Raw genomic sequence first — 115,343 nt, forward strand, 5'->3', positions numbered from 1 at the left:
GTTCCCTCTTCAATTCACCTGAAAGTGTGATAGCACCAGCAAATAGACGAGAGATTAATGTCGGTTGGCGTAAGCTAAAACGTTTGCTACTATAGCTGATAGTAAAATTAAAATTGGACTCTTTTTAAAAATAAATTGAAACCGACTGTTATAAAAAGGTTTAAGTCCATCCAATTCTAGTCTTTTTTAAAACGTTAAATGTTATATACTGTAACTTAAAATTCATTAATATAAATTTTTAAAACGCGCTTCAATTTTATCTGGCGTCATTACCCCGCCACCAATAGGGATTATTTGATTATCCTTTTGTAAAAGTAATGAAGGATAACTATTAACACCAAGCTGTCGAACTTTATTGAATTCATTTTGGACATCTATTATTGTTTCTTGAGCGTTTAAGCGTTCTAATACTTGTTCTGGGTCCAAACCATGCTCGATTGCAATCTTACGATATGTTTCAGGATCACTCAGACTTTGGCCCTCATAATAAAACGCTTTTTGCATAGCCGAAGTGAATTCTAACAAACGGTCTGGTGCTAATGAGCGTAAAGCTGAAAAGCCAATTGCAGCATCTTTCGAATTCATTTTAAAAGTACCTTCTTCAACCAATTTTTGATATGAAGGACCGAATTCTGCACCTGTAAGTTGATTAATTCTTTTATTTCCCTCTTCTATATATGAGAATTTTTTCATTGGTAAATTATCTAAAAATAACCCTCCACATAAAACCGTTAATGGCACTTCAGTGTGGTTTTTGTAAAATCCTTTAATACTTTCTGAAAAGCCATAGCACCATCCGCAATATGCGTCCCATACGTAAATAAGGTTATCTTGTTTTGTCTCCATTTAAATCTCCTACCTTTATTTTTATTATCTAGCTCAGCTAACTTTTTGGTTTATATAAGTACATCTTTTTATACCTTGTTCTTTTTGGGATACCTTACTATATTCCCCAAAAACTAATATTTCAAAAGAAAGATTAACCAAGGTTTTTAACAAAAGATTACGTTGCACATTATTGCCCGGTATCAGAAAATACTAAAGTTGGGATTATGCATTAAATTGAATGCATTAGTAACTTTCTACACCGGGTGGCAACGTGTGGACCACCATCCTTAATTAAATATATAAATCATATTTTTATTTTAAGCAGATATTAGTTGTAACTAATCCGATTACAACCTTATGTAACCATATTAGTTACAACTATAGTAGAAGTCAATTCTTTTTTCACAAAAACAATAAATTTCTACCCTAACGCTTTTAGAATTCTATTATTAAAAACTGGCTTCTTGGTCTTAAATTTGTTAAAAAGCTTAGTAATTCCCTAAAAACATCACTAGTAAATATGGAACAACAAATTCAAGATAATTTACAAAACAAATAATATAAGTACCTCTTTCATGACTTACCGACAGAGTACCAGTTCTAGTACATAGTTTTTTTCAAAGCATTACTTTTACTATTTGGGGATTTATGCTTTTCTTAGCTTGATTGCTGTATAATGATAATAAAGTTATTGAATTTTGATTATTAAAAGCTAAGAGCCTTACTACATTCTACGTAGCAAGGCTCTTTAAAGTTGTTTCAAATTACATCCATCTGTTTATATAATACTTAAAAAATGAATAATAAAGTTGTTTACTTCTTATTGAACTAACGCATCTGTTCGTTTAAGTGTAACTCTTCACAATTACTTGATATTATATAGGTGAATAGAAAGATAAATTAAAATTTAGTTTCGTAGTTGTAAAAGGAGGTTATTTATATTATTCTCTTATAAATTTCCAAAAAGGAGGGTTTATGAAAAAAATTATTGTTTTTGTATTAACGATATTTATATTATTCTCAGGATTCGCAACACAAAGTTATGCGTTGTCAGATTCGCAATCTGCGGCAATACAAGCGTTGCTAGATGATGCCTGTCGTATATCAGGTGTGCCGGGAATGTCAATCTCAATACTTGCTGATGGTGAAGTGTTCTACTTTTCTTCTGGGTATGCAGATATTGAAAAGGGCCTGTCTGCAAGTGAAAATACACTCTATGAGTTGGCCTCGGTGAGTAAAGCTTTTACTGGTATGGGGATTTTGCTATTGGAAGAGCAAGGGCTGCTATCAATGACTGACCCTATCCAAAAATATTTACCTTGGTTTACGTTAAAGTATCAAGGTAAACCTGTTGATATGCAAAACCTTACACTAAATAACTTTCTTCACCATACCAGCGGCCTAACAAATATTAGACATCTTCAAAATATTCCACAAGGTAATACGCCTGATATGTTGCAAAAGACTGTGGAAACGCTGGTAGATGCAGAATTGGCGTTCTCTCCCGGTGAACAATATAACTATGGAACCGTTAATTATGACGTATTGGGTTTGGTTATTGAGATTGTATCACGACAAAGCTATGAAGACTTTATGAAGGAACAGGTATTTCTACCCTTAGGTCTTCACCAGACGTATGTTTATAAAGAAGATGCTCAAGCCACTGGACAGTTAGCACAGGGCTACCGTTCTTCCTTTTTTATAACAACTCCATTTAACGCTCCGGATTATGCTGGGAATAAACCTGCCGGCTATATCATTTCTAATACAAAAGATATGGCGCGTTGGATGGGCATACAGATGGGTATCGTGCAGGACATACCCGAAATATTTCACAGGGCCATCAAAAAATCACATAGAGGTGATATGTCTGTTTCGGCTGTCAATGATATGTATTATGCGGCAGGTTGGTCGGTAAACGCCGAACAAACGTTTATAGAACACACTGGGGGTAATCCAAATTTTAGTACCAAAGTAGCCATACTGCCAAATGAAAGAACAGCCATCTGCTTACTGAGCAACGGCGCAAATACCAATATAAACCTGGTACTACAAGTTAAAAATATATTAAACGGCAATCTAACTCAGTCATATGAGATAAGTGGCACACAGCTTTTGGACATCATTTTGTCGTCTACCACAATTATTCTTTGCCTATTAGCCGTTCTGTTATTTTTCTTAGGATCAAGAAAAAGGAAAACGAATGAGCAGCAGCCAATGACAAAAAAGAGAACAATCGTAACAATTATTTTCCTAATCGCTACGATTGCCCAGTGTATAATGTTTTTTGCCTTCGATTGGTCAACGATACTTATTTGGCAAACATATAGTGTTCTTACAGCTTTAATTTCGTCAACATTATTAACAGCAAGCATTACATGGTTTGTATACACTCACCGATTAGATGCCTCGGTCCGAAAATAAGTATAATATTAAGTAAATAAATCCTAATTTATCGATATTCTTAATTTAAAAAACAGAAGACACCTCGGTGTCTTCTTTAATGTCATCGACACTTCTCCTAGTTAAACCCACTTGCTATTTCTTTCACTAACCTGCCTCGTTAGTAGAAGAAGGATTTTTAAACAACTATATTATTTTTTAAATGACTTTATTGTAAATTAAACAACTTTATTATTTCTGCACAATTGCAGCGTGGGGATTTCCTTATTCAATGTATATGGATACCCTTAAAAATACAAAAGCAAAAAAAGAGAGTCGTTATTTACTCTCTTAAACGCTCTACGACTTTTGACTATTTTTTTCTTCTATTTATAAATTAAATGTTAGTTTTACAAAACATTCAAAATGTTAAACTTACAAAAGCCATTAATATCATGCGCAAATGCTGATATCAATGGCTTTTGGTATAGATATGTTGTAATCATTCTTTTAAATTATTAAAAGGCATAAGCTCAGTTTTACTTTTTACCAGTATTATGCTCTTAAATTTATCTTTCTTGTCCATCTGTTTGATTGGCTTGGAACTCCATTTTTAGCGCAATACTATCCCCTTGGAACACGTTTTGATCTGTTCCGTTGTCTTCAAATATAAACTTTATCCAAAACCAATCCATTTTCCTAGGTTTTAATCCTCCTGTTTCAGTCCACTTAGAATGAAATACTTTTTTGGAGGCAATCTCTGGGCTTTGTGATTTTAGTTCTGCAAGAGTTGTTTCGTATACAGGGCTTTTTGCAGGATCCCAATCCCAAAGAAATTGTACTTTAATATGTTTACCTAAATCTTCTGTAGTGTTATTTTGTTTTAAATCGTTTACAGTATAGTCTATTTTCATCATGATATCTTTAATATCTAATGTACCACTATTTGTTAAATTGAATTTCTTTAATATTTTGTCCCCAGGTTTTAAATTTTCTAAGTTAAGTGAAGTAGTTGGTTGCATAGCTAAATCCAATGTACCTGCAGCAAATGAATTATTTGTCACCACTTGATCGCTAAAATATGCATATGTTCCCCCACCAATTAAAGATAAACCCAGAGCAGCTGAAACCACTCCAACACCTAATTTCTTTTTCAATGACATTTTTTGTTCCTCCCATATCATTTTTATAATCTTTCTCCCTAATCAACCGAAAAGGTCCCCTTAATACAGATATACCATGAATTGTTAAAAAATTATATTAAAAGCATTAAATTCCTTATTGAGAAAATTATGTTATTATCTATCTTCTGTAAATGAAACGTCCCAAAACTAGAAAAATTGGATTTATAATGATCAAAACCTATGCCAAAAACGAATTAATATTAACTGCCCTTTATAATTAGAATTATGTATTTCTTCAGGAGTATTCTAACACTTCAAAAGGTACACTTTTTGGGAGTATAACTAAGCTACTAAAATCCCCTTTTCAAAAAGTATAAAAAATATTTCTGGTACACTTCAAAATTTACGTATACCTTTTGATTTTTTCTAAAAATGTATCATTTACATCTACTATTAAATACTACCCCAAAGTTCCGACAAAACTATCAATAACCAAGTCTCAAATTCCCCTGGAGCTGAGCAGTTAGTTTATTCTAACTGCTCTTTTTCTTTTTATCGTCACCTTTATTGCACCTCCATATGTTGTATAGAGATATCTCCTTTTAAATTGTCATTGGTGCCTCTTTCAAGTCCTAATGCACATCTTAAAAAGAGCACTTTACAAAAGTGCTCTTTTTACTTTGCAAGCCAATGAACCTATAATGAAGTGAGATTTTAACTTATGAATAATTTATGGAATCCTTTCCAATAATACGAATAGATTGGTAACAGCCAATCTGTATCCATAATGAATCTCTGATTTTCTTGAATTCTCCCTGAGGCAAGGTAGCTATTTTTTAGCTACCTTCTTGTATGAACTGCAAATATATACACATACTATTAACGGAATGCTTGAATCATTGTCATTGAAAATGTTCAGCACTTCCGCTCCTTAAGAGAACAGTCTACGCAACTGTTCTCTTTCTTATTTTATTTTTTTATAAATATAAAATCACAAGGCATAATTAACTCCTCAACGATTAATAGCATTGCAACATTCTCAACGTTTCCTCAATATTCCCTCAATATTTTTCATGGACAATAGCACACTTTCTTCTTCCCCCGAGATGCACCCCTAGTGAAAACAAATAAACAAAATTTCGTTAACCTGGTATGTAAAGGTACTTATACAAATCAATCATTAATACGTTCGCAGTATTGACCAGTCAGACATTTCAATTCACCCCAATATTCACCCTAGCATGCATTTCTCATTGTAAATAAAAAAAACGGCGAATCCTCCATGTAAGAGAATCCGCCATCACAAGTAACTAATTATTTCATATCTATTTTTTCTTTTGCTTTCGTTGGGAGCTCGTCTCTCTTCACTTCCTCCCCAAACTGTTGCACCTTTTTCCGTATACACGTAGGAGTGCTTCTTTACGAAGATTCAAATTGTACCGCTTGTATCATTTCACTGTTTACAAAATACAGTTAGGATCAAAATGCTTCCACTTGAACAACTTTTTTGTTTCCATACCAATTACAAGCCTTTGTAGAGTAGCAGTATCGGTATGTCCAAGTTTAATAATTTTTTTGTACCAGAACATTCGGTTCAACTGTTCTCATCACTACCATATCTTTATCAGTGATTATCTTCATCGTTTAATCTTAAATTATACTTTTTTCATAATATATGCAGAAGAAATATAACCTACTAGTTTTTGATCTGCAGTTTTAACTGGATACCATACAAACTGATTGCTACTATCTACAGATTCATCATATGCAGCGTTTCCTTGAATAATCAAGTTCGTATTTTTACTTAACGGTTTCCCACTTGAAGCGGAAGTAGGTTTAGATCTTAAATTTACTCCATCTCTTGTTACAAGTACTTGATCACCTGTTTTTAGGTGATAGATAGAAGAATATGGATTTGTTAGTATGTACTCCTTCTTTTTAAATACAATATTTTTACTCGTGTTAGGATCATATTCGAAATCAGCTGTACTGAAAGGAAACTGCCCCAATTTTGTATCATTTAAAAAACTGTATTGTTCTAGAATAGAAAACACTTTTTCTTGGTAAGCATTTAAATTTTTTTGACCGGTAGCTTTATACAAAGGACTGTTTGCAGGCTTTGTTCCATTATAAGCCATAACAGAGAAGTACCAGTTTTCGATTACTTCTGGTCCAGCAGCCTTTACCTTAGGAAGATCTGTTCGCTGATACATACTACGAAGAACTTTAACACCTGCTTCAATATTATAATTAATATCATATTTTAACTTTTGTTGATCGAACTGAGGTTGATTGGTAATTTGCATAATCCCAATTCCACCATCTTGCGCTATGATTGGCTGGCCGTTTCCATCAAATTGTTTCCATCCACTTTCTTGTGTAGCTACTGCTTTTACAACCTCAGGAGGAACATTTTCTTTTAATGCTGCGTTCGTTAGTAGGCAATTTATGTGCTGACGAGAGGGATTTTGGTTCGGCTTAATTTCACCATATGGCTCACACGTAGATGCAGCAGAGACATCTTCATAGGACCAACAAAATATCATGAAGCAAGCCAATATCCCTATTCTTAGTAATTGTACTTTCATTCTAGTATTCTCCAATCTATTTAATAATTTATAGTTATACACATTTTATCATAATATATTTCTAATATTCTATATTTTAAGAACCCATAGGGTCAATTACGAGAGTGGTAATGGGACACCACGGTCTTGCACGTCAGCGATAGCAGAAATGGACTTCGCCTTTGGTAGCAAGAATCCTACTAACGTTAGTCAACTTGCCTATTTAGGGATAGGAGTTTCACTTTAAATAATGCGTTCTGAGACACTACTCTTCTTCTAAAATAGCGTAATAATATTCATCCCACCATTCATTCCCATGTGGTATACACTTTCTGAAATAGCCTTCTCTTCTCATTCCAATCTTCTCCATCACTCGGTATGATGGGATATTTTGTGGCTGACATGTAGCTATTATCCTATGTAATTTCATTTCCTTAAAGCCATATTTTAATGTAGCTTGTGCTGCTTCAGAAGCATATCCTTTATTGAAGTATTTTGAATTGAACACCCAACCAATCTCATAAGTATGCTCACCAAAATATTTATGAAAAACTATATGACCAATTAGGATATCTTCATCTATTAATACCACAGGAAAGTTCTTAGCGTTCTTACCAATGTTTTCATTCACAAAGTTCCTTGTATCTTCTTCAGTAAAAACCCCTTCAGGTATGTATTCCATAACATTGATATCTGATGTATACTCATGGACAGCTTGCCAATCTTTAAACTCAAATTTCCGTATTACTAACCTTTCTGCTTTTACAAACATGTACTTTTTCCCCCTCAAAAAATTGTAATTATATTTTAAATCCACATATAACCCTTAAAACAAAAAGAACCTGTAGGAATCTCTACAAGTTCTTTTTAGTTTAAGATGAATATACGGGGCAAACAAACTATCTTACAGATTCATCATAGAAACTACAGGGGTAATGCTTTGACAAATACATTATATAACAAATATTAACATCCATAGATTTTAATTTCGAAAATTATGTGAATTAAGAAAAAACTAGTTTTTTTCTTAGATATTCTTATTAAAAGCTGACGGTATCATTATATTTAATTCCACAACTTATTTAGAAGAGCTATGTACATTTCGAAGAAGTTCTTCAATAAGTTTTGTTTTTTCATTTACCTTTGTGGCATATGTGAAATCACCATAACAATATGGATACCTAAAATTATTTTTATTTCCACCACAAGTATACATCGCTGGATTTTGATCAACTTTCATCTTAGAAAACTTTTTGGCCGAATCCTCCGAGTGTTGTTTAACTTCTTGACTAGCAATAAAATCAATATACCCTGGCCCCATATTATAGCTTTGAATAATTGTATCCATGCTAACATCCTTGTCCGTTCCATATTTGTACATTTTAGCAAAGTGCTTTACCCCTTGTTCAATGCTCAAGCTTGTCTCTTGAATTTCATTTGGCTTTAATCCAAGTGATTCAGAAGACTGCATAGGATCGTTTCCCTCACCTCTACTCTCTTGATACATAATTCCTAATAAAACTGCTGTTTTTTCTCCTAAATTATATTTTTCTAATTCTTTTTTCAAGGTAGACTCATATTGCAATACACGTTTTTCTGTGGCTAGCGCTTTATTTTGTTGAATATTGGTTTTATGATTAAAATATAGCATTCCAAGTATTGTTCCTAAACCTAAAATACTAATAAGGAACACTTTTATAATTTGGTTTTTACTTATATCCTTCATATATTACTCCTCGTATAAGAAATTCAATTTCCCAAAGATAATTGGTTATTTACAAACTATGTAATGAACATCTATCTCCCACACTTTTTTAGAATCAAACATCAATACTTTAAGGTTTTAAGTTTAATATAAAAATTTAAAGATAAGGTAAAGATAAGATAAAGATAAGATAAAGGGCATTTTTTAGCGTACTTTAGAAGATATTGGTACAAAGTGATATGTGGGACAACTTGTTGATATGAATGGATTTAGTGATAATTGAGAGGTTATCGTACAAGTTATTAATTTTGGAGATATCATTCCAGAAGATTTACCCTATCTTTTCAATATGCTTTATATAAAAAACTAAAACATAACATATAATAAAAAACGGCGAACCCTCTACGTAGGAGAATCCACCATCACAAATAACTGATTATTTCACACCTAGTTTTTCTTTTGCTTTCTTAGGGAGCTCGTCTTCCTGCACTTCCTCCCAAGCTGTTACACCTTTTTTCTCTGAGTGATATACACGTAGGAATGCTTCTTTACGAAGATTCTTTTGTGCCATAAATTCTAACTCTTTTTCTTTACCTTCCTTATCAAAACCCGATAATGTATATTCATACTCCTTTCCCATCACTTTACCATCCATAGATTTTGAAACTCCCTCTTTTCCATCCATTGTAATTTGAACGTAATATTCATCTTTACCCATACGATTGATATCACATCCAACTAGTAAACTTGCAAATACAACTAAAAGGCTTAAAAGTGCCATATATTTTTTCATATTGTTCACCTCATTGATTTCTATGATACTGTAATCTTAATCTGTGTTCGTTTGAAGAGAAATTCAAAAACATTACGTCAACATTACATTTTCGAAAGATAACAAAATTACCTATATCAATGTTTATAAATGAGATATTCGCTTAACCATTAAAAATTATTTAAACAATTACTTTTTTTATTTTTTTTACTATTTCATAACTTGCTTCAAATTCACTCTTCGCATTTATTGCCTTTTAACAATCATCACACATGACTTAATACTTTATTGAAAGAAAAAAAGCTCTGCACTATGCAGGCTTTCTTTATGATTTCACTACTAAATTATTCATAAAACTCTCTATAGAATTCGCCTGGAATATACGGAAATAAGGAGATTGAACGTCGTAATATTTGTCGGTAATGATAAGAATTGAAGGAAAGAATTTAGAAGTTTTCGGTTGCCAATATTCATTATGCCATTCTTGACTATGGAAGTATAACTCATATCTGTTTATCTTATCTTGCATTATCTTTTTACTGTACACTGACTTTTGAACTTCAATAAAGAATGGCGACCTACGCCATATAGTAAAAGCATCCGGCTCCATATATTCCTTCCCATACTTTGGTTCCACTTTGAATAACTTAGGATTTTCATACTGAACAAGTTGTTTGTATACGTCCACAATACCAAGAAAATGAGGGATTTTTTGACTCGTCTTTCTGATAGAACTAGGTTGCGGAAAATAAATGTATGGGTGTTGCAATACGTTAGCATCAACATGACCGTCTCTTCTTAATCGTTTCATAACCGTATTACAGCAGGTTATCGCATTCTTTAAGCCTGGAAAATGCAAGTCAATAATATCGTCTCGGGACATGCATCTAAATTGCTTCAAATCATTCAGAATTCCTTTATCTCTACTCTTCATCATCTAACACCCCAAATAACGGAATTTCTTCTTGCGATGAATTCTTGAGTATCTTCTCCTCTTTAGACATGCGATATGGTTCAACAATTTTTTTCGCCTTACTTAATTCTAAATAAGGAGCTTGCACTTTCTTTAATCCATTTCGTTTAAAAATCATTTGGCCAGATTGCTCTAGATGCTCTGAACCAGGAGTACCCATGATATTACTATTAATTACACTATCACATTTAAAGCCCATTCTTACAGTCATATTAAGTTTTAACTTACCATCTAACACCTTGGCATCTGGCCTCTGCATACTAAGCAAAAGAAAAACTCCAAGTGATCGCCCGACTGCTGAAATCTTTTCAATCGTAGACATACACTCTTTTTCATCTTTAAGCATAGCCACTTCATCAATAGCAAGTAGGATATATGGCTTTTGATGATTTGGATTTAATTTGTTGTACGCATCAATATGATCAACTTCATATTCTTCCATAAGTTTTCTTCGTTCCCTGATTTCCTTCCATAACTTTTGAAGCATTATTTTCATTTCGATTTCTTCCATACAAACTTCTTTTACATGCTTCACTCTACGCAAAAAATGAAATTCAGAGTTTTTTAAGTCACCAAGGTACAAATGTAACTTTTCAGGAGACATATATTGAATAAGTGTGGATAATACAACACGTACCATACTACTTTTCCCGCTTCCCGTTTCTCCTGCAATTAATAAGTGCGGTGAATTGGAATCAATCATATCGTACGCTATCATTTTTCCGAATTGGTCCCTGCCGACCACAACAGGTAAACGGTAATCTTTTAATAGTGGCTTCCATTCTTTATAACAATAATTGTATGATTTTAGTCCAGCATTTGAACGAAATACATGTAGGACAAATTTTTTCACATTACCTTCAATCGTAATATTTCGTCCTAATATTTGTTGGAAACAAAACCACTTCTTTTCAATCTTCTGTGGATCTAATCCGTTTGGTATGGTAAATACATATCTCACGCTTTCTTTTGAAGAAGAAATATTATGTACCTTTGGATAAATAGGCACTTTTCCCCCGCGTGTTTGATGTTCCGTATATAAACCTGCTTTTCCAAACACCTCCATAAGCTGATTCCTTAACCTTTTCGTACGAAGCCACTCCTTTATCATCCCCATTACTCCCTTCCCTCCTTAAAACATGATTACAATACGAACAAATACATATCCAATCAAGCAAACTCCACCAATTCGCGTTCCGTGATAAATACCTTCACTTACAAATTTAGCTGCTGATATATAGTCATGTCGCACCAAGTATTTTTCTAACATGACTGCTCCGATTAAAATCGTTCCCATAACTCCTAATGCAATGTAAGTATGTAATACCTGATCCGACATATGAAGGAATGCGAAAGGACTTAATGAATTGTATTTACGTATTTTTTTTTCTTTATCTTTGTATGACCGATCCATACACTCGCGAAAGGGAATTGTTTCTTTACTAGCACACATTTAAATGCCCTCCTCTATAAACAGAATGAAATTACTAGATGAAATATAGGGTTTCTACACTTATTACCTTGATAACGTTACTTTGATAGGTAACATGATAAGTACTTTGATAGTACAAAGGCTAGCTGGTGTGGTAGCTACTTTGATAGCGACCTTGATACATCATATTGTGGATAGCTTGTACATTATTAACACTTTTGTTTAAAAAAAATGAGCTTTGGCAAAAATAATATTAAACAAGTATAAAAGAATGGGAGTGTAAAAGGTGTTCGGATTAGGAAAACCTTTATCAAAGTTCGGAAAATTTCTTAAGAAGAATGAAATTACTCAAACGGAATTAAAAGAATGGAGCGGAGTAAACCAGAATACAATTAGTCGCATTTCACGATCTAATGGGAATAGGCCATCATTAGGTAATGGCCAAAAGATAATTAGATCTTTGAAAAGAAAAGGCTACCATGTAGACTTTGAAGATTTTTGGATGTAAGAATCAGCCACAATTTATTGAGCTGATTCTTTTTTTGCATGCATCCCTATCTTATTTTAGTTCTTTGTATTTTCCTGGTTCTTCTGAGTCTTGTCCCACTTCAATTTTGCCAGTATGGGGATTTTTCCAATGCAAATACGTGTACCATCTATCTGGTTCATCTTTAAATATTTATTTATATCCAGCAATTTCCACTTTTGACTATAATGATGAGATAGACACACTAATATATTTTTATTTTTTTACAAAAACCCCTTCATAAAAGAACGTACATTCGTGTATAATAAGAACGGATGTTCTTATTATTAAGGAGGCGTAAAGGTGTATGACTACTCAATTTTGCCAAATCGAATTGTTTTATGTGTAGATCTTCGTAGCTTTTATGCAAGCGTGTCCTGTATCAAGATGGGCTTAGACCCACTGCATACCAAATTAGCTGTAGTAGGAGACGTAAACAGGAGTGGTTCCATTGTTTTAGCTGCAACACCACCACTAAAGGCATTAGGTGTTAAGAAAATGGCAAGGTTGTACGGAATACCACAACGCAAAGACATTCTTGTGGTAAACCCAATCATGGGCACTTATATAAAATGCTCAAATTACATAACAAAATTAGCTTTACAATACGTTCCGATTGAGGATTTCCACCAATACAGCATCGATGAATTCTTTATGGATATTACAAATAGTATCCATCTGTTTGCGAATGAGCCATATGAATTCGCGTTGAAATTCAAACGTGAAATATATGAAAAAACAAGAATTGAATGCACGATTGGGATTGGGCCTAATCCTTTAATGAGTAAGATTGCTTTAGATGTGGAAGCGAAGAAGACAAAAGACTGCATCGCATATTGGAAGTACGAAGATATACCCATAAAATTATGGCCGATACGACCACTTAGTAAGTTTTGGGGGATTTCGAGTAAAACAGAAGTAAAGTTAAATCGAAAAGGAATATATTCAATCGGAGATTTAGCGCAATACCCGCTCAAATACTTAAAACAAAGTTTTGGGGTTATTGGCGAAGAATTACACTTACATAGCAACGGCATTGATTTTAGCCGCATTGCAGAAAAATACATACCAGCAACAACTTCAATTGGTAAAAGCCAAATACTCATGCGTGATTACACAATAGAAGAATTTCCGATTATCCTTCTGGAACATATCGAGGAAGTTTGTTATCGGATGAGAAGACAAAACAAACTAGCTCAAATAATCCATTTTTCCATTGGTTACAGTAAAAATTACGCTGGTGGTTTCAGAAAAACTCACACTATGAACCGACCAACTAATTTAACAATGGATATCTATCATATTTGTACATATTTTTTACATAAGTTTTATACCGGGGAACCAATTAGATCTATCAATGTTTCTTTAACCAACTTAATCAATGAAGGTGAAGAACAAATATCTCTTTTTGACAATGTAATACAACGAGAAAAAGAAATGAAATTAACGAAGGTAATGGATGAAATACGCACTAAGTTTGGTAAGAACAGCATATTAAGAGGAATTTCTTATACAAATAGTGCTACAGCAAGATACAGAAACACATTGTTAGGAGGACACAAATCATGAACAACGCTAATATGCCAAAGGGAAGAGGAATGGTGAAATGGACGCCATTTGCTGCAATAACAGAACAATTTGATGGTATACGTGAGATTATTAAGGAAAAGAATAAAGTAGCACGTCCAATCTTAACTTCTGAAGAAAAAGAACTTATCGAGAACATGTTATTATGCTCATTACTATCTGAAGAAGAGGTGTTGATTACATATTACGAAGATGGCTATTTGCTTACTAACTATATGACCGTAACTGATATTGATCCATTGAATTGTTCTATACTATGTACAGATGCTTTTTATAACAGAATTAATCTTAAATTCATGGATATTATTGATGTAAAATAAAAGAATTCCATGCTAAGTATAAATGTTAAATGTGATGATTGCGCTCCCCCCTTGAAATAAATGAATTCGAAGCTAAGGATATGAAACTATATTTTAAAGATATAATAAATGAAACTTGAGTCAAAAATATCTTATAGTAAAAGAGACTCCATTATAGAGTCTCTTTTGCTAGTATACTCATATGGAAGTATCTACTTTAAAATGAAAATAAAGTTGTTTAATTTTTGATAAAAAATATTTCACCAAACGAAAAAATAACAATAAAGTCGTTGAAAATCTAAGTTTTATTTCAAACCCACAGAAAGAACATTATCAGAGCGGTTTTGATATAGATGTAAAACTACTATATTTCCAAAGAACGTGTATAAATTGTGACAAACAAAAGATATAGTGTTAATAGCAATAATATTAATACACAAATAAAATACACGATAGAAATACGCTTTCTATTCTCTTTCCAATTACGTATGCTGGAAATTATAAAACTTACTATCACCATGCAACAAATTCCTACCAAAAACACCAATACATACTCGTGAATAATAACACCACAAATTAAAAATACAACTGCTAATATTGCTAATAGTGAATGTATTACACGCAAAAATAACCTCTCCTTATCTCATTGGAAACTCCGCTAATATATTATTATTTAGCAAACAGATGGTTTCCAATTTGTGCAACGGTTTGACGTGTTGTAATCCATTTGTCAGTCGATGTTTGAGGATTATAGAAATAAAGCCAATCAGAATTTGTTCCTTTTGAAGTGAGAGCCTCTTCTACTGCCATTCTTGCTTCCTGTGTAGCAGGCTGATTAATTCTACCGTCTGTAACAGGAGTAAATGCATAACCATTTTTAATGGGTTCATAAATTACGTCTGTAATTGTATTTGGAAAACCATTTGCGTTAGCACGATTTAATACTACCTTTGCAACTGCAACCTTTCCTTCATACGGTTCTCCTCCTGCTTCTGCATTCACTAATCGAGCCATTAAATCAACTTCTTGTAATGGAATACCAGTATCAATCTTTAAGTGCTGACCGACAAAAATTTGATTTCCGTCTACGTTATTGTTTTGTTTAATAAACTGTATTGAAACCTTATATTGTTGTGAAATAGAACTTAATGTATCCCCGCTTTTCACTTGGTAAATTGCTTGATATGTATTAGTTGAATCTGTTGAATTATTTTTTTGAACATATTCGTTTGTAGTTGATGAACTTGGAATGGTTACGTTTTCTCCAATATTAATTTGATCATTAGCTTTGCTATTAGCTTGTTTAATTAATTGTACGGACACTCCATATTGTTTACTTATTGCTTCTAGAGTATCATTCTTTTGAACCGTATAATCTGTTGAAGCCGCAGCTCCTACTGGATTTGATACTATTGTAATCATTGCAGCAGATAATGGTAGCCAGGTTTTCACCTTACATAACTTCATTCAAAAAAGCCTCCTAAAAATTATTAAGTACTCTTAATATGTTTAAGTTAAAAACAAATCAAGCTATTTATAGCGTAACAAAACATTGAATTCAAGTCATTGAATTTGTATTTCTATATAATAATTGAGTTGCCTATGATATTGAAATTGAAATTGAAATTGAATTATTATAGTTATGTTTCAAAAGAATCGGACAATCTAATTTTCAAACTAAATATGGTGAAAGTAGAGGCTTACTTCAATTGCTTAATAGTTTCTTTCCTAAGAACTGTTTCTATATGCTATACTGACTCCTAATTACTTGTAGAAGGAATGATAAAAATAAAGGTTTTGTTATCCATTATTTTGTTTAGTTCTCCTTCAATTAAGTATCTTTCTTTACATTATATTGACTGTCAATCATTATATTTGAGATAATAAATATAATGATATAAATAATGCCATGGAGGTTTACAACATGAAAAACATAATGGAACTCCTCAACAATCCATATATTAAATATCCATTAATTGTGATTTCAGCTATAGCTATAATAAAAACAGGTTATGATTTAGGTTCCTTTATTACAAAGTTAAAATATTTTTAAATCGTAAAAAGGCAATTGACTTTTTTAACAAAAGATCAATTGCCTTAAATGATATAGAAAAAGCACTGCTGAAACCTTCAGCAATGCTTTCCCATTAACCGTACTATGATAATGAACGTCTAATTTTTTCTACTCATGAGTTCTGTATACTCACATATATTTATTTTAGATTTAAGATACGTTCTATTTCCTTCACACTCAACTTACTTGCTTTTGCAATAGTTTCAAGCGGTACACCAATTTCATACATCCCTCGAATCATCTGCATCTTACCTTGCTCAATTCCTTTTTCCATGCCCTCTTGTTCTGCATGCGCTAACTTAGCTTGTTCATCTAGAAGTAATTTCTCTCGAGCTTCATATGCTGTTCGGAAAGAAGAATCATGGCTCATATTTTCCCATTTATTTATTGCCTTTTGTAAAATTGGATCTTGATTCATCGCAATCTCCTCCAATGTTTGAGTTAAATGTTCATCTTCATGTGCTGGTAATAATAACATCCAACGAACAAATGTATTTTCCCATGGATTCACTTTTTCTTCACGCCATTGTTTTACCAATTTCGGTATCTCTACAAAATGGATTTCAATGTCGTCACTTAAGAGTTGCTGCATTTTAATATTCCATAATTGTCCGATGGTATGAAATGCATCATCCTGAGAAAATAAAATAAAATCTAGTAAGTTAATGGTAATAGTTTTCCGAAGTGAACGATATGGCATTCCTTCTTGCATTTGGGATGTATAAAGTTTACTCCAGTAATATAAAGATCGCTTTACCATATCATGTGTATTTCGAAGCTGAATTTCAATATTTACTTGCGTTCCATTATCTAGCGTTGCTAATAAGTCTAAAATCGATAACTTATCATCTTCATAAGATTTATGGAGATGTGGATCATCTAATTGTAGCGAAGTAATAGGTGCATCTAAAGATTCCTCTAAAATTGCATTTAGGAAACCCGTTAAAATTTCCTCATTTCCTTTTGTTCCAAATAACTGTTTAAAAGCAAAATCAATGCGTAAATTTACTAATTTAGTGGACATGGATTTCCTCTCCCTGTCTATATCATCTCTTATTACTATTGTACATAAAAATAGGTAGCACATGCAAACAGGCTCTTATGTTATCAGCTTGCCTAAGCCCATAAAAACTTGTAATTCCGACAAAAAACGATTGCAAATAACATCGTTTTACGCCACAACCTTTATTATTCGTCTATTCCTTGATCACATTATTATCAAACTAAAACCTACTTTGCTAAGTGGCGGGTAGTTCACAGCTCCAATAATTCCTTTATTTTTCTGCTAACGTAATGAAACTAGATATACCGCAAACAAAAGTTGAGTTATGAATATCGATTCATTGCTAAAGCAACAAAGAGCCGCTTCAGCATATTTACCTGAAGCAGCTCTTGTTATCTCAAAAATGGTAATGGTGCTTGCTGAATCCCGTTTTGAGTTGAAATATAAAAAGATTTTGCGAATCCCTCACTGTGAATACATTCGTCTATTACGAGCATGATAGGAATTTTACGTAAGTCTAACATTAGCTCCTTTCTAACATGTTCTGCTAAAGCGAGATTAGATATAGATAAAATAAAAATACCTGGTAAACTCTTCGTATTTTCGAAGTTCAATAAATTATTTGGTCCATTTTGAATTTGATCTTCCCAAATTTTCAATCGCGATTTTAAATGTTGTGCATATCGTTGGCCTTGTTGTACTCTTTCAAATATAAAGTTTTGATTTCCGATTGGAGTTTTAATTTCTCCGACAGCAATTGGATTATACCCAGTACCAGTACCTTGTAGCTTCGGATACCAGCACCAGTTTTTTAATAATTGTTGGCCTACTGCAAACTCATATTTTATTTGATTCATAGTGACAAATCTTTGTACGCCTGCCACCCCAAGTTTTAACCACTGTTCTGGCTTTAAAGAATAGCTTGTATTACGCTTATGATAAGCCCACATCATCATATGACCGGCAGTATTTAAAGTGATTGGAGCAGAGGTTTTGGGCTGATCCGGAAATAGCCCCGATTTTATCTCCCATCGACTAATAAATCCATACAGTACCAGCTTTTTCAGCGATTCTGAAACCTGTGACCTACTAATTTTAGATTCCACAAAATTTTTAATTTGAGCTTCAGTAATCGCTAATGAATCCCAAATAAGCTTTAGTATTAAATTGTCTTTTTCATTTATAAAACCTGAATTAATTCTGTCATATATACTACGTAAATCTGTGAGTGGTTTAAATTTATCTGGAAGAATTGGTCCCCCCTGTAAAGAGGGGTCATCCCAAAGTGATAACGATTCGTCCCTATTAAGCCAATATTGAACCGCCTTTCCATTCTCTTGTACGGAAACCTGCGGCGCACTCATTAGTTATATAAAAACGCCGTTGGATCGTTAACTTTTTTGCGTCCAAATGGAAACTTAAAGATAACCCCCGACCCTCTCTCTTTTTCCACATCCACACTTACAATTCTCATACTTACTACGTCATCCAATACTGGCTGTTCGATTGTTTTAGGGACAATTCCTTTAATTGTGCAGCCTTGGTCCAATTCAACAAAAACTCCAAAACGCGGGTCAACATTTACAACCCTTCCTACAATTGTATCCCCTTCAGCTAATTCAGATAATAACTGATAAGGATTTTCCACGGCTGCTTTTCTAGAAACGTGGATTAGTCGCTGTTCTGGATTAAATTGTAGAACCTTAACTGGGATATGTTCACCAATTGGTGCATAGCGATCCACAGCGTTTTTATACACTCTTCCATAGTTTAGTTCATGTAATTTCATGAAGCATTCCGCACCATTAATACGTAAGAATATAGTTGGAACCTGAGCATTCATGTTATATCCAGTTACCTCAGCTTCGTAAGTAGGTTCCTGAAGTCTTTCATCTTGCTCCAATTCTATTAACTCACGAATTAAAGCATCTGCAGATCTCCTACTTGCTTCTTTTACTGAAACCTGAACTTTATTTACATCCAATTCATCAGACATTTGGGTAATTACTACATTAAAAATATTACCTGTGAATTGAGTAATACTTCTAAAAGAGTAATCAGAGAAGTCCTCTTTTTTACAAACACCTATAATCTTACCGTTTTCAAGGGCAAACTCAGCATATTCAGTATCTGGATCGTCTTTATCGTGTCTTTTAACCGTTCTCAATACCGCTTGAATTGGCTCTTTATATCTACGTAGTGCCTGTAGTTTTTCATAAGTCTTTGAATCCATAAAAATATCTCCTCTCCCTCATTCAATATTTAAAAATCCCAAAATAATACTTCTACTAGAATTATTGTTACTTTTAACTGAGAAACTAAGTTTTTTAGAAATATTCTCTAAAATTTTTAATTCTCTTTATTCTAGACCTGCCCCTTACCTTATTTATAAGAATTAATGCTAAAATAGCTATATATCTAATCATTTAAACACTGTCTACTTGAGAAGGATCACTTCACCTTTCACTCCATTATTTTTTCTTGCCCATCGACTTAAATGATCGTTTAATAACATCAAAAAAACTTAGAGAACGAACCATGTGATTTGGTTCTACATATTCTCGTATGATTCGAAGAACTTTTTTGGGGTCCTTAGAAGAAAAGCTGAAGGTCCCGTTTCTCTTCGTTTTAATCGCATAACGCGGAATCCATTTTCCCTTAAACATCACAGAGGCTATAACGTGATCTACTTCTTCCCATGGAATTTGAATAAATTTACGCGAGTCACGAGAGTTATAAAATTCAAATCCTTTATCACCAATCATAATTTCCCCATAATCCGCAAGTCCCATAAAAGAAGTGGCATCTATTACTAAATCTACCTTTGTATTAATTGACTGAATCATCAAATCCACTCCATTTCTTTTATCTTATTTATTAATTGCTTCTTTCAGCAATTAATTCAACATAAAAAGTGGCTGAATCAATACCCTCCAGCCACTTTTGTATGCAAACAATCATATATTTGCAGGCTGCAAAGGTCTCCTACAAACTACATCTCAATAATTCCTCAATAGTAAACATTGAGAATTTAGAGCATCAACACTTTCATTATAGAAGTCCAATTACATGACCAACTACCCCAACTATAAATAAAGAAAGAATAATTACAATTGGGCTAACTTTTTTCTTAAGCAACCACATACATAAGAATGTTAGAAGTAATGCAGCTAAACCAGGAATTAATTGATCTAAGTTATTTTGTAAGGTAGTTACTTTCATAGGTGAAAGTGCCATTCCTGAGTTTACTTGTTCAAAAGCTTTACGTATTCCTTCCCCGTTTAAAGGAAGCTTATCCCATTCAATATATGCACCTTTATCTAATTGAACTTTAGATATAACCGGCTGAAATTTAATCGATACCCATCGTTGTACTAAGGCAGCAAGTACGAACATCCCAAGAATTGATGCACCTTTTGTAACGTCTTGTAATAATCCACCTGAAAGGTCATCAGTGATTTTAGAGCCTGATTTATAACCAAATTCTTGTGTATACCACATAAAGCCCCAACGAATCAAGTTCCAAAATAAGAAGAAAATGATTGGTCCAAGAATATTTCCAGTCATCGCTAATGATGCACCTAAAGCACCTAACATCGGACGTAAAGTAAACCAGAATACTGGATCGCCAACACCTGCTAAAGGACCCATCATCCCAACTTTAACACCTTGAATTGCCACGTCATTAATTTCTGCACCGTTGGCACGTTCTTCTTCGAGTGCTAATGTAACTCCTAGAATCGGTGAAGCAATGTAAGGATGTGTATTAAAGAATTCTAAATGACGTTTTAACGCTGCTGTACGATCTTCTTTTGATTTATATAATTTTTTAATTGCGGGAATCATAGAGAATGCCCAACCACCATTTTGCATACGCTCATAGTTCCAGGAGCCTTGTATAAACGTAGAACGCCATGCAACGGCTAAGCGATCTTTTTTTGTTAATTGAATTTTTTCTTCCATTTCTCTTCTCCTCCTCCTACTAGATTAATAATCGTTTAATATATCGCCAAGTGGGTCACCAGAGTTACCTCCGCCCCCGTTGGAAGAACCACCCATTTTAGAAAGTTTTAAGTAAATAAGAGCTAAAGCTACACCCAAGGCACCAAGTGCAATAAGTGTTAATTGAGAAATTGCGGCAATTACAAAACCAATAATGAAGAATGGCCATACTTCTTTTGTTGCCATCATATTAATAACTAATGCGTAACCAACAGCAACAACCATTCCACCACCAATTGCCATACCATCAGTTAACCATGCAGGCATTGATTCCAAGAATGATTGAACGCTTTCTGCAGGGATAAACAAAAGTGCTCCTGCCGGAATCACAATTCGGATACCTTGTAAACAAACTGCCATGATGTGTAGTATTTCAATTTTTCTCATGTTTCCTTCTTCAGCTGCCGCATCCATCATGTGCACGATAGGAACTGCAATTGTACGAACAAGCATTGTTAAGAAAAGACCTGCTACTGCAAGCGGAATCGCCACTGCAATCGCTGATGCAACTCCCTTAACACCTTGACCACCTAATACTAAAATAATTGCCGATGCAACTGATGCTAACGCAGCATCTGGCGCTACAGCTGCCCCAATATTCGCCCACCCAAGTGCAAGCATTTGAAGTGTTCCACCTAGAACAATTCCAGCCTCTAGGTTCCCTGTTACTAATCCGATTAGTGTACATGCTACTAGTGGCTGATGAAATTGAAATTCATCTAGTATTCCCTCTATACCAGCTAGGAAAGCAACTAACAATACTAGAACTATTGATATAATAGACATAATAGCCTCCACTTTGTTTGACTTTTTATATCACTAAGCTAATTCAGTTTTCGCTTTTCTCAGAATGTCATCTATGTTTTCCCGAGAATCATTTGGTACTTTACGTACATCAAATTGAATGCCTTTTTCTTTCATTTTATCGAAAGCTTCAACATCTTCACGTCCCATAGAAAGTACTTTATTAACAACAACTTTACCGGTTGTATGGGCCATAGAACCAACATTAACCTCTTTAATATCCACCCCTCCTTCAATAATTTTTAGAACATCTTGTGGATTTTCAAATAGTAATAATGCTTTTGTATTACCAAAACGTGTATCTTTTGCAACTTCAATCATTTTGCTGATAGGAATAACGTTTGCCTTAACCCCTGGAGGTGCAGCTTGTTCAATCAATTTCTTACGAAGATCGTCTTTAGAAACTGCATCTGAAACTACAATAATACGATTTGGTTGTGTAGACTTTGTCCATGCAGTCGCTACCTGTCCATGTAATAAACGAGAATCTATACGAGCTAAAACGAATTTAATTTTCCCGTCACCAACTACTGTTCCTGGAGCAAGTACACCTTTTGATTGTTTAGCTCCAGCAATTGCTACAACTGTTTCGTCTTTAGGCTCTAGTGCTTCGGGTTTAATTCTTACCCCTTCTTTTGCCGTTTTAACGATATGTGCTGCGATTTCTTGAGCAGACGTCATTGAAAAACGAGATGCATACGCTTCAATCACCATTGGTAAATTCATACCAGCAACGATTGCCCAATTGTCTTTATGCTCTTCATACATGCCGTTCGCTTGATTGAATGGAGTACCGCCCCATAGATCAACTAAGAATAATACTTCATCTTGATTATCAAAAGATGCAACCGCAGCTTCCATTTTTGTTCTTAGGTCGGACGGACCTTCGCCTGGCATTAAGGTAACAGCCTTAACGTTTTCTTGTTCTCCAAAAATCATTGCGCCAGATTGTAAGATACCTTCAGCAAATTCGCCATGACTTGCTAGGATAATCCCTACCATATTAATACCTCCTAAATATTCCCTCCTATTTTTTCTGAATAGACACAACTGTTTCGTCTTTTTTCGTCAGTCTTTGTCTATTGAAAAGGTAACTTTTTCTTCCCTGAGAAAACCACCTCCTTTATTTCTAGTAATACTCTCGGAATTCATCATTCTGTATCGGTCCTGTCCTAATAGCCAAGATTTATCATTTATTCACCCCCAGAACAAAACTGGTTCTTGAGACTTTTAAAGCGGTTTCAAAACCGGCGAGGAGGCATTGTTGTTGCCTATCTCTTCGAAAATTGAGTGATTGCTGTGAAACCTGTTTCTCATTCTCATCAGGACTACTTGACCTTCTCCTGACAGACCGCCTGTTTTATTCTGTTCCTCTATGAGATTACGATATACAGCGAGGCGGCGGATGGTGTACTATCGCCACTAGCCCCCCCTAACAGTACTGCGCCAGATTAAATGATTGATGAAAGCTTAGTCATAAAACTCATTTTGTTGTTCCATATGTCACTTGTGATTTTATTCACAAATAGAAGTAGCAAATAAGGCGCTTTTATACAATGCCAGATTAACTAATCATTGACTTAAAACCTATAAAGTCAATAAAGGGTCTGCTAAGTAATAAAATTCACTGCCATAACTTATATTGCTAGAATGCCTTTCTATCACACATTCACTATCAGAATCTAATACTCAGTTGTCATTAAAAACGCTAATATATCTCTTCAAACCTTAATAAAAGCATCTACAATTACTGTATTTCAATATCAAGAAGTTAAAAGTTTTATTTTTTACCGTAACTTCCGGAAAAATAGTAATTTTACCTCATTTCATGACGTAAATAAGATAAAAACTTCATTACTTTCTTTTATTCCGTAAGCTTTTGAATATAAGACGGCTTTCGATCGTCCTTATTAGCTAGCAGAAATACGGCTCTGTTGCAAAGTTTAAAAAAAGCATAAACAGGTTGGTAAATAAGGCACAATGTTTAGGAAGTAGCTAGTTAATTTTGATCCCACAAAAAAGAGTACAAAATGTTACCCTCATCAGAAAAAATCAAACTAATGTTTTCTAAGCTATACTCCAAACACAGTCATTCCTAGATAAACTAAAATATAACTCATTAAAACACTTGTCAGAATCAAACTTTATTCAAAGGCTATAGCTCGTTAATTTGTGTTAAAATAAACAAAAATCACTTATACGTTATATACGGATAATAAGAATCATTGTAAGCTTGAAATAATACAATTAGTGTTACCTACCAAACCGTATTCCCCAAAATTATTAGGTAATATAAAATGGTCTCCTTTTTTAAAGAAAAAGTGTTCGCCGTCTTTAATTAACTCACCTTCTCCCTCAATTACACTAACAAGAAGGAATGCTTTTTGTTGTTTCAAACTAGCTGATCCATCTAGCTCCCATTTTCCCACTGAAAAATACGGGCATTTGATAAAGTTTGTTACGCTCAAATCATCTACTTTTTCATGTTTTACAGTTAATTGATTCGATATAAACGGAATTTCGGTTACATCAATACTTTTTTCAAGATGAAGCTCACGTAAATTCCCCTCCGAATCTCTTCTATCATAATCATACAATCTATAGGTTGTATCAGAGTTCTGCTGTGTTTCTAATATCAAAATCCCTTTACCGATTGCATGAACAGTTCCACTTGGTACATAGAAGAAATCTCCCGGTTTCACCTTCACACGATGTAACAGTTGATTCCATTCTTTCTGTTCAATCATAGCCATGAACTCTTCTTTTGTTCTCGTATGATGTCCATAAATAATTTCTGCGTCTTCTTTGGAATCGATTACATACCAGCATTCTGTTTTTCCCAGTTCTCCATTTTCATATACACTGGCATACTCATCATTTGGATGAACTTGAACAGATAGGTCTTGATTAGCGTCCAAAATTTTTGTAAGAAGAGGGAAACGATCTCCCTCCACATTTCCAAATAAATCTCGATGTTCTTCCCACAACTCACCTAAAGATAAACCTTTATATTTTCCGTTCTTAACAATACTTTGTCCATGCTGATGTGCCGCAAAAGCCCAGCATTCTCCAGTTTGATTTGATGGAATCTCATATCCAAAAGAAGTTAATTGCGTTCCACCCCAGATTCTTTCTTTAAAAACAGGTGCAAAAAATAATGGTTCAGTCATAATTATAAACCTCCGTTCTATACAATTTCATCTAGTAGCTTATATGCTTCTTGTTTTGTTTGGACGGATAATAACCGCTCTCTATAATTGTCATCCATTAGTTTTCGAGAAAGCATTTGAAGGATTTTTAAATGTTCATTTCCTTCACTTTCTTTTGGCACCGCAATCATAAATATTAATTTCGCTTCCGTTCCATCAAGGCTTTTCCAATCTACGCCAGATTGTTTAATCCCAAATACCACACTTGGTTTCTTAACAGCTTCTGATTTTCCGTGTGGAATCGCAATATTCATACCAATACCTGTTGTACTTTCTTGCTCACGATTCATAATCGCTTGTCTAAATTCTGTTTTGGAATGCAATGTACCAACATGGTTTAATTTTTGAATCATTTCATCAATGACGTCATCCCGTGTTTCTCCTATTAGATCTGTTTCAATCAACTCTAAGCTCGTAATATCTGTTAGTTTTTTTATTTCTACCTTATCTACTTGTTTGCTTTCTTTTTGCGTTTCTTGCTCTACTTGCAGCACTTCTTTCGTTGCTGAAACTTCTTGTATTTGTTCAACTGGTTGTTTTTCTACCTTTGAAATGTCCTTTTTCAATACATTTACTACAACAGCAGTCACAGCGGAACCTACAATTACAGCTACAAAGAACATAAATACATTATCTACTGCTCCTAGCACCGCAACAATTGGACCACCATGTGCCACTCTATCTCCTACATGACCAATCATGGCAATCACAGCACCTGTCATTGAACCAGCCATAATACTTGGAATAACACGAAGTGGATCTTGTGCTGCAAATGGTATCGCACCTTCCGTAATCCCAAATAGTCCCATTGTAAATGATGCTTTACCCATCTCTTTCTCTGAATCTTGGAATTTCCCCTTACCTATGAAAGTGGCAAGGCCCATCCCAATTGGTGGAATACAGATTGCCGCAGCAATCGGACCCATAATTTCATAGTTTCCTTCCCCAATCATTGCTGAACCAAATAAGAATGCAACCTTATTGACTGGTCCACCCATGTCAAATGAAATCATTGCCCCTAAAATTAATGCTAGGAGAATTGAACTTGATCCCTGCATACCCGCCAACCAAGCAGTTAATGACTCAAATGCTTGTGCGACAGGAGCACCAATAATAAATATAAATGCTAAACCAACTACAAGCGAAGCGAACACCGGAATAATAATAATCGGCATAATTGGTTGAATCGCTTTTGGAACTTTTATTTTTTTAATTCCTAATGCTACATAACCTGCTAGAAAACCTGCGATAATTCCGCCGAGAAAACCAGCACCACTTTCACTTCCATAAAAACTTCCTGTCGCTGCAATATATCCACCAATCATACCAGGAACAAGACCAGGTTTATCGGCTATACTATACGCTATATATCCAGCTAAAATTGGAACCATAAACGTAAATGATGCACCACCAATTTGTTCAATTGTTTTCCAGAAAGATCCATCTGGAATCACTAGACCTCCAGGTGTTTTTTCTCCACCGAGCGTCAATGCAATTGCAATTAACAATCCACCAACTACAATAAATGGAACCATAAAAGATACACCATTCATTAAATGACGATATATTGGGTTTTGCTTTCTCTCCTGTTGATTACTTTCAACTGTTTTGGCCTGTGAATGATAGACAGGTACATCGCCACTTGCTACTTTCTGAATTAATTCTTCTGGTTTACGGATACCATCTTGAACTCCGACAACCAACAATTTTTTGCCTACGAATCTATCTTTATTTACCGCTCTATCAGCAGCTATAATGATACCGTCTGCTTCTCGAATATCTTTTTCAGTCAGCTCATTTTCTACCCCTATACCACCTTGGGTTTCAATTTTCATCTGAATACCTAATTTATCCGCTGCTTTTTGCAAATTTTCTGCCGCCATATAAGTATGGGCAATTCCATTCGGACACGATGTAATCGCTAACAGTTTCATTTCTAATCCTCCTCACACTATCGTTGTAAGCGCCTACACATAATATAAATCAATATCGTAATGACAAAAGTTTCATTTTTTACCGTAACTTCCGGAAAAATAAACCTTTTACCGAAATAAACAAAAAAGCGAAGTATTTCGGCCTTCACTTTTCGTTTAATTATGTAAATGCGATAAAAATTTCATTACGTTTGTTTCTTTGGTAAGCTTTTGAATAAAGGATGGTCGCTGACTTATGAAGGATAACTCATGAAATAACTGTTTCGTTACCTCTTTCCCATCACTTTTAACTGCTAGCATAAATACAAGTGACACCTTCTCTGATCCCCAATCAATTGGTTCCTTTAATGTAGCAATTGCAATTACCGACTCTTGAATAAATTTCGGATTTCCATGTGGAATTGCAATCCCTGCTCCAATCGTTGTTGCTGACATCTTTTCTCTTATAATTGCATTTTCTGCATACTCTTTATCTACATAGCCTTTGCTATGCAAAGCATGTGCTAGCTTTTCAATTAGCTCATATGGGTGCTGCACGTCCTGTTGTAAAAATACTAAAAATGGGGATGTATAATTAAGCATAACAAAGTCTTTTTGTTCTTTATAACTCGGTTCATCGCATTCTTTTATAAAATCTCCTAGCTTCTTTTCTTCCGCTCCCTCTAATAATGGGGATACTACGATATGAGGAATAAGTAATTTTGTAAGGGCAATGGTAGAAATAACGAGTTCCACATCATGATGTTTCATTATATAATCTTGTAAATCAGCTTTTGCAATGCAGTCCATCACATGGATATGGCGAAATTTCCGCTCAATTTTTGTACGTAACAACTGTGACATCCCAATTCCCATATGACATACTATAATTACATTTTTTGGTTTCCCCTGATGGTCTAACCGTTCAGCAGATGCTTCAAAGTGTAGCGTAAGATATGCTGCTTCTTCTTCCGGAATATATAGAATTAGAGATTCATTTATTTCTTCTAATACCTGAATCAACATATTAAACATATAAGGATACATTTTTTTTATATCATGTAGCATTGGATTGGATACAGAGAGGTCATAGTTCAAACGATTCAACGTTGTATATAGATGAATTGTTAATCCCTCAATTAAAACTTGGTCTCTACTGAAATCAATTTCATACAACTTTGACATTCGTTTTATTAATTGATGTACAACCCTAGAAAGGATTGGATTACTTTCAGAAAGTTTACTACCTTCCCCTGGCTTGTCTTGATAACGGAATTTCCCGCCCAAAATATGAGCTGTTAAATACGTAGCTTCTTCTTCTGTAAAATGAACAGCGAAAACACACTCTAATCGTTTTAAAAACTCCAATGTCCATTTATATTCTTTTGTTTCTTGTATTATTTTAATTTCCCTTTTAGAAGTTAAAATCGATTGCTTAAGCTTCATTCTCCGTACCATCAGCAACGTATGAACTAATAAACTTTCAAATGCATCATCTGTAAAAAATAATGCATGTCGCTTTTGTAGCGCTTTTAATTCATTCGTAACAAATTCAACCTCATGATATAAAAATTGTTCCTTAATAAATTGATTCGTTAGCTCTGAATTACGAATTAAATCTGATAATCTAGCCAAGGCTTTTCTTTTATTCTTTTCAGTTCCCTTAACAAACAGTCCTATCCTCTGCTTTGAAACAACAGTTAAATCAAAATGATATAACCACTTTTCAATTCTATCTAAATCTTTCTTTATAGTAGTACGATTAACAAAATGTTGAGAAGCCATATCCTGTGCAGTGACTGCCTTTACATTCATTAACAAGTTATAAGCAATTTGCAGGATTCTTTCTTCATCTGATTCATACTTTGTACGATTATTTATGCAGTAAAGTTTATTAAACAAATCTAGCTTTTCATATTCCGCAATCTCTAAGTAAACTCCTAAGCCCGGCTTCCTAACAAGAATTGCACTCGCGTAATTCGTGAGGTGATCCTCAATTGCTTTAAAATCATTACGAATTGTTTTTTCAGAGCAATTTACTTGATCAGCAAGGTCTTGTACTAGTAAATAATCATTAGATTCAGATAATAACAGAAACAAAATTTCTCTTTGTCTTGTATTCATGAATTTCACCTATCTCTTATATCCTTCTAAGTTATATACATTACTTCAAAGAATATTTTTACTTTTCCTTATAACTAACACTTTAGATTATATGTATTGATTTTAAAATTCCAACTATGTTACGGTATACACTAATATCTAAATGTAATAACATAACACTACATTGCCCTTACTAGTAAGCATCAAAATTCCCAAGAAGTTAACTCTATTGGGAATTTTGATACTCTTTCAATACTTATTAATATATGATATACCGTTATATGTTATTGACTCAGGAGTTTCTAGATAATACCTTCTCGCGTTGGAAATTCCTTTTATTATATAAACCATTCAAAACGTTACTTATTATCATGCGCCAATACTTTGTGTTTGCATTACTTTACTTACACCTTGGAGTACTTGTTCTTCATCTTCCCCTTTTGCAATCACTTTAATTTGTGCGCCTTTTGGAACACCAAGTGCCATAATACCCATAATAGATTTTAAATTCACTTGTTTTTCTTTATACTCAAGCATCACTTCTGATTTAAATGAGCTAACTGCATTAACTAATGTTGTTGAAGGACGCGCATGAAGTCCCCCATCTTCTAATATTGTAAAGAATTTTTCAACCACTTATGATTCCCCCTTCAGTTTTCTAAATTCATTAAGGTCACATTCTAAGTATCTTCGCCAAGAATAGAAACCGCTTACATTTAATATATAGTAAAGCAAACTAAGTAAAAGTTTTATTTTTTACCGTAGCTTCTGGAAAAGCTGTTTTTATCTTTTTCCGACAGAAGATCCCCTCCTCTGATATTACGCGAGGTTAGGGGTATACAAGTTTCTCTAAAAAACATTAAAAAGATTATATTTAACTATAAACATTCGAATGATTTTTAATGTTTTCTGGATACAATTCAGCCAGCATTTTAACCGAATTCACTTTCCAGAATTCACTAAAAAATGTAATCATTTTTTCTCTATCATCCATCCCTTCACCCCTATTCTATATAATTCTGATATAGAATAGGGGTGAAGATGTTACAATTTCGTTTCGAATGATTATTATTGCTTCCCCTTTATGCATCCAAGTCTTATTTGGTTCTTCTCTTAAATCCCACGGGTTAATTTGACCTGAAAATGCTGCGTTTTAGCATTTCATAGGTAGAACGGCTTCCAGGCTTATTATGGTGGTTACTTACTTAATATACGTGCTAGTACATCGTCCATCCTCATACCTGTCTGCTAATCTATCATTCTCAGGACATTATAAAGCTTTATTCCCGTATAATACTTTCTTTGGATTTAAAACTATAATTAAAATCGCAACTATCAAATAAAAAATTGCATTATACATAATTAATTCAATTAATTATGTATAATGCCAATAAATAAATTAAAGAAAAAATGGATAATCATTGGAATAATTAAATTTTGATTTAAATTATAAAATGCTGTCATGATAATTGTAGTAGTTATAATTGAAATCATAAAAAACAAAACATATTTGATTAAATTACTGCCTGTAAGACCTGTAGTAAACCATATAGGTAAATGCCACATTCCCCACCAAAAACCAATAATTATTGAAGATTTTAGTGGAGAATATTTTTTTTGAAGCTCCATTAGTGCAAACCCCCTTCACCCCAATTCTTCTCCTAGTGGTCCGGACACAATGGTTTTAACAAAGTAATAAATTAACACACCCCAAGTAGTTCTATTAAAAATCGAGTTTGCTTCACTGTTAATCGACACGAGAAACAACATCGTCAAAAATATATTTATTTAAATCATACTTACAGTAAGAACTATAGGGAAACTAAGTTTATTTTTAAATCTAGCTTTTACGAATCGAATAAAACTCTGTCCAGGATATAGTTTTTTAAATAGCAACACAAAAGCAAAAGTGGAAGACCAAGCTGATATACAAAGTGTTACATCAAAAATCCACGTTGGAAAATCTAATAACTTTGTGATTCCTACAAGAAGAAAAAGTGGCCAAAAAATAATGTTGGTTAATAATATAAAACTTACCACCGGTTTTTTCAGTCTTTTATCTCCATTCACATACAATCCCACCTTAAACTAAATTTTAATCTAAATAATAGTACTTTGATTTACGGCATCTGATCCCTTAAATCAGCTAGTGGGATAACCTTGTCAACAAGCCATAACTTCTTATTTCCATCATAGATAAGATTTATTTGCATTAATGACATATTATCAGATGAAACACCATTAACTGTAATTTTACTCTTCACTTTTGCTAATACATTTGCTTTCGTAGTATCCAAAAATGCATAATACAACTCGCCACCTGTGTATTCAGATTGAAATGAAACTTTCTTCTTCTCTTTCTCATCTCCAGCCCCAGGGGCAGATTGGGTTGGTCCACCTGGTGGTGTTAATTCTTTCTTTGCATTTGGTGTTATATATGCATCGATATTAGCAAGGTATGATTCGCCTTTACCCGTATCATAAGTACGGAAAGCTTTAAGAAATCGTTCTGCAGCTTCCTTTACTTGTTGTTGATTGTTACTCTTTAGAGCTGATAACTCCTTTTTCGTATCATTGTATTGTGCCTCCACCTTTTTCACTTTTTTCGTTAATTTTATATTTTCAGTTTTAAGTTTCTCATTATCAGATTGATATTTTATTAAAAACCCTACGCTAGCTATTAATAAAATTGCTATTATAATGGTAATTTTATTCATCATTTACCTCCTTTTCGCAGTTTCATAAGTTGCTAGGTGTTACATGCATTATTATCTAACTACACGACCATATCCCGCAAAATGCTGTTGAAAATATGATTTACTTAAATCAGCATAGCCAATCGGATCGCCAGCATGATACATTGTATTATTTCCAACATAAATGCCAACATGCGTAATGTAGTTACTTGTAGCATAAGTACTATGGAAAAACACTAAATCTCCTGGCTTAGGATCTGTTATACGTTGGGTTTTATCCCATTGGGTTTGTGCAGTACCAAATAAATTAATACCAGCCCTTGAATACGTATACTCAATAATTCCACTACAGTCAAATGACGTATTTGGTGTTCGCCCTCCAAACACATATGGCCATCCTTGATACTTTAGTGCTTCTGCCATAATTGCTTGGAATACATCATCACCTAAAACGCTACCACCAGCAATTCCACCAGAACCACCAGGGGTTTGACCAGGTTGATAGTATCTCATAATATGTGGGACATAGTCTGGATCACCATAACACCAATTATTAGCTACTGCCTCTGCACTTCGCCACGAACCACATTTATACCCATTTTTAGCTGATTGTTCCGCAGAAAATGCCCTTGCATTCTCGTGTGTATATCCACCTTTCGAAACTGCATAGTTAGCGTAGCCAGTTCCGTAGTTATAACATTGTAATGTAGTATTTTGATCACCATTTGATTTTTTATGACAATCAGCAAAATGCATTAAACCATATTTAATACTTTCTTCTGGATCAGTAAAATACCCAGGAGGATACCCTTGTGATTCTGAACTTTGCATAACATCCAATTGTGTCCCAGAACTTTCTTGTTGAATAAGAGCTAATATTAATGGAGACATTGCTTCTATGCCATGTTGCGCCGCATATTTCCTTACCAATGGCTCCCATCTCATTACTTCAGGACTGACACTTGCAGTACCTGGTGCAAAAGGACCACCAATTCCCCCAGGGCTGACTTCATCTTCACTCATTGTGGCAGTTAATAAAAATATCACAATTCCTAAACCTGCAACAACAGCCAGAATAACACCGGCTACTATTAATAATGGCTTTGCAACAGCAACTGTAGCTGCCTTCTGTGCTACTTTAACTGCTACTTTCTTACCTACTTGTGCAACTGCCTTACCCGCTAATTTTGATCCTTTACCAGCCGCCTTCCCTAAAGAATGGCCTGCCTTTTTCAAGGCAGGCTTAGCATTCCCTAGTTCAGCTTCAGGATGATGTTCATTTTCAAGGTCGCGATTTGGTTCCGCACTCAATGTATAAACCCTCCCTCATGAGCTGAATTATTTAGGTTTTTTGGTTTCTTTTGCTTTTACATTTTTTAAAGCTTCTTGTTGTGTTTGTGCTTTCGTTTCAACTTTTTTAATTGCTGCCCCTTCTTTTACCTGTTGCTGATTATTCACTTTAGGAACATTTTTAGTTTGTTGTGGATTAACCGGTTTTACCTCTACTTGTTTTTGTGGCGTACTTACATGTGAAGTAGTGACTGGTTTACTCTCAATCGGTTTCGGTTGTGATGGTGTTGTTCCCGACTGTGGTGTTGTGATTGGCTTACTTTCTATCGGATTCGCTGGTGATGGTGTTGTTCCTGACTGTGGTGTTGTGATTGGCTTACTTTCCATCGGATTCGCTGGTGATGGTGTTGTTCCTGATTGTGGTGTTGTGATTGGCTTACTTTCCATCGGATTCGCTGGTGATGGTGTTGTCCCTGACTGTGGTGTTGTGATTGGCTTACTTTCCATCGGATTCGCTGGTGATGGTGTTGTTCCTGACTGTGGTGTTGTGATTGGTTTGCCATCCATCGGATTCGCTGGTGATGGTGTTGTCCCTGACTGTGGTGTTGTGATTGGTTTGCCATCCATCGGATTCGCTGGTGATGGTGTTGTTCCTGGCTGTGGTGTTGTGATTGGTTTGCCATCCATTGATTTTGTTTGACCCGTTGGTGGTTTAATTGTTCCTACTGGTTTTGCTTCCGCCTTTACATCTTCTTGCTTATTCTCAAGTCCACCATTATTTTGATGTGCTACCGGTCTAACTTGAGCTTTTACATCTTCTTTATTATTTAGTTCCTCATTTGATTCTGCTACTGGTTTAACATCTGGTTTAACATCCGCTTTTACATCCTCTTCTTTATCTTTTAGTTCTGCTTGTTGTATTTCAGGATTATTATCTTCATGTTTCCCTCGTACTGCTAATTCTGGATTCTCTTTAGTTGCGGCTACTTCTTCCTTAACCCTTTCTTGCTCCTGATTTCCTTTTCTATCGCGAACACCTAAATTTTCTTCTTTTTTCATTTGATTAATATTTTTTTCTTTTTCTGCTTGCATTTGTTCTTTTTCCTTGCTTTTACCATCTGCTACCTTTTCTTTTCTATCTGCATAGTTTTCTTTTAACTGTTTAAACTTACTATAGCCTGATTTACCCATTTTCCCTGCCACCGCAGCACTTGCAACACCCGCGGCGCCAGCTACTGCTACACCTCTTCCAACTGTCTTAGATCCACGTCTAACATCACGATATTTCTGTCTAATATTACTCATAGCATCTGATGCACGTGCTGCTCCTGCACTTGCTGGTACTGTAGTAATTGCATCAAAAATTGTTTTACGATATAACCATACTCCTAAGAATGAAAGTATTTGTAATGCAGCTACAACTAGGTATCCATATTTATCGGTAGCACTATATAAGATTGAAGAAACCCAAAACATTAAAGTTAATAGAAAACCAATCGCAACTTTCATAAGTAATGTTCTAAACAGTTCAGCCAAGAATTTCTTCGCTGTCCCAGTCCACGCTGGTACTAAAGCCATCAATAACATTACTGGTGACATTAAAGCCACAATGATGAACATCAGTTGATAGAATAGCATCGCCATACTACATAAGCATAAAACTACCCATAATGGTCCATTAATTACAAAAAGTAATAGTACTAATGCACCACGTTCAAAGGTAGCGTCTAATTCTAGAATTTTATTATTTTCATCTTTCACTTCATGTTCTAGAAGCTTTTGTCTCTCATCAGTATTAGTAGTTGTTAGCATCTTTTTAATTCTTTCATCACCAATTTTCTTCATATCTGTTGTACCAAATTGTAATAATGTATAAGGTTGTTTAATTAATAGAGTATGTGTTAAATCCGTAATGGAATCTACACCACTTGAATAACCTTCTTTAGTTACCGCAATACTTTGAGTAGCATCAAGAACTGTCTTATTTGTTTGTTCGGAAAAATTGTTCAGCCCTTTAATGATATAGCTTGAGTTTGCAAAGAAACCCAATGTAAAAACTAGAATACCTAAAGTTTTCAATAAGCCGCCTAACATTTCTGATTGACGTCGCTCTACAAATCCAACCCATATAACCCAGCAAGCTAGGAAAGCTAACATAAGGCCTATTAGTTCACTATAGATACCAGTACCCCAAGAACCATTAAATCCTGCCGCTTTTGAAATAACATCTCCTAATTTATCCCCAACATCGGCCACTATATTAAGACTCATAGATTGCCCAACCATACTTGTTACAAAAGTACTAACTGCAAGATTAAGAGTCCATCCAATACTAATGAGGCTAAATAATACAGCGACCATTTGTTCTTTTACTTTATCTCCCCATCTCCAAAATTTAAGAGATTCACCAAATCCACCTTCTGGTGTGTAAATATCAATCCCATAACTACTTGGAGGGTGTTCTTCGAATTTTAATTTTTCTTTGTTTTTAGGGATAATATCATCTAAAAGAGATGGTCTGGGTTCCTCATCTGCATATACTGGTGCTGCTTTAAATAGTAAATTAAATGCTAATACGAATGTACAAACTAACAAGAATAGGGTAATAAACTTTTTCATTACATGTTACTCCCCCTTTTTATGGGAAAACCTACTAATCGTTTGAACTAAACTCACTTGTTGGTTTAGTTCCTGCCACTTCATCAATTTCGTTTCGATAAGGAGCAGCATAACTACGTACTTTAAAACCTTCACCTGTTCGAACTACCCTTATCCACTTCACTTCTTTATCGATGTTTTTAGGGGGTTTTTTCGAGCTAAAGTTATACATAATTGTATCCTTATCTACCACATACTCTTTTACTTTATAATCTTTGTAAGATAAATTATTTTTAGGTCCTTGATTTCGGTCCAATATAGTATCTTTATCCCCATCCACTACAAGCGTAAGTATTGTTTTATGATCACGCTGTAAATCAGCTTTTACAAAATCAAGCATAACTTCCCTTGGAGTGTGCCCTTGTTTATCCTTTTCTTCTCCAACATTTTTTTCACTATTACCACATGCTGCACTCAGGATAAGAGTACCTACACATAGACTTGTTAGCATAATTTTTTTAAATTTAGTTTTTAACATATTAACTCACTCCTACATTTATTTTTTCTTCCCCTCCTTCGACAAAGGTTGCATTAACTTCCTGCTTTTCATCATCATTTGACTTTCTATAATTCTTCCTTGCATTTGGTCTTGTATCGAATGCATCGTATAGATCCTTGAACACTACATCCATTGTGACAACACCTGTTCTTCCTTGAATATCCTGGAATAAACATTGGCCTGTTTCTAAATTTGTAATAATTGCATGATTTTCTTCATTGTCAGGTAATCCAAAGAAATCTAAGATTGAGGAAATTTCTTTACTGTCTGTATTACGGAATGAGAACTTCATACCGATATTATTTTTAAATGTCTCATCTCCAAGGTCACTTGCACTTTGAGTTGCAAAGTAAACTGCAGAGTTTAAAGCACGACCTTCACGAACTAGCTTACGAGCCAACTCTCGCCCTTGAGAAGTTCCCATAATTGCCCATGCTTCATCTAATAAAACAATTTTGAATTTAGTAGGGTCTTTTTGAAAGAATTTTCTTGCAAATGAAGATAGAGACATCAGCATACTAACAGATAGATTTTCTTGTAAGGTATAATCTTTCGGATCTTTTTGAATATCTGGCATGTCAAGGTGTTGAATTTGAATGATATTTACAGCTGTATCAAGTTCGATATCTCTATTTGTTCCATCACCAAAGATTAAGTGTGCAAATGATAAATTCTCAAATGCTTGAATATGAGCGGCTAATTGTTGATCCACTTTATCCTCACTATCTTCAAGGTATTGAGATACAGCCGTTAAACATGGCTCTTCCATTCCTGCTACGAATTCTACGGCTGAAGCCAAGCGCGGGAATTTTTCCGAGTTATCGGGTTTAATACCTGTAATGAAAGTAAGAATTGTCATCGCTAACTCAATTGCATCTTTTCGGCTATGTTTATGAATGATGAATGGGTCTAGTTTCCCTTCATCTCGTCTATCAGTCCCTAATGTAATTACATTTACCTTACCTTCTAAGCCGTGTAAATCTTCTGTCCAGTTCCCCCTCTCACCTTTCGGATCGACTATCAGTGTTTGGGCTCCTCCTAGTACCGCTAGGTAAACAATTAAGTTCGTTCCAAATGATTTACCAGAACCAGTACTTCCTGTTACTGCAACTGAAAGTGCGCTTGTTTTTTGATTTGCAACGGTATTTGTTGCTGCGAGAGAAGGTGTCATATAGACTGCTTTGTTTAAAATACCAGTTGTTCCAATATAAAACCCGATATTATCCCCTAAATCTTGTGTTGCACCAAACATACCAGCTGCCAGAACTCCAGGTTCCATAAAGTGTATATAATCATTTACATATCTTCTAGAACCAGGGATAAATTCATTAAATAGTAGGAACTGGTCTCCATACGGTCTTACTAGTTCAATCATCATCTCTCTATAAATAGAAATAAGTGAATTCGTATTTCGACGCATTGTATCTAAATCTTCAGCACATATACAGAAAGACACCGATGTCTTAACTAGTGGCATACGTGTCTTTTGTATAAGAGCTTGTAATTCAGTAGCCTCTTGAACACCTTCATACACGTTTAACCCAACAGTTTGTGCATTTTCCCTAGCATGTGCTTCTTGATCTTCTAAATCTTTTTTCTTTTTATTTAGTTTAGATAGAGCTTTACGATGGTTAATATTTTCTGTACGAACACTTAGTTCGATTGGGAAATCTATATTTTGGATCATATACATCCACTCTTGATCTGGAAATTCCATTGTGTATGGAATCTTCGATGCCGATAAGAAACTCATATACGCTGGATAATCTAATCCATCAGAACCAATTTGGGACATTTCTATATGTCTTCCTTTAACATCAAATTCTGCTTCGGATAATCGTAATAAGCTTTCTTGATTTGGTATTATTGCAGAGTCGTCATTCTGTACGGGAGGTGTCCATCCAGCAGTTACTGGCGCCTCTAATGTGCGATAGAAGTTTCTTAATATAATCCATTGCGTTTCATTAGTTTCTAGAGCCCTTACAGCCAAATGTTTTCTTATTTTATTTTTAAAAGCGCTAGCTTCTCTTTTAAACATCTCCAAATCAGTTTTTAGTATTTTGGTATCACCAAGTAACCCAAATTGTTCTGCGGTGTTTTTAAAGGTATGAAATGCTGTGTACAACATTTCTTTAAACCCTTCTTGTATGTGTCTTACCTTTAATTTCACGCCAATAAAATATCGGTACTCTACTGCATTTTTACCAAATTTTCGTTCTAGCTCATGTACGACATCATCTGTATGATCAATTGCAAGTTCTTTTAATTCACCGCTAACTGTTTCTTTGAATTCATCTGCTTTTTCTTGGAAGTTCTGATAAACAGGAATCATTAAGAGGTGCTTTTCTTCATCAAAATTCCAAAACAAGCCAAGTTGACGCATGAATAAGGTATTTTTATCATCATCACCTCGGAACTCGTATGGTATTCCGTATGCCTCATAATACGCCCAGCAAGAGCCATCTTGGTTAAAAATCAAATTTTCGTGAAAGTATTTGACTGGAAATTCAACCTGATTCATTTTACCCTCCTTAGAGAAGAATATGAGACTAAAATAATTCTTCCGTATAGATTAATTAATTACTTATTATTGATTGAATCATCCTTGAATCGTATTAAGGTTTTATATTGATAGTTTCCAATATTACCAGTTGTATCTTTATAGCGGCTAATCTTCTTATTTTCGAACATAAACACGAAAAATCGAAATAAAAATTTATGTGGGCTTTTTCCATCCAATTCTACATTGCCAAAGAAGTATGCTATTCCACCTGGTAGTATTAAATATTTTAAAAACACATTATTTCCTAAAGGTAAAAACTGATCTAGAATTAAAATTAAAAGTAAAGATCCAACAAAGAAGCCCAACTGTCTATAAGGAACTGGGAAAGGGAGGGTTAAGTCCCTTATCCCGTATAAACTCTTAGGAATATCCCATATCGAGTTGTATGTCCTAACTTCTTTACGAGTCGGCTTTTGAGTCATTTCTACCAACCCCTTTAATATTTTCAGAGATTTTTAATTTATCACTTGAATACTAAATTATATAATTTTGTACCAAGATCTTTGAAAACGTCTGGTGAGAATACAAAAACTGATAATAGTGCACAAACAATTATCCAACCAAGTAAACCAGCCATTTGTCGTTTAACTGCAAAGATAATTACTCCAATAAGTGCTACAACTAAAAAGATTGGACCTAATTGAGCTACTAACCAATTTTTAATATTTACTCCAAAATTAATATTACCTATTACAGCTGCATCTGTAATAGCAGGTAATTGGTGAGCTAACATATCTAATCCCAAAAGCTCCATAATTATTTACCCTCCACTTTCTCTAACGTATTTTCAAATTTTTTCATAGAGCTAATTGAAAACTTGTTATCTTTATTTACTAAATTTAAGTCATATGTGTATGTGTACTCTAAGCTGCTATCGTTGTCTTTTAATTTTGCATCAACTAAGACTTTATAACCTTTATCTTTATCTTCATAAATACGAAGGTTTTCTAATTTGCTAAATGTCATAATACCTTTTAGTCCATTTGTTATATTACTTTTTTCAAAGTAGTAAGCAATTTCTTCTGGTGTTCCTTCTGTATACACTTTAAATACAGATTGTAAAAATTGTTCTACTTTTTTTATTTCTGCATCTGTATTAATTTCTCGTCCTTCTGATTTGAAAGTGGCTACTTTATAAGGGGCCTTTTCTCTCTCTCCATGAACGATCGTAGGATTGTTAGGGACTACCATCTTCCCTTTCTCCATTAAAATTGGAATAGAGAAGTACCTTGTAACTTCTTTGGGTTCTTTTGATGTGTCTGGAGCTTGTGTCGTCCCAGGAGCAGGATTATTTACAGGTTCTAGCTTCTGAATGATTTTCAATGTAACTTCTGCTTCATTTCCTTTTTGACGGACTTCTACTGCTTCCGACTTAACTAAAGTACTAGAAGCATTTTTTAAAGTATCTCTATTTAATCCTCCTTGCTCATCGGATCCTTCAACTAAATATTTTTCTAATCGTTTTTTCCGCGCTTCAGCTACATTCATATCAACCTTCCAATTAAAATAATCAGCGGCAAAACTATTCGCATATGCAATTAATTCTGCTTCTGACATTTTAATTTTTACGGGTTCCTCCTTCTTTTCCTGAACAGCTACTGCTCTAGGAGGACCAGCAAGTTGGATAAATGAAAGGGAGCTTCCTGCAAACACAAATCCCATCACACACCAAAATGTAACCTTACCTACTTTTCTTCCTGTTATCGCTGGAACTTTCTCCCTTGTTTTACGTTTCTTCTTTTCTTTAAGTGCTTCTGAATTTTCTTGTTGCATATCTAATATTTCAGTTGTTTTATTCTTTGCTTTTTTAAAGAATGTAAATTTCTTTTTTTCGGCGTTTTTCTGGGATTTCTTTTTTACCATGTCTTCACCTCTCTTTTTAAATGGTTAGGAGATTACAAAGTTCATTGTAATTTCCACTAATCAACTATCTACTTTAAGTATGATTTACTTTTTTCGGAAATCTAAGAGAAATAAAAAAAAATTATGTTTTATATCAAAATTTTTTTAGGAAGATTAAAACTAAATATAATGTTTATTAAAGTAAATAAAAAAAACAATTCCATTAAGAAATGAAATTAGTTTTACACAGGGTCTATTCTCTATAGTAAGTATTACACAATATAAAAACCTAATATAATATATATCTTTAATATATATAAAGAAAAAAGATAAAACTTTTATACAGAGAAAAAATCGTCTTAAAACATTGCTGTGCTAAGGGTTCATAATTACTCTAGCCGTAAAAAATCATAAAAAGTAAATACTGGGAATGTACTTAATGAGCTGGATGATGATTAAAAACTACAAAATATCGTAAAGTAGTTATATAAAAACTACATATAATCATCGTTAATTTGATGCGAATGAATGAATAAATAATAAATGCAAATTTTGCTGATTTATGAACAAACTTTCCACATTTCTTAAAAACTACACACAATTTATTAACAAATTGGTCAAAGTTAGGAACAGAATCCACTTTTTAAACATAACTAACAGAAGTTTTTCTGATTTTAAGTAGATTTAGAGATAGAACATGATAAGAACAGTACTTAAGGCTTTATGTTATACACATCAGGTCAAAATTATTAAGATATCAACAGAATTATAAAAAATATTTCTGCTTTTTTGTAGATGAAATGATATAAAAAGAATGAATATTCAGATTTAAAATCTTAGAGATTGTGAATATCTCCTTTTGTTTCACGTGCAATGTATGGAATTGCATAAAAAATAGAGAGTCGTGATCATTTAAATTGAAAACTTTCTCTCTGTTTTGTTTGAAGTAATACACTCTATACGTTACCTCCAACACGAATAGCCCTCTACTTTTGTTTTTTTCAAAAATAGAGAGCTGTATCTTTACATTGCTGGAAGCAGCTGATCAACCGTATGTGGTATTTCACTTGTTGAACGGTAATATGCTTCTAAGGACTGTAGAAACTGAATTAAATCAAAGTCTTTAGGGACCTCAATTACACGAATCTTTTCCTTCGGCAATTTATCAATTTTTTCAATGAACAGTTCACGAATATCACTAGGGATTTGATTTCCTTTATGACCACTAGACTTTAAGAGTTCGCGAATTTCAATTTCTAATGCTGTATATGTGTTAATATTTACTCCTTGCTCATAAGCATATTTTCTAAATAGTGATTCCTCTTGATACTGCATGTAATTACGATGGTAAGCATCTATAGTTACAGGTACAGCATATTTCACATGAAGCAGGTCATGCGCTTTACGGAATAGCTTTTGAACATTTCGTAAAGAGTATATAGCAAAATGAGTACCAAATTTAAAAATGGCCTCTTCTTGATCATGTTTAGGTATATTGTGTGTAATTAAAGGATAAATTCCAGTTTTAGCAGCTGTGTCTAATACACGATATTGAGAAGATTGCTTTAATAATTTACTTAGCGTATAAACAAGCTTTTTCGGATATCCTTCTTGTCGATCAATCATTTCTCGTAAGCCACGAACTACTTGGCGAATTTGACGGTGACAAGAGTGTTTTAAAACGTTAATAAATTGGTTCATATCCTTTGCAAATTCAGCAATATTCATTTCAACTAACAAGTTCTCAATGAATTTAACTTTACGCTTATATGTATCTCGTGGTGTAAATGGATCACGGTATTCTGCTCCTTCTTCTTTCGCGCATAAGAAATCAGGATGTACAGATAAATGCAATGTTGTGTATTGCTTTTTATTCCTCTTCCCTTTTTCTAACTTGCAAATTTTAAATAAAGGAGATCCAGTAGCAGAAAGTTTTGTTTCTAATTCCTCAAGTACAGCACGAATCTGATGTGGGTATTTCTTATGTAAGTAACGATACATACCACCAAAGTGTGTTGAGTTTCCTTGTTCATCAACTTTGAATAAAGAACGTTTCAGGGTAGTTTCGCGTTTCTGCTGCATTGCTACATCCATGAATAGTTTCTTAGCTGCAATGGATAACTCAAAGAATTCTTTGGTAAATACTATCGGGCTAATAAATGTATATGCATTTGCTTTATTCGTTTCCTTATTCATGAAATCAGTTAAGGTGATTTTATATTTACCACTGTACTCATTTTCAATTGTAATGATGTTATGGAAACTTAACTTCTTCAAAGCCACATAAAATTGTGAGTGGTGAATATGTGCAAATGCTTCTTTATAATTTTTATAATCTTCCCAAAGCATGTGGATTGATACATGTGAAAGCTCACCATATGTATTACATTTTTTATGAAGAAATAGAAATACTTCTAGATCAGCATTTGTAATACCATATAGCTTATGTTTTCTGCCTTCGTTTTTATCAAATCCACTTACTTTATCTACAATCTTTTTCATTTTCAGTGAAAAAGATGGCTTTGCTTGTTCAACAAATCCCTCTTCATCTGCAATTCGTTCTTCATAGGACATAGACTTCACAATGTCTTCTAGATAAGTATCTTTAAAACTGTAATACTTACCTTCTAAAGCATCTACTAATCTTTGCCATGATTTAATTGTTACAATTACTGGTGTTGTTGTTTCACCATTCAAACTACGTTTGTTCTTTATAACGAAAGGTTTTGCCATCTTTTTCACCTCCTTTTATTTTAAGTTGCAGTTTTCCCCACAATTAGATATAGAATTTCATTTTTGATTATATCAAATCGAATACTGGTGAAATCTGTCCCTTTAAGAGGAAAAATAAAAAAATGAAACGTGCCTCAATCCCTTGTGCGACAAGGGGTTTGACGTTTCATGAAAAAAAGTTTGTTGCCACCATAGGTCTATGAAGTTTAGTAAATATGAAACGTAGTATAAATGGTGGTAAATCCTTATAAACCATTGATTTAATAGGGTTCTTAGCTGATTTTATTTTACAGTTGTAGCCATCATATAGCTATAACGTTTCAAGTTTTGGTTGAATGATAATATTTTATTAATACCATATAAACGTTGTTATATAGGGGTTTATCCTTACTTTTACTTAAAAGTTGTAGCCGTCATACCGCTATAAGCGTTTCATTTCATTTCATATTTCTTGCCGTCATATAGCTATAACGTTTCATGTTTTCAAAACAACTTAAATTATATAGAAAACCGTTGTAACCCTTGGTATATAAGGATTTTCGTGAGTTTTTATGATGATAGTTGTAGCCATCATATAGCTATAATGGTTTAATCGAGTTTTCAATCATATTTTATGAAATGGCTTTATATCAACGTTTATCATAAAATCATATAGAATAAATTTTTTTTAGAAGGATAATGATCAGGGCATGCTCGTTTCATTTTTTAAGAGTTGTAGCCATCATATAGCTATAACGTTTCATAAATTACTAAATTGTTGCCACAATAGAGCTATGTCTAATTAAAGATAAGGAGTTGCAGCCACAATAAGGCTATGTAATTTCAAGTAAAGAGTTATAGCCATGATAAGGCTGTATGATTTCAAGTAAAGAGTTATAGCCACAATAAGGCTGTATGATTTCAAGTCAGGAGTTATAGCCATGATAAGGCTGTATGATTTCAAGACAGGAGTTATAGGCATGATAAGGCTGTAGGAATTCAAGTAAGGAGTTATAGCCATGATAAGGCTGTATGATTTCAAGTAAAGAGTTATAGCCATGATAAGGCTGTATGATTTCAAGTAAGGAGTTATAGCCACAATAAGGCTGTATGATTTCAAGTAAAGAGTTATAGCCATAATAAAGCTGTAGGATTTCAATTAAGTAGCTATAGCCACAATAAGGCAGTAAAATAATGTAGCAACAAAATCAGTGTAAATAGTTAATTTACTTTTAAAAATTGAAACTGTATTGTAAAGTATTAATTTTACAAATAGAAACAGTTTTATATAATAAAGACAAGCACAGAAGAAATTAAATGAGTCCATAATTAGATTGTATAAGAAAGCTGATACTTGTAAGGACTATTCTGATAATATTTTAACTTCAAGGCTATGTAGCCATCATATAGCTATGACGTTTCACATTTTTAAGATGCAAATTATGTTTGTAATTAACATTGTTAGGAGGTATTTAAATATGGAAAAAGTATTAGTATTGTTCAGTGATGCCCTCCTACTTGCTGCTCCAATTTATGAAGAAAATAAGCAGTTATGGGGCAAATGGAATAAATATTATAAAGAAGTACAAGAGAATCACGATAAATTAGTAACATCTGCTAATATGTCCCCTTCCTTTTCAACGCTTGTTTCTTGGTTAGGTCAGAAACAAGAGCAAGGAGTATCGTTATTGAACATTTATGCCAATCTGGATAAATATAAAATTGAGATTCAAAATGTACTAGATAAGATCATTGAACAAGAATTCGGAGGAAAAGTTGAAGCAGTTGAGCCAACTCAAATTTCAATTTTTGAAGATAGTCAGGTAACAGAACATATAGAAGATATATCGGATGATTACTATCCTGTAACCAATGACGCAATGTATTATCAACTACGTGATGGAATAGCAAAAAATCATTTTGAGGAAGATGAAGCAGTAGCAAAACCGGTATTGCCATTAGAAACGAAAAATTCAAGTGGAGTTGCACAACTATCCTCACATAAGGATGAGGATTTGAGACTAGTTAACACAAACGAAGCAGAGAGATGGTCCATATTGGTCGATGGAGTAATTAGTAATATGGATGACCTTACAGCAGATTGTTTGGATACCATTACAATCCAGTGGTTAAATCAAGCTAAATCACCAGATGAATTCATAGATTTTAGTTATGAAAACGTATTGGAATTGTGCAATATGCCAAAAGCATCCGCAAATGGTGTAGAGTATTATCGCGCAGAAGATAAGATAAAAATAGCACAACGTATTGCAGCTTTAGCTAGTATCTTTATTTATTTGAATGATGATAATGAAGTTGTAGTACTGAACGATCAAGCAGAAACTGGGAAACAATTCGAAGTAAAACGTGAAGTAATCAAAAGGCTATTCGTACTGGATTCAGTAGTGTTATGGAGAGATAAGAATACTAATGAATATATGGGAATAGAATCCTGTAAGATTAAACCAGGTAGTTTCTTATCAGGCTATTTGTATGGTTCTAATAGTACAACTGCGTTACTATCGAAAAAAGCACTAGAGTATAATAGCTATAGACACAAGTTTCATAAACGTTTAATACGTTATTTATCATGGCAGTGGAGAATCCGTCAGCAATACAGTACTTTAAAAAGACCATACTCCATTGGTGGAGAAAAAGGTCTACTATCTGTAATAGGTATTAAAACAACGAAGGGTCGCCCAACTCGAATCCGAGAACAACTGGAAAATGTTTTAATTGACTTAGAAAAAGAAAATGTCATTTCACATTGGGCATATGCAGAAGAATTGGATGAAACAAAGATAGGAGAACGTAATTGGTTTAAGAATTACTATGAAAAGTTGGGAATCATTATCTTACCTCCAAAAGAATTGATGAATAATATAGATAGTATGGTGAAGAAAAAGACAATAGATACGCAAGAGAAGCAAGAGGAGCGTTATATTGCAGATACAGTAAAACAACCTACTGTAGGATCAGAGGATATGATTCGAGAGAAAATTATGCATCAGCATATGCATCAAAATAAAACAATGCGTGAGATAGCAGATGAAATAGGTCTATCCCCTGCTACGCTATCAAGATTTTGTAATAAAAAAATGAAACGCATTTCAAAAAGTGTTAATGAAAAACTTAACAAGTGGTATGAAAGACAAATGATTATAGAATCTATGTGAAAAGAAGCAGATACCTTTAAATGGAGAGGTACCTGCTTCTTTTTAGTTTGATCATTTTCTGCCTGTATTGCTCCATAATCGCGCCCGATTGTGGAATCACTTCTAATGGCTATTCCTAAAATCAGAAACCACTTATTTAATTCCCCCCTTTTAGTTTACGTGAAATTCGTTCAACTACTCGGGGGATACCGAGTGTACTTTTGTACATAATAAGATTGTTAAACGTTAAATTGAGGAGGGTTTGTATGCAACATCATAAAAAAGCTATAGAGAAGTCTGGTTCTATTATGAAACCAAATTTTGCAGAAACTGATGCGCAAAAAGTGAAACAAGAAATTCAAAATGATGTAAGAGAAGGACAAGGAGCAATGACTTCCCGAGAAGCAGGTGCAATGCGGGATTAAGAAACCACTCCTTACTGTTATTTATTTAGTGAAAGTTTTAACCAGTAAGGAGATAACCCATAATCTGCTTTTGTTTCTTAAAAAATCGTTTTTACTTTCATAGAAAGTTTATTTCACGTAAGTATCCCCATTAGAAATAATCTATATTTTGTTTGACTTTTTCAAAAAGAAGTTTAACTTGCCGTGATATAAGGAATTCCAAAATTGTCTATTGTAGTCATCATCATTTATTAATATGTTAGTATCAATTTCCGTTAATTTGTTCTTTAATTTATAAAAATCGTTTATTAGATCATGACTTTTGTAGTGCTCCTGCTCTATTAGCTGAACCCAATACTTTTTAAAGTAATTGAAGCAGGAATACATTTTCTCTATAGAAGAATTAACAAAATATCTTTCTACTCTTTCCGTAATTTCATGTTCTAGCTCATATATTTCTCCTGTGGGCTGGTAAATGGTAATTAGATTACCTGAATCCATATTACTCCCAATAACAAGGTAGGGTTTAAACTTCTCTAAACTCGCTAAAAACGCTTCTGTATATTCTTTATCCAATATCGATAAAGAAAAATCATTTTGTTGTGTCCATTCCACTACATTTAAAAGAAAACCATTAGAATAGGTGTAAAATTCTACATTGAGACATTCGAATTCATTTTCTTTAATTTGATGATTAAGTAAAAAATGCATACTATCTATGGGCAAATTCAATTTGGCTATTTCCAATGTCATTCCTCCAAACCTTAATATTTAATCCATTTGTGAAAAGAAAATAAAGTTATTTAATTTTTAAACCTAAAACAAGTATAATCCCCTTCAAAATTTAGGAATGGATTAAAATTTAGTTGTTTAATTTTTGATATAAGATACTTCACTGTACTCAAAATATAACAATAAAATCGTTTGAAAATCTAAGGCTTATTCAGCAATAGCGCTCTTTAATGGAATAAATTAAATCATGAACGAGACCTAAAAACACAGTCACTTATTTCTTATTGAACTAAAGCCCCTTTAGTTCAATAAGAAATGATGGCACCCCTTATGATAGTATCTATCGCACTTGAGCTCCTATTGAAAAATATTAATAGGGATAGGAGGATTAAATGAAATTAAAATAACATACTTTTTCAATTACTAGAGAGACGATTCATAAAATCAATCACGACTTTTCAGCTTATGCATCGAAAGTATTTTTCTTTAATGTTAGTGTTACTTTACCTAATTTAATGACTCCCATAATTATAGAGAGCAACGGTATTAAAAATAAGAGATGTCCTATTCCTGGAGCAAATAATGTTACCGTAGACAAAGGACCAAATAATTTAGGAAATCCAATTAAAATAATCAATGGCAGCAGCCAGTTAAATACTAATATAGACAACCCATTTAGAATCCTACGGAATGTTCCTACTTTACGATTTTTAGGTTTGAAAATTTTGTAAGCTGAACAAACAATTAAAGCAACTATTGCCAGTAAAATCAAATCAATAATTACATATTTTATAAATGGATTACTATCAGAAATAGAAGGTTCTTCATTATGTACCAGCTTGTTTATCCCGCTTATGATGGCATCATATTCATTAAGATTAAGATAATCCATTGAATTGATCTGCAAGCTGATGCCATACTCCCCATCTAACAAAATTTTTGAGTATGTATTCTCTGTCCATCCCATATGGAAGATTCCTTCCTTATTCACTTCCCATCCCATTGCATAATAGGTATCATTCTCAACGGGTGCTGATGGACGATGCATTGTGGTCATCGCATTCGCCGATAGAATACTTTTCCCTTTGAATACTCCCTGATTCAATTGTGAAATCATGTAATTTGCCATATCTTCCGCACTCGAAATAAGGTAACCTGATGCAACAGTCCCTTCATGGATTAACTGCTTCGTTGGTACCTTTAATCCAAATACAGTTTGGTATCCAGTCGCAATTACATTTTTTGTATCATCTTTTGGATCAACATAACTATTGTTCATTTGAAGCGGTTTGAATATGAATTCGTTGATATACTCTTTATACGATTTATTCGTAACCTCCTCGATGACTAAACCTAAAATGTTATAATTTAAATTCGAGTATTGGTATTGTTCGCCCACAGAATATGTCAATTTTGTATTTGCCAAGCTTTTAATATGTTCTTTTGATGTTGTATTCCCTTGGGATATAGATACTTGACCATCATTTGTAGAAAGACCGCTAGTATGATTCAGTAAATGTTGAATGGTGATTTTTGCAGATGCTTCTTCATCAGCAATTTGAAACCAAGGTATGTAGGATTGCACCGGTTCTTCTAAGGAGATTTTTCCTTGTTCGACTAACTGCATAATGGCAAGAGCCGTGAACGATTTAGTAGTCGAACCAAGAACGATTGGCGTTTGCGATGTCATTTTTGTCCCATCTGGATTTGAAACACCATATCCTTGTATATATTCCGCTTGATCTCCCTTTACGATAGCCAATGATGCACCAGGAATGTTCAGTCTCTCTATCTCATTTGTCATAAACTGATCAATCTTAGAAATATCAAGACTACCATTTCTAGATTCGTTATCTTTTGCAAATACAACTCCGTTAACACTTATCATTAGCATTAGTATGGCGATTACGAACATTTTGCCTATTGTAAATTGTCTTTTCCTCATAACCTGTTTTTCTCTGATTTTATTCCCACATATAGAACATTTAAGTTTTTCTTGCTTAACAAAGTTTATCATTTCAGTCTCCTTGTCTACCTTGTTATCTGAATACCTACACCGATACAAACTACTTCTATGTTCAACCAATAAAGTTAACTGTAATTTTAGATTAAGACAATCCTTTACAAATTCTACATTAATATTAACATAAATATCCAATTGGATTTGCGATTTTCATTCCATTAAATGGCCGGATTGTTGAATAACATGACTTGCGTTTTTTAAACAACTTTATTATGTTTTAAACGACTTTATTGTAAATTAAACAACTTTATTATCTCTGTACACCATTTTCTGTTTCTTCACAAACTCAATTAAATTTGTGCATAAAGAAATGGTCTCCTTGGGGAAAGTTGCATATGAAATAATAAAAAGGTATGAGTTTACAACCCACACCTTTTTACCAGTAGAAATATTCGTTATATGCTTAGTGTATCAATCATGATCAATGTCATCTTCGATAAATTGACTAAGTTTATCTTTAATTGCCGCACTTTCTGGAGTTACTTTTGCTACTTTACGATTGTGAAGACGAGAGCCTCCTTCCATTTCATCTAAAGGTAATGTATTTTCATCATCTTGAGAAGCAGTAGCAGCCATTTGTTGCTGTAACCATTGCATTGTTAAGTTAGATGTTGTATTTTTACCATTGATTTCTGCAGTTCGTTGAATTTCCTGTTCCTGCTGATTATGAGTCACAGTCGATGTGTAAGCAGGCTCTCTATATTGTGGTGTATGCTTCGTCCTTGGCACTTCTATTGGAGATTCAGTAGTAACGGGTGCTTTTTTGTTAAGTTCAATAGGCTCTCTATGTTTACTTGTATCTGATACATTTTCTTTTTGAACATTGATCACTTTATTAATTTTTGCGTGTTCTGTTGTATTAGAAGTAGGAATTGATGCTGTAGTGCTCTCCTTTTCTAGCTTAGGAGCAGAATTTCTTGAGTAATCTTGCACCTCTCCTTCATTGTCAGTATCATCTTCATTATTATAAAAATCGTAAGTATCAGGATTTAACGTTTGTAACCAACCTTCTATTGCAGTAGGCGCTGTTTTAGGTGTCCTCAATTCCTCAATTACAGTTTCTTCACTATCAACATCTGTATCTGTGACATAATCATCATATTTAATTTCCGTATTCAATGACTCTTCACGAATTTTTAACCAATAAGCAGCTGCTTCTGCATCAACTTGAATCTTAGCTGTTTCAAACGCAGTGGCTGGAACAAAGTTTGCATTTACTTGTATTCCTCCTTGAGGAGCATTATCTTTTACAATTTTAGCAGCACACTGGAATGCTTTTTGAATTAAGATATCATTTTCAGAAAGAATGGGTACTTCTGTTTTTGAATAAGAGTAGGATGTTCTACGTGCACTTTGTGTTTTCGCTTCTGCTGTTACCATATCAATTTCTTGATCACCTTCACGTGCTTCATAAATTGCTTTCGTACCCATTAGCTTACTAAACAATTTAGCGTCTTCATTAGTAACATCACCATAAACAAGTTTGTTACGAAATGTACCTAACAGGATATCCATGAATCTTGGGCCATGTTCAATTGCTAATTGACTAATTGTTTGTGCAATAACAATTAAAGGGGCTTTATATTTACGTGATTGAGCAGGAAAACTTTTAAATGCTTTATAAATGTAATCCGCAAACTCATCGACTAAAACAGGATGGTAAGGAGATACGTTAGGCTTACGACGGAAAACTGCATTCTGCACGGCATACAAACATAATTTACCGAATACATCAGATAGATCAGAAAGTTCTCCTTTCGCTGTATTGATTAAAAGGATGCCTCCAAATTCCAAATGCTTTTCAAAGTCAAAATCTGATGGACCACATAATACACGACGGAGCAGAGGTTGAGCTGAAATATCATTTAATGTGTTTCGTAAACCACGAACGAAGGTTTCTTGTTTATCGATAATCTTTGGCTGCCCATAGTATTTCCCTTCAGTATGATAAACAACTTCCCCTCCCCCACGACCGCCAGAAATTTCAGGCACATAATTTAAATCAAACCATTCATCAACTTGCTTCATTATGCGCCAATGATTTCTCTCATCTCTATCAGGTATAGATTCAATATCATTTGGAAGTCGCCCTTTTAACTTGAGATGCATCTCAAAAACGAGATTAGCATCATTATACATATCAATTAAATGTTCAAATCTAGCTTCAAATTTTGAATCATGGAGTTTTAACAAGTAAATATGTTGTTTAAGATGGGAACGCTCAGATTGAACGAAGAAAGGATTTCCTGCTCCATTATCAGAGAGCCCCGTTAATACTGAACATAACATCTCAGCAACTTTATCAACTGGACCACGTACGAAATTTATTGAAGGGGTATCAGGATTTGTTGGATCTAAATAGAAAATAACACTATCGGGAATCTTGTGTGCCAATACCAAGTTATATACCTTTTCGCAGAAGTCATTAGATGGCTCGATAACTGTAAGACCATTTACCTGCGTTCCTTTTACATCCTCTGAATGATAATCTTTTCTTGCATATAAGGTTTTAAAGTTATTAATCATTGAAGCCATATAGTCAAGAATTTGATTAGCAATTGGTAAACCTAGTGCAGCTGATTTACCTGTACCAATGTTACCGATGATCATTATATTAAGTGTTAAAGACTTGCCTTGTATTACTGCCATTTCCCGTGTAGCACTGTTAGGACCAAGAAAGATATCGGGTTCTGGCAATTTTGATGGATTTTTTTCAGTGAAAAATCTGTGTAATGAAGTAGCAAGTTTTCGTTGACGATTATCATTCAAAAAGGAAAGCATCCAACCAGGTATTTTAAATACGTATTCCCATTTACCGAATTCATCTAAAAGCTCTTTTTTATGTTCATAAAAAATCTTAAAGAGCCATAAGAGTACGAGAATAATAATAATTACAGGTATAGCAAATACAAGGTGCATGATATTACTAAAATTTGAAAGTATAGTAGCCTCTAATCCTTTGTCATTTAGTGAAACTTCTCCAGCTTTCGAATGTAAGAATGGAATAAATATCTTAGCTAATGGAACACTAAATGCCCATAAGTACTGGGCAACTATACCAATTAACATCATCGAGAAAATAAACCATCTACGCTTTATCTCCTGATAGGTCTTAACCTTGGTTGATAGTTGCCAAGTATAAATTAAAATCCAAAAGCTAAAAAAGGTTTCAATGTAATAATTAGTTTCAAACGGATTACCCAAGATACTTAAAGTAGGTAATGGAGCCCCCATTTGTATTGACCAGAAAGAAGCGTATTTATATATTCCTCTAAAAGCAAAATACCAAGCTAGCAGAAGTAGTAATGTCACAACATAGTAAGATGAGCGGGCTGCTAAACGATATTTCCAGCTTTTTGTAATGTCGATTGTAACTGTATAGGAATTTTTTTTGCTCTTTCCGGCTTTTGGATCCTCCCCATTACCTGGTGCATTATTGAGTTCAGCATCTTTTTGAACTGCATTCTCCAAATTCTTGTTTCACCCTCTCTTTTAACGAATAAAAAGCAGCGGTGAAATTAAGCAATTCAGCAGAAGTAGCCAATAATATATTCTCTGGTGCTATGGAATTGTGATACAAATCAGTAAAAATGGCTTGCTGCCCATGCTCTAATTCATCCGCTTCATATATCCCCAAAATCTTAATTGGGTTTAGTGTTCGGTGTTGATTTTGCATGGCCAACAATCCTGATAATTGTTGTAATTTAAAGTGTGTGTTAACCTCCCCTACCTTAAGTATTGTTAATAGACATAATATTTCTAAGTAATCTAAAGGTTTTTTTTCTTCATCAGGTGATTTTTTTCGTAATACCAAAATGTCATCTGTTAGCTCAAGTAGTTTAGAATGCTGAATCCCTTTCGCTTGCATTTCATTTTTATTAGATATCCACTTTACAGAATAAGGGAAAGAAGAATTTACATTTAAACGTTCAGTGATTTTTTTGAGCATATGACTTTTGCTTAAACTATTAACTTCGCGAATTTCTCGAAGAATATTATTTATTACAAGTGCCGATCCACCCATATTGCATACGTAGACATTTAGGTTATTCACTACACTTAAACGTGGTATATTGCTGAAAGCTTTTTTTAAATTTGTTACACGTGTAGTCCTTTTTTTGTAAGTAGAAATTGTGTGATAGGAGTCATCAATCACTGAAAATAACACGTAAAATTGTTTAGATGGGTTAGCAGCAGCGATATCGAGATATTTTTTTAGTTTGTTTTCTAAAAATGGAATGTTTTCTGATCCTGTATCAACTTCAATATTGATAATAGAATCGTTACAAGTAAGAATCCAATCGGGAATGATTAATGGGTTTCCCTTTGAGTCTGGATAAAACTCTTTAGATGGACGAAATGAATAAACGAGTTGAGGTAAATCTGGTAGGAAAGAAACGGGTTGAAGTTCTGGTTGAAACACTTCACGGTATTCTTCATCTTCATATAAAAAGTATACATCTTTTGAATCGGAATACATCCGGTTGGGCAACTGTAAGTTTTGTTTTACAATTTGGCTTAACGGAAAGAGATAATCTCCATTACCGCCTACAATTGCACCGGCATGTTCATTGTTTGATTCTGCTTCAAGTAAATTTAAAACAAATTGCGTAATTGCTATATTGTGTTCATATTGTCTTTTAGTAACAAATGACATACTACAACCAGAAATCAATTTTAATCGATATAATATTTCAGCTCCTTTTGAAGAGATAGAAACGAAATCCAATGTGAAGCCTCGCTTTTTTCTCACACTTATATTTTCCTTTTTTACTAATTTCATTTTTGACCACTTAGTTAACTTTGACGAGAAAGTAGTTCGACTTATAGCCTCCCCACTTATCAATTCATAAAATTTACGTAATTGAATTTGAGATACTGTTCGTTGTTCATATAAAAATAAAACTGTAAAAATGTCAGAACGATTAAAATAAACTCCACGATCATTCTCTCCAACGATATATTTAACGGCATGATCAAATGATTTTTTCAATTTTAAACACTCCCTTGGTATGGAAATAATATACGGAAACCTGCATGAAATCGAGTGTAATTGTCATGAAATGAAAGCAACTAATGTTGGATAAATTAAGCAGTTCAGTACATAAAAATGATTAGTGTATATTTTAACTGAATTTTGCAAAAAAAGTAACCCGTTATCCCCTATGAACTCTTGATTTAAAAATACATATTATTTCGTCAGGTGTGAGTAATAAAATTCAATGTTATTAAGTGGAAATTCGCTATTAGAGTTCGTCATATGTACTTCGACATAGATAAGAGAACAAATGACGAACTCTAATGATGAAAAAAAGGGTTCGTCATATGTATTACGTCATATATGTGTAGAGTATCAAAAATAGATAAAATGTACAGTGAATATACTTTTGCATAGATGAAATTAAGTATTAAACAGAATTGCATTTAATTCTGTAGAGGTATTTGTTTATCAGAAGGAAAAATTACATCATAAAAGAAATAAGTAAATAAACATAATAAAGTAAATGAAAATTTTGTATATTTCATATTTTGCATGTTACAATCTGATTTAAGGGGTGAAAAAATGCGGAATTGGAACACAGAATATGGGTTAATAAAAAAGATAATAAAAAGTGAATTTGAAACGGACTTTCTTTATACCAAAGTAATCAACACATTAAGTAACGAACATGAGATAATTCCAATAAAGTTTGCAGCTCTAGATCCTTATAAAACGTATAATACCGCACAAGTCAGTAGAATTTTGAGGATAAAATCTAATCAATTAAGATTTCTAATCAACAAATACGGTGAATACATCCAATTAAGAAAAAAAAGAACTAAATATATTATTTCATTTAAAGCTGTATATAGGATATATTTAGTGCATCTATGCTTAACAAAGAAATTAATTAGTTCATCGGAGTTTAATCGCTTTATGGCTTTACATGTGAGTTATAGTGATTATATTGATATGAAATTGACAAGTTATACTGACAAGTTTGTAGAACTTAATTTCAGAGAAAAACAAATGAATGAAAATGAATCACAATTTTATGTGTTATTTCTGCAAATCTCAGAAATAACTACGGAATTAATAAAAGAAATAACGAAATATAACATGACATTGACATCCCCTTTCCTTTCTGTAGACAACCAACAGAAAAATGAGTTATTAAAAAAGAAGAAGGATCATAAAGATCTGTTTAATAAACTAAGTGTTTTATATAAAACTATATAGTTAAAAGAGTAATACTTAAGAAGTATTACTCTTTTTTATAGGGTTATATACACGTTTTGTTTATAAGTCTTTCATATAAGACCTTTAAATGAGTCGTGTAATAATTCGTGGTAATATTCTATTGACATGAAATTAATATAAAAGCATATAAAACCTTTAATAATAAGTGTTTATCCATACGTCTTATATGTAGTTCGTATATATAAGATGTATAAATAAAATGACCATGATAATAGTACGTTATTTTAGGAGTATTATATATTGGAATTATAATTCTAGATAAAAATATACATAAATACTGCACTCATATTTATTATTTAATAGTTATTGTTAGTTATATGAAACCTGATATTAACATGTTTTATTTAATGCTTATATGAACGACTTTCATGTACGTCTTATATATTTGACGTTGATATATAGGGCATTGTTTCAATTTTACATTTTGTAAATATTATATAAGACTTATATATAACAACTTAATATAAGTCTTATATATAATAACTTGATATACGTCTTACAATGATGTAATATATTTTTAGGAATAATTAACCAACGTTTTAAGGGGGGGACAACTTGAACGAGGTATTAAGTGAAAAATATAAACAAAACAAATTCACTGAAGAAGTTGTGGAAATGTTTGCAGACATTATTGAAGGAGACGAAATACTCTACAATGTATTTCATTACATAGGATCTCAAGTAAACAAACAATACCAAGAGACAAGGTATATGAGAGGAATCTCAATAAATGAGATAGTAGAAAGTGTTGTTATTGATAGGAGAGTAAAGAAACCTAAGGGTAAATCCTATTCATTAGAACTTGAAAGAACTAACATTTCAAGAAGATCAGCGGAAGGTAGTGTTGCTACTTTAGCTTCAATGTCATTAATAACAGAAAAAATTATGCATCCGTATAAGTTTTTAATTTCAACTATTAGGGGGCAGCAAGTATTAGTTGAATTAAGCAAACGTAAGAAAAGTAATGAGAATAAGGGAGAGATAAAATAATGGCAAAAAACTTTCTGAAAAACGAAGTAGCAGTGAAAATGACTATGGTTGGTTTTGGTCAAGCTGGAACTAGAATGGTAGATAAGTTTGCTGAGTATAAGCATACAGACGGTACAGCAGTTTATAATTGCCTAGCATTGAATAGTAATGATGGGGATTTAGCAGAACTGAAAAACGTGCCAAAAAGCAACCAAGTTTCACTAAAATTAGGTGGTTTGGGTAAGAATCCTGAGCGTGCTGTAAAGGTGTTAGAATCTAATGAAGAAGCTAAGGACAAACTAAAAGAATTTATAACGCAACGTGTCAGACCAACTGATGAGTTAGTGCTATTTTTTGCAGGTTTAGGTGGTGGTACAGGTACATCTACAATTATTCAAGCAATTGAAGAATTCTCTGCTTTTCATAATAAACCTGTAATTGCTGAAGAACTTAAAAGTATGGCAATGAAAATTCCTAGAGAAGAATTAATCAAAAATCAACAAAAGTATGCAAGAATTGCTTTCAATAATGCAATTGAACGTAAAGATTTTATTAAAATGGGTATTGTGGTTACACTCCCAGTTAGAGCAGATGGGCCGGATGTACTAAGACAGGTGAATAAATTTTCACAAGAAATTTGGAAGTTAGCTAATGATCCAGCGAAAGGCGTTGCATTTGTTGTATTTGCAGATAACCAACACTTCTATGATGAGTTTAAGGGATTAAACGAAAATGAGAAAAAAGGCATTGGAAACTCACGAGACTATGCAAACCAACGCATTGGAGATATTATTCATGAGTTAAATACAGCTGCAAATGGTTCAGGAACATCAGTAATTCTAGATTCTCAGGACTTTAAACGAATTTTACTAGAAAGAACAGGCTGTTTAGTAATTAATAAGGTTTCACGTAATATGAATCAAATTGAAAACAGTGAAGAAATTGTAGATATGTTCTCAGAATCATTGAAAGGAAGCTCATTCCATCACCCTATTGACCTGATGAAGACAAATGAAAATGGAGATTTAGAGGCATCGAAGGTACATCATTTTGGTATGTTAGCAATTTTAGATGAACAGAAGAACATTGATGATTCATTTATGGATGATGCAAAAGTAGAAGTGACAAATAAACTACCAATCAATGGAACTGTTTTTAATGGTTATTTAGTGAGTAAAAATGACTTTATGGGCAGCGTGTATACTTTCTATAAGACAGATGCACTACCATCACGTTTATCTAAAGGATTAGTTGAAGAATATAACGAATTTAAGGAAAAACAGAGTCAAATTCAATATACAAAGTCACAAATTAATACTATTGAAGCGCAAGACTCGGACGATGACTTCAATATTAACTTTGGTGATTACTTTGAATTAGAACCAGTTAAAGATGAAGAACCACAAACGCAAAATGATGAAGAATTAGCTGCATTTATGGATCCCGATAAGATGTTTGGAACAAAATAAAAAATAAGCCTGGAATTTTCCAGGCTTATTTTTCTGTTCTCATTACATTTTTCATGTATTCAATCATGTTCTCATCAATATAGTTTTCTATGAAAAGTTGTTTTCTCGCAAGATCTTCCTCTTTTTTAAACCAGCCAACTTTTTTAATACGAGTTTCTTCTGGTTGTGAACTCCACTCTCTTTCAGCTTGTTTTCTTAATTCTGTACGCGCTCTATGTTGAATTATCATATTATCTAGTCTTTCTTGTCTTTGGCGCTCTTTTAACATTTCAGGGTCTTCTGGTTCAGGGAGCACTGCACGTATAGCATCTTCAAACTTTCCTTGATACTCTAATTCAATGTTTTGTAAATGCATTTGAATCTTTTGCTCGACTATTTTTTCAATAGTCGCTGCAGCTTCCTGCATGTTTAATTGGGTTGATACTTCACTGTTTTGATTTTCTGGAGAAACTGGTCTTAGTTCAAATTGATGTGGTAAAAGCTCAATAATTGCATCTAGCGACCACTTTTCATCCCTTTTTAGCTTGATAAATAAAGCTATGTCTAAATCCAGTGTGTTATATAGCTTTTCATTTGTATTATTGGTTCTTAATGTTCCGTGTAACCCCTTTTCCTCTAGGATATTGAACCAATTGTATACAGTGTTATGATGTCGGCCTACTAGTTTTGAAAACTCTGTTATTCGCCAAGCTTTTTCAAAAGTATCTTCATGACTAGAGTTTGTATTATTTGACTCCATATGTTCAGTTGTATTTTTGTTATCTTGTTCAATCATCGTTGTACCTCCTTGAAATATAATGGCCATAGCAAAATGGAATTAACATATAAAGTGAGATTGATATGTTAAGTGTCTTTCGACGATATAAACCTCAATACCTTTATCGATTGACATTCACATGAAATGTGTCATTGATATATAAAGCACCACTTGTTAACATGAAGTTGATAAATAAGGATTTAGAATTAACTATTGTTAATGTCCTGTTAATAATCCGTTAGTTATTAATGATTATTATTGCTATGAAATTAACAAATTAGCCTACAATATATTAATGATAAGAAAATATTAGTGATTTGTAAATAAATTATGAGGATATAGCATTAAACTTAAAGACTTAAAAGCTAAAAAGTATGTATAAATGTAGAACAAAAAGCCCATACTAATAATAAATAAAGGGCTATATTTATTATAATTTATGATACTCGGTAGTAGAAAGCTAAGAAATGTATAGTTTATTGGCCTCAGTAGGTCTTTAGAATGCACATGAAGGTTATTGAATTGCTTTTAATATAAACTCATTTTTTATAGGAGGCACCGCCCTTTACAATCTCTATATAATCAAAATTGATTCATACAATTGCTACTTTTAGATCGGAAGTAATTATCAAAATGCCTTCAAGAATGATATCCTCCCCGACTTATCCAGGGGATTTTGTTATAAAAAAGGCCTCTTAATAGATATAGAATCTAAAACTCTATTTGTATGTATATTCTCAACGTTAGAATCAACAATTGTTAATGTTATGTCAATACGCGTTAATGATAATTGATATGACGCTATTATTAACGGACAACAAACTCTATTAACATGTCAATCTCAGGTTATATATCAATGATAAATAAAGAGAAAACTGTTATTTTTTTGACGCTAATAAGAAACTATCGATTGTATGAAGTTCTTACTAGTTTCTAACCATAACTATAGTGCTTTTAGAGTGTTTTTTGATATTTCGATAGAAATCTGTTGTGGCAGATAAATCTTTAACTAATGCGGATTTTGAAATCCCCAGATCTGCTTTTATGCGCATTTCAACTTTTTAATTGTTAATGTCATATTAATGTTAAACGAAAATTGTTGATATAACATTAACAATTTAGACAGCATTTCTCTCTAAGCTTTACTTTTAGAGTATATGTCAATGATAAACAAAGGGTGAAAAACATTGAACTCCTGTCGTCACTTATTATTACGATTAAATTTTAACTATGTTTTGATAGTGTGAAAACATTTTCTAGGATAGATCATTACTAGATTCGCCTCGAGCAAACCACCACAGAAGAAAATTTTCACCAATATAGATTTTGAAAGTTTGAAGACCATAAACATTTCTTCTTTTTTGACGCCTAATTGTTAATGTTATATCAATATCAATTAGAAAACTAATAATAACAGAAGAAAATAAGTACTTAACATGTCAATCTCAGGTTATATGTTAATGATAAATAAAGCGAAAACTATTAATTTTTTTGATGTTACTAATAAGAAACTATCAATTGTATGGAATTTTTGTTAGTCCCTAATCACGATTATAGTACTGTTAGAGTGGTTTTTGATATTTCAATAGTAATCTATTGTGGTAGATAAATTTTTAACTAATGCAGATCTTGGGTCTTTGAGATCTGTATTTATGCGTATTTCAACTACTTAATTGTTAATGTTAAATACGAATTATTGATATAACATTAACAATACAGATAGTAATCCTTTCTATGTATTGTTTTTTAACCATATATAAATGATAAATAAAGGGTAAAAATCATTGAATTGCTGTCATTATTTATTACTCGATTGGATTTTTAACTATGCTTTGATAGTGTCGAAATATTTCCTGGGATAAATCGTCACTAGATCCACTTCGAGAAAACTACCACAGAAGAAAAAAATCAGCCGATATAGACTTTGAAATCTTGAAAGTTATAAACATTTCTTCTTTTTAACACCAGATTGTTAATGTTATGTCAATCTTAATCGGAGTGATATTGACAGCAAAAGAAAACAATCACTTAACATGTCGATCTTAGTTAACATGTTAATAACAAATGAGAGGTTAAAAATCGGTTATCTTTTCATGGTATCAACATGCGATTGATAGTTTCATGATGTTTCCTTTTATGTCTTACTAGCATTGAAACTTTTTTAAAGGTAGTTTATTAATTAACTCACTTCCGTACAATCTGTTGCAATGGACTATTGTTCAACTAGTATAGATCTTGAAATTTAGATAGGTGCAAACATTTTTGAAAAGTGTCCGCTTGTTAATGTTATGTTAATGTTAACCTATGGATACTAGTAATAAAGTCGGTGTGCTTCGGTTGACATGTTAATCTCATTTGATATGTCAATGTCAAATGAGGATAAGATGTATTGATTTTCTGTTGATATTAACATGCGATTGATAATTATATGATTGTTTTATAGTCCTTGGTCTAAATTTTTATAAAGTAGGACTAATTAATTTTGGACAAAATATAAAGTTACGATACTTGTTTACAAGGAATTAATTATGGTTAACAAGAATTCGCTTAATAGTGCAATTAATTGGTTAGTAGGTTATATATACTGTATCAAAAAAATTCAGCAGAGAAACATTAGTGAACCGTTAATAACGGGGACCCTTATAGCTTGATAAATATAGATTGCTAAAATAGTATCTGATTCTGAAGAAGTTCTCGCTTCAAAAGGTCCAAAAGGAGTTAAGTAGTGAGATGCCCATGTATAATTATAGAGTGGGGTTTAATAATATTTAGAAGATTATTTGATTAAATAAAGAATATTATGATTAACCTCTAGATTAAACTGAGAATTTTTAGTATATTCTTATTATAAATTGTTAATTTTTTATTTTCTAGTGATTACATAAAGCCCTTCGGGTTACGGATTAAATTACACGTTTGTGTGGTATTTAACCTCCGTATTCCAAAGGGCTTTTTTATTTGATCAAGGGAAAAGGAGATATGTGATGTCAATTGAAAAGTTAGCAGCAAGTAGAATATTAAGGCCAGTGAGAAGCATGAATAAGGGGAGTAATGAGAGATGGTTTGAATATTATAGAACAACGTGCCCTATATGTGGTAAGCAAGGATGGTGCATGGTTAATAATTCTGAAACCAAAATAATATGTGGACGAATTCCATCAGAAACAGTATTCGGGGAAGCAGGCTATTTACATATAGTAGCTGAAGATCAAAAAAGGGGATATGACTTTTCTCAAGAACAGATGATTAAGGAACATAAGAGGAAAAATGATTACACCCTTGATATTATTTACAATTTATTCCTAGAATCTTTAGACGTGCGAGATGAACATATTAAAATGTTAATGGGATCAAAACGTAGGATTACAAGAGAAGTAATAAGTGTTAGAAATTACAAAAGTTTTCCTATTAAACCTTGGGATACTACGAAAGAGCTAATAAAAAAAGTAGGGGGGAAAACAAGCTATGTGGTTGGAATTCCAGGATTTTATGCAAAAGAAACAAAGGATGGAAGATATTTCACGTTTGCAGGAAGGAGAGATTCTTTATTAATACCTCAGAGAAATATATATAATCAGATATGCGGTTTTCAATGTAGAATTGATAATCCTGAATATATGACAGTTGTAAAAAATTATAAACCAAGCTTTAAGGCAGAAGTTATTGAGCAACCCAATACTATAGAGGTGACCTATGAAATTAATGGGAAGATAGAGTCTATATTTAAAGGTGAAATCGATGTTAAAGAATGGTATGAAATTAATTATGAAGGTGAAAAATTAGGTGAAGTACAATTAAAGTTAGAAAGTAAATATATTTGGATCAGCTCAGGTGGGAAATTCCATGGAACAGGAGCTGGGAACCCATTGCCAATACATGTAGCAGTACCTAGTCGAGAGTTGAAAGGTTTGGAACGTGGAGAACTAATAAAAAAGGATAATGTATGGATTTCAGAAGGGAGTCTAAAGTCTGATATTTCTGCTGAAAACTTAGAGGAGCTTCTAACAAATGAGGAAAAAGTAATGTATGGTACTACAGTTGTATCAATACCTGGGGTTAAAGTATGGAGAATATTAATTGAACCATTAAAAAAAATGGGAGTTAAACAGGCGACGTTCGCTTTAGATATGGATATGATTACAAATTCAGATGTTCAGCGGTCGTTATTAGAATGTGCGCAAGCGCTTTATCAAGAAGGGATAAGTATTAATTATGCAAGTTGGGATATTAATCTTGGAAAGGGGCTAGATGATTTACTGTTAAACGATTATATTCCAGCAATAGAGAAAGTGAGATAAACGCTATTTTAACGTATTATCCGAAAGAAGTCTCCTTCCTGGGGCGTGTGAAAGACGCTAGTCTAGCGGTAGGTGGGAGATGAATTTCGGTTTGGCGTAGCCAAACATTTGGTTTTCCTATTTTTTTGCCTCTGATATAATCATTCTTATAAGAGGTAAATTTTGGTATAACAATGAAAGTAGATAATAATCATGTAATGTTCAGGGTGTGATCACCGTCATAGCTTATGGGAAATGAAGCGAAAACTGAGGTGAATGGATATGGCAAAGCAGAATAAGGCGTACAAATTTCGTCTGTATCCAACAGAAGAACAAGCACATCTCATACGTAAAACATTTGGGTGTGTACGCTTTGTGTATAATAAAATGCTGGCTGAACGAAAAGAAGTATATGAAAAATATAAAGAGAACAAAAAAGAACTAAAGAAACAAAAATTCCCTACTCCTGCGAAATACAAAGTGGAGTATGAATGGTTGAAAGAAGTTGATTCATTGGCATTGGCCAACGCTCAATTAAACTTGCAAACTGCGTATAAGAATTTTTTTAGTGGTCAAAGTGATTTTCCTACATTCAAAAATAAAAAGAGTAGAAAATCCTATACAACGAATCGAGTAAACGGAAATATTATGTTATTTCATGGTTATATCAAATTACCAAAATTGAAAATGGTGAAACTGAAGAAACATAGAGAAATCCCGCTAAAACATAGCATCAAATCGTGTACGATTTCGATGACACCTACTGGTAAATACTATGTGTCCATCTTGACTGAATATGAAAAAGAGATTGTACAAAAAGAAGTACAAAGTGTAGTTGGATTAGACTTCGCAATGGCTGAATTGTATGTGAGTAGCGAAGATGAGAAAGCCAATTATCCTCGCTTTTATCTTCAGATGTTAGACAGATTAGCAAAAGCACAACGTGTATTAGCAAGACGTGTGAAAGGTTCAGAGCGCTGGAATAAACAACGTATTCGTGTAGCGAAATTATATGAAAAGGTCGCCAATCAACGTAAAAATTTTCTTCATCACAAGTCTAAAGAATTAGCTACGAGTTTTGACGTTGTAGCAATCGAAGACTTACATATGAAAGGGATGTCACGAGCACTACGCTTTGGTAAAAGTGTAGCGGACAACGGTTGGAGGATGTTCACGACATTTTTAGCATATAAGTTACAAGAACAAGGAAAACAGCTTGTGAAAATAGATAAATGGTTTCCTTCTACAAAGATGTGTAGTCGTTGTGGATATAAAAAAGAAATGCCATTATGTGAACGCATGTATGCGTGTTCGTGTGGACTCACAATCGACCGTGATTATAACGCAGCTATCAATATCAAAAAAGAAGCCATACGCTTATTAGTGTTGGCATAAATGGTAACAAAATAACCTTTGGAACAAGGGAGTTAGCTCGGCTGTCCTAGGACAAATTCATTAGCTATCAAAAGTAACGATGAACCGAGAAGCCCCCACTTCGGGGTAAGCTCGTAAGAGATACTAAGTGGTGGGTAGTTCACTTACTAAATAATACTATTCATGTATACGAGGTGAAACAAATGGGGAGACGAGTAAGCGAGAAGAAAACGAAAGAGCAGTTTTTATATGAAAGAAGAAGACAATTAGAAATAATGGAAGGTATTAGTAGCATCTGCAAAGGATGCGATATTTATATAGAATTGAGAAAAACGAAAGCACATAAAGAAGTGGCCAATACATGCGCAAGGAATTGTAAGCTGATTAGTAACGTACAAAAGGAGACAAAGGTGTTTTTAGAAACAATTCGTTAAAAATGAGAAGGGAGGAATAGGTGTGAATCAATCATATAGCAGCTTGAATCGCGATGAGTCATTAAATAAAACTGTAACACAAGGTTCTACTGCAAGAAGTATTAAGCCAATGGCTAATCTAAAAGGAAACACTTTTGAAATTAAGGGAATTGGGAATTATAAGGTACTATCAAAACAAGAAAGTTTAAAATTATTTCAGCGGTACAAACATGGTGAAAAGGATCTACGTGATTATTTGTTTCATGTGAATGTAGGACTAGTATTATCTATTGCAAGAAAGTACAAAAACAAGCACCCTGATATAGAGTTTGATGATCTGGTTCAAGAAGGTAATGAGGGAATGTTACGGGCAATGGAAGATTTTAATCCGGCTTTAGGTTATTGCTTTTCCACGTACGCTTTTTGGTGGATACAAACAAGCATGTTAGGAATTATATGTAAAAAAAAGTCTGGGCCTTTTAAAATCCCTAATTCTGTGAATCAATTTAATTTAAGATATGTCGAGTTAGAAGATAAATATCTACAAATGTACAACAGAACCCCTTCACTGGAAGAAGTAGTAAAAGAGTTAAATGTAACTAGCGAAACAGTCATTAGGCACAACATATATTATAAGCGAGCTACTACTATGACTTTGGATATAGATACAATAAATGAAGATATAGGTATATCAAATCCATTCTATGATGATAGTTCAGCAATTCCGTCAACAAATGAGATGGTAATTGAGGACTTAAATTACGAGATATGGTTAATATTTGATGAAATATTAAACCCAAAGCAAAAGATGGTACTAAATCTATGTTTTGGTCTTCTAGATGGTAAAGTGTATTTGCATAAAGAAATTGCAAAAGTACTTATGATAACAACGGAAAGAGTGTCACAAATAAAGGATGAAGCAATTAAAAAATTGAAGAAATGTGACTATAAAGATGAAATTTTTAATCTACTACATGAAAAGTTGAAAGTAATGGATGAACTAAATATGGAGTAAAAATATATATTCATATTTATCGGAATATACAGTATAAAGAGCGTATTGTATCTTTTTCTATCTAAAAGTTGGAAACAAATTGATGTATTAAGGGTATAACATGTACTTCGAACTACTCACCACTTAACGTCCTTACGGACTGTTTGAGGTGGGAGATTCCTGCGAACCCCGATGTATCCACCGGTGATCTTAGCATGCTCTGCCCGTAGTCCCTACGGTGAAAACATAAGTATCTTGTACGTTGACTCACCACGCTTCCTACTTTAGCTTGGTTTTCGCAACTTCGGCAAACGTGGGGCGCAAGAACGTTGAAGATTTTACGGTTGCAACATTTTTCTGCAACCAACCTCATATCTTCAGTTTTCAAAGAGCAATCTGTACAAGTATATGGTAATAAACATGTTGGCTTATGCCAAGCGACATTCATCTCCCGCCTTAAATTGGTGTTTCATACTTTCACATTTTAAGGAAGGAGTTTTCTATCGGAAAACGATAAACTCAATAGATGATAAATAAAAAGAAGGATAAATGGGTGCTACCTATTTATCTTTTTTTTATTTATCATGCTTAAAAAAATAATATTATCTCTAATTTTCCTTAGTTTTTCTTTAGAAATATCTCATGATTAATTATGAAGGATGAATAATTTAATTACTCTCATTAATGAGGTACCGATAGAAAGGAGGCCATTGTTGTTATATGCAAAATAATAGAAAAAGAAACGTAATTAAGGAAAGGATTAGACAAGAAAAAGAACGACGAGAACGATTACTAGCTGAGGAAGAAGAACAATATGGGGATACCCATGAGAATCAAGTAAGTGAGAAATTCCAACAAGAGCATTCAGATCAACCGTTGAAACAAAGTGAAAATAGAGAAGAAAGTGTAGTTTTAAATACACCTAAAAATGAAGCTTCAAATAGTAATCCGGCCCTTGATTGGATTACAACAATTCAAAAACAGTCAAGCACTTCTGAAAGCGATTTTAATATAGATCAACCAGAGGCGGAAGAAGAAGCAAGAGAACGTGAAGAAGCGGAAGCACGTAGAAAAGCAGAAGAAGAAGCGAGGAAACGTAAAGAAGCGGAAGCGCGTAGAAAAGCAGAAGAAGCAAGGGAACGTAAAGAAACGGAAGCACGTAGAAAGGCCGAGGAAGAAACAAGGAAACGTGAAGAGGCAGAAGCACGTAGAAAAGCAGAGGAAGAAGCAAGGAAACGTGAAGAGGCAGAAGCACGTAGAAAAGCAGAGGAAGAAGCAAGAGAACGTAAAGAAGAAGCACGTAGAAGGGCCGAGGAAGAAACAAGGAAACGTGAAGAAGCAGAAGCATGTAGGAAAGCAGAGGAAGAAGCAAGGGAACGTAAAGAAGCGGCAGCACGTAGAAAGGCCGAGGAAGAAGCAAGGGAACAGGCAAAAGCACGACGGACAGAAGAAGAGAAAAAGCTTGAAGAAGTAAGAAAAAGAAGATTAGAGGAAGAAAAGAAAATAGAAGAAGCTCAAAAGAGACAAAAAATAGTTGTGGCTAAAAGGGAACCAGAAAGTGATGAAATTAATTTAAATAAGGAAAGAAATCTAGCAAATGTAACTAAATTTGAACAGGATGAGAAAGTAGTAATCGATAAAAAAGGAATCTTAAATAATATGAAAAAATATAAGTACGCTATTATAGGAGTCGCATCAATTGTTTTATTAGTAGTAGCAGGTTTTGCCTTTAGCAATATGAAAAATTCACAGGCTGCATCTGCAAATAATGTAAATAGTTTAGAAGTTAATGCAAATTTAATAAATGGATTAAGGTTATCTGCAGTTCAAAAATATCAAGATGCTGCCTTGGAATTTGATAAAGTCGATTATAAAAAGTTAGGAAAAGAAGATAAAAAGGCAGTTTTATTTACGTATCTATTAAGTGGTAAAGCACAAAAGGCAATTGACTTAGAACAAGATTTTGCAGAATCAGTAGTTTCATATTATATAGCTGTAGATAATTTGAAAAAAGTAAAAGAATTAAAAACAAAAAATCCACTAATTAATTTTGAAATTTCTGCATTAGATAACAAACATGAAGAAGTTATCAAATTAAGAGATCAAGTGCCACTAGATGGCAGAAGAGAAGGAATCATTGTTAATAGTTATTTGAAATTAAATAAATCTGAGGAAGCTAAAAAGTTTGCTCAAAAGGTTGGAAATAAAGATTTACTTGAAAAAATCAACAATTCTGCACCTAATAGCTCTGCTACATCTGTAGCAATTATAATTGCAGGCTAAGTAATAGGGAGGAATTGATTGTGCCTTTAGATTATTCAAAAATTTTAAAGAAAGTGTTACTGACGACTACTGTAACTACCTTAAGTGTTGGGGTAGTTACAGGCTGCTCGCTGTTCTCTTCAGAAAAAAAGAGCACTAAAACAGCATCAGTATCTAAAAAGAAAAAGGATAGTGAAAAAGAAAAGAAGAAAGATGAGAAAAAAGATGAAAGTAAGAATGAAACAACTGAAAATTTAAATGCTAATGATTTTGATGAAATCATTGATAATGCAAAACGTAGCTCTGATCAAAATTTAGCCGGTATTATTGAAAATAACAAAACTAAAAAGAAATTTGATGATTTAACGGATTCAATTGCAACCGCAGCTATAAATTCAGACCGAAACCTAGCATCAGTTATTGACGGTGATAAATCAAGTAATCGTTTTTCGGATTTAAATTCTTCTATAGCATCAGCAACAAATAATCCTTCTGTCTCGGATAATAAGGATAGTAAGAACTTTGTATTTGGTGGCGATATAAATATCAATGATGGAGTGGCTATTGCAGATAACTCAATACCTCCAATTAATAATGATAAAAAACCACCAACTTCTGGTGACACAGGTGTCGGGGAAGTGAAACCGCCAACAGGTGGTGAAGGTAATAATGGTGGAGGAAATACAAAACCACCAACAGGCGGAGATGGTAACGATGGTGGAGGAGGTACAAAACCACCAACAGGCGGAGATGGTAACGATGGTGGAGGAGGTACAGAACCACCAACAGGTGGGGATGGTAACGATGGTGGTACAACAAAACCAGAGAAACCTGAAAAAGATACAGTGGCACCAGTAATTACAGCAAAACAAGGTGTAACTGTTTATGTAGGAGATAGCTTAAATGCAGGAGATTTGGTAGAAGTTAAAGATAATAAAGATCCAAACCCAGTAGTAACAGTAGGAGCGTACGATACAAGTAAGGCAGGGGAAATTCAAGTAACAGTAACGGCAACAGATGCATCAGGAAATAGCTCAAGTACAACAGTAACCGTTAAAGTAGTAGAAAAGGAAGAGGAAAAAGATATAGAAGCACCAGTAATTACAGCAAAACAAGATGTAACTGTACATGTAGGAGATAGCTTAAATGCAGGAGATTTAGTAGAAGTAAAAGATAATAAAGATCCAAACCCAGTAGTAACAGTCGGAGCATATGATACAAGTAAGCCAGGTACAATATCAGTTCAAGTAACGGCAACAGATAATGCTGGTAACAGCTCAACTGCAACGGTAACTGTTAAAGTAGTGGAAAAAGATACAGAGGCACCAGTAATTACAGTAAAACAAGATGTAACCGTACATGTAGGAGATAAATTAAGTCCAGAAAGTTTAGTAATTGTAAGAGATAATAAAGATCCAAATCCAATAGTAACAGTGGGAGCGTATGATACAAGTAAGCCAGGTACAATATCAGTTCAAGTAACGGCAACAGATAATGTGGGTAACAGCTCAACTGCAACAGTAACAGTAAAAGTAGTAGAAAAAGAAGAGGAAAAAGATACAGAAGCACCAGTAATTACAGCAAAACAAGGTGTAACCGTAAATGTGGGAGATAAATTAAGTCCAGAAAGTTTAGTAAGTGTAAAAGATAATAAAGATCCAAACCCAGTAGTAACAGTGGGAGCGTATGATACAAGTAAACCAGGCACAATATCAGTTCAAGTAACGGCAAACGATAAGGCAGGAAACAGCTCAACTGAAACAGTAAATGTGGTAGTTCTTGAGAAAGAAAAACCAGAACAGAAACCAGAGCAAAAGCCAGAACAGAAAACTGCAGGAACAACTTCTAAAGAGCAGGGTAATGGATTACTTGCATCAAATTCTAATGATGTAGCTAAATAAGATTTTAGCGGAAAATTATAATAGCGAAGATTTTAGAAGGTTCATCTATAAGTTTTTGTATCAGTAAAACTTAACTAATCAAAATTATATTGTAAAAAGCTCCGACTGTCCTACAGTTGGAGCTTTTTTTATATGTTTAATTAATTATATTAAAATTTCATGATTTTATTGAACGGTTTATAACGTAAAACTACCTTACCTTCAATATTATTCAAAGATATAAATCCTATTTCTTTAAATCTGCTGTCTAAGCTTTCTTCACGATTATCTCCTAATACAAAAATTGTGTCATTCGGAACCCTATCGAGACCATAAATACTTTTTAATGAAAAATCAGCTGTTTCACCTTTTGAGTATAGATCTTTTTCTACAAGTCCATTTATATAAAGCTGCTGTGATTTAAATTCTATTGTATCTCCAGGTAAACCAACTACTCTTTTTATAATTGTTTTATTATTAGAAGCGTTTTCTAGGGGGGAATTAACAACAACTATATCAAATCTTTGCAGATCTTCTATTGAATGGATAAGGTGATTAATTAATACCTTGTCATTATTAAATAAGGAGTTTTCCATAGAAACTCCAGAAATCTTATATGGAAAAAAAACGAACTGTCTTAGTGAAAATAAGGTAACACCAATTATAAATATTAATATTGGAAAAACAGAAATTAGACGTTTTTTCAATTGTAGATCAAACTCCATTCTGAGGGTTTATAATATTCATCATAGCATAAATTTAATAGGTTAAATATTCTGAATATCGTTGTTTTTACAGGTGTAATTTGTTAAAATTAAGTATACCTTTTTTAAATTTCAATTTTTTATAACTATAACTACTATAGCCCTTTCGGGGTTTCGATTTTCAAAGATAGTTTAAGTTTTTTACTTTTACTTTCTTTTTAAATATAACTCCGAAAAGGGCTTTTTTACGTTTTTTGGAGAATATCACATTGTGAAAGGATGAAGATTAAGAGATTGTTTTTAGTGTTAGGCGTTTTAGCTATGATGTTTGTTTTTTATAACACCTTTATAAAGGATGAACCTCAAACAGATGCTTTAACTCCAATCAAAGTAGAAGATTTGAAACAAAAAGTTTAATACAATTATTTGTTTGAAGATGAATTATCACAAAATGTGATTAATGACTTAGGAGGGTAATTCAAATTAATATTTGATGATATTGATAAGAACGGCCACTTAACCATTTATCAAAATAAAAAAGAACTAGAAATGTTTTTAGGAAATCATGTAACTACTGCAGAATTAGCTGATGAATTTACATCGTACTATTTTAGTATAAATAAGAATTACAAAGTTACTTATAAAAGTAAACCAAGTCTATTTAATTATGAAAAACCAAGAACTGTTACAAAAGTAAAAAAAGGATTGTTTTTGGTAAAACAAAACAACTTAATTCTGGAATTTAAATATGTAACAGAAATAGATGGATTTCGAATTTCTGAGATTACATATTTAAAATAAATAATTATTAGGAGGAAGTTATTATGGTGCAAATTAGAACGGTGATTGCTGATGCATTAAGAATTGATGAAGAAGTGAATGGTTTTTTGAAGTATTGTGCAAATCATGGGAAAATAGTTGAAAAAATAACACCAAGCGGGTTCATGGAACGTGAACAAGGCCAACCGCTTTTGGTTATGGTAATCGAATATGAAGAGAAAAATTAACTGTAGTTATGAAAAAGATGAGGATTAATTCCTTGTCTTTTTTATTTTCTAAGAAAGGTGGATATATCGACTATGAAAATAATAAAAAAAGTGGCCGTCATTTCTAACAAAGAATTCTTTGTTAGAAATGAATAATCGAGAATCAGATGTGGCGGATTTAATGGTCCCATATTATTATTTCTTATTTAAGCGTAAGATATTGTGGTTAGTACGTGAGACAGGAACTAGAATAATAAACTTATACAACTATGAAAATGAAGAGGATAAAAAAGTAGCATTTGAGATATTGGAATTCTATATTCATCAAAATTGTAGTGTAATCTACAGCATAATCGATGAGAGATTGAAAAAATTAAATAACAATCAGGCTTTAGAATTATTAGAAAGTGTAAAGATATCAAGGAATTTGATTTGTTAACTTGAGAAAGTTAAATAACAGAGTGAATTTTTTGAATTTAAAGATAAAACGAACTTCATTGTGATATAATTTAGTTGCATTTTTTTCTTTTTCTTTTTTATATCACTAATTACTTATAACCTTTCGGGTTAATGAAACTACACAAAAAGGAACTTTATGTTACTTTATTTCATTGTGTAAGCAATTCATTTTCCTGGAAGGTTATTTGTTTTTGCCTGAAAGGGGTGATGCTATGTCATAGCAACTAATTATTAAATAGAAACTGCTGCTGCAATGTCAAAAGTTTTTCGAAAAGGGGTGCATATTATGTTGGTTACAGTAATTGTTTCAGTTGTGGCTGGTATGGTCTCAGGATTGGCTAGTCATTACATTACAAACAAAAAGTTTTTGTTGCCTCGTAAGAGCAAGCTTGCATTTCACCCGGGTTTTTTGGGAGAGATGTTTGTAGGAAGTATTGCCTCACTCGTTGGTGTTGCAATGTTTAACCCTGAAACAACGATGGATATTCTTAAGGTGAGTATTCTTGCTGGGATTTCAGGGCAAGCCTTCCTGCTGCACAATCGCTTGGCAACGGAACAAGTAAAAACCGATGAGATTCAGTCAATTTCAAAGAAATTGAACGAACTCGAAAAAAAGAATAAGGAATAAAAGAGGAGTAATCTGGTATAAATAGAAATAGAGAGATGAGGAGATTTGGTTATGTAACGGCCAAATAAAGAGAGTTGAGTAGAGGTGAGCCGGATGTCTCGAAAGAAAGTTTTTGATTATTTAGATGATCAAGAAAAAGAAGATTTAGCAGAATGGACAGAAGAGCTTAAGAATGCTCAATCTACGAAAGCAGTTAAACTTTATTCAGATAAGATAAAGGAACTGCTAGGAAAGATTGAACAACGAATGATTAATTCAGGAGAGGAAGCAGCGACGGTTAGCTTCTAATTGAATAGCAAGGAAAAGGAAAGCTGATGGAGATTTTATTATCCATCAGCTTTTCTTTATTATTTGAAATTCTCTAAGTATAAGAGAACATGGTTGATTAGTTTAAAAAAATTAAGAGGAGTGTTTATAATGAGTACAGGTTTATTACAACAATTATTCGAGGTTGATCAAAAAGCAAGAGAACAAGAAAGAGTTCATTTGATGCAAAATTTTTTCAATTTAGGCGTTTCAGTTGAAATCATAGCGGAAGCAACTTTAGTAAGTGTAGAGGATGTAAAAAGAATAATAAAATAATAAATGTATAAGGTTAAAAAATTGTTTAATGCCCTATTTAAAAATATAATACCCATCTATCGTATAACAGATAGATAGGTATTAAAATTGTTTTAAAAACTAGTTAAATATAAGTATTGAGTCAATGTATTCATCTCAAAGCGTAAAAAAAGACACAATGGAAAGTGTCTTTTTTACGTTGACATGCTATGAAAGAAAATGTAGTGATTAATCATAATTTGTTGGATTCTTCTTGGTTGATATTAGTATAACATTATAATCGGCGATTTTAAATGTAATTATGCATATATATGATTTTTATTATGTTATGGTTTGAGTCATATTTTTTCTTCTTATATATAGTGCATAATTTGAGATTGTATAATGTCTTTCCATAAATCCTCCCTCATTGAAGTAGAAGGAACATCTATACTAGGAAACAAAAAACAAAAAAGGGACATTTTAATAATAGAACCAGATTTTATAGTAAAATAGATATTATGGTAAGAATGCACGTTTTAGATATGAGCCCAATGAACCATATGCATATAGAATTGAGAAAGACCTTAAAACAAATAAGTTAAATATTTTAAGACAGTAATGCTTCAAGCGATATAGTTGGAAACGTCAGGAACTTAAATGATTTAAGAATCAAACTATATAAAAGTTAAAGTATACGACTAAGGAAAAGAAGGTTTTGCAGTGTGCTGCACATTCAAGAATAAATCTTACGTAGGGAGTGCTTATATGAAAAGTTTGAAACATGTAATATTGCTAGTATTATGTTTCTTATGTCTAAGTGGTTGTAATCAAGAAAATGGAGCTGAGATACAAGAATATATAAAAGAAAAACACGGTATTGATGTTGTTGTAACAGATTGGAGCTCGATAAATGAAAATAATGGTGGTAATACCTACCATACTGTGCAAGAAAAAAATAACAAATATCTAAAATTCCGAGTAAAGGTACAAGGTCTCCTCTATTCAAATCCAGTAGGTGATGAATACCAATATGGAAAAAAAACATATGAGGAATATAAGAAGTTTAAACCAACTCTAGAAGAAATGAAAAAATTAGGCTACGTGGAATCTGAAACGGAAAATGCTCTTCAATATATTTTAGATAATAAAGATCCAGATGAAGGAAAACCAACTAATGAATTATTATTAACTTTGCAAATGAGTAACGAGATTGACTTTAGCCAATTGGATTCAGTAGAATTAAATCGTTTATATGCTCTATTTCAACTCATTCAGGAGAATAATAAAAAGATAGCAGAGATTGAAATTAAGGATCATACTGGTGAATCTTTAGGTGGACCTTTTAAAGATGTGCAAAAGAAGATAACAAAAGAAGAACTGTTACTAGCAATGAAAAAAACAATGAACAATGCTATTGATATTTATTTGGAAAATTGGATTAAAACTCAAACAAAAGTAGAAGAAAGATTACATGAAATTCAAAACGATCGTTTTGCAATTGAAGGTATTACTTATTCAAATATGCCTGATGGCGATGGGCCGACATATAAGGTGAATCTAGTTATTAATACCATTAGTAATGAATTAGAATACAATCCACCTTTAGTTAAGGATTTGATCAAGGTAACCACAATCCTTAAGGAAGAACTATATAATAAAAAATATAACATCTATTTAACCAATAAGAATGGAACAAATTATATTTCCTGGTTATCATCAGAAGAAATCAAAAAAGCAATTAACATCGAAGATCTTGTAAAAAAGAGATATCCTGCGAATTAAATTTAAAGTCCATTTAATGTTTCTTATTTGATACGAAAGCATGATATTTCGAAGTCTTAATCCATTCCCATCAACTTAAGAATTTTATAATAAACCAGGATGAAGATTCCATGTATTTTTGAAAAACACGGCTTATATTTTCGTTTTGGACTATTTGTTTTTCATTGCTCGGTGGTGATGTGGTGCTTTTTTTATATGTTATTAATAATTGCACTAGGAGTATAGGAACGTTATAATAATCCCTAATTATATATAAAGAGGTGCAGAAAATGAATAAAACAGAATTAACAAAAGCAGTTGCCGATAAAGCAGAACTTACGCAAAAAGATGCTGCGACAGCGATACAAGCTGTATTAGACGCTATAACCACAGCTCTTGCAAATGAAGAGAAAGTACAGATTCTTGGATTCGGTACATTTGAAGTACGTGAAAGATCTGCACGAACAGGTCGTAACCCGCAGACAGGTGAAGAAATGCAAATTGCTGCCTCAAAGGCACCTGCATTTAAAGCTGGAAAAGAATTGAAAGAGGCAGTGAAATAAGTATACTAAGGGGTAGCACCACATCGCTATCAAGTCAAGAAATTGGTTGCTCCCCAAAACGAAAAAAACGACCTGAATTCTCATAAGTAACTGTTGTAGTGATATAAAATTTTCGTTTTGGGATACTTCAAAATAGTAACTTGATAGACATGCGGCAGGACCCCTAATAGAAGCAAAAGAAATTCTTTAATTTTAATCCCTATATTTACCAACTATAACTGTAAAAGATGATATACTTATAAATACAAATAGTTAGGATAGCATCAGCAAACTAACCTCATTTACCCTACGTTGATGGTACCATTTTAAATATATTAATTAAAAGGATGCGAAATATGGAAAATTACGAATGTAAAAACAGAGAAAACATTTTAGAACAATTTAGTTTGACGACTCCCATTTTTCAAGCATTGGGTGATGTAAATCGACAACAAATTATCATGATTTTACTTAAAACCGATAGTTTAAATGTAACTCAAATAACAGAACAAATGTCAATTTCAAGACCTGCAGTATCCCATCATCTAAAAATATTAAAGCAGGCAGAATTGGTTAGACCAAATAAACACGGAAAAGAAGTATATTACTCTTTGACAACCAGCAATTTTTTAATTTATATGAAAGAATTAGTATCTGCTATTGAATCAGGATATTAATTTTTTATATAACGCGTTTATAAGTTTGAACTTGTAAACTCATGATTTACACATTCAACAAATAGGAGGATAAATGATGCAAAATCAAAGCTATTCAAACAAAATTTACTTTTTAATGCTATTGGTTCCTTTGTTTTGGGGTGGTTCATTTTCAACAGCTGAACATGTGGTAACAGAAATTCCACCTCTTGTAGCTGCTACTCTTCGTTTTGGTATAGCAGGTGTTATCCTTATGATTTATCTAACAGTAAAATCAGAATGGGATATGGGATCTTTAAAGAAAAGATGGAAGGGCTTATTACTCGTTTCGTTAACTGGTATTTTCGGATATAACGCACTTTTCTTTTTAGGCGTTCATTATACATCCGCGATAAATGGTTCATTAATCATTGCAACAATGCCAATCTTTGTTACACTAGGCTCCATCCTCTTTTTAAATGAAAAATGGAACAGTAAAGTCGGAATCAGTTTAGTTTTATCTTTAGTCGGTGTTATTATCGTTATTACCAAAGGTTCACTTGATATGTTACTCTCATTAGCATTTAATGTGGGGGATTTATTATTTATAGCAGCTCTAGCATGCGGTGTAATATATGGTCTAGTTGGTAAAGCTGTCATGAAAGATGTTTCACCATTATTTGCTACAACAATCATGACTGTTATAGGTTCTTTTTTTCTAGCAATTACTTCATTATTTGAAGGTGGTTGGGATGCGGTATCAAATATGTCTGAACAAAGCTGGTTAGAAATGTTTTATATGGTTGTATGCGGTACTCTAGTTGGATATATTATTTTCAATAAAGGTGTGAAGCAAATAGGGGCGAGTAAAGCTAGTATCTATCTCAACCTGACTCCTATCATTACAACTTTAATTTCCGTAGTATTCTATGGTTCAATCATGAGCTGGAAAGAAATAATCGGAATGATATTTGTATTAATCGGGGTATATATCGCAACTGCAAAAGCAACAAATCAAAGTAAGAAATTTGCCCTAAATGATTAAAGGGGTCCCGCCCCATCGCTATTAAGCTAACAAAACTAAATTTCCTTAAAATGAAAAAATACGCTATTCTTTCAGTAGAATCATAGGAAAGGATGGCGTTTTTTATGTCTGTTTCTGTGTCTGACGAATTACAACTATTGGCTCAAGAGATTCGAAGTTTTTTATCGCCAAATACCTTACGGGATCTTGCTAGAGATGTTGGTTTTGTACAAAGAACCAGTAAGTACCAAGCAAAAGATTTAGTAGCTTTATGTGTATGGGTGAGCCAAAATGTAGCTATGACTTCTTTAACCCAGTTATCTAGCTGTTTAGAATCATCAACAGAAGTACTCATCAGTCCTGAGGGACTGAATCAACGATTTAATAAGGCGGCCGTCCAACTTTTACAACGCCTACTAGCCGAACTACTAAGCAAAAAATTGGCTGCATCTATACCAATTTCTTGTCCATACACTTCTGTTTTCAAGCGTATTCGTATTTTAGATTCAACTGCATTTCAACTCCCAGATGTATTTTCATCGGTTTATCCAGGTGCAGGAGGATGCAGCCATACAGCTGGAATAAAAATTCAACTTGAGTATGATTTGTTAAGTGGACAGTTCCTACATATTCATACAGGTCCAGGTAAACAACATGATCGCACTTACGGCTCTCTGTGTGCCCCAACTTTGACGGCGAAGGATTTATGTATCCGAGATTTAGGTTATTTTCATTTAAAAGACCTTCAATATATACAAGATAAAGAGGCCTACTATATCTCTCGTATTAAGTCGAATACACGTATTTATCAAAAAAATCCTAACCCTGATTATTTTCAAGATGGAAGAATTAAGAAAGGTACAGAGTATATACAGATAGATATGGAGACGTTAATGAACTCTCTTCAACCAGGACAAACATGTGAAATAGCTGATGCTTATGTAGGTATGATTGATAAAGTATCAGCTCGTGTAATTGTTCACCGATTAACAAAACAACAGCAACAAAAACGATTACAAGATCAAGCTGTAAGAGAAAAAAAGAAAGGAATGAAGTATTCTCCTCGTAGTAAACGACTCAGTAGTATCAATGTGTATATGACAAACACCCCTACAGATATTGTCCCGATGGGACAGGTACATGACTGGTATTCTTTGCGTTGGCAAATCGAAATTTTATTTAAAACGTGGAAGTCGTTCTTTCAAATTCATCATTGTAAAAAGATAAAACCAGAACGATTGGAGTGCCATTTATATGGTCAATTGATTGCCATTCTACTCTGCTCTTCTATCATGTTTCAAATGCGCCAATTGCTCCTCATAAAGAAAAAACGAGAGCTTAGTGAGTATAAAGCCATATATATGATTAAAGACTATTTTCTTCTTCTATTCCAAACTATACAAAAAAACACCCAAGGGCTAGCAAAGGTGTTACTTCGCCTGTTCAATCTCCTACAGCAAAACGGGCGGAAGTCTCATCGATATGAGAAAAAAACGGTCTTTGATATATTAGGTGTCGTTTACAATTGTACCCTGTTTGATAATCAAGCTGCTTAATTCAAAAAAGTGAAACCCGTTAGGGTTTATTTCGTATGCAAACCTTTCAATCACCTACACTTGGCCTTTAGAAAAAAGAAACAATCTCGCCTAAAATTGACTTTGCATAAGCTTAGCTTGATAGCGATGTGGTGCTACCCCATTCCCATCAAGCTAATCAAGTAAATTACTAGATACGAAACGATCCTTGTTTCAAAACTAGCAAGTGATAAAAAAGTAGGCATGCTAAAGAAGCCTATTAAAAAGTGATTTTTTCGCTAGGCAGCTTGTCTATGCTTCACCGTCGTTTTATACACAATCCCTAGAATATCAAAGACGGTCATCTTCTTATGTCTATGACATTTACGACCGTTCTTTTTGAGCAGTTGATAAAGGCGATGCAGAATTTTTAAAAGTTCTTCTGTGCCAACGGCTATCGCTTGAAACAGTAACGGAAAGTAATCTTTAATCATATAAATCGCTTTGTATTCACTCAGTTCCTGCTTTTTCTTTTCAAGCAGAAACCGTCGCATTTGAAACATTGTAGGAGAACAAAGGAGAATGCCGATGAGTTGTCCATATAAATGACACTCTAGGCGTTCTCTTTTTATATTTTTACATTCATCAATTTCAAAGAATGACTTCCACGTTTTAAACAAAATTTCAATCTGCCAACGAAGTGAATATAATGAATGCACGTAGTTCGTCGATACTTCTTCTAGCGACGTGTTCGTGATATATACATTCATGCTCATTAAACGTTTACTTTTATCCTTCATGACAATGCCTTTCTTCTTTTCACGTATTGCTTGGTTTTTCAGACGTGTTTGCATTTGATCATCGGTTAAACGATGGATAATAACACGTGCTGGAAGTTTCTGATTTTGACCAATGTATGCTTTGGGGATTTCCATCGTTTCACCAGGGATTAGACCATCCAGCATTTGTGTCATATCAAGCTGGATGTATTCTGTTTGTTTTTTTAACGTACCATTGTTGAAGTATTCTGGTTCAGGGTTCTTGATATAAATGCGTGTATTCAACTTCAACCGCGAGATATAGTAAGCCTCTCTATCATGAATCGTTTGTAAGTCTCCTAAATCGAAGTAACCAAGATCACGTAAACACAAATCGTCCGCCTCTACGGTTTCAAGGCAGATGGTACCGTATGTTTTATCATTATTCTTTCCTGGTCCAAGCTGCACGTTAAGAAATTGGCCACTAAGTAAATCATATTCCAATTGGATTTTCACGCCTGCGGTATTACTACTCCCACCTGAACCTTGATAGTCAGTGGCGAATTGATCAGGTAGTTGAAACACTGTTGCATCTAGAATGCGGATACGATTGAAAGTAGAGATTATATGTGCAGAAAGTGAGTGATTTGAACAGAGTTTTTGTGTGAGAAGAGAAGTAAAGACTTCTCGAAGAAATGCGACAGCTGCTGGATTAAAGCGTTGATTCAGTCCTTCTGGACTCATGAGTGTAGCTGTATTTGCATAAAGCTGACTACATAATCGAGTGAGAGAATCACTTGCTACGTGTTGACTAATCCAAATACATAAAGCGGCCAAATCTCGTGCGCTATACTTACTTTTACGTTTTACGAAACCCGTCTCCTGTGCGAGCTGTTGAAGGATACTTGGAGATAGATATCGCTGTAGTTCTTCAGCGAATAAATGAAACTCATCTTGAATCGATAGATTCATACAAAAACGCCATCCTTTCTGTATATTTCTACAAAAAGCATAGCGTTTTTTTTATTATATGGATACAAATTTATCTTAGCTTGATAGCGATGGGGTCCCGCCAACATAACGCGAATTTCGTACGTTAAGGAATTATTAGATGTCTTTTTTGATATGAACCATCATAATACGATATCGATTAATAAAATAGATTATATAAATGATTTATTATACTTCCATGTACCCTAGCTGATATAATGTATAAGGCAATTATTGGTTAATTAAAGGTACATATATATTAGGAGGTACATAAGTCATGGAGCTAATAATTTCTTCATTTGTATTAGTGGTAATATTCTTTATTCTTTCGATATCTTTAAGTGGTAAAGGTCAGCGAATAGCAAAAGAAGTTTTAAAAGAGCTTATTAATGGTCCTGAGGGAAAAATGTTGGTAGGTTTTTTTGGAACTGGAGCAGTTATAGGATTAATTTTTGTCATTTGGCTTTTATTGAACTAAGCATTCCAGTTACTCAGGCTGATACAAGGTGCAAGAAAATTACTGGATAATTAAAGGTACATATATATTAGGGAGGTACATAAGTAATGATAGAAATAATCGCAGGATTAGTTTCACTAGTCGTACATTTTATTAGTTATCTCTTTTCAACAGGAGAAGACAAGAAAAAGGCAAAAGCAGATTTAAAAGAAGTTGTTAATGGTACTCATAGGAAAATATTGGTAGGATTTTTCGGAGGTGCGGCAGTTACAGGAATATTTGTAGTCATTTGGCTTTTATCAGAGTAAACCTTTCAGATATTTTAGCTTATATAACGTATAGTGCAGTTATTTGTTAATTAAGAAGAAAAGCATTAGAGAAAACAAGATATTAAATAATATATAAGGATCTCGCCATTTCTGTTGGATGGTGAGTTTTTTAATGTAAAAAAGCCTACTGTATTTCTATAAAAGTAGGTATCTGAGTTGATAGTTTTCGCAAATCACTTTGACTCATTAATTATTATCATTATAAAATAATATAAGGATATATTTTACTAGCAGTTATATGTTTAGGTATATCCTTTTTGTAATTATAAGGAAGAAATTCAAGTTAAGACTGAAACAATAAGTTAGGAAAACTAAACTGACGCAGCAGACAATGCAAAAACTCATGAAGGTCTGTCTATTGTTGAAGAAAAGAATTACTAAAAGAAAAAGGGGATAAGTTTAAAATGAATATTAATAAATCATTTAAGGGTATCGCAATAGCAGGATTAAGTGTTAGTTTCATGCTAGTAGGTTGTACATTAAATACATATGGACTTACACAGTCAGAGTATAGAAAAGTAGATAAGTATTATGATGCAGATAAAATGGTATCTGACCTAAAGAAATTGCACTATAGTGATGAACACATTGAAAACCAACTAAGAAACGCATTGTCTAGAATTGAGTATGAAAAGGGAAGTAAGGAAGACGAATCAAGTAGTAAAGAAAGTAAATCAAATGTATCAGACACAGAAGGTGAAAAGAAGGTAAAGGTATCTGAAGAAGATTACCCTTATCGTTTGACTGAACTACACTTAGAATTCCAGTATCATTTAAAAAAACTAGAAAAGAAAACTGATGAATTATTTACAGAAGAGGGTGTCTACATAGGTGAGATAGATTCCTTAATTAGTCACATTAGTTTGGACATAAACCGTTTTGAAAAAATCAAACCACCTAAAAAGTATGAAGACTACCAATTTTTAATACAAGAAGGGGTAGAAGAGATTAGAAAACACCTAATAAAAGTAGAAGATGCAGTTAGACAGTATGATGCCCGTAAGTATGATGGTGAATATGATAAGGATAAAGCAAAAGAAAGCATACAAAACGGTATGTTTGGGATAGATGATGGTGTTTCTAAATGGGAGACAGTATTTAATGGGATAAACGAGAAATACCCTGATGTAGAGCAAAAGGTAAAGGAAGAGAACCAGAAACATGCCAAAGAGGGTCATCGTGAGGAAGATTTAAATGACAAAGTTAGTGGTTCAGAAGTTGATAAATACAAAGCAGCCATCGTAGAAAATACAAATAAGATGGATGAAGTTATGAGACTGATACAAGATATAGGGCATTCGGATATAAAGGATTATGGGTCAAAGAAAAGTGAAATCCAATTGAGTTTGGATATGGCCAAAACACACGTAAGAGACATCAAATACCTTGAGGCACCTAAAGGGTTAGAAGTTGAACAAAAAAAGATAAAACAGGCAATGGATAATTACTGGAATGCTCTGCAATTACTCTCAGAGGCATTAGAAGAACAAAATGATAATAAGTTGGAACAGGCAGAAAACAAAGCAGAACAGGCAATGAAACTATTTAAAAAAGCAACTGAGAGTATTAAAAGTAAAACCAACTAATCATGAAAAGGGGCATATGGCGGTAGCCCTATTGCAAATTTACAAATAAAAAAGATAAGATCGGAGAGTAGGATCTTATCTTTTTACAAAGAGAAATATATTGCAAGATATCTTATTATTCAATTTCTTGTTTCCTCTAATGCTTTTCTTCTTGGTTAAACATCTATTGCGTCATAAGCAAATATGTACACTTGATTAGCCAATAGCTGCCTTATACGTTATATAGGCTAAAATAACTGAAAGGTTTACTCTGATAAAATCCAAATGACTACAAATATTCCTGAAACTGCTGCAGCTCCAAAAAAACCCAACAACATTTGTCCATCAGTTTCAGTCCAAAATTCTTTTAAATCTGCTTTTGTCTTTTTCCTATTTTCACCTGTTGAAAATAGATAACGAATAGAATATATAACTAGTAAAAAGAATGACATGATTATATCTATTATATCTAACATGGCTTATGTACCTCCCTAATATATGCGAACTATTAATTAGCCAATAATTGTCTTATACATTATATCAGCTAGGGTACATGTGAGTATAACAGATTATTTGTATAACTTATTTTTAAAATGGATATATTAAAAAAATATACCTAATAATTCCTTGGCGTACGAAATTCTTATTATGTTGGCAGGACCCCATCGCTATCAAGCTAAGAAAATATAACTACCCCCAGAACAAGATTTCATGTTTGGCATATGCAAATAATCTTTGCTTAATAACGGTTAAATCATAATTACTAAATTCCAATACCATTGGGCCGCCCCAATCACCATCAGATATATAGCCAGCTTTTTTTCCATCTATATATACCACTGCTTGTTGAAGTGGTTCACCCTCATGTCCACGTTTAATTGTGTAAGTCTTGATTTCAATCCCATTAATACTTGCCATTGTTATTCCCCCTGGTCTGCATGATTTAATTCTTAAATATCCGTCATACAATCTGTAAATAAATAGATTCAAATTTTTTGCGATCATTTATCGTTCCAGATAACTCAAATTTCATTAATACGGGTACGTTGTATTTATCAGAGATAACATCTGCACTCTTTGCAAACATGTCTCCCCAATTGCGATTGCCGCTTGCTGCAACGCCTCGTAAGTGCTTATAATTCTTAGTTAAGAAGTCTTCTACAAGTTGTGGCACTTGACCAAAACCTGTTGTGTAAGTAACGAGTATAAAATCTTCTTCAAGGAGTAAATTGTCAGTAATTTTTACTGACTTTATATTTGGTAATGATTTTATGAACCGTTCAACATTACTTGTCTTAGATGCAAATGCCACTAACATAAAAGTACCCCCTTGACTATTTTTTAAAGCAGAAAAGGGGCATATTCCAATTGAATATAACCCCATTTTGAAACTATAAAATTTGGTTTTTACCAAGGTCTTAATTACTGATAGTTAGTTGTTCATTTAAGTCTTCTATTATGGAATCTTTAGTTGATTACATCCCGACAGGAATAACAACTCCATATATAACCCCCTGAATTAACCCATCTGGATAATTCGGAGTATCTTTAACCCGTTCTAATAAAAATCCAGCAAACTCTTCAATTGTTTCATCATCTTGAGCGTAAAATTGAATATTTCCAAGAAGGACTAGTTCCGGAGTCTCTGGACTTTGTTGCATTGGCACTAGTTCCTTCATTAACGGTTGACGTATTTCTGGTAAGCAATAATCTAAAAATATGCCTATTGTCGAAATAACCATAGTATCCATGAAAGAAGTAATAATCAGATCTCCTTTCATTCCATAAACCCGAATTGCTGCAGCTATTTGACGATAATCTTCGCTATTCAAATACCCTTGAAATTCACCATTTAAATATAAACTAAATAACTCATTATTATTTTCAAACATATTATAATTCCTCCTAATTATCTTTAATAATATTTCTATCATCTTCATAATGACTTGCTGCTGCATCTGAAAATTGGTCCAACAGAAAGTGAATTTGTCTGTCTAGCAGAATAATATCGTCAAATACATGACTTCCAAAGTACATGCTAATTGATGTAATACTTTCAAAGTTAATACTCAATTCATATTGCCCTATCTTACTGTTGAAATAGAAAGTTGACTTTTGCTGCGTATTTTGGAATTTATGACGTACTTCTGTTTTTTCGAGAAGATTTCTTTCTTCAAGTTTCGGAGTGATAAAACGATATATTGCTTTAATGAGACTTGAAGAGAGTATTTCCATCATAAAAGTAAAAACTTCTGGATTCTTCTTGTAGATACGATTATAGGAATCTAAAAAAAGCATCGTTTTTGTAAATTCAATTTTGTTATTAGAGAACTTTTGAATTTCAGCATTTTCGTGAAGTGAACAGCTGTCCCAGTAAGTTTCATTTAGCAGCTCAATAAAATTATTCATCTTAACTCCCTCCATAATAAAAACTCCTCAAAATTGAGAAGTCTGTTCATTACGCATACATGCGTTTAATATTTTTTTACTGTGTTTCTAATCGAAATTCTTCGTAGTCATTTTTTAAAAGTAGGTATTGTTTTGAAATGATTTCTTGAATGTCTTCATGTGTTAGGTCCTGATTCTCAGTAAGAGCATCATTTTTTAATTCTGGCCATGTTTTACCGCATTGATCTAATACGAATTCATTAAAACTCATTCATTCTCTCCTTTCTAGACAATACAAAAAGCCCTTCAAGGATACTGGATAGTAAGAACCAATGCATTTAGCATTACATTCTTCTTTCAAGTAACCCGAAGGGCTTATGTGTATTGAGATTGATTTAAAAAATAAAAAAGGTGTATATAACAAATGATATCTCGAATTTCTGAAAATTTAAATTGATTATAAAGAATTCGTTTTAGAGTTTGATAAATATAATTTATAAGAAGTAAATATGAAAAAGTTAGAGAATTATCTTAGTTATTAAATAGATTCTGCCTATACTTTAAGTAGAGCCCAATTTATTAAATTTAAATAGTTTATATGTTCATATATAGAATTTTGAAGGGGGTATATTGTAAATGATTCCAACGTCAACATACGTGGCTAAATGGGTATTAGATGACTTAACACTTGCATCAAGACCAAATCAGGGGATCAAACTAAGTACATTTAAAAAATTAGAGAAACTTTATGTAGAATACAGAGAAATGATTGAGGGGGATACTAGCTTTGAAATCACACATTATTTGCTAGAGTTTATCAATCCGCATAATCTCTTTGTAGTAAGAGAGGGTTACTATATATTTGATAATAAAACGATGAAATTTATTAAAGTATCGGATGACATCCATTTTTCAAATCAAAGCTTAGCGTACTGTAATAATGGAGTTGCAGTGGATTTAATAAACGGAAAAATGCATTTTTTAGAAGGGCATTATTATAAAGTTAAGACCTCATATGTTGATTTATTAAAAGGAGAAACTATCCCTGTAATGGTACTAAGTCATTTAGATAATAATGTTGGAGTATCAGTTCCTTTGACAATGTTTAATGAGGAAAGAGCTTTTAAAATTTCAGAGAGTTATATAGTGTATCTTACCTCAAAGAATTGTAACACTGGGAGTGAATTTAGTGAAAAGGGAAACGTAATACGATTTCTAAAGCCTTCTATTGTGTAGTTAAGTATATATGTTAATTAAGTTCATAATGAATTTAAGAGGGTGAAAAAATTGTCTTTTGAAATGTATACAGCCTTTCGAGGTAAAGTAATTATCAAGGATGAATATAAAGAATTGGTGGAATTAATAAATACAGGAAGCTGGGAAGAAGCAGCTTTAAAGTTTCCATTTTTTAAAGAATATATAAAAGTTAATCAAAGTAAAGACATTCCATTTACAGCCCTTTCCGAACGAAAAAGCCCATTGCCTTTAGGCATGGGATGAAAGTGAGGTTGGATACGGAGTACCACTAAAAATCGCAAGGTTCGTGGTACTTTAAGTATCCAAAGTATAGGTAGTTTCTCTAGGTCTTTTTGTTGTAATTTTCTGATGATAAAAGATATATTGTAACGAGAATAAATGATTATAGAAGAACGGTTCAAAGTGTTTGAGAGAAAAATCTCCTCGTCTCATGCAGTTGCAAAGTTTATGGACACGTTCTCATTTTGTTTCTATTGCAGAAATGTATTAAATGAATGATGTTGAAAATCAAAAAACAAGGGGATGAAACGTATGCCACAGACCCTAACAGTGAAAGTGAAATTGATTTCAACAAAAGAACAAATCCGTTTATTAGAACAAAGTAGCCAAGAATATATCAAAGTCATAAATACACTTGTATCAGAAATGGTTGAAGCAAAGAAAAGTACGAAAAAAAGCACAAAAGATATCGAAGCAAATATCCCAAGTGCGGTGAAGAATCAAGCAATCAAAGACGCGAAAAGTTTGTTTGCTACAAAAGTAAAGAAAAGCAATTATAAAATCATTCCGATCTTAAAGAGGCCTGTTTGTATATGGAACAATCAAAATTATTCGTTTGACGCCACTCATATTTCAATCTCGTTTAAGGTAAATGGAAAGTCCACTCGTTTAAAGGTCCGCGCTTTATTAATCGATAAAAACAATCGCAACTTGAATTTGTTAAAACATAAGTTAGGTACACTTCGTATCACAAAGAAATCGAATAAATGGATTGCCAAAATATCTGTCACGCTTCCTACAAATGAAAAAGCAGGGACGAAGATTTTAGGAGTAGACTTAGGTCTCAAAGTCCCCGCGGTAGCAATCACAGATGATGATAAGATTCGTTTTTTTGGAAATGGTAGGCAAAACAAATGTAAGAAGCGTAAGTTTCGGTGTATTCGTAAGAAATTAGGAAAAGCCAAAAAAGTGAATGCGATTCGGCGATTGGATGATAAAGAACAAAGATGGATGCAAGATAAAGATCACAAAATAAGTCGTGAAATTATTAATTTTGCGATTGCAAATCATATTTCTGTCATTCGATTAGAACAATTAACGAATATAAGACAGACGGCAAGAACAAGCCGTAAAAACGAAAAAAACCTACACACTTGGTCATTCTATCGTTTGTCAAAATTTATTGAATATAAAGCGATATTAGCTGATATTCAGGTTGAATATGTGAATCCAGCGTATACAAGTCAAAGCTGTCCGAAATGCGCTGAAAAGAACAGGGCACAAGACAGAAAGTACAAGTGTCAATGTGGGTTTGAGACACACCGTGATATCGTTGGGGCGATGAATATTCGCTACGCAACTGTGATTGATGGTAACAGTCAATCAGCCTAAGCACCTATATGGTCTGGTTTAGGAGGGGCAGGGTGAATGACGACTTTATAGAGTATCTTGAGGATTGCTTTAATACTTATATCTCAGGGTTAGAGAGCATTTGCAGTGCAACATTTGAAATAGTCATTACCAATAAGGATTTGGAGCATGTAGAGGATTTGTGTAAAGGGATTATTAATTCTTTAAAAGAATATTATAAAGGTTTTCCGTCAAAGGCTTTTAAAGAATTTCATAGAGTTTTAATAAATAAAGTGTCTATACCAAATCATTTCAATGATATAAAAACACTTCAAAACTATGGCAATGAATTATTTACAAGTGAAGAAATGTTTCATATTCCATTACAACTTCGGGGAATAGTCAGCACAAATAGATATAGTATTCCTGGATTACCATGTATCTATTTAGGAAGCTCACCTTTAACCTGCTGGGAAGAACTTAATAAACCAGATTTAAACACAGTTCAGACTTCAGTATTTAAATCAGATGATATAAGTTATATAGATTTATCTACACCACCTGTTGTTTTTATAGATAAGACAATTAAGAAATTCTACGATTTCGGTACAATTATGAAAAAACGTTTATTTGCGGATAAGTTAAATGAACCAAATGAAGTAATTTCTTACTTAATTATTTGGCCTTTAATGGCAGCATGTTCTGTACGTGTAAAAAATACGACCGACACATTCAAACCGGAATATATTATCCCACAACTACTATTGCAATTTATAAGGCAGGACGATTTTTTTGATGGTGTAAGCTACTTCTCAACTAAAGTGGATAACTATTCTGCTGCAACAGCCGCACTTTATAAAAACTCTGCCTTTCCTGTTCAGGATGGAGAAAATAAAGGTCTTTGTCCAAAACTACTAAGTTAATTTGATGTTTCAGATGCAGTACCGTGGAATATGTTTCAGTTGTATAAGGATTTACATCATTGTGCCTCCCATGAGGGAGAGAAACGAGTTGAACATGAATTTATTAATGGAATGAGTTTATTATATTTTTCAACAGATTTTAGTAAACTTGAGACTTTTTTACACAACAAATTTTTATTAGAAAAATCTAATGGACGTTTGTCTTGAGTTTGAAGTTTTGACCAATTTATAAATTCAAATGTTTAGGAGACTAGTTAAATTTGTGATATATTTTTAAAGTAGTGCACAAGTGCAAAATCACAAAAAAGATCACCTGTTAAATTTAATAGGTGGTCTTTTAATGTTTATTAAATAATCTTTTGATTGAAATAGTGCAGAGGTTTTTACTTAATTTGGGGTTCAGCCGAGATACGTGTAAAAATGGGTTATAATCTGTATTTTATTTCCATTTTCTGATTTCGGTGTAACAAAAAGGTGTTTTACTAGTAATGTTATGAATTATTTTTGATACAGTATTTTGTTACAAAGGTTAACTTAGCACAACTAGGCACTTACAGCAAAATGAACAATTGGTTAAAGGAGGAATACTTTTGTATTTTAAAGAATTTTATACTTATTAAATATTTAATAAGTAAGGGGCTTACTGCCGGTTAATATAAGTTTTGCTACTAAAAAAGGGGATAAATTAGAGTCGATAATGAATAAAGAAACAAACTTTAACTCATCGTTGAAACCAAATGCACAAAGCAGAAATCTAGTTTCAAAAATTACACATTTTCCTAGTACCTACGTGATTTTTATTTTTGGTTTACTGATTTCCAGGATAGGTGATTCCCTTTATACGTTTGCTCTTCCTTGGATTGCCTATAAGGGGTAGAGTCACATCGCTATTAAGCTAAGAAAATACAACTACCCCCAGAACGAGATTTTGTCCTAACCTGTAATAAATAAGCTCATTTTTTCGTTTTGGGGTGGATTTGTTTTCTTAAGTTGATGTGCATGTCCCCCTAACATAAAAAAACACTCTTAATGAGTGTTTTTTTATGTTAGGGTATAAACTATATTTCTGGTCGATACTCTACTTCTGGTTATTGTTTTTTTTTATAGTAATAGTAGTTAATCAAAAGCAGGACAAAACCCACCACAAATCCATAAAGTATATTTATAAAGCATATTATGATCCCAAAAATAATAGGGAATAAAAATACGGATATTTTTCTATATTTAAAATAAATGTAGAAGATAATGGCATTACTCGTCCAAAATATCCAGCTATATATCATTTCTCCATGAATTGAATATTCTAATAAACCACCAATAAGTATTAATGGGATCAGTTGTAGCGCTCTTCCTACTAAAGATACCACGGTAGATACTAAATCGAATACTAGCTCGATATTACTATGAGGTTCTGTTGATCCGCAGTGGACACAAACCTCGGCGTTTACTGATATGTGCTTTCCACAGTCAATACATTTTTCCACTCAAAAATCATCCTATCTATATATTGAAATACACTCTATTATAAACCACCATAGCGGAAAAATGAACGAAAAACTTTTGTAATTTATTAGAATTTACTTAGCAATTAGGAAAATTTCACATTCTTATCTTTCTATGGGTATCGTCACATACCCATCAAGCTAAGATTTTAAAGTAACCCCTAAATGGAAATTTTGTGTTTTTATAGTACCGAAGTTTATTTTTATCGTTTTGGGGAACAATAGATTTTTTAACTTGATAGCGATGGGGTAGCATCAGGGAAATGTGGATTTACAACGCTAAGCCCTGTTTCCTGACACTACCCCTAACTGCTAAGTAATTTCTAATAAATTATATTTCAAAAGTTTTTCATTCATTTTTCCACTATAGTGGTTTATAATAAATTGTACTTTTAATATATGGTATATAATAATAAAAGAAATTAACAAAGGAGCGTCACAAACTTATGAAAAAAGCTTTATGGATCCCATTATTGGTCATCTTAGTTCTAGCACTAGGATTCGGAGCTAATTACTTCTTAGGAAGTGGGAAAGTGAATAATATTATTGAGAGAGCAGATTCCTCAATGAAAAATGAAGATTACAAGAAGGCTACTGATTTATATGCAGAAGCTAGTGAGTTAAAACAAGATAAAAAAACTGATGATTTTAAAACTCTGTCTAAAGAGATGGATCGTTTAAATGATATGAAAAAAACAGAAACACCGAAGGTTACACTAGAGCAAGTTAATAAAGTAAAAGAGCTACCTAAACATCAATTTGAAAAACAAATTAGAAAATCTCTATTAAGTGTTGCAAAAGAGACGGAAGAACTCCAATATCAATTGCAAGAAAACGAAAAGAATATGAAGTTGGTTGAAGAAGTTCTAAAAAACAAAGAATTAACTGATGTTGATGAAGTAACTAAAGATGGTCTTATGAAATTCTCAGTAGATCATCCATTAATTAAAGAACAAGAAAAGAAATGGTCAGATTTAGTAACGAAGGCCAAAGATGAAGCTAAATTATTCGAAAAAGAGAAAGAAGAGAAGAAACAATTAGCTGAACAGAAAAAACGAGAAGAACAAAAGAAGATGGAAGAACAAAAGAAACAAGAACTTGTGAAAAAAGAAGCTTCTAATGTAGAAGAGAAAAAGAATAAAGAAAATGTGAATAATGAAGCTACTACTCTAAAAGTGCCTAATTTCCAAGCTGGCCTATCTATAGTAAATTCATTTTTAGCTGGACAAGGTATTCCAGGTAATGCTGTGTATATTGCTGAGTTTGATACTGATGAGCAATTTGGTTATGAAGTAAGAAATTGGTCTGATAATGGTAAAGCAGTTTTCTATGGTGTTAATAAGAAGACTGGTGCTGTAGGAAAGTTAGATTATTAGAATATAAAAGAAAGTGGGATTTTTCCTCACTTTCTTTTTTTTATGTGTAAAATCTTAAAAAGAGAAAAAAGGATGGTTGGATTATGATTTATAACCAATTAAGTGAAGAAGCAAAAAAGATAAAGGAAGAGTTATAATTAAAACTGAATGTATTAAAAAAGTACTTGATGTAGTGCAAGAGCTGGAAGAGAATATTCATAAGCGATTGGAATTAGATTCTTTACCGGATTATAAGAGTATGGAGTTTTTCAAGATTTGATTTTCACTGTAATTGTAGATAGGCACAGGTATGAAATTTTTTTCAGACATCCATTTTTACATTATCAAGAGGTGCATACCTGTGAAGACAGTTCGTGATGTTTTACAGAAAGGAAACACGGGTGCTTTTTATTCGGGGGTTTCATCTGATTGTCAAACAATCGATGCTTAAAGGGGTACCGCCACATCGCCATCAAGCTAAAATTTTATAGCACCCCCAGAACGAAATTTTGTACTAACTTGTAACAAAAAAGCTCATTTTTTCGTTTTGGGGTAATTCTGAATTCTTAAGTTGATGGGCATGCGGCTGGACCCCATAGAATGAAAAATAATTCCATTCTATGACCCATTTTTACACGTATCTCGGCTGAAGCCCAATTTCAATAGATAAAACTATATGAAAATCAAAAATAAGTAAAATAGTGGAGAATTATTTGTCTAAATATATAGAATTTTTAACAAAAATTCATAATTATGTTATATAATGATGTTAACAAACCATATTTTAGGCATTACCCCCGATTGTGTAGAATAAATAATTTTTTGATGAGCTAAAATATTTAGCTAAAAGAACTTGTAGCGGGGCCTGCTACAAGTTCTTTTATTTTTTCAGTAAAGGAAAATAAGAAAAAAGGAGGGAATACAAGTATGACAAGAAATTTTAAAAAAGCAGCACTTAATTCGTTAGATGGTAAATGGGGGGTGGGTATAGGAGTATCAGCGTTAAATTATTTTGTACCTACTCTTAGTGCATCAGCAATCGCGACTTTCATGTATTTAATAGTTGGCCTGTTTATTGGAGTAATTGGTTTGGATGTAATCTTTGTTTATTCAATTAGTGGGCAACCCCAAGTAGACCCTACTGCACTAGTTTTACTTATTCTAAGTTATATTTTTTTAGGACTTATTTGTTTCTTAATTTACAGCTCCATACAAGGCATCTTTAATTATGGATATTCTGCTTTCACCTTACATTTAGGGGAAAATGAAGACGCTAAAGTGGACGATGTATTTCTAGGGTTTAAAAAAAGCAATTTGTTTAGATCAATAAAATTGGGCCTGTTGCAAGCAGTTTTTCTTTTTTTATGGAGCCTATTATTTATTGTTCCAGGTATTATTAAATATTTTTCTTATTCCATGTCGTATTACATATTAGTAGAGAATCCTGATTATACAGCAAGTGAAGCATTGAGAGAAAGTAAAAGAATAATGAAAGGACAAAAGCTAAAGTTATTTGTTCTTTGGTTATCATTTATTGGTTGGTTTCTATTAGCTGCATTTATAGGGATGTTTACATTTAATCTATCATTTATTTTCATTTCTCCCTATTACAATACAACTGTCTCACATTTTTACTTAGATTTAATTAAAAAACAGGATTTTGGAGAAGCGAAGGTAAATATATAAATAGGAAGTAAGTATGTATAAGGTGAAATATATACTTTCTTGATTCTGCCATCTTGAAAATAATCAGGGCTAGGAATTTTTTGATACATACGTGTATTCGATTTGATACGAGAGATATAGTAGGCCACTTTATCTTGTATATATTGAAGGTCTTTTAAATGAAAACAACCTAAATCCCGGATACATAAATCATTCGTTGTCATAGTTGGGACACACAGAGAGCCGTAAGTGCGATCATGTTGTTTACCTGGGCCTGTATGAATATGAAGGAACGGTCCACTTAATAAATCATACTCAAGCTGAATCTTTACTCCCGCTGCATCCTCCTGCACCTGGATAAACGAATGAAAAAGGGTCTGGAAGTTGAAATGCAGTTGAATCTAAGACACGAATACGTTTGAAAATAGAAGTGTATGGAGAAGAGAGCAGCTTAGCTGAAGATAACTTTTGGTTGGATTGTTTATTTGCATGTAAAAAAGAGATCGGAAATTCCGATCTCTTTTTGTTTACTTCTTTATTATTTTTAATTTATTTCCTTAAATTGATTTTATTCACTTTAATGCAGATAGAACGTTACTGTAGTTTTAAATTAAAGTCATACATTTTTAAAGAAAGTGCTACTGTTTATAAAAAAGTTGCATTGTTTTACCCCTTAGCAACAGTTACTTTAAATGAAGTGGCTCATTTCCGTGACTTTGTCATTTTAGGTTCTGGTGCAAAAAATTCAAGACTCTTGCAAGTAATCTCCTAAACTTGGGCATACTGATAGTATGACTCTAAAGAAGGGGCAACGCGTTTTACCGGACAATTCTGTCCAAAACCAGAAACAATGTATTCATACATTGCTTGGCCTAGCTTCATAAGATAGAAATGAAGAGAAAATTGCTATTCTATATTTCTAACTAATATTTTTGCAGCAGAACCAAAGTTTTAATATTTTGTACCAAACCCCAAATATCCTTGTTATACTAATATACTAAGCTTGTCCTCATGTAATGCCTTTAGACATATTTTTCGGTTCTGGTGCAAAAACTTAAGGACAATTGCAATGAATCTATAAATCTTGGACATACTGTTACTATTACTTTAAAAAGGGTGCGTGATTGGTATGGAAAAGGAAAGTGTATTCAAATGGAAGCATTATCAGCCTGATATTATTTTGTTAACGGTAAGATGGTACCTACGGTACAACCTCAGTTTTCGTGATTTGGTGGAAATGCTAGAAGAATGGGGTTTATCCATTTCTCATACAACGATTATGCGTTGGGTTCATCAGTATGGTCCTGAATTGGACAAACGAATCCGTTCTATGCTAGGGTTCAAATATTTTGACACAGCTACATCCATTCTTTCTGGAGTAGAAGCCATGCATATGATTAAAAAGAACAGCTTGATTTACGGGACCAGTCTGTCCAAAATCAGAAAGAATTCATCCATCAATTGTTTGGACTTGCAGCATAAGATACGATTCCGTTAGGAATATATGCGCGTTATTCTCTTTTATTTTATTTTTGCACCAGAACCGAAAAATTAGCTTAATGGAAAGTCGAACAAAATAGTTATTTGAAACTATTCACGAAAAAAGAGCACTAAAGAAAGTGCTCTTAGAAAATACATTTTATATTCTGTTTTGAGCTACGATCTTAATATTCTCTGGTGGAATGATAGCTTGAATTTTTTCTTTTAAATCTACTTGGACCATTTCTTCAAGATTTTCAAGTGAAACTTCAAAATTTATGCATTCCGCAGTTGCGATGTTTAATAAAGAATAATTTTCATTCTTTTTAACAACAAGATATTGTGATTGATCTGTTAGTAATATGCATCCTTGTTGAATTCCTAATTTACGATTATCTTCAAAAGTCATAAATAAATCTCCTAACATTTTTCTGATAGGAATTGTACTACATAAAAACGTTAGTGTCTAGTCGGTTTTATGTAAGAATTAAAGTCAAACAAAATAGTTATTTGGTAAGTATATGTTAAAAAAAGAGCGCCTTGTAAAGGCACTCTTTGCAAAGTGCTTTGTCTACTGGTGTGATCTTTGAAAAGCGATGAAAGCTGTTATCCCACTTATGAAACTAGGCAGTAGGCTCAAAAAAAAGAAACTCCATCGGCCAGTTACTAGAGTGACAGTTAAGAAAAAGAGTGGTATTAAAATAATAATTATTAAAGATATTCTTTGATATGGATTCATATAAAAACGCCCCTTTATAGAAATATAGTAGTGTATTTATATTTACAATTCAGTAGCTTTGAAAGTTCATTATTTATAACAAAAATTTCATTTTGTAGAAAAGGAGAATGGAATTGAACAGTACAGATGAACAAGTGCATGAGTTGCCTAAATGGGACGAATGTTATCAGTCGTGCGGAAAGAAACGAGCTACTAAGCTATTTGACTATGTAACGGGTACGATCTGGACTAGTATAGATTTCCAAAGGCGGATAACGACTTGCGATTGTAAGTTATGTGATGATTGTGCAAAAGAAATGGGAGATAAGTATGATTTTTGCCCAAAACACGTTGAAGAAGCGAAGAGGAAATTAGAACAGTGGAAAAGAGGTATGGATATGAAAACATATGAGGATCTAGTAGACAAATGTGAGGTAATCCTTAATAGAGGATGGATGCTTCAAGCGGTTTATAGTTTTATGGAGGTACATTCTGGTTGGGGGCCTGACAGTATTACTTTTGCGATAGATGAAGCAATTAAAAGAGCAGCTAGCAAAAGCTAACTGCTCGGTTCTCCAAGGGGGAACAAGGAGAAAATCTAATGTCATCTACAGTATTGACGGAATATTGAGTTTTAATCAAGGGAGATTATATTTTACAAATTAGATTATGATAGCCGATATTCTCCATATTGACCAGAAAAGAACCAAAAATTCTATTGAAATTCCAAGTGTTCTTTTCCTAGTTTTTTGAAATTCTTTTATTAAATAGCCAACAGTACTAATTGCTATAAGAATGAAAAGAATAAGTTCTAGTGTAACTGGCATTTGATTTAATCCTAATCCAATAATTAATTTAGTAAATAACGATTATAAGATGTTTTTGTGGTTAATGGTGAAAAATTAAACAAAACTATCTCTATATGAAAAAAGGCCCCGTTGTCTCCAACAGAACCTTTCCTAAAATGGCAAAGAGTAACTCTTACCTTACTCTTTGTTCATATACTACAAGATTGTTAACGAAAATCCAAGGCTCTTTATATTGAGAAATAAAGAAGAATCATTATAAATGATTTTATCTTTTTTCATAAATAAAAGAGCAGCTAGCAAAAACTAACTGCTCGGCTGGTTCTCCAAAAGGGGGAAAGGAGAAAGGTTAGGGACTTCATTAAATGAGTTATGGCCATCGCCTATCTATATTATTGACAAAATATTAAGTTTTATTCAGGGAGGAACTCATAATCTATAAATTAGATTATGATATTTGCTATTACCCATATCGCCCAAAAAAGAACCAAAAATTCTATTGTAATCCAAAGTGCTTTTTTCTCAGGTTTTTTAAACTCTTTTATTAAAGAGAAAACAGCACTAATTGCTATAAGGATGAAAAGAACGAGTCTTATTGTATCTGGCATTTTAACCACTCCTAATTTCAAATTAAATTCATTATATAACGATTTTTAAATTTTTAGATAATTATTGGTGAGAATTAAGCAAAATTTAAACAAAATCATCCTTTAAATAGAAAGCGAGGAATAACAATGGGACTAGGAAACCGCGGAATGGCATTTGAAATGCTTATCAATCTAGCGAATGAAATGTATCAAAGAGGGGGAGTGGCACTTATAAACAAGCGTCCGACTCCTGTGAAGGTGTTAAAGAGTAAAGGTGGCCGTGTACTAAATGGATTCTATGAAGCTAAGAGTACAGTAGACTGTGACGGTGTGTGTAAAGGACGAGCTATAGTGTTTGAAGCGAAGTCTACAGAGAATGCTACACGATTTGATCTAAAGAACATTGCGCAGCATCAATTGGATTACTTGGAGAAAGCAGAGAAGATGGGAGCGATTTGTTTCTTCCTTATTGAATTCAGTAAGGATAAGTCAGTATTCGCAGTACCACTATCAATCATCCAATCTTATGTAAGGATGTCGCGACAACCAAAGGGCAAGAAGTCTATACTGAGAGTAGACTTTGATATTTATGGGTACTTAGTAAAACAGACAGAACGAGCGCCGATTGATTATTTACAATATATCGATGAGCAAGGATTTACACCGGCAATAGATGGCATGATTCAATTTGATCAGCACCATAAAAAGGTAGCGAATAACATTGAAGCAGCAAAAGAGAAGATAGCCAACAAGAAACGAAAATTATTAAAGGCCTAATGGATAACGGAACCATGCAGAGTGGATGGTGGGGGCTACTCGCTATGCATGGTTCCCTTATTCAACAATGAGATATTAAAATTTCACGTACCTGATGTGAATGTAATAACTAAAATTCGAAATAGGGGGATTCCTTCGTGGAGAGACAATTAACTTTATTACCAGATATAGATGATAAAAAAGTACAGAAGGAAGTAGTGAGCGTATTAAAGGAATACAGAGCACTCAAGATTCGATGCAGTAATAAATTGGAACAAGAAGGGATCAGTTTGTTCCCTGAGTTACGTGATTCAAGGAATACGAGTAAATGGAAGGTGCAGTAGGTTGAGAAGGCACTGAATAACTTACTAGATGAAGATGAGCGGAATATCGTTGGGCGTAAGTTTCTAACAAACGAGAGAGTGAAAGATTCAGATGTTTATCATGATCTGCTGCTCAAGAAGACATATTTCTATGAGAAAAAGCAAAGTGCAGTTAAATTGATTGCTACAGCACTTGGGATCATCTAAAAATAGCGAACAAAACGCGGTCAAAATGCGAACTTTTTGGGGGGCTAAATAAAAATGCCAAAAATTATAAATTATATGTACAAGCCCTTTGACAACCGCATATCGAAGAGGATTAGTACACCTATAAGTGAAACGTTCTTATGCGATAATGTCACGGTAACGTATACCGCATAGTATAGGGCGGGCAAGACGGTACGAACCCACGTTAAGACGGAAAGACCAATGAATGTATAACAATGACATATTCCAGTGTGGCGGGTGTGAGATAACTCGCATTCGTCATGCTGTTTCTAATTTGTATCTATCATTCATAACGGACCACTTTCTGTTATGAAAATAGATATAAAGCTATTATTCCTGTCTATGTCGATTTCTAAGAATGGGGATGGTTTTCATGATTGAATGAAAATTGTTCTGATACTTAAAAATTGCCAATGGAATTCTGTTGTATACGTAACTTGTTCTTAGCCATATAGTAATTACTCACGATTTTTACTATTGGGTAAGTCAGGGTGTAAAGAGACTAGTCACCTCTTTACTACAGCCAATATACATCCAGTCGTGTTTAATCCCCTTTTCGCGATACGTCCCCTATATTGGTTGTAGTAAGGCGGTGGAAAAAGGTAATAACCGTCTTGCATATTAAGACTGATTCCCTTTACATAATCACGTTGATATTTCATCTGTCACGGGACGAAATATAACAAAAACGGTTTGCAAAGGCGATAAGCTGAAGTATTGATCGACTCTACGGAGAATAAACGAGAAGATTCTTAGTCTTCTCCAGGTCACCGAACACAGGGCGTGTAGCCATACTAGTTAATGCGGTGGCTTGGAGAAGGTTGAGAGTACCTCAACTCAATCTTGAATGAAGAGAAACTTTGCCATTTGTTTTCTCTCTTTTCTCCCATCCCCTTTAAAGGTGTCACTTCGGTGGTGGTTTTTTGTTTTATCTGCAAAAAAAAGGATAATTATGGTTTTTATAGAATAAATAAGTCGGGAGAGGTGGAATAATAATGATATATATAGAAATATTAGAAGAGTTGTCAGTAGGGGAAATATATACTGAAAGACAAATTCATGATTTGTTATACAATACTGGCACTGAAATAACAATCTTGTGTGATACCGTATCAGAATTTAATGAATCTGAAATAGAAAGATTCCAAGTGATGGGTAAGTATGAGATATTTATTCATAAAAATGAGAACTATTCATATTGTGCACCATCGAAAAAAACAATGGTTTATGTTATAGAGAAAATTTAGGAGCATCCAAAACGGGTGCTTTTTTCTTTGTTATATAGAAATTACACATTAAACATTAAACATATATTTATACGCGCTGTTACTAAACACTAAGGAATAGTAATAAAAAGATGATGCTGATGAAGCCATATAAAAATAAAAAGAATCCTAAGATGGGTAGTTTTTTATGAAAGTCGAGCATGATAAACCTCCTTGGGTATATAGAAGATTTTAATATATCATTAGTCTATTGAGAAGGGAAAACATAAATTGGTACATGTTTAATGAGAATTTGAACAAAATGGACATTTGGTTTAAATGAGTATATAAATAGAAAGAATCTAATTATTTGGTTCACATTTTAATCCAAGGGGTACAAATTCGATGCGGCGTGAAAAGGATTTGTTGAAACAATGGAAGGCGGATTTGCAAGCTGTTCAAGAAGAGAAGAAGCTGAAGAAGAAGGCTAAGAAAAACAATAAAAAATATAGCATTCCTGGTAATACAGCTGACTTTATGAATGGTAAGAATACTTATCGTAAAGAGAATGGGGTATGGAAGCAAAGAAATAAATGACGTGAGGGTAAATAAATCGATTAAACCAATAGCAATTATCGTAGAAGTTGCCGTAATCGGGGTGGCGTCTTGTTTGTTGTTAAGGAAAGATAAGGGGTGAAATGGATTGAATCTTAAAGATTAGATAATAATATTATTACTTTAAAATGCAGAAAGTAGACTAGTAAACAAGCTGTTTTTGTTTTTTAGCATAAAATATGATGAATCTTAAAGTTAAGAGGAGGTAATCATATTTATGGGATGTAATTGTAATTTCAGACATTGCAGAGATTGTAATAGATTTTGGGATGATTTAATGTTCTGCAGACGCAGACATAGAGATTGTGATGACCGTCGTTGTAGACGTGACCGTGACTGTGATTGTGATGAATGTCGTCGTAGAGGTAATCATGATCGTGACTGTGATTGTGATAAACGTAAGGATTGGTAAATACCTAATGGAGAGGGCTTTGAAGAAAAGCGCTCTTTTTTTGTACATGGATTTTCTGGTCTTATTTGTTGAGGAAGGATAAGGACTAACAAAACAAACGAACACAACGGACGGAAATAAATGTCTTGCTTATCTGTCTAAAAGTTGAGACAAATAAACAGATAGAAGAAACTATTTTATATTTTTTAAACTTAAATGAGTTAATTTAATCTGGAACATTGAAAACTTGTTCAGCAGAAATTTGGGATTTTGTCGTTTTCGTAGTAACTGTTTCAGCACTAACTTTCAGATTACTTGTCATAATAGGCGTAATCAATGCCGTTGTTAAAATAACAGATGTTGCTAATACTTTTATTGATTTTTGCATCATTTTAAATATCCTGTTTTCTATATATTAGATTTATAGGATTATGTATTCTATCGATAGATTATTAAAAACATGTAAAATAAGCCTTTAGGTTTATTTTATATGTTTTACCAATTATTGCGTTTGTAAAAATTTATTAACTTCTCTAATACAAAAAGATATGGTTATGTTACAAGAAATGCTCAATCATAGCACACCAAAAATTTCATTGTTCCTCAAAATAAAAAATGTCTGGATTCTTATGGAAGGATAAATTTTCATTTTGGGGATACTCCAAAATGTTAAGTTGATGGGCATGGGGTACAGCCGAGATACGTGTAAAAATAGGTCATAGACTTACTTTTATTTCCAATAAGTTTTGAAGTCGGATTTTTTCTTTTTTGGCTTTGTTAAATTATATTGTTAGTAATTGAGATATAAAAATGACTTATCAATAGATAAGTCATTTTTTAATTGCCAGTTCGGCTATTTATTATTCCCAAGGACCTTTTGTCTTGAGTACCATCTACACAATATTTTCCTTTCGGGCTCTTTTTATTGCTTCTTCGCGGTTGTTGACGCTGAGCTTCGAGTAGAGAGTCGAGCAATAATTGCGGATCGTTCCCTCCGATAAAAATAATTTGGCGGCGATCGACTTATAACGCAGTCCACCTGACAGATGCTCCAGAATCTCCATTTCACGCTTCGTAAGCCCGTACGGGAATTTTTCTTGACTTGAGCCGATCTTCTCCAATTGCTCGCGTTGACTTTTCATCTCTTCGAAAATTCGCGTAGCGACCGATTGATCGATCCAGATTCCTCCGTTATAAATTAGTTTCAAGGCTTCCTTCATCTCTCGCGGATGAATCGACTTCAGCATGTAGCCCTCCGCCCCGTGCTCCAATGCAGTTGCTGCCTGCAAGGAATCCTCAAACGTTGTCATGAACACAACCTTCATATCAGGCCATCGTTGTTTCATCTCAAGTAAAGTTTCAATCCCGCTCATTCCCTGCATACTAATATCCATTAGCACGATATCCGGTTGGGACCGCTCACAATGTTCTAATGCTTCGCCACCGTCCCTGGCTGTACCAACTACGTTAAAATCAGTATGCTGATCCAAAATTTGCTTCAAACTGTCGGTAATGATCACCTGGTCGTTAACGAGCAGCAGGCGGATTGTATCATGTGCAGGCTCTGTCTGCAACGGAATATTACATATGACGAAAGTTCCTTGTTCTGGCTCGGAATGCACGGACACCGTGCCGTGAAATAGCTTAAGTCGTTCCTTCATCCCATTAAGTTCAAATCCAAATTGGATTTCTTCCATTCCGATGCCGTTATCTTCGATCTGTAACCTGAGCTGCTGACTCTCGAAATACAACTGAACGGATATCAAGCTCGCCGAACCGTGCCGAACCGCGTTGTTCAGAGACTCTTGAAGGCAACGATATAGACAAAAGTTTATTTTTTGCATAACGAGAGTCTCGCTGCCGATCACACGGAATTTGACCATTATACCTGTTGACCTCATAAAATCTTCGGTAAATTGCCGTAGAGATTCACTTAACGAATGGTTCAATGGAGTATGAGAGAGCTGATGCAGATGTTTTCGGATATCAACCAGACCGTGTTGGGCGATTCCGACAAGCGAATCGATCCTCTCTATCTGTGAATTCGGTACGGACGATCGCAGCGATTCGACGCCGATGATGAGCGAGGTAAGCGTATGGCCAATCGTGTCATGCAGCTCATGTGACAGCCGGCTGCGCTCCTCCATCAGCGTAAGTTCCTCAATCCGCTCAATATGCTGCTCCAGCAATAGCTTTTGCTCATGAATAATTAGGGCTTGCTTATGGGACTGAATTAATATATTAAACGTGAAGCCGATGGCGAATCCAAAACCGTTGCTAACGATAAATTCATACGGGAGACGACCAGCGATCCAACCGTTCAATGCCGGCAATATGATTCCACAGAGGATACCTGTCCATACATAGGTTCTTCGATTGCTCGCCAAGCCGATATTCATCACAAGTAAAACGAAAGACCAAAGTAACTCCGGTGCTGTATAGGCTAAATAAAGATGAAATACCCCCGCTGCCATGACGTCGACTGCAAGATACCAATCTGCATTTCTACACCAGGCGATTAATGGAACGAGATAAACGACGAAAGCAAAAGAAAATAAGACCCAAAAAGACGCATCGATTAATGACGGTTTGATAAAACTAGCGCTTATGATAATGACCATCCAAAGCGTTCGTATGGCCACAAATATCCAATCATACCAGAACCATTTTTTCATTATAGAGAACACGGATTATGCACACCTACTTGTATTTTTGAAAGTTAATTCTGAATAAATCAAATCTATCATGCACCATAAACTTCCGATCCGTCAAGCGGAAGAGAGGGTAAACAGTTAGAATTTACTGTAACAAGCACGTCACATGAGATATTTGACAGTTTGTCATATGGTATATGTGACAAGTCCAATTCCGAGTGTCAACAAAAGTTTGGCGGTTTCATCACTATCCGATTTAACAATTTTGGGGATAAGGTGAGGATGTAAAGCAACACAACATTCCAAAATAATAGGAGCGATACGTCATGAAATTACTCAAGATTCAAAAAGGAGCTGTACTTGCATTAACAGCTATATCGGCGAGTACACTGGTATTTTCTGCTTATGGGTCTGTAAACCCGGTACAGACTGAAGGCGCGGTACAAGTGAAGACAGAGAAGGAAAAGAAAAGCAAGCATCGGGATGAAGTCAAACGCGTCATTGATGAGGTGGTAACCATCAAAGGAGTCCCAAGTGTCATAGCTGGCGGGTTACAGAACGGGAAACGCTGGTCTTACGCTACAGGTACAGCCAGTTATGAAGTACCACACCCGGTGGAGTCCAATTTTTCATTCCGTATTGGAAGTATTTCAAAGACTTTCACAGCGTCCGTTGTATTACAGTTGGCTGACGAGAAAAAATTGAATCTGGATGATTCGGTTGAAAAATGGCTGCCAGGTGTCATAAAAGGTGAAGGGTATGATGGCAACAAAATTACGATCCGTCAGTTATTGAATCATACAAGTGGGCTTGCTAGCTATACAGATTTGGATTTCCGAGATATTACTTTGCCTCAAAATCCATACCGTTACTATTCCGTCGATGAGCTTATCGACCTTGGACTTTCAAAGCCACCTGTATTTGCACCAGGGAAGGGCTGGAATTATTCCAATATGAATACTGTACTAGCCGGTCAAATTATTCAAAAGGTAACAGGAGAAACGTATGCGGAGCAGATCAGGAAACGGTTTATCATACCGCTTGGAATGAAAGGGACATTTGTGATGGGAAATAGTCACGAAATTCCGGGTAAGCATGCCACAGGATATAATATGGATAGATCGGGTCATTTGTATGATTTAACAGAAATGAATCAATCATGGGCAAATGCGGCGGGAGATATAGTCTCAACAGTTAATGATTTGACTACCTTCTTCAGTGCGTTGTTGGGCGGGAAGCTTCTGACTCAAGAGATGATGGACCAGATGCACACAACAGTAGATGGACCTTTTGGTAAAGTCGGACTAGGGATTTATGAATTTAAAACAGCGGATGGGCAATCTTACTGGGGGCATGCCGGAGGTACTTTCGGATATGAATCGAGAGCCGTCGGATCTCTAGACGGGAAGCATATTCTGGTAACGTGTATCAACTCGGTAGGTCCACAAGTAGCGCCAGCTCACGATAAAATAATCAATAAGGAATTTAGCCATTACGCAAGTCTAAACAGACAGTGAATTATATATGTTTGACCTGCTTGGAAAACGAAAACATACCGATCTATACATGGTTACGGGTGCCGGATCATATCTATCACTCCTCATGGGATTTATACACAAAAGGACCGTCAGGATGTTTTCCTAGCGGTTTTTCTTATGAGAAGGATAACGCCTTTTTTTCTTTATGGGGTCTCGCCCCATCGCTATCAAGCTAAGCCCGTGTAACGTCAATGATAAGCAAGATTGTTTCTTTTTTTCGAAAGTCTATACGTAGATGCTTTAAAGATTTGCATACGAAATAAACCCTAACGGATTTCCTTTTTTGAATTAAGCTGCTTGGTTATCAGACATGGTACAATTATAAACGACAAAGAGCTATATAAACAGTATAATAATTTTAGAAATAACTATTGGAAAATGAGAGCACAAGAACGTTTAGAAGGGAAATAATAAGATGAATGATAAGGTTGTTTCAATCATTTCTACATATGAAAATGATGGAGATTTTATGGGTGGTGTAAATGAAGATGTAATTCGTGAAGCAGCGCAAATGCTAACTATTACATTCCCAAGCACTTATCATTGGTTTTTAAAACAGTATGGTAGCGGCGGACTTGATGGAATGGATATACATGGTTGTGATACAACAGCCGCGGATTCTTCCGTTGTTTACCACACAAAGTTATATAGAGAAACATATAACCTACCTGAACAATACATTGTTTTAAATGATATCGATGGTACTGTGGCATGTTTAGATACCAATCAAATGAAAGATGGCGAGTGTCCTGTTGTCTTTTGGAGTCGTTTTTCAAAGGAACTGTATGCCATTACTTATGAAAACTTCAGCGACTATCTATTAGATTCTTTACAAGAATCTGTAGATAATTTATATGATGAGGATTAATTGATTATAGAATACTAAGAATCATGTTTTAAGTAATAATATATATTTATAAGTTTCATATGATTTTACTGCTTTGATTTACAAAGAAAAAGCCGATTATCTCTAAACGTAGAGGAAAACGGCTTTTTTTCTATGGAAATTTGCTTAGCGTACGAAATTCGCGTTCTGTTGGTGCTACCCCATCGCTATCAAGCTAAGGTTTTAAAGTACCCCCTAAATGGAAATTTTGTGTTTTATAGCACCGAAGTTTGTTTTTATCGTTTTGGGGAAGAATGTGTTTCTTAACTTGAAAGCGATGTTGTGCTACCCCCTATAAAGAACGCAGTAAGCGGCTTAGTGCAATTAACTTTTACATTACAAATATTCCTTTGGAATATCTACCAAAGGAACAAGTAAACGATTTTTACTCCTTACGATGGCAAATTGAACTTATATTTAAAGCATGGAAATCATTTTTTCGTATTCATCAATGTAATTCTGTAAAATTAGAACGGCTAGAATGTCACTTATATGGACAATTAATAAGTATCCTTCTTTATTCCTCCACCATGTTTCAAATGCGCCAATTACTCCTCATCAAGAAGAAACGAGAATTAAGCGAATATAAAGCGATTTATATCATAAAAGATTATTTTCCACTTATTTATCAATCTTTACAAAAAGACACCCAAGAATTAACAAAAATATTGTTTCGTCTGTTCAATCTCATACAGAAAAACGGACGAAAATCCCATATGTATGAAAAGAAAACAGTCTTTGATATCTTAGGCGTCGTATACAACTTTTCTATGTCTCATAATCATGTAGCGTAATCCAAAAAATTGAAACCCGATAGGGTTTATTTGGTATACAGATTTTGAGATAGTTGATATCACTTCTTTAGAAAACAGAAAAGGTCTAGTTGAACGGAATTTTACTTAATCTTAGCTTGATGGGCATGGGGTAGCACCACATTGCCATCAACCTAAGCTTTTGAGATACCCTCATACCGAAATTTTCACCTTTTTACAGTTATTTATGAGAATTCAGCTCATTTTTTCGTTTTGGGGAACAATCAATTTCTTAAGTTGATGGGTATGTGATAATGCTTCCATTTGAACAAATTTTCCTTTTCCATACCGATCACACACCTTTTGTAGAGTAATAGTATCAGCATATCCCAGTTTAAGAGGTTACTTACAAAATATTTAGAATTTTTTTGCGAGAATCCTCCGAAATGTAATACGGACTTTAAATATTTTCATTTATAATTCTCTATTTGTCTATACTTTTCATACCGCTGTTGTATAAGCTCTTCCGAGGATAATAGTATCAATTTTTTTAGAGATGATTCGATTACAGATTCAATCACTTTTGCCTGTGATTTTATATCATTTTGTGCTCCACCTTTAATTTCAGGAATGATTTCATCAATAATTCCTAAATGTTTTAAATCTTTGGCTGAAATTTTCATATGTTCAGCAGCTTCTGGAGCATACTTAGCGTCCTTCCATAGGATAGATGCTGCTCCTTCTGGCGAAATTACCGAGTACCATGAATACTCTAACATATGGATATGGTTACCGACACTAATGCCAAGAGCTCCACCACTTGATGCCTCTCCAATTACAATACAAACAATTGGCACTTTAAGTGTAGCCATTTCAAATAGATTTCGAGCTATCGCTTCAGAAATTCCACGTTCTTCAGACCCTTTCCCTGGATAGGCGCCTATTGTATCAATAAATGTAATAATAGGGCGATTAAATTTATCAGCTTGTTTCATAAGTCTTAGCGCTTTTCTATAACCTTCTGGATGTGCCATTCCAAAATTTCTTTCTATATTTTCCTTTGTATTTCTACCTCTTTGATGACCAATAACCGTAACGGGCATCCCTTTAAATTTTGCAATACCACCTATCATTGCTTTATCATCACCATATAATCGATCACCATGAAGTTCGAGAAAGTTTGTAAACAATAAAGGTATATAGTCCAATGTCGTGGGCCGGTTACGTAGCCTTGCAATTTGAACTCGTTGAAAAGGTGTAATATTAGAATAAATTTTATCTTGCATTTTATTTAAACGTTTTTCTAATACATGAATTTCTGGCGATAAATCTACATTATTTTCTTTCATAATTTTCTTTAATTCATCAAATTTCTCTTTTAATTCAATAATAGGACGTTCAAAATCCAAACTCATTTTACCCTCCAAATGTTATGATTTACCTCACTCTAATCAAAAGGCTTAGAAATAGAATCAATAAATAATTCAAAACCATCCACAACTATTTTTTGTTCTGATTCTGATAAATTATTGAGAATACTTTGATAAAATGTAATGGATTGCTCTCTTAAGCAATTAACAGTTATGTGACCTTTTTCTGTGAGGTGCAGAAAAAGTTCTCTTCTATTTTTTTCATTTACTTCACGATAAATAAGCCCCTTTTTTACTAACTTATCTACCAATCTACTTACAGTTGAAGTCTCTAATCTAAGTTTATTGGATAGTTGCCAAACAGTTAATTTTTCCACCTCTAGTTCCTCTAACGCCATCATTTGAGAAGTTGGTAAAGGTTTTTCAAATGGTCCATTGGGCAAATTTTGGGATTCAAAAACCCCAGTTATTATAATCATTTTCTTAATATCTGTTCTTAGTTTTAAGGCATCTTCTCTTTTCAAAAAGGTCACCCTCCTACAATTAATGTATCATACATCAATTGTATTATACATGAATATGTTTTTTTCACAAGCTTAACGTAAGCCAATATTACAACATGGACGAGATATTTCTTCTTGTTAAAATGGTATAAGTGGATTGTTTTCTACAAATGGCAGAACATCAATTATGTATCAGGGGCCTTTATGGGGTACCGCTCATCGCAATCAAGCTAAGAAAATAAAACTACCCAAAAAACGAAAATTTTGTGATAACTTGTAACAAAAAACTCATAATTTTTTGGGGGAGTTCTAAATTCTTAAGTTGATGGGCATGTGGCGGTACCCCATCGCTATCAAGCTAACAAGACAAAATACCCCCTAAAATGAAAAAGACGTTATTCTTTCTGAGAAATCATAGGAAAGGATAACGTCTTTTTATCAATGTGACGGTATCCTATATGAAAAATTAACATTGCCCCAAATGTATATATTGTATATATTGTGCATAGTGTGTATAATGTGTTCATAAGCATTTAAGACGCAAGGAGTTGAATCATGAGAATCTTACTATCTAATAAGTCTAAGTCTCCTATTTATCAACAAATCATTGACCAAATTATATTACAAGTATCAAATGGGACATTGAAAGAAGATGACGCATTACCTTCCATGCGTTCATTAGCTAGAGACTTGAAGGTAAGTGTTATTACTTCAAAAAGAGCATACGAAGAACTTGAAAAAGCAGGTTACATCTATTCTATAGTGGGGAAAGGCTCATTTGTTGCAAAACAAACAAAAAAGCAACAAGTTGATGAACCAAGTGATCCAATACGTGAAAAGTTCAGCATAATCGTTCGAGAGAGTAAGGCTAATCATTTATTAAAGGATGAGTTAATACAGATTATTCATCGTATTTATGAGGAGGAATAGAAATGGAAAACATTGTAGAACTGAAAAATGTTTCAAAAACATATAATGGATTTTCTTTAAAAAATGTATCGTTCAACATAAAAAAGGGGTTTGTAACGGGATTTGTTGGCGGAAATGGCGCAGGAAAAAGTACAACAATTAAACTAATTATGGATCTTATTAGCAAGGATAGTGGAGATATCAAAGTTTTTGGTAAGGATTATCAAAAGGATCAAGTTTCTATTAAAGAGCGTATTGGATTCGTATATGATGACAATATCTTTTATGAAGATATGACAGTTCATCAACTGAAAAAATTCATTGCTCCAGCTTATAAAAAATGGGATGAAAATAGCTTCCAATCCTACATACGAAACTTTGAGTTACCGACTAACATAAAAATGAAAAAAATGTCTAAAGGGATGAAAATGAAGACTTCCCTAGCGTTTGCACTTTCACACCATGCCGAATTTATTATTATGGATGAACCGACTTCTGGGCTTGACCCTGTATTTCGGAGAGAAATTTTAGACATTCTTTATGATTTAATGGTCGATCAAGATAAAACAATCTTTTTCTCTACACACATTACAACTGATTTAGACCGTATAGCTGATTATATTGTATTTATTCATAATGGAGAAATTGTGTTCGAAAAAGATATGCATAGTATTTCTGAAGAATATGCAATTGTAAAAGGGGATACAGCTTTACTTACACCAAAAATCAGGGAACAATTGATTGGGATTCGTGAAACAAACATCGGATTTGAAGCACTTACAAGTAATGCACTCCATACACATACTCAACTAGGGAATGATTTTTTAATTGAAGAAGCGACATTAGAAGATATTATGTACTATACAAAAAAGGGGAATATTCAATATGTATAATTTAATATTAAAGGACTTTCGATTGCAAAAATTAATTATATTATTGTATTTGATTATCATATGCTTTTTTATTATGACATTTGGAAACTTTTACTTAATGGTCGTTTTACCAGTTGGCTCTTATGTGATAAATCTACATTATTATGACGCAAAGAATAATAGTCACAAGTTTATTAACAGCCTTCCTTATAGTAGAAATTCAATTATTATGTCAAAATATATAGGTACAATGATTTTTATGCTTATAGTGGTGTCATTTTCTTTATCGATTCAAGCGATAATTCAGTTTGTATCTCCGACTTATGGTCAAATTGCAACTCCACAGGAAATTGTGATTAGTATTCTTACTGCAATGTTGTTTACATCTCTCTACTTACCATTTTTCTATCGCTTTACCAATAAATATTTGATAGCTGCTGTCAGCATTATTTTTCCCGTATTTGTTGTTTTATGGAGAACAATTGAGGCATATGTAAATATTACTGACCTTGCATATGGCGTTACTACACAATTTACTATTAATCAACTCATTATACTTGTTTCAATCGTTACCATACTTATATTTATCGGTTCTTACTTCTTAACGGTGAGAATTTATAAACGCACTGATTTTTAGGAGTCTTGTTTAGCAGAAATATAGAATACCTAATGAGTAACAGTTATACAGATGTGCTCTTAAACGCTGTGGTGCTACTCAATCGTTATCAAACTAATAAAACAAAGTTCTCCCCAAAAATGAAAAAATGCGCTATTCTTTCTGTAGAATCATAGGAAAGGGTGGCGGTTTTTTATGTCTATTTCTATATCCAATGAATTACAACTATTTGCTCAAGAGATTCAAAGTTTTTTATCTCCAAATACCTTACGGGATCTTGCTAGAGATGTTGGCTTTGTACAACGAACCAGTAAGTACCAAGCAAAAGATTTAGTAGCTTTATGTGTATGGTTAAGCCAAAATGTAGCTATGACTTCTTTAACTCAGTTATCTACCTATTTAGAAGCATCAACAGAAGTACTCATCAGTCCTGAGGGACTGAATCAGCGATTTAATAAGGCAGCTGTCCAACTTTTACAACACCTACTGGCCGAACTATTAAGTGAAAAATTGGCCGCATCTATGCCGATTTCTTCTCCATACACTTCTGTTTTCAAGCGTATTCGTATTTTAGATTCAACTGCATTTCAACTCCCGGATGTATTTTCATCGGTTTATCCAGGTGCAGGAGGATGCAGCCATACGGCTGGGATAAAAATTCAACTTGAGTATGATTTGTTAAGTGGACAGTTCCTACATATTCATACAGGTCCAGGTAAACAACATGATCGCACTTACGGCTCTCTGTGTGCCCCAACTGTGACAGCGAATGATTTATGTATCCGAGATTTAGGTTATTTTCATTTAAAAGACCTTCGATATATACAAGATAAAGAGGCCTACTATATCTCTCGTATCAAGTCGAATACACGTATTTATCAAAAAAATCCTAACCCTGATTATTTTCAAGATGGAAGAATTAAGAAAGGTACAGAGTATATACAGATAGATATGGAGACGTTAATGAGCTCCCTTCAACTAGGACAAACATGTGAAATAGCTGATGCTTATGTAGGAATGATAGATAAAGTGCCAGCTCGTGTAATTGTTCATCGATTAACAAAACAACAGCAACAAAAACGATTACAAGATCAAGCTGTAAGAGAAAAAAAGAAAGGAATGAAGTATTCTCCCCGTAGTAAACGACTCAGTGGTATCAATGTATATATGACAAACACCCCTACAGATGTTGTCCCGATGGGACAGGTACATGACTGGTATTCTTTGCGTTGGCAAATTGAAATTTTATTTAAAACGTGGAAGTCATTCTTTCAAATTCATCATTGTAAAAAGATAAAACCAGAACGATTGGAGTGCCATTTATATGGTCAGTTGATTGCCATTCTACTCTGTTCTTCTATCATGTTTCAAATGCGCCAATTGCTCCTCATGAAGAAAAAACGAGAGCTTAGTGAGTATAAAGCCATATATATGATTAAAGACTATTTTCTTCTTCTATTCCAAACTATACAAAAAAACACCCAAGAGCTATCAAAGGTGTTACTTCGCCTGTTCAATCTCCTACAGCAAAACGGGCGGAAATCTCATCGATATGAGAAAAAAACGGTCTTTGATATATTAGGTGTCGTTTACAATTGTCCCCTGTCTTATAATCAAGCCGCTTAATTCAAAAAAGTGAAACCCGCTAGGGTTTATTTCTTATGCAAATCTTTCAATCAACTACACTTGCCCTTTAGAAAAAAGAAACAATCTCATCTAAAATTGACTTTGCATAAGCTTAGCTTGATAGCGATGTGGTGCTACCCCTATTAATAAAAATTTACTACTGTTCTAAATTTTTTATATAAGATTTTACAGCTTGCAATAAGAATTCTTCCTGTCCCATACCAGCATCCACTGCCATCTTCAATACTTTTTGCTTGAATTCATGATCTGCATGAAATGTTAATGTCTCTACATTACTTTTAAAGTAAATACCCTCTACATGTGGAAGTATCGTGCCGGATTTCATATGAGAATGTAAGTATTTAATCTCCTCTTGAAACTGCAATGGATCAATTTGTAATACGAAAGGTTTAATTTCTAATTTGATAGAATCAGATGAAATACTTAATCGCATATTTGTGACACCTAGCTCTTTATAAAATAAATTTATTAGATTATAAGTGATGGAATTAAATAGCTGAGGTTTTTTAAATGAAAAAGATAAATACCCTCGTTTTGTAATTACAGATTGTTTATGGAAAGGCTCAAAGGAGTAATTATGTTCCATATAAGTGGATAGAGGGAAAATTTCTTCGTCTTCTGTAAGAATTTTGCCGTCTGCTCCATTGATTTCTATTACTCTAGCTGTTTTTCCGGTATGTTGATGTGTTAATAATTGATATAAATATATATCTTCTTCTTGAATCTTAGTAATGAATGTTTTTCGCACTTTTGATGTAGTTTTTTCATAAGTAAGTTGAAAAGTTTCAAGGTCATCTTTATCAATGATATATACTTGTTTTCCGCGTCTTTCAATCTTTGAAGCAGGTAATTTACCAGATTTGATATATGTAAAAACTGTAGATGTTGCTACATTGAGAATTTCAGCTGCTTCTTTTGTGCTATAACCCTCAACCTCTTCAATATTTTTTAAACGTTCAATATCCTCTAAATAGAAAATCTTACTACCGAATTGCTTCCAATTATCTTTATATACACATTCCATTAATCCATCTTTTTCTTTTTGTAAAATTGTTTGTACCGTTACTCCTAATAAGCCGGCTGCCTCTTTTGTCGTTACAGTAGGTTTTGTAATGAACAATAAATCTTGTGTCATGTAAGGACACCTCCATAACTATTGTTTTCTAGTATTTTAGATATGTATATATCATATCAGAATATGAGTTATATTTAAAATGAGAAATAGAATTTATTAAAGTTCTTATACATTTTTATAGTTTAAAAATATTTGTAGTTTATTTTATATTTAAATGAGTTTTTATAGTTAATTTACTTGTAAAATTAATTTCAAAATAAAGTAGTTAATCATTAAAAGATATCTATTTACTAATAAATTATAAAAAAATATAAGTATATGATAATAGAGAAGAATATAGGATTCTTATAGAAAGAATATGAATTATCATTTGTATAATAGATAGAAGTGAAATAAAATGATAAGTATAGTTAATAAATAGAATTATATTCATAATCTTCAATAGGAAAGGTGAGTTCGAAATATGGATAATAAAAGTGGAAGAGAAAACTTACCTATTATAAATAATCAAAGTAAATATATAGATATGCATTTAGAGAATATAAGAGATATCGTTCCATACCTGCATAACAATCGTTATGTATATAAAGTGGAAGAGAAGATGGAGGTTGCAGAAAAAGAGGGAAAGAGTAAATATACGTATTTAAGTGATCTGGAAGTCATTTATCATTTCGTACATTTACAAAAAGATATGGATGAGAAGAAGAATAGAAAAGAGGATACGAAAAAGAGTTATATATCTGAAATCTTGTCATTTTGTCAGTGCATGGTGCAGCATGCAGAAGAGTTCGAATTAAATGGGGAAGAGGTACAGCAAAATGACTCTTTATTGAAAATATTACAGCCTTGGCATATTCGTAAATACAATTCTTGGTTGAAGCAGGTAGAGAACGGTAGGAATGGTGACACATATGCAGTTGCAACACTTGCAAAGAAAACAGTGCTCATTCGTTCTTTTCTAAAACACCTTCATGTATTTTCTTATATTGAAAAGCCTCTTCATGAAGAACTGCAGCGTGCGAATGTAAATGAACAGGATCGGCCGAATCGGGACCTATCCTATGAGGAAGTTATGAAAATTTTAGGGTTTTATAAAGAACAAGGTCATTTAGTAAACTATACAATTTTACTAGCTCTGGCAAGTACCGGTGCAAGAATTCAAGAATTATGTACAACAAGGGTAAAAGACTTACATTATGACGGAAAGCACTGGTTAAAAGTTATAGGTAAAGGAAGTAAAGTACGTGAACTTTTCATTTCGGAACATTTATATGAGTGTATTTGTGAAATGAGACGAAGAAGAGGGTTCGAAACAATATTGGATCGAGGAGATGAAAGTCCTTTAT

At 33.5% G+C, this 115,343-nt stretch carries 95 protein-coding genes and 11 pseudogenes (1 of these 106 running past the window's edge); 54 read left to right on the plus strand and 52 right to left on the minus strand.

What is annotated here, in order from left to right:
* Positions 1 to 225: 225 nt before the first annotated feature.
* The gene (locus tag ABH955_RS19160) at positions 226 to 846 is read right to left on the minus strand and encodes a DsbA family protein (RefSeq protein ID WP_404491493.1); all 621 of its coding nucleotides are present in this window, start codon (positions 844 to 846) and stop codon (positions 226 to 228) included.
* A gap of 957 nt (positions 847 to 1,803) precedes the next feature.
* Here ABH955_RS19160 and ABH955_RS19165 point away from each other — a divergent pair.
* Positions 1,804 to 3,252: a serine hydrolase domain-containing protein gene (locus ABH955_RS19165; protein ID WP_404491494.1), complete on the plus strand. Its 1,449-nt coding sequence runs from the start codon at positions 1,804 to 1,806 to the stop codon at positions 3,250 to 3,252.
* A 527-nt stretch (positions 3,253 to 3,779) separates the two neighbouring features.
* Here ABH955_RS19165 and ABH955_RS19170 read toward each other — a convergent pair.
* The 4 genes from ABH955_RS19170 to ABH955_RS19185 form a co-directional block, all read right to left on the minus strand.
* The gene (locus ABH955_RS19170) at positions 3,780 to 4,373 is read right to left on the minus strand and encodes a TasA family protein (protein ID WP_000053757.1); all 594 of its coding nucleotides are present in this window, start codon (positions 4,371 to 4,373) and stop codon (positions 3,780 to 3,782) included.
* A 1,616-nt stretch (positions 4,374 to 5,989) separates the two neighbouring features.
* Complete coding sequence (locus ABH955_RS19175; protein ID WP_098221335.1) at positions 5,990 to 6,922, minus strand: transglycosylase SLT domain-containing protein; 933 nt, start codon at positions 6,920 to 6,922, stop codon at positions 5,990 to 5,992.
* Positions 6,923 to 7,166: 244 nt separating this feature from the next.
* Positions 7,167 to 7,673 carry a GNAT family N-acetyltransferase gene (locus ABH955_RS19180; protein ID WP_098643214.1) on the minus strand — a complete coding sequence of 169 codons (507 nt, stop codon included), beginning with the start codon at positions 7,671 to 7,673 and terminating at the stop codon, positions 7,167 to 7,169.
* A 306-nt stretch (positions 7,674 to 7,979) separates the two neighbouring features.
* Complete coding sequence (locus tag ABH955_RS19185; RefSeq protein WP_098221333.1) at positions 7,980 to 8,627, minus strand: lysozyme family protein; 648 nt, start codon at positions 8,625 to 8,627, stop codon at positions 7,980 to 7,982.
* Positions 8,628 to 8,844: 217 nt separating this feature from the next.
* Between ABH955_RS19185 and ABH955_RS19190 the strand changes: the two are divergent.
* A pseudogene (locus tag ABH955_RS19190) lies at positions 8,845 to 8,964 on the plus strand (vancomycin resistance histidine kinase VanS); the annotation flags it as partial.
* A 78-nt stretch (positions 8,965 to 9,042) separates the two neighbouring features.
* Here ABH955_RS19190 and ABH955_RS19195 read toward each other — a convergent pair.
* From ABH955_RS19195 to ABH955_RS19210, 4 genes are all read right to left on the minus strand, one after another.
* Complete coding sequence (locus tag ABH955_RS19195) at positions 9,043 to 9,399, minus strand: YxeA family protein (RefSeq protein WP_000760453.1); 357 nt, start codon at positions 9,397 to 9,399, stop codon at positions 9,043 to 9,045.
* A gap of 304 nt (positions 9,400 to 9,703) precedes the next feature.
* Positions 9,704 to 10,279, minus strand: coding sequence for a replication-relaxation family protein (locus ABH955_RS19200; protein ID WP_404491611.1), 576 nt, complete (start codon positions 10,277 to 10,279; stop codon positions 9,704 to 9,706).
* 22 nt (positions 10,280 to 10,301) lie between these two features.
* Positions 10,302 to 11,468 carry an FtsK/SpoIIIE domain-containing protein gene (locus tag ABH955_RS19205; protein ID WP_404491495.1) on the minus strand — a complete coding sequence of 389 codons (1,167 nt, stop codon included), beginning with the start codon at positions 11,466 to 11,468 and terminating at the stop codon, positions 10,302 to 10,304.
* 15 nt (positions 11,469 to 11,483) lie between these two features.
* Positions 11,484 to 11,804 (minus strand): hypothetical protein, encoded by a 321-nt coding sequence (locus ABH955_RS19210; protein WP_404491497.1) that lies wholly within the window; start codon positions 11,802 to 11,804, stop codon positions 11,484 to 11,486.
* A gap of 265 nt (positions 11,805 to 12,069) precedes the next feature.
* On the opposite strand from ABH955_RS19210, the gene ABH955_RS19215 reads away from it, so the two are divergent.
* The 3 genes from ABH955_RS19215 (at position 12,070) to ABH955_RS19225 (ending at position 14,216) form a co-directional block, all read left to right on the plus strand.
* A complete protein-coding gene (locus tag ABH955_RS19215) occupies positions 12,070 to 12,291 on the plus strand; it encodes a helix-turn-helix domain-containing protein (RefSeq protein ID WP_085313253.1) in 222 nt (73 codons plus the stop codon).
* 321 nt (positions 12,292 to 12,612) lie between these two features.
* Positions 12,613 to 13,878, plus strand: a complete 1,266-nt coding sequence (locus ABH955_RS19220; protein ID WP_404491499.1) for a Y-family DNA polymerase — start codon at positions 12,613 to 12,615, stop codon at positions 13,876 to 13,878.
* Positions 13,875 to 14,216: a YolD-like family protein gene (locus ABH955_RS19225; protein WP_098221329.1), complete on the plus strand. Its 342-nt coding sequence runs from the start codon at positions 13,875 to 13,877 to the stop codon at positions 14,214 to 14,216. The genes ABH955_RS19220 and ABH955_RS19225 overlap by 4 nt, the downstream gene beginning before the upstream one ends.
* Positions 14,217 to 14,864: 648 nt before the next feature.
* Here the strand turns inward: ABH955_RS19225 and ABH955_RS19230 are convergent.
* Positions 14,865 to 15,662, minus strand: coding sequence for a cell wall hydrolase (locus ABH955_RS19230; protein WP_404491501.1), 798 nt, complete (start codon positions 15,660 to 15,662; stop codon positions 14,865 to 14,867).
* 457 nt (positions 15,663 to 16,119) lie between these two features.
* Here ABH955_RS19230 and ABH955_RS19235 point away from each other — a divergent pair, with 457 nt between their 5' ends.
* Positions 16,120 to 16,248: a hypothetical protein gene (locus ABH955_RS19235; RefSeq protein WP_255262163.1), complete on the plus strand. Its 129-nt coding sequence runs from the start codon at positions 16,120 to 16,122 to the stop codon at positions 16,246 to 16,248.
* A 160-nt stretch (positions 16,249 to 16,408) separates the two neighbouring features.
* Here the strand turns inward: ABH955_RS19235 and ABH955_RS19240 are convergent, their stop codons facing one another.
* The 21 genes and pseudogenes from ABH955_RS19240 to ABH955_RS19340 all read right to left on the minus strand — a co-directional run bounded on the left by ABH955_RS19240 (position 16,409) and on the right by ABH955_RS19340 (position 43,584).
* Positions 16,409 to 17,293: an Rpn family recombination-promoting nuclease/putative transposase gene (locus ABH955_RS19240; RefSeq protein WP_341093795.1), complete on the minus strand. Its 885-nt coding sequence runs from the start codon at positions 17,291 to 17,293 to the stop codon at positions 16,409 to 16,411.
* Positions 17,294 to 17,664: 371 nt separating this feature from the next.
* Positions 17,665 to 18,636, minus strand: coding sequence for a hypothetical protein (locus ABH955_RS19245; protein WP_404456883.1), 972 nt, complete (start codon positions 18,634 to 18,636; stop codon positions 17,665 to 17,667).
* Positions 18,636 to 19,505, minus strand: a complete 870-nt coding sequence (locus tag ABH955_RS19250) for an RNA-binding protein (protein WP_404456880.1) — start codon at positions 19,503 to 19,505, stop codon at positions 18,636 to 18,638. Before ABH955_RS19250 ends, ABH955_RS19245 begins: the two co-directional genes overlap by 1 nt.
* Positions 19,506 to 19,743: 238 nt before the next feature.
* A complete protein-coding gene (locus ABH955_RS19255) occupies positions 19,744 to 20,118 on the minus strand; it encodes a DUF956 family protein (protein ID WP_377867380.1) in 375 nt (124 codons plus the stop codon).
* Positions 20,119 to 20,323: 205 nt separating this feature from the next.
* Positions 20,324 to 21,235: a PTS system mannose/fructose/sorbose family transporter subunit IID gene (locus ABH955_RS19260; RefSeq protein WP_377867381.1), complete on the minus strand. Its 912-nt coding sequence runs from the start codon at positions 21,233 to 21,235 to the stop codon at positions 20,324 to 20,326.
* Between the two features lie 24 nt (positions 21,236 to 21,259).
* Positions 21,260 to 22,060 carry a PTS mannose/fructose/sorbose transporter subunit IIC gene (locus ABH955_RS19265; RefSeq protein ID WP_377867382.1) on the minus strand — a complete coding sequence of 267 codons (801 nt, stop codon included), beginning with the start codon at positions 22,058 to 22,060 and terminating at the stop codon, positions 21,260 to 21,262.
* 33 nt (positions 22,061 to 22,093) lie between these two features.
* Positions 22,094 to 23,080: a mannose/fructose/sorbose PTS transporter subunit IIA gene (locus ABH955_RS19270; RefSeq protein WP_404456876.1), complete on the minus strand. Its 987-nt coding sequence runs from the start codon at positions 23,078 to 23,080 to the stop codon at positions 22,094 to 22,096.
* Between the two features lie 1,220 nt (positions 23,081 to 24,300).
* Positions 24,301 to 25,248, minus strand: a complete 948-nt coding sequence (gene manA, locus ABH955_RS19275) for a mannose-6-phosphate isomerase, class I (RefSeq protein WP_404456873.1) — start codon at positions 25,246 to 25,248, stop codon at positions 24,301 to 24,303.
* A 17-nt stretch (positions 25,249 to 25,265) separates the two neighbouring features.
* The gene (locus ABH955_RS19280; RefSeq protein WP_404456870.1) at positions 25,266 to 27,221 is read right to left on the minus strand and encodes a fructose-specific PTS transporter subunit EIIC; all 1,956 of its coding nucleotides are present in this window, start codon (positions 27,219 to 27,221) and stop codon (positions 25,266 to 25,268) included.
* Between the two features lie 156 nt (positions 27,222 to 27,377).
* The gene (locus ABH955_RS19285; RefSeq protein ID WP_404456867.1) at positions 27,378 to 29,324 is read right to left on the minus strand and encodes a BglG family transcription antiterminator; all 1,947 of its coding nucleotides are present in this window, start codon (positions 29,322 to 29,324) and stop codon (positions 27,378 to 27,380) included.
* 348 nt (positions 29,325 to 29,672) lie between these two features.
* Complete coding sequence (locus tag ABH955_RS19290; protein ID WP_404456865.1) at positions 29,673 to 29,939, minus strand: phosphocarrier protein HPr; 267 nt, start codon at positions 29,937 to 29,939, stop codon at positions 29,673 to 29,675.
* Positions 29,940 to 30,573: 634 nt separating this feature from the next.
* Positions 30,574 to 31,373 (minus strand): annotated as a pseudogene (locus ABH955_RS19295) (CPBP family glutamic-type intramembrane protease).
* Positions 31,374 to 31,423: 50 nt separating this feature from the next.
* Complete coding sequence (locus tag ABH955_RS19300) at positions 31,424 to 32,020, minus strand: hypothetical protein (protein WP_404456862.1); 597 nt, start codon at positions 32,018 to 32,020, stop codon at positions 31,424 to 31,426.
* 51 nt (positions 32,021 to 32,071) lie between these two features.
* Complete coding sequence (locus tag ABH955_RS19305; protein WP_404491503.1) at positions 32,072 to 33,310, minus strand: bifunctional lytic transglycosylase/C40 family peptidase; 1,239 nt, start codon at positions 33,308 to 33,310, stop codon at positions 32,072 to 32,074.
* Between the two features lie 27 nt (positions 33,311 to 33,337).
* Positions 33,338 to 35,908: a CD3337/EF1877 family mobilome membrane protein gene (locus ABH955_RS19310; RefSeq protein WP_404491505.1), complete on the minus strand. Its 2,571-nt coding sequence runs from the start codon at positions 35,906 to 35,908 to the stop codon at positions 33,338 to 33,340.
* Between the two features lie 34 nt (positions 35,909 to 35,942).
* On the minus strand, positions 35,943 to 36,425 hold the full coding sequence (locus tag ABH955_RS19315; protein WP_404491506.1) for a hypothetical protein: 483 nt from the start codon (positions 36,423 to 36,425) through the stop codon (positions 35,943 to 35,945).
* A gap of 1 nt (position 36,426) precedes the next feature.
* Positions 36,427 to 38,967 (minus strand): ATP-binding protein, encoded by a 2,541-nt coding sequence (locus ABH955_RS19320; RefSeq protein WP_404491508.1) that lies wholly within the window; start codon positions 38,965 to 38,967, stop codon positions 36,427 to 36,429.
* Between the two features lie 59 nt (positions 38,968 to 39,026).
* Positions 39,027 to 39,431 carry a TcpE family conjugal transfer membrane protein gene (locus ABH955_RS19325; RefSeq protein ID WP_000192364.1) on the minus strand — a complete coding sequence of 135 codons (405 nt, stop codon included), beginning with the start codon at positions 39,429 to 39,431 and terminating at the stop codon, positions 39,027 to 39,029.
* Positions 39,432 to 39,472: 41 nt separating this feature from the next.
* The gene (locus ABH955_RS19330; protein ID WP_000421388.1) at positions 39,473 to 39,763 is read right to left on the minus strand and encodes a hypothetical protein; all 291 of its coding nucleotides are present in this window, start codon (positions 39,761 to 39,763) and stop codon (positions 39,473 to 39,475) included.
* 2 nt (positions 39,764 to 39,765) lie between these two features.
* Positions 39,766 to 40,872, minus strand: coding sequence for a conjugal transfer protein (locus tag ABH955_RS19335; protein WP_404456849.1), 1,107 nt, complete (start codon positions 40,870 to 40,872; stop codon positions 39,766 to 39,768).
* A 1,002-nt stretch (positions 40,873 to 41,874) separates the two neighbouring features.
* Entirely contained in the window at positions 41,875 to 43,584 is a 1,710-nt protein-coding gene (locus ABH955_RS19340) for a hypothetical protein (RefSeq protein WP_404456846.1), read from the minus strand.
* 1,457 nt (positions 43,585 to 45,041) lie between these two features.
* On the opposite strand from ABH955_RS19340, the gene ABH955_RS19345 reads away from it, so the two are divergent.
* Positions 45,042 to 46,739, plus strand: a complete 1,698-nt coding sequence (locus ABH955_RS19345) for a helix-turn-helix domain-containing protein (protein WP_404458176.1) — start codon at positions 45,042 to 45,044, stop codon at positions 46,737 to 46,739.
* A 245-nt stretch (positions 46,740 to 46,984) separates the two neighbouring features.
* Positions 46,985 to 47,143 carry a hypothetical protein gene (locus ABH955_RS19350; protein WP_181149548.1) on the plus strand — a complete coding sequence of 53 codons (159 nt, stop codon included), beginning with the start codon at positions 46,985 to 46,987 and terminating at the stop codon, positions 47,141 to 47,143.
* A 141-nt stretch (positions 47,144 to 47,284) separates the two neighbouring features.
* Here the strand turns inward: ABH955_RS19350 and ABH955_RS19355 are convergent, their stop codons facing one another.
* The 4 genes from ABH955_RS19355 to ABH955_RS19370 all read right to left on the minus strand — a co-directional run bounded on the left by ABH955_RS19355 (position 47,285) and on the right by ABH955_RS19370 (position 54,870).
* Positions 47,285 to 47,875 (minus strand): SUKH-4 family immunity protein, encoded by a 591-nt coding sequence (locus ABH955_RS19355; RefSeq protein ID WP_404458173.1) that lies wholly within the window; start codon positions 47,873 to 47,875, stop codon positions 47,285 to 47,287.
* Between the two features lie 442 nt (positions 47,876 to 48,317).
* Positions 48,318 to 49,799 carry a serine hydrolase domain-containing protein gene (locus ABH955_RS19360; protein WP_404491510.1) on the minus strand — a complete coding sequence of 494 codons (1,482 nt, stop codon included), beginning with the start codon at positions 49,797 to 49,799 and terminating at the stop codon, positions 48,318 to 48,320.
* 489 nt (positions 49,800 to 50,288) lie between these two features.
* Positions 50,289 to 53,348, minus strand: a complete 3,060-nt coding sequence (locus ABH955_RS19365) for a type IV secretory system conjugative DNA transfer family protein (RefSeq protein WP_404491512.1) — start codon at positions 53,346 to 53,348, stop codon at positions 50,289 to 50,291.
* Entirely contained in the window at positions 53,320 to 54,870 is a 1,551-nt protein-coding gene (locus ABH955_RS19370; protein ID WP_404491513.1) for a replication-relaxation family protein, read from the minus strand. The genes ABH955_RS19365 and ABH955_RS19370 overlap by 29 nt, the downstream gene beginning before the upstream one ends.
* Positions 54,871 to 55,410: 540 nt before the next feature.
* Between ABH955_RS19370 and ABH955_RS19375 the strand changes: the two genes are divergently transcribed.
* The 3 genes from ABH955_RS19375 (at position 55,411) to ABH955_RS19385 (ending at position 58,556) form a co-directional block, all read left to right on the plus strand.
* Complete coding sequence (locus ABH955_RS19375) at positions 55,411 to 56,097, plus strand: hypothetical protein (protein ID WP_404491515.1); 687 nt, start codon at positions 55,411 to 55,413, stop codon at positions 56,095 to 56,097.
* A gap of 576 nt (positions 56,098 to 56,673) precedes the next feature.
* Positions 56,674 to 57,108 carry a hypothetical protein gene (locus ABH955_RS19380; RefSeq protein WP_404458159.1) on the plus strand — a complete coding sequence of 145 codons (435 nt, stop codon included), beginning with the start codon at positions 56,674 to 56,676 and terminating at the stop codon, positions 57,106 to 57,108.
* Complete coding sequence (locus ABH955_RS19385; RefSeq protein WP_404458156.1) at positions 57,108 to 58,556, plus strand: FtsZ/tubulin family protein; 1,449 nt, start codon at positions 57,108 to 57,110, stop codon at positions 58,554 to 58,556. Before ABH955_RS19380 ends, ABH955_RS19385 begins: the two co-directional genes overlap by 1 nt.
* A 25-nt stretch (positions 58,557 to 58,581) precedes the next feature.
* Here the strand turns inward: ABH955_RS19385 and ABH955_RS19390 are convergent, their stop codons facing one another.
* Entirely contained in the window at positions 58,582 to 59,331 is a 750-nt protein-coding gene (locus ABH955_RS19390; protein ID WP_098169009.1) for a MerR family transcriptional regulator, read from the minus strand.
* 2,966 nt (positions 59,332 to 62,297) lie between these two features.
* On the opposite strand from ABH955_RS19390, the gene ABH955_RS19395 reads away from it, so the two are divergent.
* From ABH955_RS19395 to ABH955_RS19420, 6 genes are all read left to right on the plus strand, one after another.
* Positions 62,298 to 63,611 (plus strand): DNA primase, encoded by a 1,314-nt coding sequence (locus ABH955_RS19395; protein ID WP_404491516.1) that lies wholly within the window; start codon positions 62,298 to 62,300, stop codon positions 63,609 to 63,611.
* Positions 63,612 to 63,872: 261 nt separating this feature from the next.
* Positions 63,873 to 64,985 (plus strand): RNA-guided endonuclease TnpB family protein, encoded by a 1,113-nt coding sequence (locus ABH955_RS19400; RefSeq protein ID WP_404458150.1) that lies wholly within the window; start codon positions 63,873 to 63,875, stop codon positions 64,983 to 64,985.
* A 182-nt stretch (positions 64,986 to 65,167) separates the two neighbouring features.
* A complete protein-coding gene (locus tag ABH955_RS19405; RefSeq protein WP_046960417.1) occupies positions 65,168 to 65,398 on the plus strand; it encodes a hypothetical protein in 231 nt (76 codons plus the stop codon).
* A gap of 22 nt (positions 65,399 to 65,420) precedes the next feature.
* Positions 65,421 to 66,392, plus strand: a complete 972-nt coding sequence (locus ABH955_RS19410) for a sigma-70 family RNA polymerase sigma factor (protein ID WP_404458147.1) — start codon at positions 65,421 to 65,423, stop codon at positions 66,390 to 66,392.
* Between the two features lie 699 nt (positions 66,393 to 67,091).
* Positions 67,092 to 68,654 carry a hypothetical protein gene (locus ABH955_RS19415; RefSeq protein WP_404491517.1) on the plus strand — a complete coding sequence of 521 codons (1,563 nt, stop codon included), beginning with the start codon at positions 67,092 to 67,094 and terminating at the stop codon, positions 68,652 to 68,654.
* Between the two features lie 20 nt (positions 68,655 to 68,674).
* Positions 68,675 to 70,534 carry an adhesin gene (locus tag ABH955_RS19420; protein ID WP_404491518.1) on the plus strand — a complete coding sequence of 620 codons (1,860 nt, stop codon included), beginning with the start codon at positions 68,675 to 68,677 and terminating at the stop codon, positions 70,532 to 70,534.
* A gap of 149 nt (positions 70,535 to 70,683) precedes the next feature.
* Here the strand turns inward: ABH955_RS19420 and lepB are convergent, their stop codons facing one another.
* Positions 70,684 to 71,220 carry a signal peptidase I gene (gene lepB / locus ABH955_RS19425; RefSeq protein ID WP_404458138.1) on the minus strand — a complete coding sequence of 179 codons (537 nt, stop codon included), beginning with the start codon at positions 71,218 to 71,220 and terminating at the stop codon, positions 70,684 to 70,686.
* 276 nt (positions 71,221 to 71,496) lie between these two features.
* Here lepB and ABH955_RS19430 point away from each other — a divergent pair.
* From ABH955_RS19430 to ABH955_RS19475, 10 genes and pseudogenes are all read left to right on the plus strand, one after another.
* A pseudogene (locus ABH955_RS19430) lies at positions 71,497 to 72,018 on the plus strand (peptide ABC transporter ATP-binding protein).
* 23 nt (positions 72,019 to 72,041) lie between these two features.
* Positions 72,042 to 72,224, plus strand: a complete 183-nt coding sequence (locus ABH955_RS19435; RefSeq protein ID WP_404458135.1) for a hypothetical protein — start codon at positions 72,042 to 72,044, stop codon at positions 72,222 to 72,224.
* A gap of 724 nt (positions 72,225 to 72,948) precedes the next feature.
* On the plus strand, positions 72,949 to 73,290 hold the full coding sequence (locus ABH955_RS19440) for a DUF4257 domain-containing protein (RefSeq protein WP_404458132.1): 342 nt from the start codon (positions 72,949 to 72,951) through the stop codon (positions 73,288 to 73,290).
* A gap of 93 nt (positions 73,291 to 73,383) precedes the next feature.
* Positions 73,384 to 73,578 (plus strand): hypothetical protein, encoded by a 195-nt coding sequence (locus ABH955_RS19445; RefSeq protein WP_404458129.1) that lies wholly within the window; start codon positions 73,384 to 73,386, stop codon positions 73,576 to 73,578.
* Between the two features lie 129 nt (positions 73,579 to 73,707).
* Complete coding sequence (locus ABH955_RS19450; RefSeq protein ID WP_404491519.1) at positions 73,708 to 73,872, plus strand: hypothetical protein; 165 nt, start codon at positions 73,708 to 73,710, stop codon at positions 73,870 to 73,872.
* A gap of 726 nt (positions 73,873 to 74,598) precedes the next feature.
* Positions 74,599 to 75,615, plus strand: a complete 1,017-nt coding sequence (locus tag ABH955_RS19455; protein WP_404491520.1) for a hypothetical protein — start codon at positions 74,599 to 74,601, stop codon at positions 75,613 to 75,615.
* Between the two features lie 269 nt (positions 75,616 to 75,884).
* On the plus strand, positions 75,885 to 76,157 hold the full coding sequence (locus ABH955_RS19460; RefSeq protein ID WP_404491522.1) for an HU family DNA-binding protein: 273 nt from the start codon (positions 75,885 to 75,887) through the stop codon (positions 76,155 to 76,157).
* Positions 76,158 to 76,492: 335 nt separating this feature from the next.
* Positions 76,493 to 76,813 carry an ArsR/SmtB family transcription factor gene (locus ABH955_RS19465; protein WP_098636681.1) on the plus strand — a complete coding sequence of 107 codons (321 nt, stop codon included), beginning with the start codon at positions 76,493 to 76,495 and terminating at the stop codon, positions 76,811 to 76,813.
* Positions 76,814 to 76,889: 76 nt separating this feature from the next.
* Positions 76,890 to 77,816 (plus strand): DMT family transporter, encoded by a 927-nt coding sequence (locus ABH955_RS19470; protein WP_404458123.1) that lies wholly within the window; start codon positions 76,890 to 76,892, stop codon positions 77,814 to 77,816.
* Between the two features lie 104 nt (positions 77,817 to 77,920).
* Entirely contained in the window at positions 77,921 to 79,351 is a 1,431-nt protein-coding gene (locus ABH955_RS19475) for an IS4 family transposase (protein ID WP_404491523.1), read from the plus strand.
* A 257-nt stretch (positions 79,352 to 79,608) separates the two neighbouring features.
* On the opposite strand, the gene ABH955_RS19480 is transcribed toward ABH955_RS19475, so the two are convergent.
* Entirely contained in the window at positions 79,609 to 81,039 is a 1,431-nt protein-coding gene (locus ABH955_RS19480) for an IS4 family transposase (RefSeq protein WP_404458229.1), read from the minus strand.
* Between the two features lie 295 nt (positions 81,040 to 81,334).
* Between ABH955_RS19480 and ABH955_RS19485 the strand changes: the two genes are divergently transcribed.
* The 3 genes from ABH955_RS19485 to ABH955_RS19495 all read left to right on the plus strand — a co-directional run bounded on the left by ABH955_RS19485 (position 81,335) and on the right by ABH955_RS19495 (position 83,429).
* Positions 81,335 to 81,535, plus strand: coding sequence for a hypothetical protein (locus tag ABH955_RS19485; RefSeq protein ID WP_088038035.1), 201 nt, complete (start codon positions 81,335 to 81,337; stop codon positions 81,533 to 81,535).
* 86 nt (positions 81,536 to 81,621) lie between these two features.
* Positions 81,622 to 81,822: a hypothetical protein gene (locus tag ABH955_RS19490; protein ID WP_404491524.1), complete on the plus strand. Its 201-nt coding sequence runs from the start codon at positions 81,622 to 81,624 to the stop codon at positions 81,820 to 81,822.
* Between the two features lie 425 nt (positions 81,823 to 82,247).
* Positions 82,248 to 83,429 carry a DUF7018 domain-containing (lipo)protein gene (locus ABH955_RS19495; protein WP_404458235.1) on the plus strand — a complete coding sequence of 394 codons (1,182 nt, stop codon included), beginning with the start codon at positions 82,248 to 82,250 and terminating at the stop codon, positions 83,427 to 83,429.
* Positions 83,430 to 83,674: 245 nt separating this feature from the next.
* Here ABH955_RS19495 and ABH955_RS19500 read toward each other — a convergent pair whose 3' ends face one another.
* The 6 genes and pseudogenes from ABH955_RS19500 to ABH955_RS19525 form a co-directional block, all read right to left on the minus strand.
* On the minus strand, positions 83,675 to 83,875 hold the full coding sequence (locus tag ABH955_RS19500) for a hypothetical protein (protein ID WP_404458268.1): 201 nt from the start codon (positions 83,873 to 83,875) through the stop codon (positions 83,675 to 83,677).
* Between the two features lie 241 nt (positions 83,876 to 84,116).
* Positions 84,117 to 84,326 (minus strand): annotated as a pseudogene (locus tag ABH955_RS19505) (hypothetical protein); the annotation flags it as partial.
* Between the two features lie 43 nt (positions 84,327 to 84,369).
* The gene (gene nrdI, locus ABH955_RS19510; protein WP_404458238.1) at positions 84,370 to 84,726 is read right to left on the minus strand and encodes a class Ib ribonucleoside-diphosphate reductase assembly flavoprotein NrdI; all 357 of its coding nucleotides are present in this window, start codon (positions 84,724 to 84,726) and stop codon (positions 84,370 to 84,372) included.
* Between the two features lie 157 nt (positions 84,727 to 84,883).
* Entirely contained in the window at positions 84,884 to 85,300 is a 417-nt protein-coding gene (locus tag ABH955_RS19515; protein WP_404491526.1) for a hypothetical protein, read from the minus strand.
* A 13-nt stretch (positions 85,301 to 85,313) separates the two neighbouring features.
* Positions 85,314 to 85,817 carry a hypothetical protein gene (locus ABH955_RS19520; protein WP_404458271.1) on the minus strand — a complete coding sequence of 168 codons (504 nt, stop codon included), beginning with the start codon at positions 85,815 to 85,817 and terminating at the stop codon, positions 85,314 to 85,316.
* 76 nt (positions 85,818 to 85,893) lie between these two features.
* Complete coding sequence (locus tag ABH955_RS19525) at positions 85,894 to 86,067, minus strand: hypothetical protein (protein WP_172796670.1); 174 nt, start codon at positions 86,065 to 86,067, stop codon at positions 85,894 to 85,896.
* Positions 86,068 to 86,432: 365 nt separating this feature from the next.
* On the opposite strand from ABH955_RS19525, the gene ABH955_RS19530 reads away from it, so the two are divergent.
* The 7 genes and pseudogenes from ABH955_RS19530 (at position 86,433) to ABH955_RS19560 (ending at position 94,088) form a co-directional block, all read left to right on the plus strand.
* Entirely contained in the window at positions 86,433 to 87,032 is a 600-nt protein-coding gene (locus tag ABH955_RS19530) for a hypothetical protein (RefSeq protein WP_404458244.1), read from the plus strand.
* A 51-nt stretch (positions 87,033 to 87,083) separates the two neighbouring features.
* Positions 87,084 to 87,296 (plus strand): hypothetical protein, encoded by a 213-nt coding sequence (locus tag ABH955_RS19535; RefSeq protein ID WP_404491613.1) that lies wholly within the window; start codon positions 87,084 to 87,086, stop codon positions 87,294 to 87,296.
* Between the two features lie 288 nt (positions 87,297 to 87,584).
* Positions 87,585 to 88,664 carry an RNA-guided endonuclease TnpB family protein gene (locus tag ABH955_RS19540; protein ID WP_404458247.1) on the plus strand — a complete coding sequence of 360 codons (1,080 nt, stop codon included), beginning with the start codon at positions 87,585 to 87,587 and terminating at the stop codon, positions 88,662 to 88,664.
* A 29-nt stretch (positions 88,665 to 88,693) separates the two neighbouring features.
* Positions 88,694 to 89,752 (plus strand): annotated as a pseudogene (locus tag ABH955_RS19545) (hypothetical protein); the annotation flags it as partial.
* 490 nt (positions 89,753 to 90,242) lie between these two features.
* Positions 90,243 to 90,416: pseudogene (locus ABH955_RS19550) on the plus strand (MFS transporter); the annotation flags it as partial.
* Positions 90,417 to 91,493: 1,077 nt separating this feature from the next.
* A complete protein-coding gene (locus ABH955_RS19555) occupies positions 91,494 to 92,423 on the plus strand; it encodes a hypothetical protein (protein WP_404491528.1) in 930 nt (309 codons plus the stop codon).
* A 906-nt stretch (positions 92,424 to 93,329) separates the two neighbouring features.
* Positions 93,330 to 94,088, plus strand: a complete 759-nt coding sequence (locus ABH955_RS19560) for a DUF975 family protein (RefSeq protein ID WP_404491530.1) — start codon at positions 93,330 to 93,332, stop codon at positions 94,086 to 94,088.
* Positions 94,089 to 94,123: 35 nt separating this feature from the next.
* On the opposite strand, the pseudogene ABH955_RS19565 reads toward ABH955_RS19560, so the two are convergent.
* A pseudogene (locus tag ABH955_RS19565) lies at positions 94,124 to 94,541 on the minus strand (transposase); the annotation flags it as partial.
* On the opposite strand from ABH955_RS19565, the gene ABH955_RS19570 reads away from it, so the two are divergent.
* Positions 94,486 to 94,839 carry a hypothetical protein gene (locus ABH955_RS19570; RefSeq protein WP_404458256.1) on the plus strand — a complete coding sequence of 118 codons (354 nt, stop codon included), beginning with the start codon at positions 94,486 to 94,488 and terminating at the stop codon, positions 94,837 to 94,839. The pseudogene ABH955_RS19565 and the gene ABH955_RS19570 overlap by 56 nt on opposite strands.
* A gap of 357 nt (positions 94,840 to 95,196) precedes the next feature.
* Positions 95,197 to 95,549: pseudogene (locus ABH955_RS19575) on the plus strand (hypothetical protein).
* Positions 95,550 to 95,706: 157 nt separating this feature from the next.
* Here the strand turns inward: ABH955_RS19575 and ABH955_RS19580 are convergent.
* Positions 95,707 to 95,955 (minus strand): hypothetical protein, encoded by a 249-nt coding sequence (locus ABH955_RS19580; RefSeq protein WP_377867405.1) that lies wholly within the window; start codon positions 95,953 to 95,955, stop codon positions 95,707 to 95,709.
* A 443-nt stretch (positions 95,956 to 96,398) separates the two neighbouring features.
* On the opposite strand from ABH955_RS19580, the gene ABH955_RS19585 reads away from it, so the two are divergent.
* Positions 96,399 to 96,827, plus strand: a complete 429-nt coding sequence (locus ABH955_RS19585; protein ID WP_404491531.1) for a hypothetical protein — start codon at positions 96,399 to 96,401, stop codon at positions 96,825 to 96,827.
* A gap of 686 nt (positions 96,828 to 97,513) precedes the next feature.
* Here ABH955_RS19585 and ABH955_RS19590 read toward each other — a convergent pair.
* Entirely contained in the window at positions 97,514 to 97,678 is a 165-nt protein-coding gene (locus tag ABH955_RS19590; protein ID WP_001113468.1) for a hypothetical protein, read from the minus strand.
* 126 nt (positions 97,679 to 97,804) lie between these two features.
* On the opposite strand from ABH955_RS19590, the gene ABH955_RS19595 reads away from it, so the two are divergent.
* From ABH955_RS19595 to ABH955_RS19615, 5 genes and pseudogenes are all read left to right on the plus strand, one after another.
* Positions 97,805 to 98,434, plus strand: coding sequence for a Holliday junction resolvase RecU (locus ABH955_RS19595; protein ID WP_404491533.1), 630 nt, complete (start codon positions 97,805 to 97,807; stop codon positions 98,432 to 98,434).
* A 137-nt stretch (positions 98,435 to 98,571) separates the two neighbouring features.
* Positions 98,572 to 98,943, plus strand: a pseudogene (locus tag ABH955_RS19600) (ArpU family phage packaging/lysis transcriptional regulator).
* A 1,016-nt stretch (positions 98,944 to 99,959) separates the two neighbouring features.
* A complete protein-coding gene (locus tag ABH955_RS19605; RefSeq protein WP_377867410.1) occupies positions 99,960 to 100,211 on the plus strand; it encodes a hypothetical protein in 252 nt (83 codons plus the stop codon).
* A gap of 363 nt (positions 100,212 to 100,574) precedes the next feature.
* Positions 100,575 to 100,766 carry a hypothetical protein gene (locus ABH955_RS19610; RefSeq protein WP_377867411.1) on the plus strand — a complete coding sequence of 64 codons (192 nt, stop codon included), beginning with the start codon at positions 100,575 to 100,577 and terminating at the stop codon, positions 100,764 to 100,766.
* 235 nt (positions 100,767 to 101,001) lie between these two features.
* Positions 101,002 to 101,196, plus strand: coding sequence for a hypothetical protein (locus ABH955_RS19615; RefSeq protein WP_404491534.1), 195 nt, complete (start codon positions 101,002 to 101,004; stop codon positions 101,194 to 101,196).
* 205 nt (positions 101,197 to 101,401) lie between these two features.
* Here the strand turns inward: ABH955_RS19615 and ABH955_RS19620 are convergent, their stop codons facing one another.
* Both ABH955_RS19620 and ABH955_RS19625 read right to left on the minus strand, forming a co-directional pair.
* Positions 101,402 to 101,566 (minus strand): hypothetical protein, encoded by a 165-nt coding sequence (locus ABH955_RS19620; protein ID WP_404458265.1) that lies wholly within the window; start codon positions 101,564 to 101,566, stop codon positions 101,402 to 101,404.
* A gap of 502 nt (positions 101,567 to 102,068) precedes the next feature.
* Positions 102,069 to 103,862 carry a response regulator gene (locus ABH955_RS19625; RefSeq protein WP_404491536.1) on the minus strand — a complete coding sequence of 598 codons (1,794 nt, stop codon included), beginning with the start codon at positions 103,860 to 103,862 and terminating at the stop codon, positions 102,069 to 102,071.
* A gap of 422 nt (positions 103,863 to 104,284) precedes the next feature.
* On the opposite strand from ABH955_RS19625, the pseudogene ABH955_RS19630 reads away from it, so the two are divergent.
* The 4 genes and pseudogenes from ABH955_RS19630 to ABH955_RS19640 all read left to right on the plus strand — a co-directional run.
* A pseudogene (locus ABH955_RS19630) lies at positions 104,285 to 105,346 on the plus strand (serine hydrolase domain-containing protein); the annotation flags it as partial.
* A 318-nt stretch (positions 105,347 to 105,664) separates the two neighbouring features.
* Positions 105,665 to 105,778 (plus strand): HNH/ENDO VII family nuclease, encoded by a 114-nt coding sequence (locus ABH955_RS29180; RefSeq protein ID WP_483862310.1) that lies wholly within the window; start codon positions 105,665 to 105,667, stop codon positions 105,776 to 105,778.
* A gap of 4 nt (positions 105,779 to 105,782) precedes the next feature.
* Entirely contained in the window at positions 105,783 to 106,235 is a 453-nt protein-coding gene (locus ABH955_RS19635; RefSeq protein ID WP_404458089.1) for an SMI1/KNR4 family protein, read from the plus strand.
* Positions 106,236 to 106,546: 311 nt separating this feature from the next.
* Positions 106,547 to 107,047: pseudogene (locus ABH955_RS19640) on the plus strand (transposase); the annotation flags it as partial.
* A 428-nt stretch (positions 107,048 to 107,475) separates the two neighbouring features.
* Here the strand turns inward: ABH955_RS19640 and ABH955_RS19645 are convergent.
* Both ABH955_RS19645 and ABH955_RS19650 read right to left on the minus strand, forming a co-directional pair.
* The gene (locus tag ABH955_RS19645) at positions 107,476 to 108,420 is read right to left on the minus strand and encodes an acetyl-CoA carboxylase carboxyltransferase subunit alpha (RefSeq protein ID WP_000050726.1); all 945 of its coding nucleotides are present in this window, start codon (positions 108,418 to 108,420) and stop codon (positions 107,476 to 107,478) included.
* A gap of 32 nt (positions 108,421 to 108,452) precedes the next feature.
* Positions 108,453 to 108,899, minus strand: coding sequence for a MarR family winged helix-turn-helix transcriptional regulator (locus tag ABH955_RS19650; RefSeq protein WP_000817662.1), 447 nt, complete (start codon positions 108,897 to 108,899; stop codon positions 108,453 to 108,455).
* 534 nt (positions 108,900 to 109,433) lie between these two features.
* Here ABH955_RS19650 and ABH955_RS19655 point away from each other — a divergent pair.
* From ABH955_RS19655 to ABH955_RS19670, 4 genes are all read left to right on the plus strand, one after another.
* The gene (locus ABH955_RS19655; protein ID WP_098301006.1) at positions 109,434 to 109,808 is read left to right on the plus strand and encodes a GntR family transcriptional regulator; all 375 of its coding nucleotides are present in this window, start codon (positions 109,434 to 109,436) and stop codon (positions 109,806 to 109,808) included.
* 2 nt (positions 109,809 to 109,810) lie between these two features.
* The gene (locus ABH955_RS19660) at positions 109,811 to 110,680 is read left to right on the plus strand and encodes an ABC transporter ATP-binding protein (RefSeq protein ID WP_098643069.1); all 870 of its coding nucleotides are present in this window, start codon (positions 109,811 to 109,813) and stop codon (positions 110,678 to 110,680) included.
* Positions 110,673 to 111,296, plus strand: a complete 624-nt coding sequence (locus ABH955_RS19665; protein ID WP_098643070.1) for an ABC-2 transporter permease — start codon at positions 110,673 to 110,675, stop codon at positions 111,294 to 111,296. The genes ABH955_RS19660 and ABH955_RS19665 overlap by 8 nt, the downstream gene beginning before the upstream one ends.
* Before the next feature lie 174 nt (positions 111,297 to 111,470).
* Complete coding sequence (locus ABH955_RS19670; RefSeq protein WP_404491539.1) at positions 111,471 to 112,901, plus strand: IS4 family transposase; 1,431 nt, start codon at positions 111,471 to 111,473, stop codon at positions 112,899 to 112,901.
* Positions 112,902 to 113,058: 157 nt separating this feature from the next.
* Here the strand turns inward: ABH955_RS19670 and ABH955_RS19675 are convergent, their stop codons facing one another.
* The gene (locus tag ABH955_RS19675; RefSeq protein ID WP_404458047.1) at positions 113,059 to 114,057 is read right to left on the minus strand and encodes a helix-turn-helix domain-containing protein; all 999 of its coding nucleotides are present in this window, start codon (positions 114,055 to 114,057) and stop codon (positions 113,059 to 113,061) included.
* Positions 114,058 to 114,460: 403 nt separating this feature from the next.
* On the opposite strand from ABH955_RS19675, the gene ABH955_RS19680 reads away from it, so the two are divergent.
* On the plus strand, positions 114,461 to 115,343 hold the 5' portion of the coding sequence (locus ABH955_RS19680) for a tyrosine-type recombinase/integrase (RefSeq protein ID WP_404458050.1). It continues 290 nt past the right edge of the window; 883 of the gene's 1,173 nt are visible here — the first part of the coding sequence; it begins with the start codon at positions 114,461 to 114,463; its stop codon lies beyond the right edge, outside the window.

The organism is Bacillus sp. RC240 (genome assembly GCF_044907945.1).
In the GTDB taxonomy this organism is placed as follows: Bacteria; Bacillota; Bacilli; order Bacillales; family Bacillaceae_G; genus Bacillus_A; species Bacillus_A mycoides.

Bases quoted from the DNA above. Each gene is read 5' to 3' on its own strand.
- ABH955_RS19160 (WP_404491493.1), bottom strand. From the start codon at position 846: ATGGAGACAAAACAAGATAACCTTATTTACGTATGGGACGCATATTGC.
- ABH955_RS19165 (WP_404491494.1), top strand. From the start codon at position 1,804: ATGAAAAAAATTATTGTTTTTGTATTAACGATATTTATATTATTCTCA.
- ABH955_RS19170 (WP_000053757.1), bottom strand. From the start codon at position 4,373: ATGTCATTGAAAAAGAAATTAGGTGTTGGAGTGGTTTCAGCTGCTCTG.
- ABH955_RS19175 (WP_098221335.1), bottom strand. From the start codon at position 6,922: ATGAAAGTACAATTACTAAGAATAGGGATATTGGCTTGCTTCATGATA.
- ABH955_RS19180 (WP_098643214.1), bottom strand. From the start codon at position 7,673: ATGTTTGTAAAAGCAGAAAGGTTAGTAATACGGAAATTTGAGTTTAAA.
- ABH955_RS19185 (WP_098221333.1), bottom strand. From the start codon at position 8,627: ATGAAGGATATAAGTAAAAACCAAATTATAAAAGTGTTCCTTATTAGT.
- ABH955_RS19195 (WP_000760453.1), bottom strand. From the start codon at position 9,399: ATGAAAAAATATATGGCACTTTTAAGCCTTTTAGTTGTATTTGCAAGT.
- ABH955_RS19205 (WP_404491495.1), bottom strand. From the start codon at position 11,468: ATGGGGATGATAAAGGAGTGGCTTCGTACGAAAAGGTTAAGGAATCAG.
- ABH955_RS19210 (WP_404491497.1), bottom strand. From the start codon at position 11,804: ATGTGTGCTAGTAAAGAAACAATTCCCTTTCGCGAGTGTATGGATCGG.
- ABH955_RS19225 (WP_098221329.1), top strand. From the start codon at position 13,875: ATGAACAACGCTAATATGCCAAAGGGAAGAGGAATGGTGAAATGGACG.
- ABH955_RS19230 (WP_404491501.1), bottom strand. From the start codon at position 15,662: ATGAAGTTATGTAAGGTGAAAACCTGGCTACCATTATCTGCTGCAATG.
- ABH955_RS19235 (WP_255262163.1), top strand. From the start codon at position 16,120: ATGAAAAACATAATGGAACTCCTCAACAATCCATATATTAAATATCCA.
- ABH955_RS19240 (WP_341093795.1), bottom strand. From the start codon at position 17,293: ATGTCCACTAAATTAGTAAATTTACGCATTGATTTTGCTTTTAAACAG.
- ABH955_RS19245 (WP_404456883.1), bottom strand. From the start codon at position 18,636: ATGAGTGCGCCGCAGGTTTCCGTACAAGAGAATGGAAAGGCGGTTCAA.
- ABH955_RS19250 (WP_404456880.1), bottom strand. From the start codon at position 19,505: ATGGATTCAAAGACTTATGAAAAACTACAGGCACTACGTAGATATAAA.
- ABH955_RS19255 (WP_377867380.1), bottom strand. From the start codon at position 20,118: ATGATTCAGTCAATTAATACAAAGGTAGATTTAGTAATAGATGCCACT.
- ABH955_RS19260 (WP_377867381.1), bottom strand. From the start codon at position 21,235: ATGGAAGAAAAAATTCAATTAACAAAAAAAGATCGCTTAGCCGTTGCA.
- ABH955_RS19265 (WP_377867382.1), bottom strand. From the start codon at position 22,060: ATGTCTATTATATCAATAGTTCTAGTATTGTTAGTTGCTTTCCTAGCT.
- ABH955_RS19270 (WP_404456876.1), bottom strand. From the start codon at position 23,080: ATGGTAGGGATTATCCTAGCAAGTCATGGCGAATTTGCTGAAGGTATC.
- manA (WP_404456873.1), bottom strand. From the start codon at position 25,248: ATGACTGAACCATTATTTTTTGCACCTGTTTTTAAAGAAAGAATCTGG.
- ABH955_RS19280 (WP_404456870.1), bottom strand. From the start codon at position 27,221: ATGAAACTGTTAGCGATTACATCGTGTCCGAATGGAATTGCCCATACT.
- ABH955_RS19285 (WP_404456867.1), bottom strand. From the start codon at position 29,324: ATGAATACAAGACAAAGAGAAATTTTGTTTCTGTTATTATCTGAATCT.
- ABH955_RS19300 (WP_404456862.1), bottom strand. From the start codon at position 32,020: ATGAATAAAATTACCATTATAATAGCAATTTTATTAATAGCTAGCGTA.
- ABH955_RS19310 (WP_404491505.1), bottom strand. From the start codon at position 35,908: ATGAAAAAGTTTATTACCCTATTCTTGTTAGTTTGTACATTCGTATTA.
- ABH955_RS19315 (WP_404491506.1), bottom strand. From the start codon at position 36,425: ATGTTAAAAACTAAATTTAAAAAAATTATGCTAACAAGTCTATGTGTA.
- ABH955_RS19320 (WP_404491508.1), bottom strand. From the start codon at position 38,967: ATGAATCAGGTTGAATTTCCAGTCAAATACTTTCACGAAAATTTGATT.
- ABH955_RS19325 (WP_000192364.1), bottom strand. From the start codon at position 39,431: ATGACTCAAAAGCCGACTCGTAAAGAAGTTAGGACATACAACTCGATA.
- ABH955_RS19330 (WP_000421388.1), bottom strand. From the start codon at position 39,763: ATGGAGCTTTTGGGATTAGATATGTTAGCTCACCAATTACCTGCTATT.
- ABH955_RS19335 (WP_404456849.1), bottom strand. From the start codon at position 40,872: ATGGTAAAAAAGAAATCCCAGAAAAACGCCGAAAAAAAGAAATTTACA.
- ABH955_RS19340 (WP_404456846.1), bottom strand. From the start codon at position 43,584: ATGGCAAAACCTTTCGTTATAAAGAACAAACGTAGTTTGAATGGTGAA.
- ABH955_RS19345 (WP_404458176.1), top strand. From the start codon at position 45,042: ATGGAAAAAGTATTAGTATTGTTCAGTGATGCCCTCCTACTTGCTGCT.
- ABH955_RS19350 (WP_181149548.1), top strand. From the start codon at position 46,985: ATGCAACATCATAAAAAAGCTATAGAGAAGTCTGGTTCTATTATGAAA.
- ABH955_RS19355 (WP_404458173.1), bottom strand. From the start codon at position 47,875: ATGACATTGGAAATAGCCAAATTGAATTTGCCCATAGATAGTATGCAT.
- ABH955_RS19360 (WP_404491510.1), bottom strand. From the start codon at position 49,799: ATGAGGAAAAGACAATTTACAATAGGCAAAATGTTCGTAATCGCCATA.
- ABH955_RS19375 (WP_404491515.1), top strand. From the start codon at position 55,411: ATGTTACAATCTGATTTAAGGGGTGAAAAAATGCGGAATTGGAACACA.
- ABH955_RS19385 (WP_404458156.1), top strand. From the start codon at position 57,108: ATGGCAAAAAACTTTCTGAAAAACGAAGTAGCAGTGAAAATGACTATG.
- ABH955_RS19390 (WP_098169009.1), bottom strand. From the start codon at position 59,331: ATGATTGAACAAGATAACAAAAATACAACTGAACATATGGAGTCAAAT.
- ABH955_RS19395 (WP_404491516.1), top strand. From the start codon at position 62,298: ATGTCAATTGAAAAGTTAGCAGCAAGTAGAATATTAAGGCCAGTGAGA.
- ABH955_RS19400 (WP_404458150.1), top strand. From the start codon at position 63,873: ATGGCAAAGCAGAATAAGGCGTACAAATTTCGTCTGTATCCAACAGAA.
- ABH955_RS19405 (WP_046960417.1), top strand. From the start codon at position 65,168: ATGGGGAGACGAGTAAGCGAGAAGAAAACGAAAGAGCAGTTTTTATAT.
- ABH955_RS19415 (WP_404491517.1), top strand. From the start codon at position 67,092: ATGCAAAATAATAGAAAAAGAAACGTAATTAAGGAAAGGATTAGACAA.
- ABH955_RS19435 (WP_404458135.1), top strand. From the start codon at position 72,042: ATGGTGCAAATTAGAACGGTGATTGCTGATGCATTAAGAATTGATGAA.
- ABH955_RS19440 (WP_404458132.1), top strand. From the start codon at position 72,949: ATGTTGGTTACAGTAATTGTTTCAGTTGTGGCTGGTATGGTCTCAGGA.
- ABH955_RS19445 (WP_404458129.1), top strand. From the start codon at position 73,384: ATGTCTCGAAAGAAAGTTTTTGATTATTTAGATGATCAAGAAAAAGAA.
- ABH955_RS19450 (WP_404491519.1), top strand. From the start codon at position 73,708: ATGAGTACAGGTTTATTACAACAATTATTCGAGGTTGATCAAAAAGCA.
- ABH955_RS19455 (WP_404491520.1), top strand. From the start codon at position 74,599: ATGAAAAGTTTGAAACATGTAATATTGCTAGTATTATGTTTCTTATGT.
- ABH955_RS19460 (WP_404491522.1), top strand. From the start codon at position 75,885: ATGAATAAAACAGAATTAACAAAAGCAGTTGCCGATAAAGCAGAACTT.
- ABH955_RS19465 (WP_098636681.1), top strand. From the start codon at position 76,493: ATGGAAAATTACGAATGTAAAAACAGAGAAAACATTTTAGAACAATTT.
- ABH955_RS19470 (WP_404458123.1), top strand. From the start codon at position 76,890: ATGCAAAATCAAAGCTATTCAAACAAAATTTACTTTTTAATGCTATTG.
- ABH955_RS19475 (WP_404491523.1), top strand. From the start codon at position 77,921: ATGTCTGTTTCTGTGTCTGACGAATTACAACTATTGGCTCAAGAGATT.
- ABH955_RS19480 (WP_404458229.1), bottom strand. From the start codon at position 81,039: ATGAATCTATCGATTCAAGATGAGTTTCATTTATTCGCTGAAGAACTA.
- ABH955_RS19485 (WP_088038035.1), top strand. From the start codon at position 81,335: ATGGAGCTAATAATTTCTTCATTTGTATTAGTGGTAATATTCTTTATT.
- ABH955_RS19490 (WP_404491524.1), top strand. From the start codon at position 81,622: ATGATAGAAATAATCGCAGGATTAGTTTCACTAGTCGTACATTTTATT.
- ABH955_RS19495 (WP_404458235.1), top strand. From the start codon at position 82,248: ATGAATATTAATAAATCATTTAAGGGTATCGCAATAGCAGGATTAAGT.
- nrdI (WP_404458238.1), bottom strand. From the start codon at position 84,726: ATGTTAGTGGCATTTGCATCTAAGACAAGTAATGTTGAACGGTTCATA.
- ABH955_RS19515 (WP_404491526.1), bottom strand. From the start codon at position 85,300: ATGTTTGAAAATAATAATGAGTTATTTAGTTTATATTTAAATGGTGAA.
- ABH955_RS19520 (WP_404458271.1), bottom strand. From the start codon at position 85,817: ATGAATAATTTTATTGAGCTGCTAAATGAAACTTACTGGGACAGCTGT.
- ABH955_RS19525 (WP_172796670.1), bottom strand. From the start codon at position 86,067: ATGAGTTTTAATGAATTCGTATTAGATCAATGCGGTAAAACATGGCCA.
- ABH955_RS19530 (WP_404458244.1), top strand. From the start codon at position 86,433: ATGATTCCAACGTCAACATACGTGGCTAAATGGGTATTAGATGACTTA.
- ABH955_RS19540 (WP_404458247.1), top strand. From the start codon at position 87,585: ATGCCACAGACCCTAACAGTGAAAGTGAAATTGATTTCAACAAAAGAA.
- ABH955_RS19555 (WP_404491528.1), top strand. From the start codon at position 91,494: ATGAAAAAAGCTTTATGGATCCCATTATTGGTCATCTTAGTTCTAGCA.
- ABH955_RS19560 (WP_404491530.1), top strand. From the start codon at position 93,330: ATGACAAGAAATTTTAAAAAAGCAGCACTTAATTCGTTAGATGGTAAA.
- ABH955_RS19580 (WP_377867405.1), bottom strand. From the start codon at position 95,955: ATGACTTTTGAAGATAATCGTAAATTAGGAATTCAACAAGGATGCATA.
- ABH955_RS19590 (WP_001113468.1), bottom strand. From the start codon at position 97,678: ATGCCAGATACAATAAGACTCGTTCTTTTCATCCTTATAGCAATTAGT.
- ABH955_RS19595 (WP_404491533.1), top strand. From the start codon at position 97,805: ATGGGACTAGGAAACCGCGGAATGGCATTTGAAATGCTTATCAATCTA.
- ABH955_RS19605 (WP_377867410.1), top strand. From the start codon at position 99,960: ATGATATATATAGAAATATTAGAAGAGTTGTCAGTAGGGGAAATATAT.
- ABH955_RS19610 (WP_377867411.1), top strand. From the start codon at position 100,575: ATGCGGCGTGAAAAGGATTTGTTGAAACAATGGAAGGCGGATTTGCAA.
- ABH955_RS19615 (WP_404491534.1), top strand. From the start codon at position 101,002: ATGGGATGTAATTGTAATTTCAGACATTGCAGAGATTGTAATAGATTT.
- ABH955_RS19620 (WP_404458265.1), bottom strand. From the start codon at position 101,566: ATGATGCAAAAATCAATAAAAGTATTAGCAACATCTGTTATTTTAACA.
- ABH955_RS19635 (WP_404458089.1), top strand. From the start codon at position 105,783: ATGAATGATAAGGTTGTTTCAATCATTTCTACATATGAAAATGATGGA.
- ABH955_RS19645 (WP_000050726.1), bottom strand. From the start codon at position 108,420: ATGAGTTTGGATTTTGAACGTCCTATTATTGAATTAAAAGAGAAATTT.
- ABH955_RS19655 (WP_098301006.1), top strand. From the start codon at position 109,434: ATGAGAATCTTACTATCTAATAAGTCTAAGTCTCCTATTTATCAACAA.
- ABH955_RS19660 (WP_098643069.1), top strand. From the start codon at position 109,811: ATGGAAAACATTGTAGAACTGAAAAATGTTTCAAAAACATATAATGGA.
- ABH955_RS19665 (WP_098643070.1), top strand. From the start codon at position 110,673: ATGTATAATTTAATATTAAAGGACTTTCGATTGCAAAAATTAATTATA.
- ABH955_RS19670 (WP_404491539.1), top strand. From the start codon at position 111,471: ATGTCTATTTCTATATCCAATGAATTACAACTATTTGCTCAAGAGATT.
- ABH955_RS19675 (WP_404458047.1), bottom strand. From the start codon at position 114,057: ATGACACAAGATTTATTGTTCATTACAAAACCTACTGTAACGACAAAA.